This window comes from Nocardioides sp. Z30_9, from assembly GCF_058215735.1.
In genome coordinates, this window is the sequence record NZ_JBZAJF010000001.1 from 166,374 (window position 1) to 277,859 (window position 111,486).

General features: G+C 70.3%; 113 protein-coding genes and 1 pseudogene (2 of these 114 running past the window's edge). 52 read left to right on the forward strand and 62 right to left on the reverse strand.

Features of this window, described 5'->3' with window-relative positions; genetic code table 11:
* Positions 1–167 carry the 5' portion of an AzlD domain-containing protein gene (locus AC4BGB_RS00815; protein ID WP_490544065.1) on the reverse strand. Its footprint begins 151 nt before the window's first position, so only the first 167 of its 318 coding nucleotides appear in the window; the start codon lies at positions 165–167; the stop codon falls past the left edge of the window.
* The gene (locus tag AC4BGB_RS00820; RefSeq protein WP_490544066.1) at positions 164–844 is read right to left on the reverse strand and encodes an AzlC family ABC transporter permease; all 681 of its coding nucleotides are present in this window, start codon (positions 842–844) and stop codon (positions 164–166) included. Before AC4BGB_RS00820 ends, AC4BGB_RS00815 begins: the two co-directional genes overlap by 4 nt.
* 115 nt (positions 845–959) lie before the next feature.
* Between AC4BGB_RS00820 and AC4BGB_RS00825 the strand changes: the two genes are divergently transcribed.
* Positions 960–1,244, forward strand: a complete 285-nt coding sequence (locus AC4BGB_RS00825; protein WP_490544067.1) for a DUF4287 domain-containing protein — start codon at positions 960–962, stop codon at positions 1,242–1,244.
* 122 nt (positions 1,245–1,366) lie between these two features.
* Here the strand turns inward: AC4BGB_RS00825 and AC4BGB_RS00830 are convergent, their stop codons facing one another.
* Positions 1,367–1,837: a tRNA (cytidine(34)-2'-O)-methyltransferase gene (locus AC4BGB_RS00830; RefSeq protein ID WP_490544068.1), complete on the reverse strand. Its 471-nt coding sequence runs from the start codon at positions 1,835–1,837 to the stop codon at positions 1,367–1,369.
* 73 nt (positions 1,838–1,910) lie between these two features.
* Complete coding sequence (locus tag AC4BGB_RS00835; RefSeq protein WP_490544069.1) at positions 1,911–3,182, reverse strand: HNH endonuclease signature motif containing protein; 1,272 nt, start codon at positions 3,180–3,182, stop codon at positions 1,911–1,913.
* Between the two features lie 188 nt (positions 3,183–3,370).
* Here AC4BGB_RS00835 and AC4BGB_RS00840 point away from each other — a divergent pair, with 188 nt between their 5' ends.
* From AC4BGB_RS00840 to AC4BGB_RS00860, 5 genes are all read left to right on the forward strand, one after another.
* Positions 3,371–3,862 carry a VOC family protein gene (locus tag AC4BGB_RS00840; RefSeq protein ID WP_490544070.1) on the forward strand — a complete coding sequence of 164 codons (492 nt, stop codon included), beginning with the start codon at positions 3,371–3,373 and terminating at the stop codon, positions 3,860–3,862.
* Positions 3,863–3,995: 133 nt separating this feature from the next.
* Entirely contained in the window at positions 3,996–4,469 is a 474-nt protein-coding gene (locus AC4BGB_RS00845; protein ID WP_490544071.1) for a hemerythrin domain-containing protein, read from the forward strand.
* A gap of 118 nt (positions 4,470–4,587) precedes the next feature.
* On the forward strand, positions 4,588–5,232 hold the full coding sequence (locus tag AC4BGB_RS00850; RefSeq protein WP_490544072.1) for a dihydrofolate reductase family protein: 645 nt from the start codon (positions 4,588–4,590) through the stop codon (positions 5,230–5,232).
* Between the two features lie 60 nt (positions 5,233–5,292).
* A complete protein-coding gene (locus tag AC4BGB_RS00855) occupies positions 5,293–5,766 on the forward strand; it encodes a MarR family winged helix-turn-helix transcriptional regulator (RefSeq protein WP_490544073.1) in 474 nt (157 codons plus the stop codon).
* Positions 5,763–6,407: a maleylpyruvate isomerase family mycothiol-dependent enzyme gene (locus AC4BGB_RS00860; protein WP_490544074.1), complete on the forward strand. Its 645-nt coding sequence runs from the start codon at positions 5,763–5,765 to the stop codon at positions 6,405–6,407. The genes AC4BGB_RS00855 and AC4BGB_RS00860 overlap by 4 nt, the downstream gene beginning before the upstream one ends.
* An 8-nt stretch (positions 6,408–6,415) precedes the next feature.
* Here AC4BGB_RS00860 and AC4BGB_RS00865 read toward each other — a convergent pair whose 3' ends face one another.
* Positions 6,416–6,832: a VOC family protein gene (locus AC4BGB_RS00865; protein WP_490544075.1), complete on the reverse strand. Its 417-nt coding sequence runs from the start codon at positions 6,830–6,832 to the stop codon at positions 6,416–6,418.
* Between the two features lie 122 nt (positions 6,833–6,954).
* On the opposite strand from AC4BGB_RS00865, the gene AC4BGB_RS00870 reads away from it, so the two are divergent.
* Positions 6,955–7,416: a DUF8821 family protein gene (locus tag AC4BGB_RS00870; protein ID WP_490544076.1), complete on the forward strand. Its 462-nt coding sequence runs from the start codon at positions 6,955–6,957 to the stop codon at positions 7,414–7,416.
* Here the strand turns inward: AC4BGB_RS00870 and AC4BGB_RS00875 are convergent.
* The gene (locus AC4BGB_RS00875) at positions 7,413–7,880 is read right to left on the reverse strand and encodes a hypothetical protein (RefSeq protein WP_490544077.1); all 468 of its coding nucleotides are present in this window, start codon (positions 7,878–7,880) and stop codon (positions 7,413–7,415) included. The two genes, AC4BGB_RS00870 and AC4BGB_RS00875, sit on opposite strands and share 4 nt — an antisense overlap.
* Positions 7,881–8,032: 152 nt before the next feature.
* Between AC4BGB_RS00875 and AC4BGB_RS00880 the strand changes: the two genes are divergently transcribed.
* Together AC4BGB_RS00880 and AC4BGB_RS00885 are read left to right on the forward strand one after the other, a co-directional pair.
* Positions 8,033–9,211, forward strand: a complete 1,179-nt coding sequence (locus tag AC4BGB_RS00880) for a glycosyltransferase (RefSeq protein ID WP_490544078.1) — start codon at positions 8,033–8,035, stop codon at positions 9,209–9,211.
* Complete coding sequence (locus AC4BGB_RS00885) at positions 9,208–9,927, forward strand: VOC family protein (protein WP_490544079.1); 720 nt, start codon at positions 9,208–9,210, stop codon at positions 9,925–9,927. Before AC4BGB_RS00880 ends, AC4BGB_RS00885 begins: the two co-directional genes overlap by 4 nt.
* A 3-nt stretch (positions 9,928–9,930) precedes the next feature.
* Here the strand turns inward: AC4BGB_RS00885 and AC4BGB_RS00890 are convergent, their stop codons facing one another.
* The 4 genes from AC4BGB_RS00890 to AC4BGB_RS00905 form a co-directional block, all read right to left on the reverse strand.
* On the reverse strand, positions 9,931–11,577 hold the full coding sequence (locus AC4BGB_RS00890) for a bifunctional 3'-5' exonuclease/DNA polymerase (RefSeq protein WP_490544080.1): 1,647 nt from the start codon (positions 11,575–11,577) through the stop codon (positions 9,931–9,933).
* A 33-nt stretch (positions 11,578–11,610) separates the two neighbouring features.
* On the reverse strand, positions 11,611–12,084 hold the full coding sequence (locus tag AC4BGB_RS00895) for an XdhC family protein (protein WP_490544081.1): 474 nt from the start codon (positions 12,082–12,084) through the stop codon (positions 11,611–11,613).
* A 30-nt stretch (positions 12,085–12,114) separates the two neighbouring features.
* The gene (locus AC4BGB_RS00900) at positions 12,115–13,023 is read right to left on the reverse strand and encodes a S1C family serine protease (protein ID WP_490544082.1); all 909 of its coding nucleotides are present in this window, start codon (positions 13,021–13,023) and stop codon (positions 12,115–12,117) included.
* A gap of 117 nt (positions 13,024–13,140) precedes the next feature.
* Entirely contained in the window at positions 13,141–13,485 is a 345-nt protein-coding gene (locus AC4BGB_RS00905; protein ID WP_490544083.1) for a DUF2200 domain-containing protein, read from the reverse strand.
* Between the two features lie 64 nt (positions 13,486–13,549).
* On the opposite strand from AC4BGB_RS00905, the gene AC4BGB_RS00910 reads away from it, so the two are divergent.
* From AC4BGB_RS00910 to AC4BGB_RS00930, 5 genes are all read left to right on the forward strand, one after another.
* On the forward strand, positions 13,550–14,596 hold the full coding sequence (locus AC4BGB_RS00910) for an NAD(P)-dependent alcohol dehydrogenase (RefSeq protein ID WP_490546764.1): 1,047 nt from the start codon (positions 13,550–13,552) through the stop codon (positions 14,594–14,596).
* A gap of 69 nt (positions 14,597–14,665) precedes the next feature.
* Positions 14,666–15,163, forward strand: coding sequence for a thioesterase family protein (locus AC4BGB_RS00915; protein ID WP_490544084.1), 498 nt, complete (start codon positions 14,666–14,668; stop codon positions 15,161–15,163).
* A 118-nt stretch (positions 15,164–15,281) separates the two neighbouring features.
* Positions 15,282–15,977 carry a class I SAM-dependent methyltransferase gene (locus tag AC4BGB_RS00920; protein WP_490544085.1) on the forward strand — a complete coding sequence of 232 codons (696 nt, stop codon included), beginning with the start codon at positions 15,282–15,284 and terminating at the stop codon, positions 15,975–15,977.
* Positions 15,978–16,005: 28 nt separating this feature from the next.
* Entirely contained in the window at positions 16,006–16,479 is a 474-nt protein-coding gene (locus AC4BGB_RS00925) for a GNAT family N-acetyltransferase (protein ID WP_490544086.1), read from the forward strand.
* A gap of 36 nt (positions 16,480–16,515) precedes the next feature.
* Positions 16,516–17,850, forward strand: coding sequence for a cytochrome P450 (locus AC4BGB_RS00930; protein WP_490544087.1), 1,335 nt, complete (start codon positions 16,516–16,518; stop codon positions 17,848–17,850).
* Here AC4BGB_RS00930 and AC4BGB_RS00935 read toward each other — a convergent pair.
* Together AC4BGB_RS00935 and AC4BGB_RS00940 are read right to left on the reverse strand one after the other, a co-directional pair.
* Positions 17,840–18,703: a hypothetical protein gene (locus AC4BGB_RS00935; RefSeq protein ID WP_490544088.1), complete on the reverse strand. Its 864-nt coding sequence runs from the start codon at positions 18,701–18,703 to the stop codon at positions 17,840–17,842. The two genes, AC4BGB_RS00930 and AC4BGB_RS00935, sit on opposite strands and share 11 nt — an antisense overlap.
* A 27-nt stretch (positions 18,704–18,730) precedes the next feature.
* Positions 18,731–19,552 (reverse strand): formate dehydrogenase accessory sulfurtransferase FdhD, encoded by an 822-nt coding sequence (locus AC4BGB_RS00940; RefSeq protein WP_490546765.1) that lies wholly within the window; start codon positions 19,550–19,552, stop codon positions 18,731–18,733.
* A gap of 79 nt (positions 19,553–19,631) precedes the next feature.
* Between AC4BGB_RS00940 and AC4BGB_RS00945 the strand changes: the two genes are divergently transcribed.
* A complete protein-coding gene (locus AC4BGB_RS00945; RefSeq protein ID WP_490544089.1) occupies positions 19,632–20,261 on the forward strand; it encodes a hypothetical protein in 630 nt (209 codons plus the stop codon).
* A gap of 56 nt (positions 20,262–20,317) precedes the next feature.
* Here AC4BGB_RS00945 and AC4BGB_RS00950 read toward each other — a convergent pair whose 3' ends face one another.
* From AC4BGB_RS00950 to AC4BGB_RS00965, 4 genes are read right to left on the reverse strand one after another with little or no spacing between them, the layout of a single operon-like run.
* Positions 20,318–21,328 (reverse strand): aldo/keto reductase family protein, encoded by a 1,011-nt coding sequence (locus tag AC4BGB_RS00950; protein ID WP_490544090.1) that lies wholly within the window; start codon positions 21,326–21,328, stop codon positions 20,318–20,320.
* A gap of 41 nt (positions 21,329–21,369) precedes the next feature.
* Positions 21,370–22,074, reverse strand: a complete 705-nt coding sequence (locus AC4BGB_RS00955; RefSeq protein ID WP_490544091.1) for a peptidylprolyl isomerase — start codon at positions 22,072–22,074, stop codon at positions 21,370–21,372.
* A gap of 9 nt (positions 22,075–22,083) precedes the next feature.
* A complete protein-coding gene (locus tag AC4BGB_RS00960; protein WP_490544092.1) occupies positions 22,084–22,929 on the reverse strand; it encodes an SDR family oxidoreductase in 846 nt (281 codons plus the stop codon).
* 11 nt (positions 22,930–22,940) lie between these two features.
* Positions 22,941–23,306, reverse strand: coding sequence for a hypothetical protein (locus AC4BGB_RS00965; protein ID WP_490544093.1), 366 nt, complete (start codon positions 23,304–23,306; stop codon positions 22,941–22,943).
* A gap of 229 nt (positions 23,307–23,535) precedes the next feature.
* On the opposite strand from AC4BGB_RS00965, the gene AC4BGB_RS00970 reads away from it, so the two are divergent.
* Positions 23,536–25,836 carry an LPXTG cell wall anchor domain-containing protein gene (locus tag AC4BGB_RS00970; RefSeq protein ID WP_490544094.1) on the forward strand — a complete coding sequence of 767 codons (2,301 nt, stop codon included), beginning with the start codon at positions 23,536–23,538 and terminating at the stop codon, positions 25,834–25,836.
* Between the two features lie 22 nt (positions 25,837–25,858).
* Positions 25,859–26,227, forward strand: coding sequence for a TraR/DksA family transcriptional regulator (locus AC4BGB_RS00975; RefSeq protein WP_490544095.1), 369 nt, complete (start codon positions 25,859–25,861; stop codon positions 26,225–26,227).
* A 3-nt stretch (positions 26,228–26,230) separates the two neighbouring features.
* Here AC4BGB_RS00975 and AC4BGB_RS00980 read toward each other — a convergent pair whose 3' ends face one another.
* Together AC4BGB_RS00980 and AC4BGB_RS00985 are read right to left on the reverse strand one after the other, a co-directional pair.
* Positions 26,231–27,502: a competence/damage-inducible protein A gene (locus AC4BGB_RS00980; protein ID WP_490544096.1), complete on the reverse strand. Its 1,272-nt coding sequence runs from the start codon at positions 27,500–27,502 to the stop codon at positions 26,231–26,233.
* Positions 27,503–27,511: 9 nt separating this feature from the next.
* Positions 27,512–28,141, reverse strand: a complete 630-nt coding sequence (locus AC4BGB_RS00985; protein WP_490544097.1) for a GyrI-like domain-containing protein — start codon at positions 28,139–28,141, stop codon at positions 27,512–27,514.
* 989 nt (positions 28,142–29,130) lie between these two features.
* Here AC4BGB_RS00985 and AC4BGB_RS00990 point away from each other — a divergent pair.
* The gene (locus AC4BGB_RS00990) at positions 29,131–29,646 is read left to right on the forward strand and encodes a putative immunity protein (protein ID WP_490544098.1); all 516 of its coding nucleotides are present in this window, start codon (positions 29,131–29,133) and stop codon (positions 29,644–29,646) included.
* 64 nt (positions 29,647–29,710) lie between these two features.
* Here the strand turns inward: AC4BGB_RS00990 and AC4BGB_RS00995 are convergent, their stop codons facing one another.
* From AC4BGB_RS00995 to AC4BGB_RS01005, 3 genes are all read right to left on the reverse strand, one after another.
* Positions 29,711–30,055 (reverse strand): hypothetical protein, encoded by a 345-nt coding sequence (locus tag AC4BGB_RS00995; protein WP_490544099.1) that lies wholly within the window; start codon positions 30,053–30,055, stop codon positions 29,711–29,713.
* A 76-nt stretch (positions 30,056–30,131) separates the two neighbouring features.
* On the reverse strand, positions 30,132–30,347 hold the full coding sequence (locus AC4BGB_RS01000) for a hypothetical protein (protein WP_490544100.1): 216 nt from the start codon (positions 30,345–30,347) through the stop codon (positions 30,132–30,134).
* A gap of 139 nt (positions 30,348–30,486) precedes the next feature.
* A complete protein-coding gene (locus AC4BGB_RS01005; protein ID WP_490544101.1) occupies positions 30,487–30,888 on the reverse strand; it encodes a hypothetical protein in 402 nt (133 codons plus the stop codon).
* 994 nt (positions 30,889–31,882) lie between these two features.
* Between AC4BGB_RS01005 and AC4BGB_RS01010 the strand changes: the two genes are divergently transcribed.
* The 3 genes from AC4BGB_RS01010 to AC4BGB_RS01020 all read left to right on the forward strand — a co-directional run bounded on the left by AC4BGB_RS01010 (position 31,883) and on the right by AC4BGB_RS01020 (position 35,847).
* Positions 31,883–34,372 carry a thioester domain-containing protein gene (locus tag AC4BGB_RS01010; protein WP_490544102.1) on the forward strand — a complete coding sequence of 830 codons (2,490 nt, stop codon included), beginning with the start codon at positions 31,883–31,885 and terminating at the stop codon, positions 34,370–34,372.
* A 317-nt stretch (positions 34,373–34,689) separates the two neighbouring features.
* Positions 34,690–35,235 carry a hypothetical protein gene (locus tag AC4BGB_RS01015; protein WP_490544103.1) on the forward strand — a complete coding sequence of 182 codons (546 nt, stop codon included), beginning with the start codon at positions 34,690–34,692 and terminating at the stop codon, positions 35,233–35,235.
* Between the two features lie 3 nt (positions 35,236–35,238).
* Entirely contained in the window at positions 35,239–35,847 is a 609-nt protein-coding gene (locus AC4BGB_RS01020; RefSeq protein WP_490544104.1) for a signal peptidase I, read from the forward strand.
* Positions 35,848–35,908: 61 nt separating this feature from the next.
* Here the strand turns inward: AC4BGB_RS01020 and AC4BGB_RS01025 are convergent, their stop codons facing one another.
* From AC4BGB_RS01025 to AC4BGB_RS01035, 3 genes are all read right to left on the reverse strand, one after another.
* Positions 35,909–36,370 (reverse strand): hypothetical protein, encoded by a 462-nt coding sequence (locus AC4BGB_RS01025; RefSeq protein WP_490544105.1) that lies wholly within the window; start codon positions 36,368–36,370, stop codon positions 35,909–35,911.
* Between the two features lie 319 nt (positions 36,371–36,689).
* The gene (locus AC4BGB_RS01030) at positions 36,690–37,073 is read right to left on the reverse strand and encodes a DUF5709 domain-containing protein (RefSeq protein WP_490544106.1); all 384 of its coding nucleotides are present in this window, start codon (positions 37,071–37,073) and stop codon (positions 36,690–36,692) included.
* A gap of 41 nt (positions 37,074–37,114) precedes the next feature.
* Complete coding sequence (locus tag AC4BGB_RS01035; protein WP_490544107.1) at positions 37,115–38,923, reverse strand: response regulator; 1,809 nt, start codon at positions 38,921–38,923, stop codon at positions 37,115–37,117.
* 265 nt (positions 38,924–39,188) lie between these two features.
* Here AC4BGB_RS01035 and AC4BGB_RS01040 point away from each other — a divergent pair, with 265 nt between their 5' ends.
* From AC4BGB_RS01040 to AC4BGB_RS01055, 4 genes are all read left to right on the forward strand, one after another.
* A complete protein-coding gene (locus AC4BGB_RS01040) occupies positions 39,189–40,715 on the forward strand; it encodes a helix-turn-helix domain-containing protein (protein ID WP_490544108.1) in 1,527 nt (508 codons plus the stop codon).
* Positions 40,716–40,791: 76 nt separating this feature from the next.
* A complete protein-coding gene (locus tag AC4BGB_RS01045; protein WP_490544109.1) occupies positions 40,792–41,655 on the forward strand; it encodes a glycerophosphodiester phosphodiesterase family protein in 864 nt (287 codons plus the stop codon).
* Positions 41,652–43,007: an MFS transporter gene (locus tag AC4BGB_RS01050; protein ID WP_490544110.1), complete on the forward strand. Its 1,356-nt coding sequence runs from the start codon at positions 41,652–41,654 to the stop codon at positions 43,005–43,007. Before AC4BGB_RS01045 ends, AC4BGB_RS01050 begins: the two co-directional genes overlap by 4 nt.
* A gap of 219 nt (positions 43,008–43,226) precedes the next feature.
* Entirely contained in the window at positions 43,227–43,616 is a 390-nt protein-coding gene (locus tag AC4BGB_RS01055; RefSeq protein WP_490544111.1) for an RNA polymerase-binding protein RbpA, read from the forward strand.
* A gap of 4 nt (positions 43,617–43,620) precedes the next feature.
* Here AC4BGB_RS01055 and AC4BGB_RS01060 read toward each other — a convergent pair whose 3' ends face one another.
* The 6 genes from AC4BGB_RS01060 to kdd all read right to left on the reverse strand — a co-directional run bounded on the left by AC4BGB_RS01060 (position 43,621) and on the right by kdd (position 49,257).
* The gene (locus AC4BGB_RS01060) at positions 43,621–44,199 is read right to left on the reverse strand and encodes an FxsA family protein (RefSeq protein WP_490544112.1); all 579 of its coding nucleotides are present in this window, start codon (positions 44,197–44,199) and stop codon (positions 43,621–43,623) included.
* Positions 44,196–45,020 carry a polyprenol monophosphomannose synthase gene (locus tag AC4BGB_RS01065; protein WP_490544113.1) on the reverse strand — a complete coding sequence of 275 codons (825 nt, stop codon included), beginning with the start codon at positions 45,018–45,020 and terminating at the stop codon, positions 44,196–44,198. The genes AC4BGB_RS01060 and AC4BGB_RS01065 overlap by 4 nt, the downstream gene beginning before the upstream one ends.
* A 437-nt stretch (positions 45,021–45,457) precedes the next feature.
* Positions 45,458–45,856 (reverse strand): 3-aminobutyryl-CoA ammonia lyase, encoded by a 399-nt coding sequence (gene kal, locus AC4BGB_RS01070; RefSeq protein ID WP_490544114.1) that lies wholly within the window; start codon positions 45,854–45,856, stop codon positions 45,458–45,460.
* The gene (gene kamE / locus AC4BGB_RS01075) at positions 45,853–46,632 is read right to left on the reverse strand and encodes a lysine 5,6-aminomutase subunit beta (protein WP_490544115.1); all 780 of its coding nucleotides are present in this window, start codon (positions 46,630–46,632) and stop codon (positions 45,853–45,855) included. Before kamE ends, kal begins: the two co-directional genes overlap by 4 nt.
* Position 46,633: 1 nt before the next feature.
* Positions 46,634–48,217: a lysine 5,6-aminomutase subunit alpha gene (gene kamD, locus AC4BGB_RS01080; RefSeq protein ID WP_490544116.1), complete on the reverse strand. Its 1,584-nt coding sequence runs from the start codon at positions 48,215–48,217 to the stop codon at positions 46,634–46,636.
* On the reverse strand, positions 48,214–49,257 hold the full coding sequence (kdd, locus tag AC4BGB_RS01085; RefSeq protein WP_490546766.1) for an L-erythro-3,5-diaminohexanoate dehydrogenase: 1,044 nt from the start codon (positions 49,255–49,257) through the stop codon (positions 48,214–48,216). Before kdd ends, kamD begins: the two co-directional genes overlap by 4 nt.
* Positions 49,258–49,416: 159 nt before the next feature.
* On the opposite strand from kdd, the gene AC4BGB_RS01090 reads away from it, so the two are divergent.
* Complete coding sequence (locus AC4BGB_RS01090; RefSeq protein WP_490544117.1) at positions 49,417–50,817, forward strand: KamA family radical SAM protein; 1,401 nt, start codon at positions 49,417–49,419, stop codon at positions 50,815–50,817.
* Here AC4BGB_RS01090 and AC4BGB_RS01095 read toward each other — a convergent pair.
* Positions 50,814–52,151 carry an MFS transporter gene (locus AC4BGB_RS01095; protein ID WP_490544118.1) on the reverse strand — a complete coding sequence of 446 codons (1,338 nt, stop codon included), beginning with the start codon at positions 52,149–52,151 and terminating at the stop codon, positions 50,814–50,816. The two genes, AC4BGB_RS01090 and AC4BGB_RS01095, sit on opposite strands and share 4 nt — an antisense overlap.
* Positions 52,152–52,268: 117 nt before the next feature.
* Here AC4BGB_RS01095 and AC4BGB_RS01100 point away from each other — a divergent pair, with 117 nt between their 5' ends.
* A complete protein-coding gene (locus tag AC4BGB_RS01100) occupies positions 52,269–53,270 on the forward strand; it encodes a DNA topoisomerase IB (RefSeq protein ID WP_490544119.1) in 1,002 nt (333 codons plus the stop codon).
* Position 53,271: 1 nt separating this feature from the next.
* Here AC4BGB_RS01100 and AC4BGB_RS01105 read toward each other — a convergent pair whose 3' ends face one another.
* Positions 53,272–55,164: a flavin-containing monooxygenase gene (locus AC4BGB_RS01105; protein ID WP_490544120.1), complete on the reverse strand. Its 1,893-nt coding sequence runs from the start codon at positions 55,162–55,164 to the stop codon at positions 53,272–53,274.
* A 117-nt stretch (positions 55,165–55,281) separates the two neighbouring features.
* Here AC4BGB_RS01105 and AC4BGB_RS01110 point away from each other — a divergent pair, with 117 nt between their 5' ends.
* Both AC4BGB_RS01110 and AC4BGB_RS01115 read left to right on the forward strand, forming a co-directional pair.
* Positions 55,282–56,511, forward strand: a complete 1,230-nt coding sequence (locus AC4BGB_RS01110) for a GAF domain-containing protein (RefSeq protein ID WP_490544121.1) — start codon at positions 55,282–55,284, stop codon at positions 56,509–56,511.
* Positions 56,512–56,564: 53 nt separating this feature from the next.
* Positions 56,565–57,050 (forward strand): VOC family protein, encoded by a 486-nt coding sequence (locus tag AC4BGB_RS01115; RefSeq protein WP_490544122.1) that lies wholly within the window; start codon positions 56,565–56,567, stop codon positions 57,048–57,050.
* A gap of 16 nt (positions 57,051–57,066) precedes the next feature.
* Here AC4BGB_RS01115 and AC4BGB_RS01120 read toward each other — a convergent pair whose 3' ends face one another.
* A complete protein-coding gene (locus AC4BGB_RS01120) occupies positions 57,067–57,504 on the reverse strand; it encodes an Lrp/AsnC family transcriptional regulator (RefSeq protein ID WP_490544123.1) in 438 nt (145 codons plus the stop codon).
* A gap of 41 nt (positions 57,505–57,545) precedes the next feature.
* On the opposite strand from AC4BGB_RS01120, the gene AC4BGB_RS01125 reads away from it, so the two are divergent.
* The 12 genes from AC4BGB_RS01125 to AC4BGB_RS01180 all read left to right on the forward strand — a co-directional run bounded on the left by AC4BGB_RS01125 (position 57,546) and on the right by AC4BGB_RS01180 (position 67,982).
* On the forward strand, positions 57,546–58,466 hold the full coding sequence (locus AC4BGB_RS01125) for a 5'-3' exonuclease (protein ID WP_490544124.1): 921 nt from the start codon (positions 57,546–57,548) through the stop codon (positions 58,464–58,466).
* 199 nt (positions 58,467–58,665) lie between these two features.
* Complete coding sequence (gene urtA / locus AC4BGB_RS01130; protein WP_490544125.1) at positions 58,666–59,907, forward strand: urea ABC transporter substrate-binding protein; 1,242 nt, start codon at positions 58,666–58,668, stop codon at positions 59,905–59,907.
* Between the two features lie 86 nt (positions 59,908–59,993).
* Entirely contained in the window at positions 59,994–60,878 is an 885-nt protein-coding gene (gene urtB, locus AC4BGB_RS01135; protein WP_490544126.1) for an urea ABC transporter permease subunit UrtB, read from the forward strand.
* Positions 60,875–61,960, forward strand: coding sequence for an urea ABC transporter permease subunit UrtC (gene urtC / locus AC4BGB_RS01140; RefSeq protein WP_490544127.1), 1,086 nt, complete (start codon positions 60,875–60,877; stop codon positions 61,958–61,960). The genes urtB and urtC overlap by 4 nt, the downstream gene beginning before the upstream one ends.
* Entirely contained in the window at positions 61,957–62,733 is a 777-nt protein-coding gene (gene urtD, locus AC4BGB_RS01145; protein WP_490544128.1) for an urea ABC transporter ATP-binding protein UrtD, read from the forward strand. The genes urtC and urtD overlap by 4 nt, the downstream gene beginning before the upstream one ends.
* Complete coding sequence (gene urtE / locus AC4BGB_RS01150) at positions 62,733–63,428, forward strand: urea ABC transporter ATP-binding subunit UrtE (RefSeq protein WP_490544129.1); 696 nt, start codon at positions 62,733–62,735, stop codon at positions 63,426–63,428. The genes urtD and urtE overlap by 1 nt, the downstream gene beginning before the upstream one ends.
* A 1-nt stretch (position 63,429) precedes the next feature.
* Positions 63,430–63,732, forward strand: coding sequence for an urease subunit gamma (locus tag AC4BGB_RS01155; RefSeq protein ID WP_490544130.1), 303 nt, complete (start codon positions 63,430–63,432; stop codon positions 63,730–63,732).
* 11 nt (positions 63,733–63,743) lie between these two features.
* Complete coding sequence (ureB, locus tag AC4BGB_RS01160) at positions 63,744–64,073, forward strand: urease subunit beta (protein WP_490544131.1); 330 nt, start codon at positions 63,744–63,746, stop codon at positions 64,071–64,073.
* Positions 64,066–65,763 (forward strand): urease subunit alpha, encoded by a 1,698-nt coding sequence (locus tag AC4BGB_RS01165; protein ID WP_490544132.1) that lies wholly within the window; start codon positions 64,066–64,068, stop codon positions 65,761–65,763. Before ureB ends, AC4BGB_RS01165 begins: the two co-directional genes overlap by 8 nt.
* A gap of 57 nt (positions 65,764–65,820) precedes the next feature.
* Positions 65,821–66,492, forward strand: a complete 672-nt coding sequence (locus AC4BGB_RS01170) for an urease accessory protein UreF (RefSeq protein ID WP_490544133.1) — start codon at positions 65,821–65,823, stop codon at positions 66,490–66,492.
* Positions 66,485–67,210, forward strand: a complete 726-nt coding sequence (gene ureG / locus AC4BGB_RS01175; RefSeq protein ID WP_490544134.1) for an urease accessory protein UreG — start codon at positions 66,485–66,487, stop codon at positions 67,208–67,210. Before AC4BGB_RS01170 ends, ureG begins: the two co-directional genes overlap by 8 nt.
* Entirely contained in the window at positions 67,191–67,982 is a 792-nt protein-coding gene (locus AC4BGB_RS01180) for an urease accessory protein UreD (RefSeq protein ID WP_490544135.1), read from the forward strand. Before ureG ends, AC4BGB_RS01180 begins: the two co-directional genes overlap by 20 nt.
* On the opposite strand, the gene AC4BGB_RS01185 is transcribed toward AC4BGB_RS01180, so the two are convergent.
* Positions 67,936–68,514 carry a helix-turn-helix domain-containing protein gene (locus AC4BGB_RS01185; protein WP_490544136.1) on the reverse strand — a complete coding sequence of 193 codons (579 nt, stop codon included), beginning with the start codon at positions 68,512–68,514 and terminating at the stop codon, positions 67,936–67,938. The genes AC4BGB_RS01180 and AC4BGB_RS01185 overlap by 47 nt on opposite strands.
* 95 nt (positions 68,515–68,609) lie before the next feature.
* On the opposite strand from AC4BGB_RS01185, the gene AC4BGB_RS01190 reads away from it, so the two are divergent.
* Positions 68,610–69,527 carry an NAD(P)/FAD-dependent oxidoreductase gene (locus AC4BGB_RS01190; RefSeq protein ID WP_490544137.1) on the forward strand — a complete coding sequence of 306 codons (918 nt, stop codon included), beginning with the start codon at positions 68,610–68,612 and terminating at the stop codon, positions 69,525–69,527.
* A gap of 121 nt (positions 69,528–69,648) precedes the next feature.
* Here the strand turns inward: AC4BGB_RS01190 and AC4BGB_RS01195 are convergent, their stop codons facing one another.
* From AC4BGB_RS01195 to AC4BGB_RS01245, 11 genes are read right to left on the reverse strand one after another with little or no spacing between them, the layout of a single operon-like run.
* Positions 69,649–72,462, reverse strand: coding sequence for a DEAD/DEAH box helicase (locus tag AC4BGB_RS01195; protein ID WP_490544138.1), 2,814 nt, complete (start codon positions 72,460–72,462; stop codon positions 69,649–69,651).
* On the reverse strand, positions 72,459–73,334 hold the full coding sequence (locus AC4BGB_RS01200) for a diacylglycerol kinase (RefSeq protein ID WP_490544139.1): 876 nt from the start codon (positions 73,332–73,334) through the stop codon (positions 72,459–72,461). Before AC4BGB_RS01200 ends, AC4BGB_RS01195 begins: the two co-directional genes overlap by 4 nt.
* A gap of 47 nt (positions 73,335–73,381) precedes the next feature.
* Complete coding sequence (tatC, locus tag AC4BGB_RS01205) at positions 73,382–74,221, reverse strand: twin-arginine translocase subunit TatC (protein ID WP_490544140.1); 840 nt, start codon at positions 74,219–74,221, stop codon at positions 73,382–73,384.
* 18 nt (positions 74,222–74,239) lie between these two features.
* Complete coding sequence (tatA, locus tag AC4BGB_RS01210) at positions 74,240–74,527, reverse strand: twin-arginine translocase TatA/TatE family subunit (protein ID WP_490544141.1); 288 nt, start codon at positions 74,525–74,527, stop codon at positions 74,240–74,242.
* 4 nt (positions 74,528–74,531) lie between these two features.
* Positions 74,532–75,563 (reverse strand): helix-turn-helix transcriptional regulator, encoded by a 1,032-nt coding sequence (locus AC4BGB_RS01215; RefSeq protein WP_490544142.1) that lies wholly within the window; start codon positions 75,561–75,563, stop codon positions 74,532–74,534.
* A complete protein-coding gene (locus AC4BGB_RS01220) occupies positions 75,560–76,558 on the reverse strand; it encodes a helix-turn-helix transcriptional regulator (protein ID WP_490544143.1) in 999 nt (332 codons plus the stop codon). The genes AC4BGB_RS01215 and AC4BGB_RS01220 overlap by 4 nt, the downstream gene beginning before the upstream one ends.
* Before the next feature lie 21 nt (positions 76,559–76,579).
* On the reverse strand, positions 76,580–77,533 hold the full coding sequence (locus AC4BGB_RS01225; RefSeq protein ID WP_490544144.1) for an FKBP-type peptidyl-prolyl cis-trans isomerase: 954 nt from the start codon (positions 77,531–77,533) through the stop codon (positions 76,580–76,582).
* Positions 77,530–78,891: a Pup--protein ligase gene (gene pafA / locus AC4BGB_RS01230; RefSeq protein ID WP_490544145.1), complete on the reverse strand. Its 1,362-nt coding sequence runs from the start codon at positions 78,889–78,891 to the stop codon at positions 77,530–77,532. Before pafA ends, AC4BGB_RS01225 begins: the two co-directional genes overlap by 4 nt.
* A gap of 34 nt (positions 78,892–78,925) precedes the next feature.
* Positions 78,926–79,705 carry a proteasome subunit alpha gene (gene prcA / locus AC4BGB_RS01235; protein WP_490544146.1) on the reverse strand — a complete coding sequence of 260 codons (780 nt, stop codon included), beginning with the start codon at positions 79,703–79,705 and terminating at the stop codon, positions 78,926–78,928.
* Between the two features lie 14 nt (positions 79,706–79,719).
* Positions 79,720–80,550 (reverse strand): proteasome subunit beta, encoded by an 831-nt coding sequence (gene prcB / locus AC4BGB_RS01240; RefSeq protein WP_490544147.1) that lies wholly within the window; start codon positions 80,548–80,550, stop codon positions 79,720–79,722.
* A 6-nt stretch (positions 80,551–80,556) separates the two neighbouring features.
* Positions 80,557–80,757 (reverse strand): ubiquitin-like protein Pup, encoded by a 201-nt coding sequence (locus AC4BGB_RS01245; protein WP_490544148.1) that lies wholly within the window; start codon positions 80,755–80,757, stop codon positions 80,557–80,559.
* Between the two features lie 133 nt (positions 80,758–80,890).
* On the opposite strand from AC4BGB_RS01245, the gene AC4BGB_RS01250 reads away from it, so the two are divergent.
* Complete coding sequence (locus tag AC4BGB_RS01250) at positions 80,891–82,345, forward strand: phospholipase D-like domain-containing protein (RefSeq protein WP_490544149.1); 1,455 nt, start codon at positions 80,891–80,893, stop codon at positions 82,343–82,345.
* Positions 82,346–82,351: 6 nt separating this feature from the next.
* Here AC4BGB_RS01250 and dop read toward each other — a convergent pair whose 3' ends face one another.
* On the reverse strand, positions 82,352–83,872 hold the full coding sequence (dop, locus tag AC4BGB_RS01255; RefSeq protein WP_490544150.1) for a depupylase/deamidase Dop: 1,521 nt from the start codon (positions 83,870–83,872) through the stop codon (positions 82,352–82,354).
* A gap of 170 nt (positions 83,873–84,042) precedes the next feature.
* Here dop and AC4BGB_RS01260 point away from each other — a divergent pair, with 170 nt between their 5' ends.
* The gene (locus AC4BGB_RS01260; RefSeq protein WP_490544151.1) at positions 84,043–85,431 is read left to right on the forward strand and encodes a phospholipase D-like domain-containing protein; all 1,389 of its coding nucleotides are present in this window, start codon (positions 84,043–84,045) and stop codon (positions 85,429–85,431) included.
* Between the two features lie 102 nt (positions 85,432–85,533).
* Here AC4BGB_RS01260 and arc read toward each other — a convergent pair whose 3' ends face one another.
* From arc to AC4BGB_RS01275, 3 genes are all read right to left on the reverse strand, one after another.
* Positions 85,534–87,279: a proteasome ATPase gene (gene arc, locus AC4BGB_RS01265; RefSeq protein WP_490544152.1), complete on the reverse strand. Its 1,746-nt coding sequence runs from the start codon at positions 87,277–87,279 to the stop codon at positions 85,534–85,536.
* A gap of 145 nt (positions 87,280–87,424) precedes the next feature.
* Positions 87,425–88,363 carry a tRNA (adenine-N1)-methyltransferase gene (locus AC4BGB_RS01270; RefSeq protein WP_490544153.1) on the reverse strand — a complete coding sequence of 313 codons (939 nt, stop codon included), beginning with the start codon at positions 88,361–88,363 and terminating at the stop codon, positions 87,425–87,427.
* Positions 88,360–89,529, reverse strand: coding sequence for a site-2 protease family protein (locus AC4BGB_RS01275; protein WP_490544154.1), 1,170 nt, complete (start codon positions 89,527–89,529; stop codon positions 88,360–88,362). Before AC4BGB_RS01275 ends, AC4BGB_RS01270 begins: the two co-directional genes overlap by 4 nt.
* Before the next feature lie 54 nt (positions 89,530–89,583).
* Here AC4BGB_RS01275 and AC4BGB_RS01280 point away from each other — a divergent pair, with 54 nt between their 5' ends.
* On the forward strand, positions 89,584–90,609 hold the full coding sequence (locus tag AC4BGB_RS01280; protein WP_490544155.1) for a RecB family exonuclease: 1,026 nt from the start codon (positions 89,584–89,586) through the stop codon (positions 90,607–90,609).
* Here the strand turns inward: AC4BGB_RS01280 and AC4BGB_RS01285 are convergent.
* Positions 90,604–91,242, reverse strand: a pseudogene (locus tag AC4BGB_RS01285) (HAD family hydrolase); the annotation flags it as partial. The gene AC4BGB_RS01280 and the pseudogene AC4BGB_RS01285 overlap by 6 nt on opposite strands.
* Before the next feature lie 334 nt (positions 91,243–91,576).
* Here AC4BGB_RS01285 and AC4BGB_RS01290 point away from each other — a divergent pair.
* Complete coding sequence (locus AC4BGB_RS01290) at positions 91,577–92,590, forward strand: AI-2E family transporter (protein ID WP_490544156.1); 1,014 nt, start codon at positions 91,577–91,579, stop codon at positions 92,588–92,590.
* Between the two features lie 19 nt (positions 92,591–92,609).
* On the opposite strand, the gene metH is transcribed toward AC4BGB_RS01290, so the two are convergent.
* Complete coding sequence (metH, locus tag AC4BGB_RS01295) at positions 92,610–96,395, reverse strand: methionine synthase (protein WP_490544157.1); 3,786 nt, start codon at positions 96,393–96,395, stop codon at positions 92,610–92,612.
* Between the two features lie 115 nt (positions 96,396–96,510).
* On the opposite strand from metH, the gene AC4BGB_RS01300 reads away from it, so the two are divergent.
* Positions 96,511–97,362, forward strand: a complete 852-nt coding sequence (locus tag AC4BGB_RS01300) for a PAC2 family protein (RefSeq protein ID WP_490544158.1) — start codon at positions 96,511–96,513, stop codon at positions 97,360–97,362.
* A gap of 10 nt (positions 97,363–97,372) precedes the next feature.
* Here AC4BGB_RS01300 and mshC read toward each other — a convergent pair whose 3' ends face one another.
* From mshC to AC4BGB_RS01320, 4 genes are read right to left on the reverse strand one after another with little or no spacing between them, the layout of a single operon-like run.
* Positions 97,373–98,638, reverse strand: coding sequence for a cysteine--1-D-myo-inosityl 2-amino-2-deoxy-alpha-D-glucopyranoside ligase (gene mshC / locus AC4BGB_RS01305; protein WP_490544159.1), 1,266 nt, complete (start codon positions 98,636–98,638; stop codon positions 97,373–97,375).
* 23 nt (positions 98,639–98,661) lie between these two features.
* On the reverse strand, positions 98,662–99,465 hold the full coding sequence (locus tag AC4BGB_RS01310; RefSeq protein WP_490544160.1) for an SCO1664 family protein: 804 nt from the start codon (positions 99,463–99,465) through the stop codon (positions 98,662–98,664).
* Positions 99,466–99,469: 4 nt separating this feature from the next.
* Positions 99,470–100,063 carry a DUF3090 family protein gene (locus AC4BGB_RS01315; protein ID WP_490544161.1) on the reverse strand — a complete coding sequence of 198 codons (594 nt, stop codon included), beginning with the start codon at positions 100,061–100,063 and terminating at the stop codon, positions 99,470–99,472.
* A 9-nt stretch (positions 100,064–100,072) separates the two neighbouring features.
* Entirely contained in the window at positions 100,073–100,789 is a 717-nt protein-coding gene (locus AC4BGB_RS01320; protein WP_490544162.1) for an MSMEG_4193 family putative phosphomutase, read from the reverse strand.
* A 35-nt stretch (positions 100,790–100,824) separates the two neighbouring features.
* On the opposite strand from AC4BGB_RS01320, the gene corA reads away from it, so the two are divergent.
* The gene (corA, locus tag AC4BGB_RS01325; protein ID WP_490544163.1) at positions 100,825–101,805 is read left to right on the forward strand and encodes a magnesium/cobalt transporter CorA; all 981 of its coding nucleotides are present in this window, start codon (positions 100,825–100,827) and stop codon (positions 101,803–101,805) included.
* A gap of 6 nt (positions 101,806–101,811) precedes the next feature.
* On the opposite strand, the gene AC4BGB_RS01330 is transcribed toward corA, so the two are convergent.
* Entirely contained in the window at positions 101,812–102,636 is an 825-nt protein-coding gene (locus tag AC4BGB_RS01330) for an undecaprenyl-diphosphate phosphatase (protein ID WP_490544164.1), read from the reverse strand.
* Positions 102,637–102,735: 99 nt separating this feature from the next.
* Between AC4BGB_RS01330 and AC4BGB_RS01335 the strand changes: the two genes are divergently transcribed.
* Together AC4BGB_RS01335 and AC4BGB_RS01340 are read left to right on the forward strand one after the other, a co-directional pair.
* Positions 102,736–103,698, forward strand: a complete 963-nt coding sequence (locus AC4BGB_RS01335; RefSeq protein WP_490544165.1) for an aldo/keto reductase — start codon at positions 102,736–102,738, stop codon at positions 103,696–103,698.
* Complete coding sequence (locus AC4BGB_RS01340) at positions 103,695–103,934, forward strand: DUF5703 family protein (RefSeq protein WP_490544166.1); 240 nt, start codon at positions 103,695–103,697, stop codon at positions 103,932–103,934. The genes AC4BGB_RS01335 and AC4BGB_RS01340 overlap by 4 nt, the downstream gene beginning before the upstream one ends.
* Here AC4BGB_RS01340 and AC4BGB_RS01345 read toward each other — a convergent pair.
* The 3 genes from AC4BGB_RS01345 to AC4BGB_RS01355 form a co-directional block, all read right to left on the reverse strand.
* A complete protein-coding gene (locus AC4BGB_RS01345) occupies positions 103,931–105,250 on the reverse strand; it encodes a M20/M25/M40 family metallo-hydrolase (protein ID WP_490544167.1) in 1,320 nt (439 codons plus the stop codon). The two genes, AC4BGB_RS01340 and AC4BGB_RS01345, sit on opposite strands and share 4 nt — an antisense overlap.
* 33 nt (positions 105,251–105,283) lie before the next feature.
* Positions 105,284–105,649 carry a hypothetical protein gene (locus tag AC4BGB_RS01350; protein WP_490544168.1) on the reverse strand — a complete coding sequence of 122 codons (366 nt, stop codon included), beginning with the start codon at positions 105,647–105,649 and terminating at the stop codon, positions 105,284–105,286.
* A 108-nt stretch (positions 105,650–105,757) separates the two neighbouring features.
* Entirely contained in the window at positions 105,758–105,952 is a 195-nt protein-coding gene (locus tag AC4BGB_RS01355; protein WP_490544169.1) for a CsbD family protein, read from the reverse strand.
* Positions 105,953–106,276: 324 nt separating this feature from the next.
* On the opposite strand from AC4BGB_RS01355, the gene AC4BGB_RS01360 reads away from it, so the two are divergent.
* Positions 106,277–107,029, forward strand: coding sequence for a M23 family metallopeptidase (locus tag AC4BGB_RS01360; RefSeq protein WP_490544170.1), 753 nt, complete (start codon positions 106,277–106,279; stop codon positions 107,027–107,029).
* Between the two features lie 358 nt (positions 107,030–107,387).
* The gene (locus AC4BGB_RS01365) at positions 107,388–108,071 is read left to right on the forward strand and encodes a M23 family metallopeptidase (RefSeq protein WP_490544171.1); all 684 of its coding nucleotides are present in this window, start codon (positions 107,388–107,390) and stop codon (positions 108,069–108,071) included.
* Between the two features lie 22 nt (positions 108,072–108,093).
* Here AC4BGB_RS01365 and AC4BGB_RS01370 read toward each other — a convergent pair whose 3' ends face one another.
* The 3 genes in view from AC4BGB_RS01370 to AC4BGB_RS01380 are tightly spaced (at most 17 nt apart) and all read right to left on the reverse strand, a layout consistent with a single transcriptional unit that may run on beyond the window.
* Complete coding sequence (locus AC4BGB_RS01370) at positions 108,094–109,092, reverse strand: TIGR03617 family F420-dependent LLM class oxidoreductase (RefSeq protein WP_490544172.1); 999 nt, start codon at positions 109,090–109,092, stop codon at positions 108,094–108,096.
* A gap of 14 nt (positions 109,093–109,106) precedes the next feature.
* Positions 109,107–110,564 carry an aldehyde dehydrogenase gene (locus AC4BGB_RS01375; RefSeq protein WP_490544173.1) on the reverse strand — a complete coding sequence of 486 codons (1,458 nt, stop codon included), beginning with the start codon at positions 110,562–110,564 and terminating at the stop codon, positions 109,107–109,109.
* A 17-nt stretch (positions 110,565–110,581) separates the two neighbouring features.
* On the reverse strand, positions 110,582–111,486 hold the 3' portion of the coding sequence (locus tag AC4BGB_RS01380) for an Rv3169 family protein (RefSeq protein WP_490544174.1). Its footprint extends 208 nt past the window's final position; the window shows 905 of its 1,113 coding nt (coding positions 209–1,113); its start codon lies off the right edge, out of view; it ends in the stop codon at positions 110,582–110,584.

Here is a 111,486-nt window from a genome sequence, read left to right on the forward strand (position 1 = left end):
ACGACCAGTGCGCACAGAAGAGTCGGCGCCATCAGCACGATCACGCGGGTGAACCATGGCGGCAGCTTTCGGCCGCCAAGGAGTACCGGGCCGAAGGCCTTGATCAGTGCGGTCAGCGCGGCGCACCCGAGGATGAGGACCCAGACCTGGGTGTAGGTCAGCGTCACGCCGGCCTCCGCGCCAGACCGATGAGCGCCGCGGTGCTCGCGGCCAGGATGGGGATGCCCGGGGGAGTGATCGGCACCAGGGCAAGGGCGATGAGCCCCCCGCCCATGGCCGCCCAGCGAGATGTCGGATCCCGGAGCTCCGCGATCAGCAGCGAGAGGAAGAACACGGGGTAGATCGCGTCGAGGCCGAGACGGTGCGTGTCGCCAAGCGCGTCCCCGAAAACGGCGCCCACAACCGAGCCGAGCGCCCAGGTGACGTACTGCGGGACGGTCGTGCCGAAGAGCAGCCACCGGTCGAAGGTGCCGTCGCCGCGATTGGCGAGCGCCCACGAGGAGTCGACGACAGTCTGTCCCTGCGCAGCCCGTTTCCACGGGCCACCCGGCAACGATGGCGCCAGTGCAACACCCATGGCCAGGAACCGCGCATTCATCAAGCTCGCGGCGGTCAGTGCGGCGGGAATGCCTCCTCCGACAGCCACCACGGACAGCATGGCGAATTGCGCCGAACCGGCGAAGACGATCACCGAGGTGGTGACGGCCTGCGCGACGCTGAATCCTGCCTGTCGGGCCAGAACGCCGAAGGAGAGGCTGAGCAGGAAGCCGACCACCGCGAACGGGACACCCAACTTCATGCCGCGGCGAAACGCTGCACGCGCCCCCTCATCGCTCGCTGCCACCGCTGCAGTCTAGGAACACTGTTTCCGATGCGCTTTTCGATGAACCGCGGTGCCGGCGCAGGTCTACCTTACGAAGATCCGAGCGGGCATGTCGCCCGACGACGAGAGGAGCGGCATGTCATTCCAGGCGTACTTGGACAACGTCGAGGAGAAGACCGGCCTCACGCCGCGTCAGATCATGGACCAGGCACATGACCATGGACTTCGCGAGGACACCAAGGCCGGCGAGATCGCGGCCTGGCTCAAGTCCGAATATGGACTTGGCCACGGGCATGCGATGGCGATGGTGCGCGTGATCAAGAGCGGGCCGAAGATCGGCAACAAGCACGTCAATTCATCCGGCAGCCACCGCGATGAGTCCGACACACTCTGGCTTGACGGCCGCGCCACGAAGCCCTGATCGCCTTTCCGGCAGTTGCAAAACTCGTGGGCCGACCGCTTCCACCCCCGATCTGGGCACCCGCGAAGGTGCGTCCTTCCGTAGCCGCGATGAACGTACCGAGGCGGCCCAGAACGCTGCCCCTACTGCGCGCCAGGGAACCCGTGCTGGCGCCAGGCCTCGTAGGTCACCACAGCTGCGGAGTTCGACAGGTTCAGCGATCGGCGGCCAGGCACCATCGGGATCCGGAGGCGGTCCGTGACTCGGGCATGGCTGAGCACCTCGTCGGAGAGGCCGGTCGGTTCGGGTCCGAAGAGCAGCACGTCGCCCGGCTGGAACTCGATGTCGGTGTACCAGCGGGTCGCGTGGGCGGTGAAGGCGAACACTCGCGAGGAGGCCAGCGCAGGGCTGGTCAGGGCGGCGTCGAGATCGGGGTGCACCACCACCGAGGCCAGGTCGTGGTAGTCCAGGCCGGCGCGCTTCAGCTTGGGTTCCGACAGGTCGAAGCCGAGAGGTTCGACCAGGTGCAGGGTTGCTCCTGTTCCGCTCACCATCCGAATCGCGTTGCCGGTGTTGGGCGGGATGCGGGGCTCGAGGAACATCACGTGGAACACGCTGCAAAGTATCCGACGGCGGGCAGCGGCCCGGAGGCCGGCGTCGATCGGTCGAGCCACCTGCTGGCCGGGGTCACTCGCGTCTGTGGAAGCTGACCTTGCCGTTGGGGCGGTGTCGGATCTCGAACCGCGGGTCGTGCACCCGGCGGTGGTGGTGCGGACACAGCAAGCGACCGGTAGCGACGCTGGTGTGGCCGCCGTCGGCCCACCGTTTGTCGTGATGGGCGTGGCAGAGACCCGCCGGGGTCTCGCAGTGTTCGGCGGTGCAGCCGCCGTCGCGGACCGCCATGGCCAGACGCATGGCCTCGCTGTGCAGCCGCCGACGTCGCCCTACGTCGAGGACCTGGCTCTGCCCGCCCAGGACCATCGGGATGATCCCTGCCCGGCAGGCCAGCCGCCGGGCCTCGCTCGCGGAGATGCGGCCGCCGGTGTCCAGGGTGCACATGCCCGCGGCGTCAAGGCGAGCCATGAGCTGGTCGAGGGTCATGGTCACGACGATGGTGGCCCCACACCCGCCGGCCTGGGGCAACGACTTTGACGGGATCGCTTCCAGTAGCTGGGTGAACGCGATCCCGTGGCGGACCGGGGTGGGGAGGTCGGGGTCGATTCCGGTGTCATTGATGCCCACGGCTCGCGAAGGTGACGTGAGGGCGAGGATCATTTTGGTGAGGATCTGGCCGTGCAGTGCGGGGATCCGGAACCGTCCGTGGCAGGTGCCTTCGTCGTCCTCGTGCATCGTCAGCGTCGTACGCCGCAGGGCCTCCGCCTCCTCACGCTCCAGCGCCCTGCCCTCGAACTCCTCGGCCAGCTCAGGTGCGATCACCTCGAACAGGTGCCGACCGAGCAAACGCAGCATCTTGGCGTCGTGATCCGCAGCCAGGCCGACGAGGTGGGCCTCCGCAGCAACCCGCTGCTCGGCCGAGACGGCGAACGGGCCGGTGCGGGGGAGACGATCCAGGGAGGCGACGATCGCCCGAGCCTGGGGCAGGTTCACCCCACCGGACGCCATCGCGGCGGCCAGCACCTCGTGGTCCTCCAGCTTCAGCGCGAGGTTGAGGTCAGAGCGGGCGTCGCGGCGCGTCTGGTGGGTCTCGACCGCCAGCCAGTCCGCGGCCGTCGCTGCCCCGGTGTCCACGGTGGCCTCGCTGCGCTCGGCCCCGGCGAGCAGCCGCAGGCGGAGAGCATCGAGCTGGGCTTGAGCATCGGTGAGCTCCACCAGGGCCTCGCGCTTGTCGGCTGCGGTCATCGACATCATCGGGACAGAGGCCAGTCCGTCGAGACGTCCGCGCAGCCGGTGGGCGAAGTCGACCACCGGGTGGAGGTGGTCGATCGGCCGGCTGCTCATAGGTGAATTCAAGCACCGAGCACTGACACAAATGGCCCTCTGACCTGCGGTTATGTCCGCGTTTCGAGACCCGAAAGTGCCCCTGTTTCCCGCCGACAGGTCTGGCCCGCGGCGACTCTGCATGGTCATGATGTCGAGATGGGACGCACGGCCCCGGGATGGCTGTGCCGGCAGGGAGGAGAGTCCCGATGGTGACGTTCGCCGGGGTCGACCACGTCTCGTTCACCGTCTCCGACCTGGAGGTGAGCCAGCGCTTCTACACCGAAGTGCTCGATTTCGTGCCGGTGCTGGACGTCGGCTACGGCCGGATCCTGATGCATCCCGGGACCGGGTTCACCCTGTCGCTGATGAAGCACGACGGGGCTCGCGGGGAAGCCTTCACCGAGCTGACTACCGGCCTCGACCACCTCGGCCTCACCGCCGCGTCACGCGCGGACCTGGAGGAGTGGGAGCGTCGCTTCGACGAGCTCGGGGTGACCTACACGCCGATCCGGGACATGGAGTTCGGGTTCCACCTCAACTTCCGCGACCCCGACAACATCGCCCTGGAGCTCTCGGCTCCCAACGAGCACCTGATCGCGGCCAAAGAGGCGCTCGCGGGCGGGCAGACCAGCCAGGCCGACATCGATGCGTTCATCGAGGACCATGACCTCGACCTGCCGAAACCTGCTGAGGACTGAGCCGCTTCCACACCGGCGCGGGCTGCACTACGCTCCCCGGCAGCGTCGCGTGTCGGTGGCAGGTCGTGTCAGGCATGGAGGCGCCGGATCACAAGGAGCGCGCGCATGGCGTTGCCCCCTTTCCTCCCCGCTCGTGACTGAGGCCGAGAACAGCAGGCTGCTCGCATGGAGCCGCGAGCTGCGCCAGGTCCATGAGCGCCTGCGCTCGGCCCTGCGCGTCATGCAGGAGTCGCTGGATGATGACGAGGCGGTACGACGAGCACCGACCCGTGAGCTGCTGCTCTACTGCCGCGGGTTCTGCACCGCCCTGGACCGCCATCACCGGGGGGAGGACAGGCACTTGTTCCCCGCGATCGCCGAGCAGCACCTGGAGCTGCGCGACAGCCTGCGCAACCTGTCCCAGGACCACTCGATGATCTCGCACCTGCTCGGCGGCCTCGAGGACGCCGTGGACCGCGCGGCGAGCACCGCCGAGCTGCACCGGCACCTCGAAGGCCTCGCGGCGGTGATGGAGTCCCACTTCCGCTACGAGGAACGCACGCTCCTGCTCGTCCTGGAGACGCTGCACCTCGAGGCCGATCCCCAGGTCGTGCTGGGACCGCTGTGAGCCCGCGGCCCGGCGTACAACTCGATGGCCACCCACGCCCGGGTCGGGCACGATGAGTTCAGTGCCGGTCGCTGGTCGGAGACGTCAGTGAGCCGACGTTCGGCGAGGGGAGACGCAGATGACGCAGATGGTCCGGGTGCACAACTTCACGGTGTCCAGCGACGGGTTCGCCGCGGGGGAGGGGCAGAGCCTCGAGCGGCCCTTCGGCCACGCCGATCCGGCACAGCTGATGAGCTGGGCCGGCGCGACTGCGAGCTGGCCCAACCGGACCGATCCCGGGGGAAGCCGCGGGCTGGACGACTACTTCGTGCGCGAGTTCCACCGCAACATCGGCGCCGAGATCATGGGCCGCAACAAGTTCGGGCCCGTGCGGGGACCGTGGCCCGACCACGAGTGGCAGGGCTGGTGGGGGGAGGAGCCGCCGTTCCACACGCCGGTCTTCGTGATGACGCACCACGAGCGGCCCTCGTTCTCGCTCGGAGACACCACCTTCCACTTCGTCGGGGGCGAGCCCGAGGCGGTGCTGCAGCTCGCGCTGGACGCCGCTGATGGCAAGGACGTGCGGCTCGGTGGTGGCGCCACCACCGTGCGCCAGTTCCTGGATGCAGGGCTGATCGACACGCTCCACGTCGCGGTCGCGCCGGTCGAGCTCGGCGCCGGCGTCCGGCTGTGGGAAACGCCCGAGGAGCTCATGGAGCAGTACCACCGTGACGTCGTGCCCAGCAGCAGCGGGATGGTCCACCACCTGTTCTGGCGCGACTGAGCCCAGACCGGCGTACGACGGCACTTGCCGGGGTCCGGCCAACATGACAACAATGTTGTCATGTTGGATCGAGGTGTCGCGCTCTACGACGTGCTCCGCGAGGTCCGTCCGCTCGTCCTGAACTCGGCCCGGGTCGTGGAGGCGTCCCTGCGTCCCCAGGGGCTGAGTGTCGGCATGCGGGCCGTGCTCGAGGTGCTGCGCGAGCACGGCCCCGCGACGGTCCCGGCGATCGCGCTCCGGCTGGACCTGGCCCGGCAGGGGGTGCAACGGCACGTCAACGACCTGGTCGCCCTCGGCCTCGTCGAGACCCGGCCCAACCCGGCCCATCGCCGATCGGTGCTGGTGGCCCTCACCAGCCATGGACGCTCGGCGATCGACCGGGTCACCGACGAGGAGCGTCGCCAGCTCGCGGCGATGGCCCCGGAGTGCACCGAGCGTGAGATCGCCACGGCCGCCAAGGTCCTGCACGCACTGGGCCGAGACGTACGCCGTCGCGCGGTCGAGGCGCCCCCTGGAACGGGGGCCGCGTCGTGACCGCTGACCCCGAGATCCACGCGCTGACCAGTGCCAACCGGCTGATGATCGCCGACCTGCTCGACTCGCTCGACGAGCACCAGTGGCGCGCCCCAACGCTGTGCCCGGGCTGGACGGTGCACGTGATGGCTGCCCACTTCCTCCAGCCGATGCTGGTCGGCTTCGGTCGCTTCGTCCTGACCTCGCTGCGCCACCGCGGCGACACCGACAGGACGGTCGACCACGTCACCCGCCGGCTGGCGCGGCGCGACCGCGGCGAGATCCTCACCCTGCTCCGGCAGCACGCGGGCGACGAGGTCTCGCCGGCCTGGGTCGGGCCGGTGGGGCCGTTCGCCGAGACCTGCATCCATCTGCGCGACATCGCTCGCCCCCTGGGGCTCGAGGCGGACGTGCCCGCCGACCACTGGGTGCGGATGCTCGACTACCTCACCTCCCCGGGGGCGGCCGCGGCGCTGGCCGGCACCGGCCGGGGGGAGGGGGTGAGCCTGGTCGCGACCGAGGTGGACCGCGCCTGGGGCGAGGGCCCGGCCGTCCGAGGCAGCGCCGAGGCGCTGGGGATGGCGCTCGCCGGCAGGCCGGCCGCGCTCGAGGGCCTTGCCGGTCCCGGCCTGGACCGACTGGCCCGGCAGGTCCTCGCCTAGACAGGAGGTCAGTCCGACGGCCCGGAGAACCCGATCAGTACGCCGCCCGGTGCCCGCACGAGCGCGATCCGCACTCCCGGCATGATCGTCTCCGGCGGTGCCACCGCCGCGGCACCGGCCGCGAGGGCCGCGGCGTACGACGCGTCGGTGTCCTCCACATGGACCGTCGGGGTCACGCCGGGGGCCTCGCCCTCCGTCGTACGGCGGATGCCGCCCCCGCCGCTGTCGGAGTAGGCGAACAGGGAGTAGTCGCCCGCCGGCGTGGGGAACGGGGGCTGGAAGACCCAGCCCAGCACGTCCGCGGCCCAGGCGCGGGTCGCCTCGGGGTCGTCGCTGGCGAACTCGGTGTGGGTGATCCATCCGTAGAGGCCCCGGGTGAACTCGTGGCCGGGGGAGCCGGGCGAGGTGTCGTCTTCAGTAGTCACGCGATGTGGACCGTCCGCAACGTGGAGATTCATCGGTCACGCCGGTCACACTCCCGCGCTCCCGACCGTCAACTCCACAACGGTGCAGCGCACCTCCACCCACGAGATCCTCAGGAGTGCTCATGTCGTCACTGGTCGACTTCCAACACGTCTCGACGGCCGGCCTGGAGCCGTCGCCCGTCGCCGACTCCCTCGCCGGGCTCAGGGCCAACGAGGCGAGGTACTTCAAGAACAAGTACTCCCACGACTTCGCCGTCACCCCCGCAGCCGAGGCCCCCGATGTCGTCGACTGGGTGCACACCGTCCTGGAGAAGGAGCGCGGCCTGGCCATCGCCGCGAAGCCGCTCGAGGCGACCGCCTTCGAGGTCGACGGGACCCGGATGGCCTACGTGTTCTACGAGTCCGGCCTCTCGATCAACGTGATGTACGCGATCGAGGACGGCGGCAAGCGTGCTGTCGGGTTCAAGCTGGCCGAGGGGATGGAGGTGCCCGAGGAGCTGAGCGGGTTCAAGTTCGCCCGGCAGAAGTCCAAGCTCGCCGGCACGATCCGCGGCTCCTACTTCGTGATCAAGGGGACCCACTAGGTCGTGGGCACGCCCCGCTCGGTGCGCACCGCCGCCACGGTCAGCGCGACGGCCACCAGGAAGAGCCCCGTCGCGACCAGGACGTCGGTCGTGGTGGAGAAGTCCGCGGACACCGAGTTCTCGTCCTTGTGCATCGCGCTGACGATGCTGCCCGCGCCGACCACGGCCGAGTTCAGGGCCAGGGAGGCCAGTACGCCGAACGCGGCCCTCCTCCCGAACGGTCGCCCGGGCCGTGCCGCCGTCACGGCCGCGGCGATCAGCCCCGTCACCGTCGCGAAGATCGCGATCTGCACGATGAACATCATGTGCTCCGCGGCACCCACCTGGTCGCGGAAGCCGTAGGCGAACAGGAACGCGATGAAGTACGCCGGCAGGCCGAGAACGAGGTTGGCCAGTACGACGGGCACCAGCCCGGCGACGTACTTCCTCGGACGACTCGCCACCGGCGGGACTTGCTGGGTCATGGGATCTCCTGGGGAATGAGGGGCCGCGTCGTCGCGGCGTACCGTCAGGTTGCCCGGTGCGCCGGCGCACCACCATCGCGCAGGTACTCAGGTCACTGCGCGCCGGTACTCAGCTCTGGGCCGGGACGCAGGTCGCGTGGGATGATCGCGGGGTGCGCGTGCTGGTCTCCACGACGGCGGGGGCGGGTCACTTCGGCCCGCTGGTCCCGGTCGCCCGGGCCTGCGTCGAGGCCGGGCACGAGGTGGTGGTGGCGGCGCCGGAATCCTTCGCCGGCGCGGTGGGCGCCGCGGGCTTCGAGCACCGCGCATTCGCCGACGCCCCCGCCGACCTGATGGGGGCGACCTTCGCGCGGGTGCCCTCGATGTCGTTCGAGGAGGCCAACGACCTGGTGGTCAGCGAGGTGTTCGGCCGACTCGACGCCCAGTCCGCGCTGCCCGGTCTCGTCGAGCTCACCGGCTCGTGGCGTCCTGACGCGGTGCTCCGCGAGCCGTGCGAGTTCGGGTCCCTCGCCGCCGCGACCGCAGCGGGGGTCCCCCAGGTGACGGTGGCGATCGGGATGTCCGAGACCACCGAGTTCATGCTGAGCGCGGTGGGGGAGTCCCTCGCCGAGCTCGATGCCCTGGCCGGGCTGCCCGCCGGAGCGGGCGCCGGTGCGATGCTCGCGGCGCCGACACTGACCAACGTCCCCGCATCCCTCGACGAGGCGCACGGCACCGGCAGCACGCCGGGGCCGCCGGTGCTGCGGTTCCACGATGCGTCACTGAGCTCCGCCCACGCCTCGTTGCCCGAGCCCTGGGGCGATCCGTCGGCCCCGCTGGTGTACGTCAGCTTCGGCTCCGTCACTGCCACGCTCGGACCCTTCGCCACGGTGTACGCCGACGTGCTGGACGCCCTCGCCGGCAGCCCGGTGCGGGTGCTGCTGACCACGGGTGCGGGGATCGATCCCGGAGACCTCGACCCGCTGCCTGCGAACGCCAGGGTGGAGCGCTGGTGGAGCCAGCCCGAGGTGATGCACGACTGCGCTGCGGTCGTGGGGCACGGCGGGTTCGGCACCACCATGGCCGCGCTGGCCGCGGGTGTTCCCCAGGCTGTGTTGCCGCTGTTCGCCAGCGACCAGGTGATCAACGCCCAGCACGTGCAGGCCGCCCGCGCCGGGCTCCATGTCGCGGGCGGGCCGCAGGGGATCGGCGCGGTGGCCGAGGCCGTGGCGAGTCTCGTGTCCGAGCCCTCCTACGGGCAGGCGGCGGCCGCGATCGCGCAGGAGATGGCCGAGCTCCCACCCGTCGCCGAGGCGGTCGCCCTCGTGGAACGTGTCGCGGCGGACCAGTGACCTCCCGGATCGAGGCGCTCTGCATCGACGCCCAGGATCCCGTCGCTGTCTCCGGGTTCTGGTCGGGGCTGCTGGGGTGGGAGCTGCGCGAGGATCCCCGAGCCGGGCTCACGCTGCTGCCGGCCGACGACACCGGCTTCCGGATCAGGTTCGTGCCCACCGATGAGGAGAAGTCTGTCCCCAACCAGATGCACTTCGACCTGACGAGCACCTCGCTCGCGGACCAGCAGCGCACCGTGGACAGGGCGATCGCCCTGGGAGCGCGGCACATCGACATCGGCCAGCGGCCCGAGGAGGGACACGTGGTGCTCGCAGACCCCGAGGGCAACGAGTTCTGCGTGATCGGGCCCGGCAACCAGTTCCTGGCCGACTGCGGATTCCTTGGCGCACTCGCCTGCGACGGGTCGCAGGCCACCGGCTATTTCTGGAGCGCGGCGCTGGGGTGGCCGCTGGTGTGGGACCAGGACCAGGAGACCGCGATCCGCTCCCCGCACGGCGGTCCCAAGCTCACCTGGGGCGGCCCGCCGCTGCCACCGAAGACCGGCAGGTACCGGCTCCACCTCGACCTCGTCCCGGCGGCCGACGCGGACCAGCAGGACGAGGTCGAGCGACTACTCGCCCTCGGCGCGACCCGCGTCGACATCGGTCAGGGCGACGTCCCTTGGGTGGTGCTGGCCGACCCCGACGGTCACGAGTTCTGCGTGTCGGCGTCCTGAGGATCAGGTGGGGGTCGCGCCCGGCTTGCCGGCCTCGGCGTACGACCGCACGATCGAGACGTTGAGCGGGAAGTCGACGGCGACGTCGCGGAACAGCAGGCTCGCGGCCGTCGCCGCCGCCTGGTGGGTCTGCTCGGCCACCGCGTCCGCGAGCGCTGCCGGGGTGTGTACGACGACCTCGTCGTGCAGGAAGAACACCAGGTGCGGCCGCGACACCAGGGAGCCGTCCGCGCTCAGGCGCCAGAGCCGGTTGCGCAGGTCGGCGATCCAGCACAGCGCCCACTCCGCGCCGGTGCCCTGCACCACGAAGTTGCGGGTGAACCGCCCGTGCGTGCGTCGCCGGTTGGCTCTCAGGTCCGGGTCGACCGAGGGGTCCTCGACGAGGTGCGCCCACGCCTCGCCCGGGCTCGGCGACCCCCGGCCCAGCAGCGTGTGCACCACCTCGCCCCGCTCGCCGGCACGGGCCGCCTCCTCGACCAGGCCGAAGGCGTCGGGGTATCGCTTGGTCAGCCCGGCGACCAGGCGCCCGCTCTCGCCCCGGGTGGCGCCGTACATCGCCCCGAGCAGGCCCAGCTTGGCGGCGTTCCGGGTGGCCACGGCGCCGTCCTCGACCATGCCCTCGTAGAGGTCGGTGCCCCGGGCCGAGCGGAGCAGCGCCCGGTCGCCGCTCATCCCGGCCAGAACGCGTGGCTCCAGCTGGGCGACGTCGGCGACCACGAAAACCCACCCGTCGTCGGCCACGGCAGCGGGCCTGACCTGCACCGGGATGGAGAGCGCGCCGCCGCCGTTGGAGGACCAGCGACCCGTGGCCGAGCCGGCGGGCTGGTACGACGGACGGAACCGGCCGTCGCTGACCCACTCGTCGATCCAGGCCCACCCGTTGGTCGAGAACAGGTGCGCCAGCTGCTTGTAGCGCAGCAGCGCGGTGATGCCCGGGTGCTCCAGGTGGCGCAGCGACGAGGCGCGGGTGTCCGCGACGTCCAGCCCGGCCCGACGCAGCGCCGCCAGCAGCTCCGGCCTGGAGTCGGGGTTGAGCCTCGGCGCCTCGAACGCGGCACGCACCTCGACGGCCAGCGCCTCCAGTCCCGCCGGCCGGGCGCCGCGCGGCGGTCGCGGCCCGAGCAGGTCGGTGAGCAGCTGCTCGTGGACCTCCACCCGCCACGGCACACCCGCGTGGGTCATCTCGGCCGCGGCGAGTGCTCCCGAGGACTCCGCCGCCAGCAGCAGGCCGAGCCGAGCTGGCTCGCTCGACGCCGCCACCGCTGCGAGCTGACGGGCGTCCTCGAGGTCGGCCCGCAGGTGCTCGGTGACGTCGTCGGAGGCGAACAGGGCCGGGTCGGAAGGCGTCGCCGGCCCGAGCCGGTCCCAGTGCTCCGACTGCGAGCCCTCCAGCAACCGCGCGTCCACGGCGGGTGCCCCCAGCAGCAGCTGGTGGCACAGCCGCAGGTCGTGGCAGCGCTCGACCCGCACCCCGGCCGCCAGCAGGGGCGGGTACCACCGGGCGGTGTCGTCCCAGACCCAGCGCGGCCGGTCCGCCTCGTGCTCGCGCACGTACGCCGGCAGCTCGGCCGTCCCCAGCTCGCGCTCGACCCCGTCGGCGACGACGAGGACCCTGTCTCCCGGGAGTCGCGAGAGGGAGATCCGGGCCATGGGGACACCCTGACACCGGCGGCGTGCACGGGGTCAGCCGGCCATCGGCCCGCCGCTGCGGCCGTAGGAGCACGCCACGATCTCCGCGACCACCGACAGCGCGATCTCGCCGGGGGCCTTGCCCCCGGTGTCGAGACCGGCGGGGACGTGCAGCTTCTCCAGGCCCGCCACGCCCTCGGTCGCCAGGTCCTCCTGCAACCCCGCGGCGCGGCGGCGGCTGGCCATCATCGCGACGTACGACGCGGGGGAGGCGAGTGCGTCCCGCAGGACCTGCGGTGCGTCCGGGGCGTCGTGGTCACACAGCACCACCGCGTCGCCCGCACGCAGCCCGAGTCCGGCCAGTGCTGCGACGCCACGACCGTCGGTGTCCTCATCGATCACGGTGACGTCGCGACCGGCGGTGGTCGCGATCGTGGCGATGGCCTCGGAGATCGGGTTGCGGGTGAGCACCACGACCCGGGCGGGCGCCGGGTTCTCGTCGGACCAGGGCTGCTCGCGCGTCGGCATCGCCCAAGCGTGCCACGCACCGGGCCGACGTCAAGGTGTGCCGCACGTCAGCACGGCGCGGCAGGCCACACCCATCCGGACCGCCCAGGAGATGCCCTCGATCGAGGTCATCAGGTCGGTGTCGGCCGCCGTCATCGTGTTGACGCCCAGGACCTTGCCGTGCCGGTCGAGCAGCGGTCCACCGGAGTTGCCGGGGTTGATGCCCGCGTCGGTCTGGAAGAACTCCTTGGACATGTTGGAGACGACGCCGACGGTGACGCTGTCCTCCAGCCCCAGCGGTGCTCCGATCGCCACCACCGAGTCCCCCTTCTCCGGCGTATCGGCAACCTCGAGCGGGGGGAGGTCGGCATCGAGCTCGAGGAGAGCCAGGTCGTGCTCCTCGTCCCAGGAGACGAGCCTCGTCTCGTACGTCGTGGACGCCCTTCTGGAGCCGACCTCGAACTCGTCGCCCATGCAGTCGGAGACCACGTGATGGTTGGTCAGGACCGACGTCGTGCTCTCGGTGCTCTGGGCCCCGCTCACGGCGAACCCCGAACCCTGGCTGCCGCCACACTCGACGACGACCACGGAGGGCAGCGCCGCCTTGGAGACCTTGGCGATGTCGATGGTGCGCTCGGCCTGGTCCCGCACGGTGGAGTCGAGCTCCCCGACGGAGTCGAGCAACGCCCCCACGTCGTCCTTCATCTGGCTGACCTCGCCCTGGAGCCGCGACGACGACCCGGCCATCTCCGAGAGGGCCTTCCGGCTCGCCTCCTGCTCCTGGGTCAGCCGGAGGACGCGCTGGTCGAGCTCCCTGGTCCGCGCGCGGGACTGTTTGTCCTGGTCGTGGAGCGCGTACAGCCCGGCCAGGACGGCCAGCAGCCCGATCATCAGCACCAGCACGATCAGGGGGAGCGCTCTCGTGGTTCTCGAACCGGCAGGTTGCCACTGTCCCGACATGTTTCCGTCACCCCTGACCCGATCGGCGTCAGCAAAGACTTGGGCACGGAGGGCGCAGCCAGGAATCCCCAGAACAGGGGAGGAGTGGTACGCCGCGGGGGTTCTCGCCGGCTCGGGCTAGGCCGTGCGCAGCACCTTCTCCAGTGCCTTGCCCTTGGCGAGCTCGTCGACGAGCTTGTCCAGGTAGCGGATCTTCTGCATCAACGGGTCCTCGATGTCCTGCACCCGCACGCCGCACACGACACCGGTGATCGAGGACGCCAGCGGGTTGAGCCGGGCCTCGGCGAAGAAGTCCTCGAAGGTGGTCTCGGCTTCGAGGTGCGCATGCAGGGCCGCCTCGTCGAAACCGGTGAGCCACTCGAAAACCTGGTCGAGCTCGGCCCGGGTGCGTCCCTTCCGCTCCACCTTGTTGACGTAGTGCGGGTAGACCGAGGCGACGCTGACGCGGAAGATGCGGCTCATCTTCGCTAGCGTAGGCCCGCGCTCGGACGACCGCGAGCCCCGACTTCCACCGCGAGGACCTCACATCACCATGCTCGTGAACGCGTACGCCGCCCCCGCCGCTGGTGCACCGCTGGCCCCGACCACCATCGAACGCCGGGACGTGGGTGCCAACGACGTCCTGATCGAGATCGAGTACGCCGGGATCTGCCACTCCGACATCCACACCGTCAACGGCGACTGGGGGCGCCAGCCGTTCCCGGTCGTGCCCGGCCACGAGATCGTCGGCACCGTGACCGAGGTCGGGTCCGGGGTCACCCGGCACGCAGTCGGCGACCGGGTCGGAGTCGGCTGCATGGTCAACTCGTGCGGCGAGTGCGACAACTGCCGCAACGGCGACGAGCAGTACTGCACGGACGGCATGGTCGCGACGTACGCCGGCACCGACCGCGACGGCACCACCACGCAGGGCGGCTACTCGACCCACGTCGTGGTGGACGCCGACTACGTCCTCTCCGTGCCCGCCGGCATCGGCTCGGCCGAGGCTGCGCCGCTGCTGTGCGCGGGGATCACGACGTACGCGCCGCTGCGCAAGTGGGGAGCCGGCCCGGGCAGGAAGGTCGCAGTGGTGGGGCTCGGTGGCCTGGGCCACCTGGCGGTCAAGATCGCGCACGCCCTCGGTGCCGAGGTCACGGTGCTCTCGCAGTCGCTGAAGAAGCAGGAGGACGGGCTGCGCCTCGGCGCGGACCACTACCACGCCACCTCGGACCCGGGCACCTTCAAGCAGCTGCGCGGGCACTTCGACCTGATCCTCAACACCGTCAGCGCCGCGATCGACCTCGACCGCCACCTCGGGATGCTCGCCGTCGACGGCACCCTGGTCAACGTCGGCGTCCCGCCCGAGGCGCTCAGCCTGCGCGTGGGATCGCTCATCGGGGCACGTCGGTCCTTCGCCGGATCGCTGATCGGCGGCATCGCCCTGACCCAGGAGATGCTGGACTTCTGCGCCGAGCACCACATCGGGGCCGAGGTCGAGGTGATCTCGGTGGACCAGGTGAACGCGGCCTACGAGCGGGTGCTCGCCTCCGACGTCCGATACCGCTTCGTCATCGACGTGGCCACGCTCGGCTGAGTCACTCGGGGGCCGGCGACGGGGGTCTGGGGGAAGGCCGCTCCCGGCCTCCCGGTAATCTCACATTTTGTGCGCCCATCCCATCCCACGTACGAGCAGCTCGCTGCCCTTCCCGCCTACACCGTCCAGCCGGTGCCGGTGCCGTTCGAGGACGCCAACGGGCACCTCAACGTCAGGCACTACACCGGCATCGCCAGCGAGGGGCTCGATGAGTCCCTGGTCGCGCTGGGGATCCCGCAGAACTGGCCCGCGGAAGGGCACGCCTGCTTCTCCGCCGAGCACCACCTGGTCTACCTCGCCGAGCTCCTGACCGGCGCCAGCATCTCCTCGCGGGTGCGGCTGCTAGGACGATCCGAGCGGGCCGCGCACGCGCTGGTCTACCTCCTCGACGACACCAACGAGCGGCTCAGCTTCGTGATGGAGGAGATCTTCCTGCACATCGACATGGAGACCCGCCTCACCGCTCCCTGGCCCGAGCACGTGGCCGCGGCGCTCGACGCCGAGATCGCCAAGCAGTCCGAGCTGCCCTGGGAGCCGGACGTGTGCGGGGCGCTCGCCCTGCGCTGAGCGCTGGCCAACCGGCAGGCGTTTGCCAGAACGGCAAGCATCCTTGCTTCTGCTCCAGGTGGTCCGCATGCTGTGCTGGAGACGCAGTCCGGCGTCGTACGACGAAGGAGCGGTCACCATGAGTGGGCACCAGCACGAGGACCAGCCCGACCAGCAGCACGGGCACGGCCACGCGATGACCGAGGAGGAGGCCGCCTCCTTCTTCGAGCCCGCGGGCTGGGAGGAGCGGTACTCCGGCGACGCCCAGATGTGGAGCGGTGACCCCAACCCGCAGCTGGTCACCGAGGCCTCGAAGCTGACTCCGGGCACCGCGCTCGACGTGGGCTGCGGCGAGGGCGGCGACGTGATCTGGCTGGCCCGGCAGGGCTGGGAGGTCACCGGTGCGGACTTCTCCGCCAACGGACTGGCCCGCGCGGCCCGGCACGCCGAGCAGGCAGGCGTCGCCGACCGCACCCACTGGTGGCAGGTCGACGCACGCACCTTCGACCCGGCCGGGCATTCCTTCGACCTGGTCAGCACTCACTTCCTGCACCCGCCGGACGGCGGCATGGTCGAGGTGACCCGCCGGCTCACCGAGGCCGTCGCGCCCGGTGGCCACCTCCTGGTCGTGGGTCACGAGCCGTCCGAGGAGCACACCCAGCTCACCGAGAGCCACCGGCGGGCGATGTTCCTCGCCGAGGACCTCCTTCCCGCCCTGCCCGAGGACTTCGAGGTGCTCGTGGCCGAGCAGCGACCCAGGGTGACCACCCGCGACGGTGTGACGATGCACATCGCCGACTCCACCCTGCTCGCCCGGCGCCGTTCCAGCCGCTGAGGCGGCCCGGCACGGGCACACTGGGGCCATGACCGAGACGGTGACCGGTGGCCCGGACGACGCAGGAGTGCGCGACGCCGCACGGCTGCTGCACGACTTCAACGTGGAGTACGACGAGCCCTCGCCGCCGCCCCAGTGGCTGGCCCATCGGCTCGCCGAGCTGGTGGCGCAGGACCAGGTCACGGTGCTGCTCACCCGGGAGCCGGAGGAAGGTGCACCGGTCGGCGTCGCGGTGATGCGGGTGCAGCCCTCGCTGTGGAGCACGGCGGGGGAGGCCTACCTGGCCGAGCTCTACGTCGTACCGGAGCACCGCGGGCACGGACACGGCCGGGACCTGATCACCGAGGCCCTGCGGGTCGCGCGGGAGCTCGGCGCCGACTACGCGTTCCTGATCACCAGCGAGGATGACCGGCTCGCCATGCGCCTCTACGAGGCGGCCGGGTTCCGGAGCACCGAGGGCGAGGGCGGACCGGCCATGGTCGCCTACGAACGGGAGCTGTAGCCTCCCCGAGCACGTCACCGATCCCGGAGGATCCGCATGGCCCAGCTCCGCACCGTCCCCGTGAGTCCAGTCCCCGTGACGCGCGCAGCCGTGCGGTGGTCGCTCGGCCATGCGCTGCCGCGTGCCGTGCTCCGGCGGGCCGCCAGGCAAGGCGACCTGCACGGGCGGATGTTCGTCGCCACCCACTCCGGCCGGGGCAGCGACCTCGACCCGATCCTCGACGAGCTGCGGGAGCAGGGGCCGGTCTACCGGGGGAGGTACGCCGCGGTCAGCGCCGACAACGCAGCGGTGCGGGAGCTGCTGTCGAGCCCCGACGCCCGCGCCGCCTTCGGCACCGTCGAGGGGGAGGGCGCGCTGGGGCGGCTGCAGGCCTGGTCGATGCGGGACGCGCCGCTGGGCCCGCTGACGCCACCGTCGCTGCTGGTGACCGAGCCGCCGGACCACACCCGTTACCGCAAGCTGGTCTCGCGCGTCTTCAGCGTGCGCGCGGTCGAGCAACTGCGCGCCCGGACGCAGGAGATCGCCACCGGCCTCCTGGACCGGATCGACCCGAGCAGCCCCGCGGACATCGTCGCGTCGTACTGCAGCCTGCTGCCGGTCACCGTGATCGCCGAGATCCTCGGGGTCCCGGAGAAGGACCGCGACCAGGTCCTCCGGTTCGGTGAGGCCGCCGCGCCCAGCCTCGACCTCGGCCTGTCCTGGCGGGAGTTCCGCCACGTCGAGTCCGCGCTGCGCGAGTTCGACCAGTGGCTCGACCAGCACCTCGCGGGCTTGCGACGGCAGCCGGGCGACGACCTGCTCAGCCAGCTCGTCGCCGCCCAGGAGGACGGCATCGGGCTCACCGACGCCGAGCTGAAGTCCACGGCCGGGCTGGTCCTGGCGGCCGGCTTCGAGACCACCGTGAACCTGCTCGGCAACGGCATCGCGATGCTCGCCGCTGACCCCGACCAGCGAACGGTGCTCGCCGAGCGCGCGGACCTGTGGCCCAACGCCGTCGACGAGGTGCTCCGCCTGGACCCGCCGGTGCTGCTCACCGGGCGGATGGTCAGGGCCGACACCGAGGTCGGTGGTGTCGCGATGCGCCGCGGCACGGTGATGGTCGGGCTGCTGGTGGGCGCCAACCGTGACCCCGGAGTCTTCCCCCGGCCCGAGACCTTCGACGTCGCCCGGGAGAACGCCCGCGACCACGTCTCGTTCTCCGCCGGCCGGCACTACTGCCTCGGCGCGGCGCTCGCCCGGATGGAGGGAGAGGTGGGGCTGCGCACACTGTTCGAGCGCTACCCCGACCTGCGCCTCGAACAGGGCGCCACCCGCAGGCGGACCCGGATCCTGCGCGGCTACGCGCAGCTGCCGGTCACGCTCAGCCCTTGAGCAGGGCAGCGACCTCGGGCGAGGAGTAGAACGGCTCGAGCTCGGCGCGCAGGACCCGTTCCAGGTCGCCGCTCTCGCGCAGCACCTCGACGACCCGTGGGGCCACCCGGACCACGTCCTCGACCAGGTCCTCCTGGTCGAGGTCGAGCTCCTCGAGCAGCTCGGTCGCGGTGCGCTGCCCGAACCGGTCGAAGAACCCCTCCACGACCACGTCCGCCAGCCGTGCGACACCTTCGTCGCGGCCCTGTTCCTCGGTGAGCAGGTCCCAGGCCTCCAGGACGGCGTCGTGGGTGGTCGGGTCGCGGAGCGTCTCGACCAGGATCCGGTTGAGGCGGCGTACGGCGAAGGTGCCGCCCTTGCCCATCGTGTCCCCGATGAGTCCCTCGAACTGTTTGTCGGCGGCGCCCATCATCTTCGAGGCGGCGCTGGTGCCGAACGACATCAGCGACCCCAGGCCGGGGACCTTGTCGGTGACCGCCTTGTTGGCCTGGAGCACCTCACCGACGATGCGACCCATGAACCGCGAGGCCATCAGGCCGACCTCCGGGCCGGTGGTCAGCTGCTCGAGGGCCTGCTCGACCACGGGCAGGTGCCCGGGAAGCTCGTCGAGGACCTGTTCGAGGTGCTCCCTGCGCAGGGCGTGGTCGAGGGCCCCGACCACCACGGTGGTGACCGCGTCCCGGTCGAGGAGGTCGTCGAGCCGGTGCTGTCCGACGGCGCCCAGCAGCTCGGTGGCGAGATGGGACAGCGTCGGTGCGAGCAGGTCGCCGCTGAGCCGGTCGAGGTGGTGCGCGACCTGCGCGTCGAGCAGTCGCCGGGCGGTCGAGTCGTCACGCGGGGCAGTGGAGGGCACGGGCAGACGCTACGGGAAGGACGGTCGTCAGTCCGTGACCCGGTCGCCGCCGGCGTACACCACGCAGCGCGAGGCGCGGGTGAACCCGGCGAGCAGGAGCCCGGCGTCGCGGGCCAGCGAGGTCGCCAGGGAGGTGGGGGCGCCGACGGCCACGATCGCCGAGACCCCGGAGACCACGGCCTTCTGCACCAGCTCGAAGCCCACCCGGCCGCTGAGCGTGAGCACCGGCGGCACCGGTTCGCGGGCCAGGATGCGGGCGCCGACGGCCTTGTCCACCGCGTTGTGGCGCCCCACGTCCTCGCGTACGACGACCGCGGCCCCCGTCGCGGTGAACAGGCCGGCCGCGTGCAGGCCTCCGGTCCGGTCGAACCCGGGCTGGTGCTCGCGAAGCCGGTCGGGCAGGGACAGCAGCACGTCGCGGGCCAGGGTCACCGGCTCGGCCGGCCTGGCGGCCGCGAGCACGTCCTGGACCGTCTCGGTCCCGCACACCCCGCACGCCGAGTTGACCAGCCGGGCGGTGGGCAGCGTCAGCGGAGGAGCGGCGAGGTCGACCGTGACGACGTTGAACTCCTCGAGGTCGGAGAGCGTCGAGTCGGTGCAGTACTTCACCGCGGCGATCGCCTCAGGCGTGGTCACGCCCTCGTGGACCAGCCAGCCCGCGGCGAGCTCGAAGTCCTGCCCGGGGGTGCGCATGGTGACCGCGACCCGCTGGGCGGGCAGGCCCGGTGCCGCCACCCGGATCTCCAGCGGTTCTTCGGTGGCCACCCGGTCCTCGTGCTCGAGCCGGGAGCCGTCACGGTGCTCCACGACGCGGATGCGCACCGAGGGGCCTGGCCGCCTGGACTTCATCGTGCTCACGTGGCCGACTCTAGACGCCGACACGGGGGCGGACCCGGGGGCTGGGACGGTTGCGGACTACGGTGACGCCATGACGGAACCGTTCGGCGACCGCGTGCGTCCCATCCCCATGGTGCGCAGACTGGTTCTTCTCGTGGTTGCCCTCGTGGCAGCGGTCCTGCTGGCAGGGTGCGGCTCGGCCGGGGACGGCACGTCGACGTCCGAGTCGACGTCGACGGAGGCCTCGGTGCCGCCCACCCCGACCGGTTCTCCGACCCTGCCCGCCGGTGAGCCCCCGGTGACCGAGTCGTTCAAGGTGGACGTGCCGGGGCTGCAGGGTCCGTTGTTCGCCATCCGCCAGGACCACCCGCGTGGTGGGTTCCAGGTCCGGCTGTTCGCACCCGACGAGGGGGCCTGGACCGAGCTGGAGGTCGAAGGACGTCCGCTGGTGCCGTTCACGGCCACCGACGTGCAGGAGCACCCGCTGAGCGTCGACTGCGGGACCGGGGGAGTGGTGGTCACCGAGGCGGTCCCGCACAAGCCGGCCGGCTCCTCGCCCACGTGGGACATTCTGCGGACGTCGTACGCCGTGGACGGCAGCGTGGTCACTGCGACGCCCACCGAGCGGGTCGAGGCGGACGTCGCGCCCGGCGAGCTGTCGGGCAGGTGGGCATCGCTTGTGAAGCACACCATGTTCGAGAGCTGCCGCGCCGCCGGCTGACAGGTCAGCCGACGGCGAGGCCCGCCCGATGGTGTCCAGGCCGTGCCCAGGCTGGCTCAGGCGACCCGGGTCTGCGGTGAGTTCTCCGCGGTCTTGGCGCCGTCACGCTCCACGACGTCGCCCAGCGCGTCGTCGATCTTCGCCATCAGCTCCGCGGGGATCTTCACCCCGGCGGCCTTGACGTTCTCGCTGACCTGCTCAGGCCGCGAGGCCCCGACGAGGGCTGCGGCGACGTTCTCGTTCTGCAGCACCCACGCGACGGCGAGCTGGGCCATGGTGAGGTCGAGCTCCTCGGCCACCGGCTTGATCGCCTGCACGCGGGTGAGCACGTCGTCGTCCATGAACCGCTTGATCATGTTCGCGCCGCCCTTCTCGTCGGTGGCGCGCGAGCCCTGCGGCGGTGCCTGGCCGGGAAGGTACTTCCCGCTCAGCACGCCCTGGGCGATCGGCGACCAGACGATCTGGGAGATGCCGAGCTCGTGACAGGTGGGGACCACCTCGTCCTCGATGACCCGCCACAGCATGGAGTACTGCGGCTGGGAGGAGATCAGCTGGATGCCGAGGTCCTTGGCCAGCGCGTGGCCGTCGCGGATCTGGTCGGCGGTCCACTCGCTGACGCCGATGTAGAGCGCCTTGCCCTGGCGGACGATGTCGGCGAAGGCCTGCATCGTCTCCTCGAGCGGGGTCTCGGTGTCGTAGCGGTGTGCCTGGTAGAGGTCGACGTAGTCGGTCTGCAACCGGGTCAGGGACCCGTTGATCGACTCCATGATGTGCTTGCGGGACAGGCCGGTGTCGTTCTTGCCGCCCGGACCGGTGGGCCAGTAGACCTTGGTGAAGATCTCCAGCGATTCGCGTCGCTCGCCCTTGAGGGCGTCGCCGAGCACCGACTCGGCCTTGGTGTTCGCGTAGACGTCAGCGGTGTCGAAGGTGCTGATGCCCTCGTCGAGCGCGGCGCGCACGCACTGCGTGGCGACGTCGTTCTCGACCTGGGAGCCGTGGGTGAGCCAGTTGCCGTAGGTGATCTCTGAGATCTTGAGGCCTGAGTTGCCGAGGTATCGGAATTCCATGGATCGACCATACAAACCCGGCGAAGGCCCCGCCTGCGGGGTTACTTCACCGAGGTGATGGTCACCGGGGTGTTGGGGGCCGTGTTGCCGGTGGCGTCCGGCTCCTTGGTGCCGGCGGCGGCGATCTTCTGCACGACCTTCAGGCCCGCGGCACTCATCCGGCCGAAGGGGGTGTACGCCGCAGGCAGGGGGGAGTCCTTGTAGACCAGGAAGAACTGCGAGCCGTTGGTGTCCGGGAGGCCCGCGTTCGCCATCGCCAGGGTGCCCGCGGTGTAGGTGCACACCTCGGTACCGGTGGCGGCGTCCACCTCGCACGGCTGCAGGCGGGGGTCGTTCTCCACGAGCTCGTCGTCGACGGAGTAGCCGGGGCCGCCGCTGCCCGTCGCCGACGGGTCGCCGCACTGGAGCACGAAGATGCCCTCGTCGGTCAGCCGGTGACACACGGTGTTGTCGAAGTAGCCCTGCTTGGCCAGCGACAGGAACGAGTTCACGGTGCACGGCGCCTTGTCGAGGTCGAGGCTGACCTTCACGTCGCCCTGGTCGGTGCCGATGGTGATCTCCTTCGGCGCGTCCTCGTCCAGGTCGCCCGAGGGCGGGTCGACCGGCTTGGCCGCGGTCCCGTCCTCGGTGTAGCTGCAGTCGGAGCTCTCGCTCTTCGGCGTCTTCGCCTCGTCGCTGCCGCATGCAGCCGAGAGGGCGAGGATCGGGAGCACGAACAGCAGGGAGAGTCGACGTAGGGAAGTCACCCGGCGATGCTAGCCACCGGGGCCCGAGCCGGTGGGCACCGGCGTGCGGGTGAGCCCGAACTTCCGTGAGATCACGGTCTCGACCAGCGAGCGGGGGAGGGCGCGCCGCAGGGCGAAGACCGCGCCGGCGTTGCTGCCGACGGCGTACAGCGGAGCCGGCTCCGCTGCCTCGATCGCGCGCACGATCGTCTCCGCGACCTGCTCCGGGGTGATGCCGGAGCGCTCGTTGGCGTCCAGGATGCGCAGCATGGTGCGGAACCGGTCGAGGTGGGGGGAGTCCTCGGCGATGTACCTGGTGCGGCGCTCGCTGATCCCGGTGTTGATCGAACCGGGCTCGACGGTCGTCAGCCACACGCCGTACGGCGCCACCTCGTAGCGCGCCGCGGTGGCGAACCCTTTGATGGCGGCCTTGGTGGCGACGTACGACGACCGGTAGGCGAGCGGGAAGCTGGCCAGCATCGACCCGACCATCACCACCCGGCCGAAGCCGCGCTGGCGCATGCGGGGGAGCAGCAGCTGGGTCAGGCGGACGGGACCGAGCACGTTGAGGCGGAACAGCCGCTCGAGGGCGTCCACCGGGAGGTCCTCCAGCGGTCCGCTCTGGGACTCACCAGCGTTGTTGACCACGATGTCGACGGCGATGCCGTCCGCGGACAGGGCGTCGACGAAGGCATCGACCCCGGCCAGGTCGGTGAGGTCGAGCGGCCGGTAGTCCACCCCCGCGAGACGGTCGTCCCCGGGGATCGAGCCCGGGTCACGGCTGGTGCCGATGACGCGGTGCCCGCGCTCGAGGAGCAGCTGCGCGGTGGCTCGGCCGATCCCCGAGGAGGCGCCGGTGACGAGAGCCGTTGTCACGGGGGAGTGGCTCAGCTCTTCAGCGCGCGGCGGTCGGCGACCAGCGCCGCGGTGTTCAGTGCCGCCCAACCGAGGGTCACCGCGAGCACCTTCTTCCGCACGTCCGGCTTCGAGGTGCCCGTGCTCAGGACCAGGGCGTCGGAGAGGTCGCCCAGGATCCGCAGGGCCATCATCGCGCTGATCACCGAAGGGTTCTTCGACGCCAGCGCGATCCCGGAGATGGACAGGTCGCGGCCGGCATAGGTGTAGGCCATCCGGTCGAAGGCCGGGGCCTGGTCCTGCGGTGCCTGGAGCGCGTCCGCGAGGTGGCGCGGCTTGGCAGCCGCATACGCGCCGTAGCCGGCGGTGGCGAGGGTGATCAGCTTGGAGTACAACATCTGCAAAATCTAGGACTCCACCCCAAGACAGGTCACCCGTTGACCGGGCTGTGCGTCAACGTTTCAGATTCCGCCGCATCAAACAGGCTGTCAATGCCTGGGCAGGGCTGGGCCAGTCCGGACCCATCGGCGCCCCGCTGCGCCCTTGATGCGCTATGAGGCCGGTGCCACGCTGCTGAAGCGGGCGATACGGGCATTGCCCCGCGATCCTCTCGGGAAGGTGTCTGTGGTGGACAAAGATCACAACTCTCATGAGTTCCGCGCCCTCCGCGCCATCCGCGCCATCCGTGTCGCCGTGTCGGTGCGTTCTCGGGAGCTCCTCGTCTCCTTGGTAGCGGTGCCTCTTGCGTTGGCCCTGCTGGTGCCGGTGGCGGCCGCTGCCGAGGACAGCCAGCCCGATGCGGGAGCAGCGTCGACCGGGGATCTGAGCGCTGGCCCAGGCACTGAACCGGCGTCGGAACCGGCTGCGGGTCCCACCGACGCGGCGACCGCTGGACCCGAACCGGAGGAGCCGGCTGCCGAACCGACGGCCGAACCGACGGCCGAGCCGGGCGACGAGGCGACCGATGGGCCGTCTGCGGAGCCTGAGCCATCTGTAGCGGCGGAGCCGGAGGATACGGATAACAGCGTCGAACCCGCGCCCGACGAGGCGGTACGGGAACTGGCTCTCGCGGCGCCTCCGAGGAGGGTGACGATCTGTCACCGGACGGGATCGCGGACCAATCCGTACAACCAGCAGACGGTGACGATCCCACAGGCGGAGGGGCACGCGCGCCAGCACAACGGCCCGATCTTCACCCCCGACGGGCCAGCATCGTGGGGTGACATCATCCCGCCGATCCCCACGGTGCCGGAGGGACGGAACTGGCCAGAGGGTCAGGCCATCTTGAACAACGGTTGCGAGGTGGCTCCGGACCCGGGCCCGCTGCCGTCGGCCTTGATCGCGGACGTCGAGTGCGACGGCGTCGTCCCGCGTGTCCAGGCCACCGTCTCGAACGCGGCGGACGCAACCGACCAGGCGATCGTCGACTTCTTCATCGACGGCGATTTCGATCAAAGGGTCACGGTCGCGCCCGGGGACACCCAGACGGTGGCACTGTCCAGCGCCAGTCTGGCAGCTCGAGGGACCGACCCGTTCCCGATCGAGGCACGCACCGGCGGCACCGTGCTCACCAGCAAGGTCGTCACCGTCGACTGTGCCGAGCCCACGCCGCCGGAGGTCGAGATCAATGCGGAAGTGACGTGCGACGGTCCCGACGCGATTGCCACCGTCACGGCCACGAACAACGGTGAAGAGGCGGTCACGGTCACCACGTCGATCGACGGCGAGCCGTTCGGCGAAGGGCTCGTCGTCGCTGCTGGGGGGACAGCGACCAAGACCGACAACATCTCGCAGTTCGAGGACCAGACCGTCACCATCGAGGTGTTCGTCGACGGTGATCTCGTCGCCACCTACACCCCGACGCCGGACTGCCAACAGTCACCCGACCCGGACCCGGGTCCGCTGCCGTCGGCGTTGATCGCGGACGTCGAGTGCGACGGCGTCGTCCCGCGTGTCCAGGCCACCGTCTCGAACGCGGCGGACGCAACCGACCAGGCGATCGTCGACTTCTACATCGACGGCGAGTTCGATCAAACCGTTGGCCCTGTCGCGCCTGGGGAGAGCCAGACGGTGGCGCTGTCCAGCGATCTTCTCGCAAGTCGAGGGAGCGATCCGTTCCCGATCGAGGCGCGCTCCGGCGGCGCCGCGGTCGCCAGCAAGGTCGTCACCGTCGACTGTGCCCCACCCCCGCCCGGGGTCGAGATCCTTGCGGAGCTGGCCTGCGACGGTCCCGACGCGCTCGCCACCATCACGGCCACGAACAACGGTGAAGAGGCGATCACGGTCACCACGTCGATCGACGGCGAGCCGTTCGGCGATCCGCTCGTCGTCGCTGCTGGGGAGACGGAGACCAAGACCGACAGCATCGCGCAGTTCGAGGACCAGACCATCACCATCGAGGTGTTCGTCGACGGTGAACTCGTCGCCACCTACACCCCGACGCCGGACTGCGACCAGACAGCCGTCCCCAGGGTCGCGGTTGCTGCTCTTCAGTGTCCGCCGGGGTCCGCGACCGCGACCTTGGCCAACGACGGAGATCCCGCCTCGTCGGTGGTGTTCACCGTGCTCGTCAATGGCGGGGTCGAGCAGGTGAGCGCGCCGCTGTACGGCGGTGACGTGACGACGATCGTCGGTGACCTAGAGCCGTATGAGGACCGGAACGTCGTCATCGATCTCCTTGCCAACGGCGAGGTCCTGGGCAGCCGCACGATCTACGTGGACTGCCGCCGGAACCCCAGTACCGTTGCCGGGCCGGGTGCGGGCGGCTCGGGCAACGGCTCGGGCTCAGTGCAGGTCGGGGTCGTGGCGGAGGTGTTGCCGGCGACGGGCGCCGCGTCCGACCGCTGGCTCGGCGGTCTCGGGGGGTGCCTGGTGCTCGGCGGTGCGTTCCTGCTCCTGGTCGGGCGACGCGGCACCACCTCGAGCTGATGCGGCGTGGTTGGGTCGGGGTATGCCGGAGACCCCGAAGCCCCCGCACGTGGACGCCGGAGGTGCGGCGCGGAGACTCGAAGGGGAGAGGGCCGACACGCGAGAGCGACTGGCCGCCCTGCGGGAGGACTTCACCGGTGTGGTCGACGCGAGCCGGGACACGAACGCCGACGACGAGCACGATCCCGAGGGTCAGACCATCGCGTGGGAGCGGTCACAGACCGGAGCCTTGATCCGTCAGGCCGAGCAGCACCTGGTGGAGATCGACGCCGCACTGCGGAAGGTGGAGGGCGGCATCTACGGCATCTGCGAGAGCTGCCACCGGCCGATCGCACCGGCACGGCTGGAGGCACGTCCCACGGCGCGCACCTGCATCGCCTGTGCTGGTTGAGGATCAGGCCTCAAGCAGCTCGAGGAGCAGGTGCAGCGCGACGACCACGGAGCGGGCCCGGACGCCGGCCCTCGAACCCGGCAGGACGACCCGGCGCGAGATGGTGCGGTCCGCGGTGGAGACACACAGGTGCACCAGTCCGACCGGCTTCTCCGGCGTACCCCCACCCGGGCCGGCGATGCCGGTGATCCCGACGCCGATCGTGGTGCCCACGCGTTCCCGGGCGCCGTCAGCCATCGCCTGCGCGACCTCGGCGCTCACCGCGCCCACGGTGTCGAGCAGCTGCTGGGGGACTCCGAGCAGGTCGCGCTTCGCCTCGTTGGCGTAGGTCACCAGCCCACCGAGGAGGTACGCCGAGGAGCCGGCCCGGTCTGCGAGCCGACCCGCCAGGAGGCCCGCGGTGCACGACTCGGCCGTGGCGATCGTCCACCCGCGCTCCAGGAGGGCGTCCGCGACGAGCTCGTCGATGGTGCGGCCGTCCGCGGAGAAGAGCGTCTCGCCGTGCCGGCCCCGGACCGCGGCCACCAGGGCGGCGTAGGCGTCGGCGGAGTCAGGGGAGTAGCGGGTGACGATCTCCAGCTCACCTTCGCGCAGGCAGGTGGTGATCTCCAGGCCAGCCAGCTCGGCCTCGTGGTCGCGCAGCGTCGCGGCGAGCTCGGACTCCACCGTGCCCCAGAGCCGCAGCGTCGACTGGCGCAGCTCGGAGCGGCCGGCGATGGCGGCGCGGACGACCTCGTCCTCCAGGGCCGCGGGCCACATGCCCTGGAGCTCGCCGGGAGGTCCGGGCAGCACCAGCACGGGCGGGCCGTCGCGCCCGTCAGCCACGGGTACGACGAGACCGGGAGCCGTGCCGACCGGGGGCAGGACAGAGGCGCCGCGGGGGACCCAGGCCTGCTTGCGGGTACCGGCCGCGGTGGCCTCCGGGTCGGTCACCCGGCCGCGGGCGGCGTTGAGACGCGCGACGATCCCGGCGATCTCCAGCTCCAGGTCGGTGTCGAGCTCGGGTTCGCGTCCCTGGAACGAGGCGACGATCTCGGCGGTGAGGTCGTCGGCCGTGGGGCCGAGCCCGCCGGTGGTGATCACCAGGTCGTGGTCGGCCGCGAGGTAGGCCAGCGCCCGGCGCAGGTCGTCGGGACGGTCACCGACGACGACGATCTGGCCGACGTCGACGCCGAGCCCGAGCAACTGCTCGGCCAGCCACGGGCCGTTGCGGTCGCTGACGCGTCCGGTGAGCACCTCGGTGCCGGTGACGACGATGCCTGCACGAGTGCCCATGGGTCGATCCTAGGGAGCGGTCCCGGAGACCGGCTCGACCGGCTGGCGCAGGATCGTGCGCAGCTTCGCCGGCTCCACCCGACGAGGGTCGCTGAGGTAGATCTCGTGGTGCCTGCCGGTCAGCCGCAGTCCCTGCTCGGGGATCACGTGGTCGTGCAGCTCGCTGAGCACGGCGGCCTCGGCGTCGTACGGGCCGACGTGGAGGGTCTGCACGCAGGTGCCCTCGTGGAGCGTCTCCATCCGGACCCGGTCGAGGCTCGCCGGACGGTCACCGGCCGATACCACTGCAAGAGCTTCCTCGAACAGGTGTTCGGTGATCCAGTCGGGCACCATCAGCATCGCGGTCCAGTCCCACTGGGACTTGTCGCGCGCGGTCGTGAACGTCGCCATGTCGCCGGCCCACCACAGCGCCTCCAGCGGCGGTACGACGTAGTCGCGGTCCAGCCGGCGCTTGCTGGCGAACTTGAGCTTGTAGGCGACCGGGTACAGCGCGGCGATCGCGTCGGCGTACTCGACGCTGGTGTTCGGATCGCCGTGGCCGTCGACCATCAGGTACTGCAGCGTCGGCACCTCGACGACCCGGAACTCACCGGCTCTCGCCCGGTAGCAGTCCAGGGACTTCTTGAAGTCGGTCTTCATCGCGGGGAGAGGGGTTGGAGCCCCAGCACTACGTAAGTTGACATAATGTACCTTATCGGCGGTTCGATTCCAGTAGACAGCCAAGTGCAGATGGGGTGCTCCGCGACGTTGCCACTCCACCACAGCGTCGCGCATGCCACCCGTTGGGGCCGGATTTCCGATCCCTCCGGACGAGCCTGATAGGTACGCTTTGAACGTCGGCATCAGTTACCCCTGATCCGGCCATGCCCCGCGAGGTTGCAGCCTCGGCGGGGCTCTTTGTTTGCACTTGTGGACTGGGCCTGTTGGGGCCCGTGGTCTGATATGCAACTACTAATCAAGGGCCACCACCTGACGAGCCCCAGAGCCCGGCACCATCACTCAGCGCACAGAGCAGATCGCGGCAGATGCGGACGTTGACGAGCCGTTGAGCTGTTCTCGGGCGCTACGTGCTCTGCTCCCGGGGCAGGCCAAGCAAGTCGGCGACGCGAACAGTTTCACTCCCCATTCGTGTGCGTGCGTTGTTCGAGTTCCACTGTTGGACGCCAACGAGCCTCAGAGGTTTTCGGTCGCGCCGGTGAACCACGTAGGCCACTCGTGGTGGTGGCGCACCCGAGCCTGGTCCTAGGCCGAAGCCGACTATCTCTTGTGCGGGGACGTGGGCTCGAATCAGCCCGCTTCGGTATCGAATTCCTGACGAAGTCACCAGCGCTCGCGAAGTCGCGAGACTCAGGCCCGTTGCGGCGAGCGCTGCGCCAGCGAGCAGCATGACTGCGAGGGTCACCCGGTCGTCTGGCTCGACAAAACCCGATGCTCCAAAAACGATTCCGGAGCCGACGAAGGTCCAACCCATGACCCGTCCAAGTATCGGCGGGCGCAACACAATCTGCGCGATTCCACTTGGTTGCTGGGGCATCTGCAGAATGTCTCACGATGATGGGCGCGCCTCGCGTCGACCTGCCAGTGAACGGATCGCGGCAGATGCGGAAGTTCTCAGGCAGACTTCGGCCATGATCCTCCCGAAGGTTCGGGACCCACGTTTGGTGACGATACGTCGCGGGGGGACCCTCTCCGACTCGGATCACCATCTCCTGGCGCTCTGGGCAGCCGCGTGCGCTGAGCATGTTCTTGATCTGTTTGAGTCGGCTCAGCCCTATGACCCTCGACCGCGGCGGGCGATCGAGCATGCGCGCGCCTGGGTGCGTGGCGAGGTCAAGATGATGCAGGCACGCGCGGCCGGGGGCAATGCCATGGGTGCGGCCAGACCCATACTTGGGGCGGCGCGCCATGCCGCGTACGCCGCTGGCCAGGCCGGGGCGGTCGCCCACGTAGCCGCACACGAGCTCGGCGCAGCGGCCTATGCGATCAAGGCCGTTCGTGCAGCGGCGCCCGACGGCGAGGGGGAGCTAGCCGGGCGGCTCGAGTGCCAGTGGCAGCGGGAGCAGATCCCGGAGCCGATTCGCGAGCTCGTCCTTGATGACCAGAGGTTGCGGAACGACATCTGCTGGTCAGTGTTCGAGTGCTAGCGAACGTCACTTGTGGCGGGGACATTCCGGCGCGCGGATCGCGGCAGAAGCGGACGTTCGTGGGTCAGCAGAAACCCGTTAGATAGAGGAGCTGATTGCCGTCCTCGTCTCCCCAGACCCCGGCGTTCCACATCGCATGTTCGCCCAACTGTTTGCTGGTGGGCTGAGCAGAGATGACGTAGGGCCTAACCTCAGCCCACGTCTTCGTGGCGTCCTCACCCTCGAACCACTCGAACTGACCGCTGCTGTACATGTCGAGGACTAGGGATACCCCAGAGGCGATCAGCTCGTCAGCGACGTGGCGCTTGCACCTGCTGTTTCGGCGGCCGTAACCGCGCCCGTCCAAGCCAGTGACCTTGCCCTGGTCTAGGTGCTCAGGCCGCTGGCGGTCGCTGAGATCTGTACCCATGAGCCCACGCTAACGGTGGCGCCCAGTCGTTGCCTGGGGATCGGCTTGACAGCGCGGATCGCGGCATGTGACTGCGCTACGGCCGGCGGTTCGCGACCAGGTACCGCAGACTGAGGGCTGTGTCCGTCATAAAAGCTGCGATGGCGTATGTCCTTTTCAGCGGATCCCTCGGATCAGTGACCCACTCGACAATCACCGCGACTCCCACGGCGACAAGTAACACCGAGACGAACAGAGCGAGTGAGGTCGCGATCGTGACAGTCTGCCGGTCGCGGTCGAGCTGGCTTCGCATTGGGACATCCTCGCCTGCAGCCAAGCCATTGAGCCAGCACCTCGTTGGAGCCCGGAGTGCCCGACCCACCAATGCAGTTGCATGCGCGCACATCGGCTACTGCTACTTGTGCGAGCGGATCGCGGCAGATGCGGATGTTCTATCGAGGGTCGTGCCACCAGTTGCCGTCGCGCTCAAACAGGGCACTCACGGCCTTCGACGACTCCTCGCACCACTGGACGATGAAGTTTGAACTCGGCTCGGGGGGTCGGTCGAGCCACCTCTCGGCGGCCTGTCGCAGCGTGGCGTGTGCGTCCGAGATGGGTGTCTTTCCCGTCGCGTAGAGGTCAGCGAGTTCTGACCACGCGACGTAAATCTCACCCGCGTGCGCGAGTTCCCATGAGCCTTCGGGCGAGGTGTCGATAAAGAGGTTGGGCACCTCGTTTGCTTTCCTATTGGCATCCCAAGCGTCATCGAGTGCCAGCACTTGACGCACCACGGGGTCGATCACCCGAACGAAGAAGTTCCACTCGCGTTCTTCGGTGTCTGCTGGGTCGCTCACCCTCGCACCCTAGAACGCCGGGGCGTAGGGCACGTGGGAGCCGGAACACCCGCTCATCGACCATGTCAGTGCGTTGGTCGAGTTGGGTGACCATCGTGCGGAGGCGGCATCGCTCCCCCGACAAGCCTCCTTCGTCGGCCTGTCGGGACCCCTGCGACCCGAGAACCGCCGCCGCCTGTCCCCACCTGGGGCGACGGTTGCCGATCAGGTCCCTTTGAGAGTTCCGTCCCACCCAGCAAGTGCGGCCATCGGGAGCAGCAGCGATGCAGGGACCCACTCGGAGAACCCGCGCACTGAGGACCGGGCCCGGTCGGGATCCTTCCCGGCACGCCGGAGATAGCCGACTCGACGCCACGCAGCCCGAGCCTTCTTGACCTGGCCAAGACGCTCGTATCGAAGAGGGTCTGCTCGTGCTGAGGCCAGGGCATATGACCGCACCATGCGCCGCAGTCGCCACATCTGCTGGGTGCTCAACTCCCCATGCACAGGGTCGATCACCGGCCAGCCGGACCGCGAGTGACGCCACAACCGGCCAGTGTCCCGCCAGCCCGTAGGACGACCCCAAGGCTGGTAGTGCCGAACACCGCGAGCCGCGTGCTTGGAGAGGTACTGCAGCCAACCCAGAAGGCCGGTGATCGCCGTGACGAACTGCGCGCTGGACGAGACCCGTACTCCCCTGCCACGTCGCGCCAGATGGCCACCACCGCATGGCCTGGGCCAGCAGGAACAACCCCCGTGTTACAGGTCGGGGGTCCACCGAGGCTGTGTCCTTATCGGCGGTTCAGTCGTAGCTGGGGCAGAGGTCGCCCTCCGGGCGCCAACCTTTGACGGTGCGCCTCGGTATTGCAGCAGGTCAACACCCGGTTTCAGGTGGACCAGTCCGCAGGCTTCGGTCCCCCCCGTGGATGGTTGCTGCCCATCCGCTCGGGTGCAAGTCTGCTGAAGCGGAGCGAGACGGGCATTCCTCCGCGATCTTCTCGGGAAGGTGAATCTCGTGGGCGCAATTCGAAATTGTTTCTCGGCAGTCCAGCTCCGGACGGCGCTGGCACTGGTCCTGGCGGTGATCTGCGTCCTGGCGGGATCCCCCGCCCACGCCGAACCCATCGTCGGCAGTGGGACCCGGGCCGGGGGGACGGCCTTCACCGAGCTCCAGATCCAGCCGATCACCGGGGAGCTGGGTCTCAGGAACGTGGCTGGGTACGACGTACCGGGACTCGATCCGGAATCGGGCTACCCGACGACCACGCCCCCGGCAGGATCGACCCCTCACACCATCGCGTACGCAGGGGCGATTCCCGCCCGGGACCCCTCCGGCACCACGGTCCTCACCTACTGCATCGACCTGTTCACCGACACCCAGTCCGGCGTCACCTATGAGCGTGGCGAGTGGAGCGAGGCCAACGTCCCCAACCTCGACCGTGTCCACTACATCCTTCAGAACTACTACCCGAACAATCCGAACCAGCCGGCGGGCGTGGCCGACAACGTCAAGGCTGCGGCGGTGCAGGCCGCGATCTGGTTCTTCACCGACAACTACGTGGTGGCCACCAACGCCAGTAACAACCTCTACGCACTCACGTCCGCCATCGTGGCCGACGCTCTCGCCAGCGAGCCCGTGCCCGAGCCCGAGCCGATCAACCTGACCATCGAACCGGAGGCGGCAGCGGCTCCCCTGACCGGCGAGCTGGTGGGTCCGTTCACGGTCAGCACGAACGGTCCCGCGACGTTGCGGCTCACCCCCGGGGTGGAGGTGTACGCCGACGCCGCCGGAACACAGCAGCGTGCGGAGGGTGACACCGTGGCGGACGGCGACCAGCTGTTTGTCCGCGCCACCAGCACCACTGCGGCTCAACAGGGCTTCTCGCTGGAACGGCTGGAGACCATCCAGGAGAGCACCGTCTATCTCTTCGACGGGAGCGACCCCGCCCGTGAGACGGCGCAGAAGCTGGTGCTGGCGCAGAGCAGAGACCTCCAGGCCCGCGGTTCGGTGCTGATCACTCCGTACACCGCCGGAGGGATCGCGGTCACCAAGACCATCACCGGCACCGGTGCAGGCCTCCAGGACGATGTTGTCGTCGCCATCGCATGCACCCCGCCCGACGGCGGCGACCCGATCGAGCGCGAGGTGACGATTCCGGCCGGAACGACCGGCGATTTCGCTGCAGACCCGATCACCGGGCTGCCCGTGGACACCACCTGCACCGTCACCGAGGTCGAGAACGGCGACAACGAACGGGTCGACGTCACCGCCACCTCCATCACACCCGGCCCGGAGATCACAATCGTCGAGGGAGAGAACACTCCGGTGACGGTCACCGACACCTACGCCCTCACCGGAGGGATCGCGGTCACCAAGAGCATCACCGGCTCCGGCGCCGGCCTCCAGGGCGAGGTGGTCATCGCCATCTCGTGCACCCCGCCCGACGGCGGCGACCCGATCGAGCGCGAGGTGACGATTCCGGCCGGAACGACCGGCGAAGTCGCCCCCACCCCGATCACGGGGCTGCGCGCGGGGAGCACCTGCACCGTCACCGAGCCAGAGAACGGTGAGAACGGGCTCGTCAATCCCCCGGTCATCACCCTGCCCGAGAACGTGACGATCCTCGAGAACGCCAGCGTCCCCGTGACGGTCACCAACGACTACGAGCGTGCAGTCGGGGCCCTGAGCCTGGCGAAGGTGATCACCGGCTCCGGCGCCGGCCTCCAGGGCGAGGTGGTCATTGCCATCGCGTGCACCCCGCCCGAGGGCGGCGACCCGATCCAGCGGGAGGTGACGATTCCGGCCGGCAGCACCGGAGAGACCGAGCCGCAGACAGTCAGCGGGCTCCCCGCTGGAGCCACCTGCACCACCACCGAGCCAGAGAACGGCGACAACGGGCTCGTCAATCCCCCGGTCACCACGCTCCCCGAGAACGTGACGATCATCAAGAACGCGGGGGCGTTCCTGACGGTCACCAACGAGTACACGCGCGCGTCCGGTGGTCTCCGCCTCACCAAGGTGATCGCCGGTCCCGCCGCTGGCCGCCAGGGCGAGGTGGTGATCGCCCTGGACTGCGACGACCCTGAGAACGCCTTCGACCAGCAGTTCACCGTTCCCGCCGGCTCCCCCGCCGGTGCCTACCCGCAGGAAGCCGTGACGGGCATCCCGGCCGGCACCGAGTGCAGCGTCACCGAGACCGCCACTGGCGCGACCGGGGCGGTCCAGCTGGACTCGCAGGTGATCACACCGACGTCGATTGACATCGTCGACGCAGAAATCACGGAGGTCACCGTCACCAACACCTACCGCGAGGAAGGCAAGGGCGGCGGGAACGGTGGCGGGGACGATGTCACCATCTTCGCCCCCGGTGGTGGCAACCTGCCCAGCACCGGGGCAGCGGCGGACGCCGTGCTCCTCGCAGCGCTCGGAGCAGGACTCGCCCTGTGCGGGGCAGTGACACTGGTCATCGCCCGCCGCCGGGACGCGAGCTGCTCTCGCGCCTAGCAAAACGGCGCGCCCGCGGTGGCGCCGCACGAGCCGGAGAACAAGAACGACACCTGCAGGAATGACCAACGTCACTTCCGGCGAGGTTGGTCGGTGGCCCCGGGTTCCTCGAAAATGTGCTTGTAGTGCGAGCGTCCATGACGGCCGTCGGGTCGCGGCTCCGCCGCCCCGGTCGTGCAGCGACCTCCTTCCGCTGGCATGCCCGGCGGCACAAGCGCCTTCGAACACACGTGGGCCGTCGGTAGGTCATGCCCGGACGTCTTGGCGCGCGCGCCGACAGTGACCGGCATACGCCGAACCGAAGAGAGGAGTAGGACATGACTACGACTGACGCCGTCACCGTCGACCAGGACCGCGACAAGCGCCGCCGCCGCGGAGCGATCGTCCGCTTCGGGCTGGCCACCGTCGCCGTTCTGGGTGTCGGAGCGGCCCTGACCAGTGCGGTGTGGACCGACGACGCATGGTTCGACGGCGGCGCGAGCGCCGTGGAGAAGGTCGAACTGCAGGCCAGCGTCGACGGTGGTAGCACCTGGTACGACGCCGACACTGAGAACCAGGCCGTGTCGATCCCGGCGGACGCGTTCGACAACCTCAACCAGGGCGCCGACGAGACCATCACGCTGCACCTGAAGAACGCCAGCAGCGTGCCGCTGACGCTCGGCAAGGGCGTGCTGAACACCAGCGGTGCCATGTTCGCAGGGAACGCTCCGGCGACCGCCACGGTCACCGACCCGAGCGCCGCCCAGCTCGCTCCCGGTGCCACCGACGAGGTGACCCTGCAGGTCACCACTCCTGGCGATTGGCCCGAGCAGTACCAGGGCGCCGAGGGGACGATGACCCTGCAGTTCACCGGAGAGTCCTGACCGGTGGCGGGCCGCGCGCTGGTCGTGCGCATCCTGCGCACGGCCGCCGATGTCCTGGTCTGGGGACTCGCGGTCATCGGGGTCCTCAGCCTGGCGGTGTGGGGCGCGACCACTCTGGGTGTGATCAAGCCGCTCATCGTGGTCTCCGGGTCCATGGAGCCGGAGATCATGACCGGCGACCTGGTGGTCGCGAGGCCCGTCCCGATCGAGGAGGTCAAGGTCGGGGACGTGCTGTCCCTGCACAACGACGTCTCGGACCGGCTTGTCACGCACCGCGTCGTCGAGGTGAAGCAGCACGACGACGGGTCGTGGCACGTCCGAATGCAGGGCGACGCCAACGACAGCCCGGACGCCGGTGAGTATGTCGTCACCGACGACACGGTGCTGTCCCCGCGCTGGCAGTTCGCGGGTGTGGGTGACTTCCTGATGAGGCTGACGCGCCCGAGCGTTGCCGTACCGCTCGTGATCGCGGTCGCAGCGATCCTCGCCCTGAGCCTGATGCCCCGCCCGGGCCCGACCCCGGCGGGCAGGCGCCAGGACGTGGCGCGCGACCCGCAAGATGACGAAGCGGCACGCGAACTGGTCGGCGCCTCGTCAAGTCGGACCCCATAGGGGTCCTCCTGGGCGCGGCCGTGCCCGGCACGGCCGCGCCCAGCCTTACGCCAGCTTCACTTCAACCATGAACCGTGCCGAAGGAAAGGAGACAGCGCATGACCTGGCCCGCCACGCGCCGACGGCTGGTCGCCGCGATGGGCACGCTCGTGGCGGTCGTTCTCATCCTCGCGACGACCGCGACCCGGACGGTCGCGGCGTGGACCGACAGGGCAGTGTTCACCGCCCGGGCCACGTCCGGCACCTGGGCCACCGTGGGCGGCGACAACTGCGAGGTGCTTAACGCCACCACCGGCGAGGTCGTCGGGACCTGCTCCGTCGACGGGGTGACCTTCATGGGCGCGTGGGAGCAGGGCACCAGGTTCAGCGTGGCTGTCGGCGGGTTCCAACCGAGCAATGACAGGGTGGCCAGGGTGAGCGTCGACCTGTCGCAGTACAGCTCGGAGTGGAACTGGGCCACCGGCTTCGCGCAGATGGACAGCGCGCAGAACGTCAGCTGGTCCGCGCCCGTGATCACCTTCACCACTTACCCGTGGGGCTTCTCCCCGTTCACCGGCACTTACATGCAGGGCGCTTCCCGGACCGGGCCGCCATCGGCGGGCGGGCCCGAGGACTCGGCCGGCGGGTCGGAGTCGGAGTCCGCACGACCAGATGGCCCATCCAAGCCTGAGGGCCCGGCCGACGAGTCGGAGCCGGAGTCCGCACAACCAGATGGCCCATCCAGGCCTGAGGACCCGGCCGACGGGTCGGAGCCGGAGTCGGAGTCCGCAGAACCAGATGGCGCAGCATCCCGGCCTTGATCGTGGGCGATTCCGGGTCTGACCAGGCCTGACCAGGCCTGGTCAGACCTCGTCGTCGTCGATCGTGTGCATCGCGGCTTCCTCGGCGCTCGCCCCGGCGCCGTCGATGCCCTCGTCCTCGGCGATCAGCTCGGAGTCCACGTCCTCGCCGGTCCCCTCGTCGGGTGCCATCAGCCGGCCGGTGCGTTCGCGGCCCACCTCGCCGCCGACGTCGCCGTCGAGGATGTCCACGTCGAGCTCGGCGATCGCCTCCTCCCAGACCTCGGGTTCCTCCCGGTCGAGCTGCTCCTCGAGCGTGCCCCCGCCTTCGGGGTGACGCAGGTGATCGGGCTCGCGCTCGGGCGGAGAGAATCCCTCGTCGAGCACGTCGTCGACGCCGCGGTCCTCGAGGCTGTCCTCTGGCTGGATCTGGTCGCTGTTGCTCATGACTCGACCGTAACGGGTGTTCAAGAGCCGCGGGCCGCAGGTCAGGAGGCAGGCTGGAGCAGGGAGTCCACGAGCTCCAGCAGTCGCGTCATGGAACCGCCCTTGACGACGTAGTGGTCCGCGCCGGCCTCGAGGGCCTTCTGGGCGAGAGTGCTCTGGTTGAAGCCGGACAGCACGATGACGCGTACGCCGGGCACGGCTGCCCGGATCAGCGGCAGCGCCTCGAGACCGTCCATGCGCGGCATCGCCAGGTCGAGCAGCACCAGGTCGGGCTGCAGCTCAGCGGCCATCTCGACCGCGGCGATCCCGTCGGCTGCCTCCCCCACGACCGTGAGCCCCCGGCAGGACTCCATCCGGGTGCGTAGCAGCAGCCGCAGGTCGTCGGCGTCGTCGACCACGAGGACGCTGTGGGTGCGCGGCAGCTGGGGCACGGGAGCCCGTCCGTCGAGCTCGGGGTCGAAGTCGGTGCCGAGGGTCGCAGCAGCGGTGCGCACGAGGTCGCCCGGCTGGAGACCGGCCCCATCAAGGGGGTCGAGGAGGTCATCCATCATCGCGCGGGCCGCGGTGAGGGTCCGCTCGAGGTAGGACAGGGACGCCTCGCTCTCCCCCACCTCCAGCGCATAGACGGCCGCGACCAGCCCCTGCACCACGTTGTCGTTGATCTCGAGGGCCTGGCGGCGTCGCAGCTGTGCCTCGTCGAGCCGCGCGACGACGCTCTCGCCGTCGAGCCGGGGGCGGGCGTCCCTGAGGAACAGCGCCACCAGCGAGCCGCCGGGATCGCTGCCGGCCGTGGAGTCGACACCGGAGGTGATCACGTCGAGCTGGAGCGGGGCCCCGTCAAGCGACACGGCCGAGACGCCGGCGCTTCCGGACCCGGGCCACCCCGGGATGAACGCCTCGATCGACCGCCCGCGCGGGTCTCCCCCGAGCAGCTGGTGGGCGCGGTGGTTGGCCTCGAGCACGCAGTGGTCCGCCCCCAGCAGCAGGATGGCGTCGGGAGCGGCGTCGACCAGGCCCTGGAAGCGGGCCGCGCTCCGCTCGCGCTCGCGCTCGGCGAGGACCTGCTCGGTGATGTCGATGCAGGTGCCGCGCATCCGCACCGGCTGCCCGTCGGCGTCCCGGATGACCTCGCCGGTCGAGGACAGGAACCGCACCCTGCCATCGGGCCGGACGATCCGCTCCACCATCTGGTAGGGCTCGCCGGTCGCGTAGGCCTGCTGGTGCAGGGCGGAAACCCAGTCACGGTCCTCGGGGTGGAGCAGCGAGATGAACTTGTCGTACGACGGCTGGAACGACTGCGGCTCGTAGCCGTAGATGCGGAACAGCTGGTCGGACCACGTGCTCACGTCGGAGGGGATGTGCCAGTCGTAGTCCCCCATCTGGGCGAGCTGCTGGGCGGACTCGACGCGGCTGATGAGGTCGTCGTACTGCGCCTGGAACCGGTCGCGCGTCAGGGCGAGGTCCAGGATGCCGAGCGCGAGCTCGAGGGCGGACGCGTCCTCGGGGGCGGGAGCCGTCCACGCGAGGACGAGGGTGCCCAGTCCGTTCGGCAGGTGGTGGATGCCCACCTCCGCGACTCCCCGGGACCGCCAGGTCTCCGGTGTCTCGCAGGCGATGAAGGACCCGCCGCCCGGGGGCACCTCGATCGACGCCGTGGCGTCGAGGTGGAGCCCGGCCTGCGCCGGCCCGAAGGAGACGTCGTGGCGTGGCGCGAGCACGAGTGCCGCGGCGGCGCCGGTGATGCTCAGCAGGGTGGGCAGGCCGGCCTCGACGACCAGCCGCGGCGAGTCGTGCCCGGCGAGCTCGTCGGCGAGCTCGCGAAGCTTTCCCATCCGGCTGGTCGAGTCCATGTCCCTTTCCTGGGCGTTCCTGAGGCGTGTTCCGGTGTGCCGAGCCCACCTGTCACTCCGGAACGGCCGTCGGGCTGACCCCGGAGTCTGCTGCGCAGCGACTCTATGGCTGGGGCACGGGGGCGGCGACGAAAACGGGGTACTGATGTACAGCACCCGTGACCGGTCTAGTCCGGACGGCCAACCGGGAATGTGGGCCATTCGGCACCCCCGACACGCAGCTACCCCATGCTTGGCTATCTCATATCTGAGATACAGTCGTTTGGTGACTGAGGGCTACCTGCGCCGTATCGGCAACCTGATCCGCGATGCACGCAAGCACCGGGGGTGGACGCAACAACAGCTGGCTGAGGTGCTCGGCACCAGCCAGAGTGCTGTGAACCGGATCGAACGAGGTCATCAGAACCTCTCCCTGGACATGCTCGCGCGGATCGGTGAGGCGCTCGACTCCCCGCTGGTGAGCATCGGGCAGGGTCCGACCCACCTGCGCGTCAGCGGACCCACGACGCTGCGCGGCTCGATCGAGGTGAAGACCTCCAAGAACGCCGGGGTCGCGCTGCTGTGCGCCTCGCTGCTCAACCGCGGCCCGACCACGCTGCGCCGGGTCGCGCGGATCGAGGAGGTCAACCGGCTCATCGAGGTGCTCGAGAGCATCGGTGTGAAGGTCCGCTGGCTCAACGCCGAGAACGACCTGGAGATCACTCCCCCGCCCAACCTCGACCTGAGCCGCATCGATCAGGAGGCGGCGCGCCGTACCCGCTCGATCATCATGTTCCTGGGCCCGCTGATGCACCGCAACAGCGACTTCGAGCTGCCGTACGCCGGCGGGTGTGACCTCGGCAGCCGCACCGTGGAGCCCCACATGACCGCACTGCGGCCCTTCGGGCTGCAGGTGAAGGCCACCGAGGGCAGCTACCACGCGCAGGTGCAGACCGGCATCGTCCCGACCCGGCCGATCGTGCTGATCGAGCGCGGCGACACCGTGACCGAGAACGCTCTGATGGCCGCGGCGCTGTGCGACAGCACCACCACGATCCGCAACGCCAGCTCCAACTACATGGTCCAGGACCTGTGCTTCTTCCTGCAGAAGCTCGGCGTCCAGATCGAAGGCATCGGCACCACCACCCTGGTGGTCACCGGCTGCACCGACATCGACGTCGAGGTCGACTACTCCCCGAGCGAGGACCCGATCGAGGCGATGTCGCTGCTCGCAGCCGCGATCGTCACGGACTCCGAGATCACCGTGAAGCGGGTGCCGATCGAGTTCATGGAGATCGAGCTCGCGGTGCTCGAGGAGATGGGCTTCCGCTACCGGCTCTCCGAGGAGTACCTCGCGGCCAACGGCCACACCCGGCTGGTGGACGTGAGCACGCTGCACTCGGTGCTCCGCTCCCCCATCGACAAGATCCACCCGATGCCGTTCCCCGGCCTCAACATCGACAACCTGCCGTTCTTCGCCGTGATCGCGGCCACCGCGCAGGGCCAGACGATGCTGCACGACTGGGTCTACGAGAACCGGGCGATCTACCTCACAGAGCTGAACAAGCTCGGGGGCAAGGTCACGCTGATGGACCCGCACCGGGTGATGATCGAGGGGCCCACCCGCTGGTCGGGCACCGAGGTCGTCTGTCCCCCGGCGCTGCGTCCCGCGGTGGTGATCCTGCTGGCGATGCTGGCCTCGAAGGGCACCTCCGTGCTGCGCTCGACCTACGTCATCCACCGCGGCTACGAGGGCCTCGCCGACCGGCTCAACGAGCTGGGCGCGCAGATCGAGACCTTCCACGACCTGTGAGTGACTCACCCCGTGCGGGGTGAGTAGGAACGCGGATGCCCGGCGGCGATTCGAGGAGCATCATCGACTCGTGCCGGTGAATACTGCGACCGTGATGGAGGAGCCGAACCCGCGCTCGCCCGGCGTCCCTGTGACCGGGTTCAGCTATCTCGACGACCGCCCGCCCGGGTCGGTCGTGGCGATGGCCCACCGCGGGGGCGCCCTGCACCCCGACCTCCCCGGCGCCGAGAACACGATGCACGCGTTCCGGCACGCGGTGTCCCTGGGCTACCGCTACCTGGAGACCGACGTGCACGCGACCAGCGACGGTGTCCTGCTGGCGTTCCACGACGCCGCGCTCGACCGGGTCACGGACCGGGTGGGCCTGCTCGTCGAGCTCACCTCCGAGGAGGTGGCCCTGGCGCGGATCGCCGAGGTGCACGCCGTGCCCACGATGGCCGAGCTGCTCGCGGAGTTCCCCGACTGCCGGTTCAACATCGACCTGAAGTCCCCCGGGGCGGTGGCTCCCCTGGTGGAGCTCCTCGACCGGGCGCAGGCCCACGAGCGGGTGTGCGTCGGGTCGTTCTCCCGGAAACGGATGCGGGCCTTCAGACGGGCGACCGGCGGCCGGGTCGCCTCCAGTGCCACCCCCGACGAGGTGGCGGCCGTCAGGTTCGCGCTGCCGCTGCGGACCAGGGGCGCCGCGGTGCTGCAGGTGCCCTGGCGGCACAAGCGCCGCAGAATCACGGTGACCACTCCCGGGTTCGTACGCCGGGCACACCGCGCCGGCCTGCACGTGCACGTGTGGACCGGCGACGAGAACTCCCGGTGGGTCTCCATCGACGACCCGGAGAGCCTGCACGCCCTGCTCGACATGGGCGTCGACGGGCTGATCGTGGACCGCACCGACGTGCTCAAGGACGTGCTGACCGACCGAGGACTATGGAGGGACCCCGCATGACCAGCTCACCACCGGCCGGGATCGCAGACCTGGAACCGCTCGCACGCCGCAAGGAGCAGCGCGCGTGGTACTTCTACGACTGGGCGAACTCCGCGTTCAGCACCACGGTGGCCGGTGTCCTCTTCGGCCCCTACCTGATCGCGATCGCCAAGGAGGCCGCGGTCGACAACCGGATCCAGGTGCTCGGGCTCTCGATCGCGCCGGGTGCGCTGCCGTCGTACACGATCACCGCCTCGACCCTGCTCTCCGCGGTGCTGCTGCCGTTGCTGGGAGCCGTCGCGGACCGGACCTCGCGCAAGAAGGACCTGATGGCGGGGTTCGCCTGGGCGGGCGCCGCCGCGGCGTCGCTGCTGTTCTTCGTCCAGGGCGACAACTGGCAGCTCGGCGTCGTGGCGTTCATCGTGGCCAACCTCTGCTTCGGTGCGGCCGCGGTGTTCAACGACGCGCTGCTGTGCCTGATCTCGACCGAGGACGAGCGTGACCGGGTCTCCTCGACGGGCTGGGCCTACGGGTACGCCGGCGGCGGCCTGCTGCTGGCGCTGAACTTCGTGCTGGTCAGCCTGCAGCCGTTCGGGCTCACCGAGGGGATGGCGGTGCGGATCAGCCTGCTCTCCGCCGCGCTGTGGTGGGCCGGGTTCACCCTGATCCCGTTCCTGGGGCTGAAGAACCGGCCGCCGGAGCACGTGGTCCCGGAGACCGGGGGCTACGTCTCGCGCAGCTTCGGCCAGCTGTGGTCCACGCTGAAGAGCCTGCGGGACTACCCGGTGGCGCTGACCTTCCTGGTCGCCTACCTGTTCTTCAACGACGGCATCCAGACCGTGATCGCCTCGGCGTCGATCTACGGCGTGGAGGAGCTGGAGTTCTCCACCGGCACCGTCCTGGCGACCTACCTGGTGGTCCAGTTCGTCGCCGTCTTCGGCGCCCTCGGCTTCGGCCGGTTCGCGGCCCGCTACGGCGCCAAGTCGGTGATCCTGGCCGGCCTGGTCATCTGGATGATGATCGTCACCGCGGCGCTGTTCGTCCCGAAGCGGCAGCTCGTCGCGTTCCTGCTGCTCGCCGTCGCGATCGGGATCGTGCTGGGCGGCACCCAGGCGCTGGCGCGCTCCTACTTCAGCCTGCTCATCCCCCGCGGCCGTGAAGCGGAGTACTTCAGCTTCTACCACGCGATGGAGCGGGGGACGAGCTGGTTCGGGACGCTCGTCTTCGGCCTCGTCTACCAGCTGACGGACTCCTACCGGCCCGCGATCTTCGCCCTGATCATGTTCTTCGTGATCGGCGGCCTGATCCTGCTCAAGGTGGACACGGCCAAGGGCATCCGGGAGGCCGGAAACCAGGCTCCAGCGACGGTGTGACCAAGAACATCCACGGCTGGAGACCCTCGCAGATGTGCGTGGGAATCCTTGATGCGTCACACTCGTTGGACAACGTGATGGCCCGGGACCACCGGTGCCGACATACCGATCACCCGAACCGGCGTCATGGCCGGGCTTTCGAACCGTCGTCGCGGCGGTACCGATGAGGGGTACGGCGTCCGCGACTCTGGTCGCGGAAGCAGAATTTTGGAGGTTCTCATGGGAGAGCGCACGCTACGCGGAGCCCGACTCGGGGGTCAGAGCTTCGAGGACGAGCGGGGCATCGAGTTCGCCGCCCGTCAGCAGGTCGGCTACCGCTGTGCCCACGGGCACGAGTTCGAGATCACGATGTCGGTCGAGGCCGACGTCCCCGCACTGTGGGAGTGCCCGCGCTGTGGCGCGGAGGGACGAGCCACCTCCGGCATCGAGCCCGAGGTCAAGGACGTCAAGCCGGCCCGCACGCACTGGGACATGCTCCTGGAGCGGCGTTCGCTCAAGGAGCTCGAGGACATCCTCACCGAGCGTCTCGAGCTGCTCCGCGGCGGCGAGATCGGCCCGGCGCACCTGCACCGTCCCAGCGCACGCAAGAAGAAGGCAGCCTCCCGCTGAGTGATCAGCGAGGCGGTTGCTGACCGGCCTCGGGCCCCTCGTCGGGCCAGTCGTCGACGACTTCGCCCTGGACCACCCCGTTGTCGGGGAACCCCGGTCCGGGGCTTTGTCGTGCCCAGCCCGGCGGGGTCCAGGGGGGCTGGGTGCCTCCCTGCCGGTTGCCCGGCTGCGGGGGCGTGGTGAAGGAGGCCCCGAGCAGCCGCCGGCTGATCGCGCCGGCGAGCACGCGCCGCCCCAGGGGCCTGGTGATCGGGAGGATGCACAGGATCCCGAGGATGTCGAGGACGAAGCCCGGCGACAGCATCAAGATGCCGCCCACCAGGACCAGGATCCCGTCGGCCAGCTCGCGGGCCGGCATCCGGCCCTGCTGAAGTGCGGCCTGCAGCGCCCGCCAGGCGCGACTCCCCTCCCGCTTGACCAGCCAGGAGCCCAGCAGGCTGTCGGCGATGAGCAGGAGGATCGTCCACCAGGCCCCGATGACCTGGCCGACCTGGATGATCACGTAGATCTCCACCAGCGGCACCACCACGAAGGCGATCAGCAGCAGCCACCACAGGGAGCTCCGCCTCTTGGTTGTGCTCATGTCTGGTCAACGTCCGGGTGACCGGGGGTGTTCCGGTCTGGCCGTTGCGTACGCCGCTGTTCTCTCTTCTGGTCCCTCTTCTGGGCCAGCCGCGGGCTGAGCTGCCGGAACCGCTCGCTGATCCCCCACCGGGTGATCCGCTTGAGCGACTCCGTCGCCACGTCCGCGCTCATCTTGGAGTCGCCGCGCTCGCGCTCGATGAACTCGATCGGCACCTCGACGACCCGCATCCCCGCCTTCGCGGTGCGGTAGGCGAGATCGGCCTGGAAGACGTAGCCCAGCGACTGGATCTCGTCGAGCGGGAGCCGTTCGAGCGTCGTACGACGGAACAGGCGGTAGCCGGCGGTCGCGTCACGCACGTGGATGCCCAGCAGCAGCCGGATGTAGAGGTTGCCGCCCCGGGAGAGCAGCTCGCGCCGCAGCGGCCAGTTCACGATGCTCCCGCCGCGGATCCACCGGGAGCCGATCACCAGGTCGGCCTCGGCCAGGGCCTCCAGCAGCCGGTGCAGCTGCTCGGGCTGGTGGGAGCCGTCGGCGTCCATCTCGCCGATGACGTCGTAGCCGCGGTCCAGGGCGACCCGGAAGCCGTGCAGGTACGCCGCGCCGAGGCCCTGCTTCTCGGCCCGGTGGAGGACCGTGACGTGCGGGTCGGACGCCGCGATCCGGTCCGCGAGCTCGCCGGTGCCGTCCGGGGAGTCGTCGTCGACGACCAGGATGTCGAGGTCGGGCTGTGCCACCCGGAGACGATCGACGACCACGCCCAGGTTGAGCGCCTCGTTGTAGGTCGGCATCACCATCACGGTGCGTCCGGGGCCAGTCATGCGCTGAACCTATCCGGAGTCTCGTGGCCGGTCGCGATGGGTGCTGGGGGCAGGGCGGGGGGAGCTAGGGAACCTTCGGACCGCTCACGCCCTGACTGGATGTCAGAGTCGCATGCGTTGTCTACTGGTCGCCGCACTCCCCCCGTGTCCTCCCGCCGTTGCCACGCTGCCCGACCCGCCAAGTGCAGCCTCCGCGACCATCTTGGTGAGATGGCCCGAAACTGCATCCGTCGGGCGAGTGACTGACGTTCTGCCCGGAGTAACGCCGAAACCCTCACCCGCCCGGCTAGTTGCTGTCAACACCGGTCCCACCAGCCGTGACACAACGAAATCGCAGGTCAGCGCGTTGTGCAGGACTGAAGGAAAAATCTGTGATTTGTTCTACGGGGCGGCGTGTCGTGCCGGACACGCCGCGGTGTGGTCCAGTGCTGGTCCACCTACGGGACCACCACGGTGCCGGTCGCAGTGGTCGCCACCACTGGCTCGTCGAGGACCCGCGCCGAGGAGCCGGAACCACCGCTGGTGTCCCCGCGGGCGACCACCAGCAGCTCGAACTCGATCAGCCGCGACCGCCGGCCCTTCCGGACCAGGGTGCCCCTGGCCTCCACCACGTCGCCCGCCCGCACCGGGGCGCGGAACTGCACGTCGGAGTAGGAGGCGAACAGCCCTTCGTCGCCGTCGGTGCGGATGCACAGCTCGGTGGCCACGTCGCCGAACAGGCCCAGGCCCCACGCGCCGTCGACCAGGGACCCGGCGTAGTGCGCGTGGGCGTAGGACACGTAGCGACGGTGCACGACCGTCAGGCCGACGCCTGCGGGCTCTGCGGGGGTGCTCACGACGCCTCCTGGGTGCTCGCCAGCCGGTGCACCAGGTAGCTGGCCACCTCACCGGGGGTCGTGCCGCGGGTGAAGACGCGGTCGACCCCCAGCTCCTCGGACATGGTCTCGTCGAACCGCGGGCCGCCGACCACGAGCAGCGGCCTGCGCGCGGGCGGGAACGCCTCGCGGAACGCCGCGGACATCTCCCGGGTGTTCAGCAGGTGCGCGTCGCGCTGGGTGACCACCTGGGAGACCAGGACCGCGTCGGCCTGCTCCGCCACCGCCGACTCGACCAGCTGCGGGACCGAGACCTGGGCGCCGAGGTTCACGACCTTCAGCTCGCGGTAGTACTCCAGCCCCTTCTCCCCCGCGAACCCCTTGATGTTCAGGATCGCGTCGATGCCGACGGTGTGGGCGTCGGTGCCGATGCAGGCCCCCACGACCACCAGCCGGCGGCGCATGGACGCCCGGACGGCCGCATTCACCTCGGCCGGGGTGAGCAGCTCGTAGTCCCGCTCGACCACCTCGACTGCCGAGGGGTCGACCAGGTGGTTCACCCGGCCGTAGACCACGAAGAAGGTGAAGTCCGGGCCCATCGGCTTCGCGTGCGCGACCAGGGCCGGCTGCATCCCCATCTTTCCGGCCAGCTGGATCGCAGCGCCCTCGGCGACCTTGGAGTGCGGCATCGGCAGCGTGAACGACAGCTGCACCATCCCGTCCCCGGTCGTGTCGCCGTACGGCCGCAGCAACCGCTTCCCGCCGTCATCACTGGCGGTTGAGCTTGTCGAAGCCACGTCACTCCTCCAGGATCTCGGTTGCGGGGTTGTAGTACTCCGGTGCCTTCTCGACGACCCCGTCCAGCCCCCGCCCGGCGTCGGCCGGGCGCTTCATCAGCCCGAAGGTGCCGTCGGCGATCGCCGCGAGCAGGGGCGGGTGGCCGCTGCTGTCCCGGTCGCCGGCGATCCGGTCCAGCAGGTCGATCGCCTCGCCGAGCACCTGCCGGGCACGCTGGACGATGAAGCCGTCGGGGGCAGGGCGGAAGTCCTCGTGCAGCGAGCCCGCGGCCTCCAGCACGTAGCGGACGTTCTGCAGGGCCAGGTCGCGGTCGCTGATCCACGGCGTCACCACGGCCTCGGTCATCATCCCGACCAGCAGGATCCCCTGGCCGGTCAGCGCACCCGCGAGGTTGAAGAACCCGTCGAGCAGGTAGCCGCGGAAGATGTCGCCGGTCATGTGGCGCGTGGGCGGCATCCACTTCAGCGGGGCGTCCGGGAACAGCTCCCGGGCGAGCAGCGCATGAGCCAGCTCCATCCGGAACGACTCCGGGACCGCCGGGTCGATCTCGAAGGCGTGGCCCAGGCCCAGCTGCCAGTCCTCGAGGCCGGCCTCCTTGGCGAAGTACTCGTTGAGCAGCTGGCTGGTGGTCACCGTGTGCGCCGCCTCGACCGCGTCGGCGGTGGTGAGGTAGTTGTCCTCGCCGGTGTTGATGATGATCCCGGCCCGCGCGTGCACCTGCCGGCTGAACCGCTGGTCCACGAAGGTGCGCACCGGGTTGATGTCGCGGAACAGGATCCCGTACATCGAGTCGTTGAGCATCATGTCGAGGCGCTCCAGGCCCGCGAGCGCGGCGATCTCGGGCATGCACAGGCCGCTCGCGTAGTTGGTCAGGCGCACGTAGCGCCCCAGCTCCCGGCTCGACTCGTCGAGCGCCGCGCGCATCAGGCGGAAGTTCTCCTGGGTGGCGTAGGTGCCGGCGAAGCCCTCCCGGGTCGCCCCCTCGGGCACGTAGTCGAGCAGCGACTGCCCGGTCGAGCGGATCACCGCGATCACGTCGGCGCCCTCGCGGGCGGCCTGCTGGGCCTGCGGGATGTCCTCGTGGATGTCCCCGGTGGCCACGATCAGGTAGATCCACGGTTGCCGGGGCGCGTCCCCGATCTCGGCGACCAGCTGCTCGCGCTCGCGCCGGCGCGCGTCGATGCGGCGTACGCCGGCACCCACCTGGGCGCGGGCGGCCTCCCGGGCCCGCTGGGCCGCCGGCCCCTCGGGGACGCCGAAGCGGGCCGAGCCCGAGGACGCCTTCTGGGCCAGGGTCTCGAGGTCGTCGGCCTCACCGCGGAGCAGGGCGTCCCACACCGGCAGCGCGAGCCCGTGCTCGAGACCGACGTCGGCACGCACCGCATCTGCGAGCCGGTTGACCCACGGGGTCCCGTCCGGGTCGGCCCCGGCGAGCCCGGCCAGCCGGAGCGTGGCCCGCTCCACCGAGACCGTGGTGTGGGCCCGGGCCAGCTCGACGATCGGCTCCCCGACGGTGCGGGCCAGGCTGCGGGCCCGGCTCACCGTCGCGGTGTCCAGTCCCAGCTTGTTCTCGATGCCGCTCACGCCTCGAGCCTCCTGTCGAAGAGCCGCCGGACAGCCGGTTCGCCCCGGACGATCTCCAGGGCGAGCTCCGCGTGGCCGGGGACGTAGCCGTTGCCGACGATCATGGTCACGTCCGCCGCGAGTCCCTCGGCGCCGAGGGCCGCGGCACTGAACGAGGTGGCCATCGAGAAGAACACCACCGTGCCGCCGTCCGCGGTGCACAGGATCGCCCCGCCCTCGCACCCGGGCACGTCGACGCACACGATGGTGAGGTCCGCGGGTCCCCCCGCGGCCGCGGTGACGGCGTCACGCAGCGCCACCGGGTCCCGGGCGTCGCAGGTCACCACCACGTCGGCGAGACCGGCACCGGGGCCCTCGGGACCGAGCAGGTCGGCCTCCCCCTGGGTGGGCACGACGGCGACGGTCCGCCGGGCGCCGGCGCGGCGGGCGGCCGCGAGGCACAGCGACCCGGACTTCCCGGCCCCGCCGATCACCACGACCACCGGGTCGGCGTACCTGCGCACGTGGCGCTCGGCCAGCGCGGGCGCACCGCACACGTCCATCACCGCGAGCGCGAGCGGGGCCGGCAGGTCCTCCGGCAGCCTGGCGGCGACGCTGCGGCCGAACAGCACGGCGTAGCCGTCGGCGGGCACCTGCTCGGACCGGCCGTCCCAGCGGGCGAGCCCGTCCTCGATCACCAGCGGGGTCAGGGTCAGGGACACCAGCGTCGCCACCCGGTCCCCCACGGCCAGGCCGAGGGGCGAGGCCTCCCCCACCTCCTCGACGGTGCCGACCAGCATCCCGCCGGAGCCGGTGACCGGGTTGTGCATCTTGCCGCGGCTGGCAACGATCTCGAGCACCTCGCGTCGTACGGCGTCCCCGTCGCCGTCGTGCTTGGTCTCCAGCTGCCGGAAGGACGCGGCGTCGAGGTTGAGCCGCTCGATCCGCACCCGGACCTCGGTGTCGCGCACGACCGGGTCCGTGTCCAGCCTCCACGCCGCCTGCGGGAGCACCCCCGACGGTTCCAGCACCCGGTGCATCCCGACCGGGTCACCTGCCATTTGTTCCACGACTGACGCAATCCTTCCGGTGAAACCCGATAAGTACGGGAGATCTTGCGGTTCGCAGTTGGTGTACCCGCAAGATGATGCTCATACTGTCTCAGGTAGGGGACGGCAGAGCCAAACACCGCGCACGGCCCGGCGTAGGAGGAGAAACACATGAGCATCGAGACGCCCATCGCCGCCGTAGGCCACGGGCTGAACGGGCAGGCGGCTCAGCCCTACTCCTACCGCCGGGTGGACCTGGTCGAGCCGGACTGGACCCGGTTCCCGGGGTGGCGCGGGGTCACACAGGCGCAGTGGGAGAGCGTCCAGTGGCAGCGCGCGCACTGCGTGAAGAACCTCCGCCAGCTCCGTGAGCTGCTCGGCGACCTCCTCGACGAGCACTTCTACGCCGATCTGGAACGCGACCAGGCCGAGCGGGCGACGATGTCCATGCTCGTCACGCCGCAGATGATGAACACGATGGCGCCCGACCTCGTCCCGGCCGGGCCGGGGTCGCTGACCGAGGCGTTCTACGCCGACCCGGTACGCCGCTACATGATCCCGGTCTTCTCCGACCGCCGTACGGACTGGACCTCGCACCCGTACTCGAGCCGTGACTCGCTGCACGAGCACGACATGTGGGCAGCCGAGGGGCTCACCCACCGCTACCCCACCAAGGTGCTGGCCGAGCTGCTGCCCACCTGCCCGCAGTACTGCGGGCACTGCACCCGGATGGACCTCGTCGGCAACTCGACCCCGACGGTGGACAAGCTGAAGTTCCTCGGCAAGCCGGTGGACCGGCACGCCGGGATGCTCGACTACCTGCGCGTCCACCCCGAGGTGCGCGACGTGGTGGTCTCCGGCGGCGATGTCGCGAACATGCCGTGGGCGCGGCTCGAGGAGTTCCTCACCCGGCTGCTGGAGATCGACAACGTCCGTGACGTCCGGCTGGCGACCAAGGCGCTGATGGGCCTGCCCCAGCACTGGCTGCAGGACGAGGTCCGCGAGGGGATGGAGCGGGTCTGCGCCACCGCCCGGTCCCGTGGCGTGGCGATCGCGCTGCACACCCACGTCAACCACGCCAACTCGGTGACGCCACTGGTGGCCCGGGCGGCGGCGGCGATGTTCGAGGCGGGCGTGCGGGACGTGCGCAACCAGGGGGTGCTGCTCGACGGCGTCAACGCCGACCCGCACGCGCTGCTCGACCTGTGCTTCCGGCTGCTCGACGGGGCGCAGATCATGCCCTACTACTTCTACCTGTGCGACATGATCCCGGCGGCCGAGCACTGGCGGATCCCGGTGTCCGCGGCCCAGGACCTGCAGCACCACATCATGGGCTACCTTCCGGGGTTCGCGACCCCGCGCATCGTGTGTGACGTGCCGTTCGTGGGCAAGCGCTGGGTGCACCAGCTCAGCGACTACGACCGGGAGCGGGGCATCTCGTACTGGACGAAGAACTACCGCACCTCGATCGAGGCCGACGACACCGACGCCCTGACCCGCACCTACGAGTACTACGACCCGATCCACTCGCTTCCGGCCGAGGGCCGGGCATGGTGGTCCTCGGTCCGCTAGTCCGCCAGCGGGTGCGCGAGCTCGTCCTGCGGCATCCGCGCCCACACGATCGCGACGATCGCGACCACGCCGGGGAGCAGCCCGGCGATGAAGAACGTCGTGCGCATGCCGAGCAGGTCGGAGACGGGGGCGGCGAGCGCCATCGAGACCGGCATCAGGCTGACCGAGAGGAAGAAGTCCAGCGAGGCGATCCGGCCGAGCATGTGTGCGGGCACCCGGCGCTGAAGCAGCGTTCCCCAGATGACCATCGGTGCCGAGAACATCGCGCCGAAGACGAACGCGGCGACCACGATCATCCACACGTCGGTGGCGAGCCCGATCACGATCATCGGCAGGCAGCCGATGCCCCAGAGCAGGTTCATCACCGTCAGGTAGCGCCGGGGCAGCTTCACCGCCGCCACCGCCAGCGCCCCGATGGCGCCGCCGATGCCGAAGGCAGCCATCACCAGCGCGTGGTCGCCCGGACCTCCGCCGAGCTTGTCCTTGATCAGGAACGGGATCAGCACCTCGAAGGGCCCCATGATCGCCAGCAGCATCAGCGAGACGAACAGCAGCGACGCCAGCAGCCACGGCGTACGCACCATGTAGCCGAAGCCCTCGCGCACGTCGCGCAGGGCCGAGGACACTGCGCCACCCTGCTCCGCCGTTTCGAAGTCCCGGCGGACCGCCGTGAGCGGCACCAGTGACAGCGCGAGCAGACCTGCCAGCGAGGCACCGGCCGCGACAGCCACCGCTGCGCCGGCGGAGGCCGCACCCACGACCGCGCCCGCGACGCCGGGTCCCACGGCCTGGCCCAGCGTCGGCCGGACCATCCCCTCGAAGCCGTTGACGGCCTGGAGGTCGGTCTCCTCCACCAGCGCCGGCAGCCAGGCCGAGTAGGCCGGGTAGTAGAAGGCCATCCCCGTGCCGGCGACGAAGGAGACGGCCGCGAGGTGCCACACCTGGGTGAGGTCGAGCAGCGAGAGCACCGCCACCAGGGACATCCCCGCGAGCTCGACCGCGGCGACGCAGAGCAGGATCCACTTCTGCGGCACCCGGTCCGCGACGACGCCGCCGAGCAGCGCAGGCAGCAGTACGCCGACCGCACCGGCCGTGGAGACCAGGGACAGCTGTCCCGGGCCGCCCCCGATGCGGATGACCTCCCAGACCAGGGCGACCACCCACACCCCCGACGCGAACGTCGACAGGGCGAGGGCGAGGGCGAGGCGGCGGTAGGGACCCCGTCGGAACGGGCGCAGGGCACGGGCAAGTGACGGCCCGCCGCCCGCGGGCGCGAGGCCCGCAGCAGCGTCGTTCGTCCCGGTCGCCCCGGACCGGGTGGCCTGCTCCGTCATGGTGTCCTCCTCCGGGAACAGTGTGCGGGCGCGGACTGACAGTGCCCACTGGTTTTCGTGCGCGTGCTGGCACGAATCACCGGCATACCGGCCCGTGCGTGGGGGAACATCTCCTCCATGCCACGACTGAGGACGGTCTCCCCGAGCAGCACGGGCCTGAGCCGGCGGCGCGCGGGGTCGGGGTTCTACTACCTGGACCAGGCGGGCCTGCGGATCACCGACCCCGACGAGATCCAGCGGATCCGGTCGCTGGCGATCCCGCCGGCCTGGAAGGACGTGTGGATCTCGCCGTACCCCAACGGGCACATCCAGGCCGTGGGGACCGATGACGCCGGCCGTCGCCAGTACCTCTACCACCCGCACTGGCGGATCAAGCGGGACCAGATGAAGTTCGACCGGGTGCTCACCGCGGCACGCCAGCTCCCGGCAGCCCGTGAGGCGATCTCGCGCGACCTCGCCCTGGAGGGGATGCCCCTGGAGCGGGTCAGCTCGGTCGCCGTACGCCTGCTCGACCTGGGCTACTTCCGGATCGGCAGCGACATCTACGCCGAGACCAACGGGTCCTTCGGCCTGACCACGCTGGAGAAGCGGCACGTGCGCAAGCAGCGGGACCGGCTGGTGTTCAAGTTCACCGGCAAGTCCGGGATCGAGCACAGCATCGAGATCGACGACCCGGAGGTGCTCGCGGTGCTGGAGTCCCTGCGCCGGCGCCGCGGCGGCAGCGCCCGGCTGCTCGCCTACCAGCTGCAGCGCCGCTGGCGCGACCTCGACTCCACCTCGGTGAACACCTACCTCAGCGGGCACCTGCAGGACCTCACCGCCAAGGACTTCCGCACCTGGCACGCCACCGTGCTGGCGGCCGCCGCCCTGGCCGCCTCCTCCGAGCCCGGGGACACCAAGCGTTCGCGGCAGCGGGCGATCAAGGCGGCGGTCTCCGAGGTCTCGGAGTACCTCGGCAACACCCCGACGATCGCGAAGAACTCCTACATCGACCCGCGGGTGATCGACCTCTACGAGAACGGCACCACGATCGACCCCGAGCTGGTGAGCAGGGAGTACGACTCACCCGCGGAGAAGCAGCGCACCCTCGAGGCGGCGGTCCTCGACCTGCTCAGCTGAGCTAGGAGGTGTGGTGCACCTCCTGCAGCCCGTAGACCGGAGTGTCGATCCCCTCGTGACGGGCCTTGAGCTGGAGCGCGAGGTAGAGCGAGTAGTGCCGGGACTGGTGCAGGTTGCCGCCGTGCATCCACAGGTTCTCCACCTGCGTCGGCTTCCACATGTTGCGCTGCTCCCCTTCCCAGGGACCGGGGTCCTTGGTGGTGTCGGACCCGAGGCCCCAGACCTTGCCCAGCCGGTCGGCGGTCTCCTGGTCGATCAGGTCGGCGACCCAGCCGTTCATCGAGCCGTAGCCGGTGGCGAGCACGACCACGTCGGCGGGCAGCTCGGTGCCGTCCTCGAGGACGACGCCGTCCTCGGTGAGGTGATCGACCTGGCCACGCACCAGCTTGACGTCGCCGTTGGCGACCAGGTCGGCCGCGCCCACGTCGATGTAGTAGCCCGAGCCGCGGCGCAGGTACTTCATGAACAGGCCCGAGCCGTCGTCGCCCCAGTCGTGGTCGAAGCCGGCGCCCTCGAGCCGCTCGTAGAAGTCGCGGTCCCGCTCGCGCATCTGGTCGTAGAGCGGGATCTGGAAGGTGTGCATGATCCGGTAGGGCAGCGAGGCGAAGACCATGTCGGCCTTCTCGGTCGTCATCCCCGACGCCACCGCCCGCTCGGAGTAGAGGTCCCCGAGACCGATCTCCATCAGGCTGTCGCTGCGCACGATGTGGGTGGAGCTGCGCTGCACCATCGTCACGTCGACGTCGTTCTCCCACAGCGCGCCGCAGATGTCGAAGGCGGAGTTGTTGCTGCCGATCACCACCACCTTCTTGCCGCTGTAGGGGTCGGGTCCCGGGTGGGCCGAGGAGTGGTGCACGTCGCCGCGGAACAGGTCGGTCCCGGGGATCTCCGGGATGTTGGGTTTGCCGGACATGCCGGTGGCGAAGACGAGCTGGGTGGGCCGCAGGGTCAGCGGCTGCCCCTCCCGCTCCACCTCGACGGTCCACTCCCCTCCCCCGGAATCAGCGGAGCCCGGTGACCAGGTGGCGCTGGTGGCGGTGGTGCTCGACCAGTAGGGCACCTCCATCACCTTGGTGTAGGACTCCAGCCAGTCGCCGATCTTGTCCTTGGGCGCGAACACCGGCCACGTGTCGGGGAACTTCAGGTAGGGCAGGTGGTCGTACCAGACCGGGTCGTGCAGGCACAGCGACTTGTAGCGGTTGCGCCACTGGTCGCCGGGCCGTGGGTGCTTGTCGATCACCAGGGCGGGGACGCCCAGCTGGCGCAGGCGGGCCCCGAGGGCGATGCCGCCCTGCCCGCCCCCGATGACCAGCACGTAGGGCTGCGTGGTGCTGCCCAGGCTCTCCGCCTCGTCCTGGAGCTTCTCCTTCCAGGTACGGCGATCCTTGTTGGCGCCGTGCTCGGCGCCCATCGGCCGGTGGGTGCCCCGAGGCTCCTCGTGACCCTTGAGCTCGTAGAGAGCGGTGAGCAGGGTCCACGCCCGGTCATGGGCGCGGTCATGGGCCCGGTCGACTGGCTCCTCGTCGCCGTTCTCCTGCCTGAGCCGGAGCAGGCCGCGGCCGCGCCCCACGCCGGTCTCGAAGGTGATCCAGGCGGTGATCACCCCGTCGGCCTCCTCGGGGGGCTCCTCGGTCGCGAAGCCGGACGGATCGGTGCCCTCGAGCGTCTGGGTGAGCAGGTCGGTGACTCCCTCGCGCCCCTCGACGGTCCTCAGGTTCCAGGTGAAGGCGACGAGGTCGCGCCAGAAGCTGTCGGTGGAGAACAACCCCGCCGCCCGGTCCACGTCGCGGGCCTGCAGCGCCGACTCGAAGTCGCCGAGCCAGGCGTCGACGCGGGACTGGGGGGTGGGGCCGGTGGGAGCCTGCACGTTCTCCCGCTCGGGGGCCTGGGTCATGGTCTCTCCTTCGCCTACATTGGTGTGACCGAGCACACACCACCGGGAGGTCCCGGTGACAGGGTTGCAGCACGTTGCAATCCCTGCCGTGCGGCGGGGAGGTCACTGGGAGGCGACATGGACGAGCTCCAGCTGCACCGCAGCCGCGACGCCGTGCTCTCCGGCGATGGTGCTCCCGACGCTCCCCGCACCACCGTGGCCGCCTCCTGGCGCCGCGTCGCCGCGTGCGGGCTCGAGCCCGGCTCGGTCCCCGACGTCCCCCCGCTCTCCGGCTCCGAGCTCGAGGCCCGTCGCGTCCGCAGCGGCCTGGCCGAGTTCGTGCCCCGGCTGGCCGAGACGCTCTCGCCGGTCACCGACGCGGGTCAGCTGGTCGTGGTGGCCGACGCCGAGGGTCGGGTGCTGTGGCGGATCGGGTCCAGCGGCGTACGCCGGATGGCCGACGGTCTCGGCTTCGTGGGCGGCTCGGCCTGGACCGAGAGCAACGTCGGGACCAACGCCATCGGGACCGCCCTGGTCCTCGGTGAGGGAGTGCACATCCAGGGGCCCGAGCACTTCGTGGAGTCCCACACCGCCTGGGGGTGTGCCGCGTCCCCGCTGCGGGACCCGTGGTCGGGGCGGACCCTGGGGGTCGTGGACGTGAGCGGCCCCTCGCGCGGGATGCACCCCGCCGAGCTGGCGCTGGTCGAGATGGCCGCCCGGCTGACCTCGATGGAGCTCGTCGAACGCCGGCGGGCCGACCTGGACCGGCTGCGGTCGACGGCGGCGCCGTTGCTGGCCACGATCGCGGGCGACGCCCTGGCCGTGGACGCCGATGGCCACCTCGCGGCAGCGGTGGGTGCCCGGATGCCGGAGCGGGTCGCGCTCCCGGACGACCTCACCGGTGGGGCGGTGTGGCTGCCGCACCTCGGCCGGGCCCACGCCGAGCCGTTGGCGGGTGGCTGGCTGCTCCGGCTCGACGCCGAGCCCCACCAGGCGCCCTCGTCCCTGGTCCTCGACCTGACCGGGACACCCTGCCTGCGGGTCGAGGGGCCGAGCGGGTCCTGGGCGCGACGGCTCTCGCCGCGCCACGCCGAGATCGTCGCCGCGATGGTCGAGTCGGGTCACGGGGGACGCACCGCCACGGGGCTCGCGCTGGACCTGTTCGACGACGAGCAGCGGGCGGTCACGGTGCGTGCGGAGATATCCCGGCTGCGACGGGTGGTGGGCAGCGTGCTGCTCTCGAACCCCTACCGGATCGCGCCCGGCGTCGCTTGCTCGGTTGCGCTCCCGGCCGAGCGGGCGGCTGTGCTGCCGGGCTCGAGCGCCCCCGTCGTGCAGCGGCTGCGCGACCGGACCCCGGAACGATGATTCTCGCGCCCTTCCCGGGTCAGTCCCGGCGACACCGAACCTAGGAGAAGCCGATGCAGAAGATCGTCCCGTACCTGTGGATCAACGACGGCAAGATCGAGGAGGCGGTGGACTTCTACTGCGCGCTCTTCGAGGACAGCCGGATCCTCGGCAGCACCGAGCACGGCCCCGACGCCGGCGCCTACGCCGGGCAGAAGATGACGATCGACTTCGAGCTGATGGGCCAGCCCTTCGTCGCGCTCAACGGCGGCGACACCAGGTTCGAGGCCAACGAGTCGGTCTCGTTCTCGGTCCCCTGCGACACCCAGAAGGAGATCGACCGGTGCTGGGACACCCTGGTGGAGGGTGGCGAGCCGTCGATGTGCGGCTGGCTCAAGGACCGCTACGGGTTCAGCTGGCAGGTCGTCCCGACCGTGCTGGAGAAGATGATGTCCGACCCCGACCCCGAACGGGTGCAGCGGGTCGTCGAGTGCTTCATGAAGATCGACCGTCGTGCGTTCCGCATCGACGAGCTCGAGGCGGCGTACGCCGGGTCCTGAGCCGTCCTCGGCGAAATCAGTGCGCCGGACGGTTCTCGTACGGCGTGGAGAGCACGATCGTGGTGCGCGTGGAGACGTTGGCCGTCGCGCGGATCCGGGCCAGCAGGTCCTCGAGGTCCGCGGGCGTCCCCACTCGGACCTTGAGGATGTAGGACTCCTCCCCCGCCACCGACCAGCACGACTCGATCTCGGGGATCGACTCGAGCCGCTGGGGGTAGTCGTCGGGCTCGGAGGGGTCGAACGGGGTGATCGAGATGAACGCGGTGAGCGGCTTCCCCGCTGCCGCGTGGTCGATGGTGGCGCCGTACCCCAGGATCAGCCCGCGCTCCTCCAACCGCTTCACCCGCTGGTGGACCGCGCTGGTCGAGAGACCGGTCGCCTTGCCGAGGTCGGTGTAGGACATCCTCCCGTCGTCGGCGAGAAGTCCCAGGATCTGACGATCGATGTTCTCCACGGCCGAAGCCTAGGGGGGCTGTGGGCGCCTAGACTCCCCGAGTGGCTGATCGGCTGATGCTCCTGGACACCGCTTCGCTCTACTTCCGCGCCTTCTTCGGGGTGCCCGACACCGTCCGTGCCCCGGACGGGACGCCGGTCAACGCCGTTCGAGGACTGCTGGACTTCATCAGCCGCCTCGTGGACGAGTACGAGCCCACCCACCTGGCCTGCTGCTGGGACAACGACTGGCGCCCGCAGTGGCGGGTTGACCTGCTGCCGTCGTACAAGGAGCACCGGGTGGTGGCACCCCGGGCCGAAGCGCCCGACATCGAGGAGGTCCCCGACCCCCTCGAGCAGCAGGTCCCGCTGATCCGGGCCACGCTCGAGGCGTTCGGGATCGCGATCGTGGGTGCCGACCACTACGAGGCCGACGACGTGATCGGCACCCTCGCCACCGACGCGGGGATGCCGGTCGACATCGTCACCGGCGACCGGGACCTCTTCCAGCTCGTCGACGACGACGCGCAGGTGCGGGTGCTCTACACGGCGCGCGGTGTCGGCAAGCACGAGCGGGTGGACAACGCCTGGGTGCGGGAGCGCTACGACGTCAACGCGGACCAGTACGCCGCCTTCGCGACCCTGCGCGGGGACTCCTCCGACGGGCTGCCCGGGGTGGCGGGGATCGGCGACAAGACCGCGGCCCTGCTGCTGAACAGGTTCGGTGACCTCGACGCGATCATCGCGGCGGCCCTCGACCCCGACGGGGACATGGGCCCGGGACCACGCGGCCGGATCAAGGCCGCCCTGGACTACCTGGAGGTGGCCCCGAAGGTCGTCGCGGTCGCGCGCGACATCGATCTCGGCGCGCCCGACCTGACGCTCCCGGACTCCCCCGCCGAGCCGGAGATGCTCGCGGCGATCGCGGAGCAGTGGGGCCTGAGCAGCCCGGTCGCGCGGCTCGTGAACGTGCTCGAGAACTGACCCATTCGGAGAAACCCCTTGTGCAGAGGGGAAATCCCCCTCTCCACCTGCGTGCTCCGGGTTAGGTAATCAGCCGGAAACGATTCGGGTAGGACCGCGAAACAAGCACTCCCTACGTTGCTCGCAATTGCGGAGCACACCGTCGTGCGCCACCGGTACGGGCCCACCAGGGGCGCACGTCGAGAGGGAACCCAATTCCATGAAGCACCGTCGCCTGCGCGCGATCACGAGCACATCCGTCGCCCTCGCGGCCGCCCTGGCGCTGAGCGCCTGCGGCGGCGCCAAGACCGGAGAGGAGTCGGCGTCCGCGAAGTCCTGCGTGAAGACCGACGGTGACAGCGTCAAGATCGGTCTGCTGAACTCCCTGTCGGGCACCATGGCGATCAGCGAGAGCACCGTCTCCCGCTCCCTGAAGCTGGCGGCGGAGGAGATCAACGCAGCCGGCGGCGTCGATGGCAAGCAGCTCGACGTCGTCCAGGAGGACGGCGCCTCCGAGCCGGCGAAGTTCGCGGAGAAGGCCACCAAGCTGATCCAGAAGGACTGTGTCGCCGCGGTGTTCGGTGGCTGGACCTCGTCGTCGCGCAAGGCGATGCTGCCGGTCTTCGAGGGCAACGACGCGCTGCTGTTCTACCCCGTGCAGTACGAGGGCCTCGAGTCCTCGCACAACATCTTCTACACCGGTGCCACCACCAACCAGCAGATCGTGCCGGCGATGGACTACCTGAAGAAGGAGGGCGTCAAGTCGATCTTCCTGGTCGGCTCCGACTACGTCTTCCCGCGCACGGCGAACAAGATCATCAACGCCTATGCGGAGGCCAACGGCATCGAGGTCCTCGGCGAGGAGTACGCCCCCCTCGGGCACACGGAGTTCTCCACGATCGTGAACAAGGTGAAGGCCTCGAAGGCGGAGGCGGTGTTCAACACGCTCAACGGCGACTCCAACGTCGCGTTCTTCAAGCAGTACAAGAACGTCGGCCTCACCGCCGCCAAGATGCCCGTCGTCTCGGTGTCGATCGCCGAGGAGGAGGTCGCCGGTGTCGGCGTGGAGAACCTCGTCGGCCAGCTCACGGCCTGGAACTACTACCAGACGGTGGACTCGCCGGCGAACCAGAAGTTCGTGGCCGCGTTCAAGAAGAAGTACGGCGCCGACAAGGTGACCTCCGACCCGATGGAGGCCGCCTACACCTCGCTCTACCTCTACAAGGCGATGGTCGAGAAGGCCGGCTCGTGGGACGTGGAGAAGGTCATCGACGCCTCGGACGGCGTCAGCTTCGAGGCGCCCGAGGGCACGGTCACGATCAACGGCGACAACCACCACATCGCCAAGACCTTCCTGATGGGCAAGGTCGGCAAGGACGGCCTGATCCGGACGGTCGGCTCCTCGGACGGCCCGATCGAACCGGACCCGTTCCTCAAGGGCTACGACTGGTGGAAGAGCTGAGTCTCCACTCCTGAATCGGGTTCCCGGCCGGACCTCCCACCGGCCGGGAACCCCTCCTCTCGACTCACCCGCGAGAAAGGCACAGCGTGGAATCCCTGCTGCTCCAGCTCTTCGTCGGACTCTCCGTCGGATCGGTCCTGCTCCTCGTCGCCCTCGGCCTGGCTCTCACCTTCGGCCAGATGGGGGTGATCAACATGGCGCACGGCGAGCTGATCATGGCCGGTGCCTACACGGCGTACGTCGTGCAGCAGGTCGTCTCCGACGCCGGCGCCTCGATCCTGCTGTCCATCCCGCTGGGCTTCCTCGTCGGTGGCCTGATCGGCCTGCTGCTCGAGATGACCATCCTCAGGCGGATGTACCACCGGCCGCTGGACACGCTGCTGGTCACCTTCGGGGTCTCGCTGATCCTCCAGCAGCTGGCGCGCGACATCTTCGGCGCTCCCGCCAAGGAGGTGAACGCCCCGTCCTGGCTGTCGGGTTCGGTCTCCTTCGGCACCGTGGACCTGCCGATCGCGCGGCTGTTCATCCTCGGGCTGGCCGTGGTCTGCGTGCTGCTCGTCGCCGCGCTGCTGCTGCTCACTCCCCTGGGCCGGCGGGTGCGGGCCACGGTGCAGAACCGCGACCTCGCCGAGACCCTCGGGGTCTCCACCCGGCGTACCGACCAGGTGACGTTCTTCCTCGGCTCCGGACTCGCCGGGATCGCCGGCGTGGCGCTCACGCTCCTCGGCTCGACCGGACCCAACCTCGGCACGGCGTACATCGTGGACGCGTTCCTCGTCGTCGTGGTCGGCGGCATCGGGCAGATCAAGGGGACCGTGATCGCGGCGTTCTCCCTAGGGGTCCTCCAGGCCACGTTCGAGCACTCCATGACGGCGAACATCGCCAAGGTGCTGGTGCTGCTGCTGATCGTGGCGTTCATCCAGGTCCGTCCGCAGGGTCTGTTCACCGTGCGCACCCGGAGCCTGGCATGACTGCGACCCGGAACCGGTTGCTGCGCTCGGCCCCTTCCTGGGCCCCTTCCTGGGCCCCGCTCGCCGGGTACGCCGCGCTCGCCGTCGCCCTGCTCGTCGTGGCACCCGCGGTCCTCGGTGACTTCCGGCTGACCCTGCTCGCGCGCTTCTGCTGCTACGCCATGGTCGCGGTGGGCATCGGCCTGGCCTGGGGACGCGGCGGGATGCTGACTCTCGGGCAAGGGCTCTTCTTCGGGCTCGGCGCCTACGCGATGGCGATGCACCTCAAGCTCGCCGACGCGACCCAGACCGACGGGGTGCCCGACTTCATGACCCTCTACGGCGACGGGGTGGTGCCGTGGTGGTGGGAGCCGTTCGCCGACCCGCTGTTCACCGTCGCGGCGATCGTGCTGCTCCCCGCGATCGTGGCGACCCTGCTCGGGGTCGCGGTGTTCAAGCGCCGGGTCAAGGGCGCCTACTTCGCGATCCTCTCCCAGGCGCTGGCCGCGGCCTTCGCGATCCTGCTGGTGGGACAGCAGAAGACGATCGGCGGGACCAACGGGCTCAACGGTTTCCAGTCGTTCTTCGGCTACTCCCTCTACGACCCGGCGAACCGGGTGATGCTCTTCTACATCGCGGCCGGGACCCTGCTCGCCGCCGTGGCGCTGGTCGCCCAGCTCTACCGCAGCCGCTACGGCGAGCTGCTCGTCGCCGTCCGCGACGGTGAGGAGCGGGTACGGTTCCTGGGCTACGACCCGGCCAACGTCAAGCTCGTGGCCTACGTGCTCTCGGCGGTCCTCGCCGGCATCGGCGGCGCGCTGTTCGTGCCGATCGCCGGGATCATCTCGCCCGCCGACGTCGGCGTGCTCCCCTCGATCGCGTTCCTGATCGGGGTGGCCCTCGGCGGGCGTACGACGCTGCTCGGCCCGGCCGTGGGGGCGATCGCCGTGGCGTGGGCGCAGTCGAGCCTCTCCGAGACCTTCCCGTCCTTCTGGTCCTATCTGCAAGGAGGACTGTTCGTGCTGGTGATCCTGTTCCTGCCCGGAGGCCTCGCCCAGCTGCCGCGGCTGTTCCGGCGTACCCGACAGGCGGCGAGCGCATGAGCGGGGACTACCTCGAGGTCGTCGGCCTGCGGGTCGAGTTCGACGGCTTCGTCGCTGTCGACGGGGTCGACCTCACCGTGCTCCAGGGCGACCTGCGGTTCCTGATCGGGCCCAACGGCGCCGGGAAGACCACGCTGGTGGACGCGATCACCGGTCTCGTGCCCGCCTCGGGACGGGCGATGTTCGGCAACACCAACCTGCTCGACCGCAAGGTGCACCAGATCGCGCGGCTCGGGGTGTGCCGGACCTTCCAGACCGCCACGGTCTTCGAGGAGCTCACCGTGCTGCAGAACCTCGACATCGCCGCCGGCGCCAGGCGCAAGGTGCACACGATGCTCCGCGCCCGGCGAGGGGTGCCGCCCGAGGTCACCGACGCGCTCGAGACGATCGGGCTGGCCGGCCTCGCCGACCGCCCTGCCGGCGTGCTGGCCCACGGCCAGAAGCAGTGGCTGGAGATCGGGATGCTGCTGGTGCAGGACGCGCGGGTGCTGCTGCTGGACGAGCCAGTGGCCGGGATGAGCGCCGAGGAACGCGCGGAGACCGGCGAGCTGCTCCGCAGGATCGCGCAGCGCCGCACCGTCGTGGTGATCGAGCACGACATGGACTTCGTGCGCACCTACGCCGACTCGGTGACGGTGATGCACGCCGGGAAGGTGCTCACCCAGGGCACCGTCGCCGAGATCCAGGCCGACGACCGCGTCCAGGAGGTCTACCTGGGCAGGACCGTGGAGGCCGCAGTGGAAGAGGCCGAGCAGGAAGCAGGAGCGAGCTGATGCTGGAGCTGCGTGGCGTGACGACGGGATACGGCCGGACCCTGGTGGTCCACGACGTCGACCTGGTCGTGCCCGAGGGCACGGCCGTGGCCGTGATGGGCCACAACGGTGCGGGCAAGACGACCCTGCTGCGAGCCGCGGTGGGGCTGCTGCCCGTGCGCTCGGGGCAGGTGCTGATCGACGGCGAGGACGTGACCCGGCTCAAGCCACACGCGCGGGTACGCCGTGGCCTCGCCTATGTGCCGCAGGGGCAGCAGTGCTTCGCCCAGCTGACCACGCTGGAGAACCTCCAGCTGGTCACCGATGGTCGCCGCGGTGGCGCGGGCACCAGCATCGAGGACACGCTCGAGATGTTCCCGGCGCTGCGCCCGCTGCTCTCGCGCCGTGCCGGGCTGCTCTCCGGCGGCCAGCGCCAGCAGCTGTCCATCGCCCGGGCGCTGCTGACCGATCCCCGGCTGCTGATCCTCGACGAGCCCACCGAGGGCATCCAGCCCAACGTGGTCGCGGAGATCGAGCAGGTGATCCTCGACCTGACCCGGCGCGGCGACCTCTCCGTGCTGCTCGTCGAGCAGCACGTCGGCTTCGCGCTGCGCTCGACCGACCGCTACTACGTGCTCGAGGCCGGGCGGGTCACCTCCAGTGGTGACGGCGGCGCGGACGCCGTGACCGACGTGCGCGCGGCGATGGCGGTCTGAGATGCACCTGACTCCCTCGGACACCGAGAAGCTGCTCCTAGCCGTGGCCGGGATGGTCGCCCGCGACCGGCACGCGCGCGGCGTGAAGCTGAACTACCCCGAGACCGTGGCCCTGCTGAGCACCTGGGTGATCGAACGGGCCCGCGACGGCCTCTCGGTCAGCGACCTGATGGAGCTCGGCCGCGAGGTCCTGAGCCGCGACGAGGTGATGCCCGGAGTGGGCGAGATGCTCACCGACGTGCAGGTCGAGGCCACCTTCCCCGACGGGCGCAAGCTCGTCACCCTGCACCAGCCGATCGCCTGAGGAGGGCACCGATGACCCACCAACAGGCAGGCCCCGGAGCGATCCGCGTCGCCGGGGGGACCGTCGTCCTCAACGCCGACCGCACCCCGGAGGAGCGCCGTACGCTCGTGATCGTGAACACCGGGGACCGCCCGGTGCAGATCGGCTCGCACATCCACCTCGCCGAGGTCAACGAGGCACTGGCCTTCGACCGGTCCTCCGCCGAGGGGTTCCGGCTCGACATCGCCTCGGGCACCTCGCGCCGCTTCGAGCCGGGTGCCTCCCGCGAGGTCGACGTGGTCGCCCTCCGGGGTCGCCGCTCGGTCCCCGGCATCCAGGTCAAGGACGCCACCGATGGCTGAGCTCACCCGGGCGGAGTACGCCGCCCTCTACGGCCCCACCACCGGCGACCAGGTCCGCCTCGCCGACACCGACCTGTGGATCGAGGTGGAGGAGGACCTGACCTTCGGCGGCGAGGAGGCCGTCTTCGGCGGGGGCAAGTCGATCCGCGAGTCGATGGCGCAGTCGACGCTCACGCGGGCCGAGGGCGCCCTGGACACCGTGGTCACCAACGCACTCGTGCTCGACCACTGGGGCATCGTCCGCGCCGACGTGGGCATCCGCGACGGACGCATCGTGGCGCTGGGCCGCTCCGGGAACCCGGACATCGCCGACGGGGTGCATCCCGGCCTGGTCATCGGTCCCTCCACCGACGTGATCTCCGGTGAGGGCAAGATCCTCACCGCCGGCGGGATCGACGTGCACGTGCACCTGCTCTCCCGCTCCCAGCTCGCGGAGGCGCTCGCCACCGGAATCACCACCGTGGGCGGCGGTGGCACCGGTCCCTCCGAGGGGTCCAAGGCCACCACGGTCACTCCCGGGGCCTGGCACCTGCAGACGGTGCACCGTGCCCTGGACCCGCTCCCCCTCAACGTGCTGCTGATGGGCAAGGGCAACACGGTCAGCGCCGCCGGGCTGGCCGAGCAGGCCCTGGCGGGAGCGGCGGCGTACAAGGTGCACGAGGACTGGGGCGCCACCCCTGCCGCCATCGACGCCGCGCTCCGGGCGGCCGGCGAGTTCGGGCTCCAGGTCGCGCTGCACTCCGACAGCCTCAACGAGGCCGGCTACCTCGAGTCGACCCTGCGAGCCATCGACGGCCGGTCGATCCACGCCTTCCACGCCGAGGGCGCGGGCGGTGGCCACGCCCCCGACATCCTGCGCGTGGCCGGGCAGCCCAACGTGATCCCGGGCTCCACCAACCCGACCCTGCCGCACACCGTGAACACCGTCGCCGAGCACCTCGACATGCTGATGGTCTGCCACCACCTCAACCCCCGGGTGGCCGAGGACCTCGCGTTCGCCGAGTCCCGGATCCGCGCCACCACCATCGCCGCCGAAGACGTGCTGCACGACCTCGGGGCGCTGTCGATCACCTCCTCGGACGCGCAGGCGATGGGCCGCATCGGCGAGGTGATCTGCCGGACCTGGCAGGTGGCCCACGTGATGAAGCACCAGCGCGGGGACCTGGGCGGTCCCGCCGACAACGTCCGCGCGAAGCGGTACGTCGCCAAGTACACGATCAACCCGGCGATCGCCCACGGCATCGACCACGAGGTCGGCTCGGTCGAGCCCGGCAAGCTCGCCGACCTGGTCCTCTGGGAGCCGAAGTTCTTCGGGATCCGGCCGAGCGTGGTGATCAAGGGCGGCGCCCTGGTGTGGGGCGCGCTGGGTGACCCCAACGCCTCGATCCCCACCCCGCAGCCGGTGCTGATGCGACCGACCCTGGTCGACCAGGACGGCGCCGACCACGCGGTGACCTTCGTGTCCCCGGCGGCCCTGGAGGACGGACTGGCGGACCGGCTGGGGCTGCGCAGGCGGCTCGCGGCGCTGCGGCCCACCCGCGAGGTCGGCAAGGCGCAGATGGTGAACAACTCCGCCCTGCCTCGGATCGACGTGGATGCCGAGACGTTCGCGATCCACATCGACGGCGAGCTCGTCGTACCTTCCCCCGCGACCGAGCTGCCCCTGGCGCAGCTCTACTCCCTGTTCTGATGGGCCTGTTCTGATGGACCTGTTCTCGATGGACCAGTCTTCGATGCGGCCGGCGTGATGTCCGAGCTGGTCCTGATGCTGCTCGCGGACGCCCGGCTGCCGGTGGCAGGGCACACCCAGTCCGCGAACCTGGAGCCGGCGCTCCGGGCGGGCCCCGACCTGGGACTGGACCCCGCCGAGGTGCCGGCGTACCTCGCCGCCCGGCTGCGCTCGGTGACCCTGGTCGAGGCCGGCACGGCGGTCGTGGCGCTGCACCACCTGCGCTCGGGTGAGCCGCTGGAGCCGGTCGAGGAGGCCTGGGCCGCCCGGACGCCGAGTGCGGCGATGCGGACCACTTCCCAAGCGATGGGCCGGGCGATGCTGAGGCTCGCCACCGCCCTGTGGCCCGACGCGGCGCCGGTGCGCGTCGCCGGAGCGCTGCGCACGCCCTCGCGCGCACTCGTCCTCGGAGCGGTCGCGGCCGCAGCCGGGCTGGCACCTGCGTCCCTGGCCCGCCTCATCGGCTACGACGACGTGCTCACCGTGACCTCGGCCGCCCTCAAGCTCGCGCCGCTGGACCCCGCGGTGACGACCCGCTGGGCCCTGGAGGCGATGCCCGCCATCGAGCAGCTCGCTGCCTCGGTGTCGACCCTGACCCACCCGGAGGCCATCCCGGCCACCGGCTCACCGCAGATCGAGGCGTGGGCCGAGGCCCATGCCCGCACCACACGGAGGTTGTTCAGTGCCTGAGTTCCCCGCTGTCCCGCACCCCACCGCCAGGAGAGCGCTGCGTCTGGGGGTCTGCGGCCCGGTCGGCACCGGCAAGAGCTCGATCATCGCGCTGCTGTGCCGTGAGCTGTCCGCGACCCACGAGCTGGCGGTGATCACCAACGACATCTACACCGACGAGGACGCCCGTTTCCTGCGCTCGGCCGGCGTGCTGGACCCCGAGCACATCCGCGCGGTGGAGACCGGAGCCTGCCCGCACACGGCGATTCGCGACGACATCACCGCCAACCTGATCGCGGTCGAGTCGCTCGAGGAGGACTTCGACCCGCTCGACCTCGTCCTGGTGGAGTCGGGCGGCGACAACCTGACCGCCACCTTCTCCCCCGCGCTGGTCGACGTGCAGATCTTCGTCCTCGACGTCGCGGGCGGTGGCGACGTGGCCCGCAAGGGCGGACCCGGCATCGAGCGTGCGGACCTCCTGGTGGTGAACAAGACCGACCTGGCACCCCACGTCGGCGTCGACTGTCCGCAGATGGTCCTCGACGCGACCGCCGCCCGGGGTGGGCGCCCGGTGGTCGCACTCTCCCGGCACGACCGCGCCTCGGTCGGCGAGCTCACCGAGTGGGTGCGGGGGCGGCTGCGCACGTTCGCGGAGGGTGACCTGGTGCCGGTCGACCCGGGCCCGATGGCCCGGCACTCGCACTCCCACGAGCACGACCATGAGCACGCGCACGCCTGAGCGGGCGGCGGCGCTCCGGCCGACGGCGCGCACGGAGGTGGTGGTCGCCGCGGTCCCCGGCGGCCGGTGCCGGGTGCGGATGTGGACCAGCGCGTCGGACGGCGCCGCCTCGCTGCGCGCGATGCTGCTCTCCTCGGGTCCGGACCACGCCACGGTGGCCCTGGTCCCCGAGGGGGCGATGCTGCTCACAGGAGACCGCATCGAGGTCGGCTGCCGCGTCGGTGCCGGAGTCACGCTCACGGTCGTGGAGCCGGCCGGCACCGTCGCCTACGACATGCGCGGCGGCGAGCCCGCACGCTGGGACGTCGACCTGACGGTGGAGGACGACGCCACCCTGGTCTGGCAGGGCCTGCCGTTCGTGGCGGCAGCGGGGTCCGAGGTCGACCGGCACACCCGGGTGGAGCTGGCCCCGGGCGCGGCCCTGCTCCTGCGTGAGACGCTCGTGCTCGGACGGTCCGGGGAGCCGGCGGGGACGATCCGCTCGCGCACCCGGGTCACCAGCAGGGGCCGTCCCGTGCTGGTGGAGGACCTGGAGCTCGCCTGCGCCACGCAGGTGCCCGGCCTGCTCGGGCAGCACCGCGTGCTCGACTCGATCCTCGAGATCGGCTCCCCCGAGGCGGTGGCCGCCCCCGGTGCGCTGGAGCTCGCGGGCGGCGGCCGGCTCCACCGGGAGCTGGCGCGGGAGACCCACGAGAGCGGGCTGGGTCAGGCCTGGGCGGCCGCGCTCACGTCGTACGGGCCCGGACGTGCATCCGCTCGCCCTCGCGGCTGAAGATCGACAACACCTCGACCGGGCGCGCGTCGGCGCCGCCGAACCAATGCGGGACCCGGGTGTCGAACTCGGCCGCCTCGCCGGGCTCCAGGACCAGGTCGTGCTCGCCGAGGCGCATCCGCAGCCGGCCGTTGAGCACGTAGAGCCAGTCGTAGCCCTCGTGGGTCTGCAGGTTCGGCGTACGCCGGTCTGACCCGGCCGGGATGGTGATCTTGTATGCCTGCAGGCCCCCGGCCCGCCGGGTGAGCGGGACCATCGTCATCCCGTGCATCCGGATCGGCTCGGTGCGGACCCTGGGGTCGTCGGTCGCCGGCGCCCCCACGAGCTCGTCCAGCGGGACCTGGTAGGTCCTGGCCAGCGGGAGCAGCAGCTCCAGCGTCGGCTTGCGCTGCCCCGACTCCAGCCGGGAGAGCGTGCTGACCGAGATGCCGGTGGAGCCGGAGAGCTCGGCCAGGGTGAGCTCGTGCTCCTGGCGCAGCACCCGCAGGCGCCCTCCCACAGCATCGAGCACGCCGTCGGTGACCTCGTCCATGCCGACCAGTTTGCCACTGTGGCAACGAAGGTTGTCAAGCCGGCCGCACGCGGCGCAGGGTGGGCGTCAGGGAAGTCCGAGGTGAGGAGCAGGACATGGACATCGACCACGAGGTCATCGTCATCGGCGGCGGAGCAGCCGGCCTGAGCGCGGCGGTCGCGCTCGGCCGCTCCCGCAGGCGCGTGCTGGTGATCGACGCCGGCGAGCCGCGCAACGCACCGGCCGAGGGCGTCCACAACTTCCTCTCCCGGGAGGGGACCGCACCTGGGGAGCTGCTCGCGATGGGCCGCAGCGAGGTGGAGGCCTACGGCGGGCAGATCCGCGCGGGCCGGGTCGTCCGCGCGGAGAGGACCGATGACGGCTTCAGGGTGGGCCAGGAGGACGGCGCCGTGGTCACCGCGCGGCGACTCGTCCTGGCGACCGGTCTCGTCGACGAGCTCCCCGACGTTCCGGGGCTGCGCGAGCGTTGGGGACGCGATGTCCTGCACTGTCCCTACTGCCACGGCTACGAGGTGCGCGACCAGCGGCTGGTGGTCCTCGGGACCGTCCCAGGGTCGGTGCACCAGGCGCTGCTGTTCAGCCAGCTCACCGACGCCCTGACCTTGCTGGCACACGGGTTCGAGCCCGACGAGGAGGCACGCCGGATGCTGGCCGCCGCCGGGGTCGCGGTGGTCGAGGGGCGGGCCCGCGCGGTCGAGGTCGAGGACGACGCTGTCCGCGGCCTGCGCCTGGAGGACGGACGACTGCTCCCCGCGGAGGCGATCACCGTGGCGTCGTACCTGCGGCCGAGCGGCGACCTCCTCAGCGGGCTGGGGGTGGAGCTGGCCGCGCACTCCTCGGGCCTGGGCGAGCACGTGGTCGTCGACGAGATGCGGCGTACCTCCGTGCCCGGGGTGTACGCCGCCGGCAACCTGACCGACCTCGGCGCCCAGGTGATGGCGTCGGCTGCCAGCGGGACGGTCACCGGCGCGATGGTGAACCTGGACCTGGTGATGGCGGGGATCGGGGCCTGAGCCGGACTCAGCGGCGTGGTCCTGGGTTCTTCTGCGGGGTTGTGGACGCTCTGGGCCCGGCAGGGGGCTTGATGAGCGTCCATAACCCCGATTTACATAGGGCTCGGGGCCAGGGCCCCCGCTACTCGCTGACGCTGGAGTAGGCGACGACCCCGCGGCGCAGGCGGGCCGAGGTCTCGCGGGCGACCTTGCGCAGCTCGGCGCTGGTGGTCGCCCCCGCGACCTGGTCGGTGAGGTCGAGGAGCTGCTTGACCCAGCGGACGAAGTCACCCGCGGCGAGGTCGGTGGCCTCGAGGATGTCGTCGAGCTCGTCGCCCTCGGCCCAGCGGTGCGCCGCCCAGGCGAAGCCGAGGTCGGGCTCGTGCAGCTGGTCGAGGTGGTGCTCCCGCTCGAGCACCTCGAGGTCGCCCCAGATCGAGACCATCTCGGCCAGGATCCCCTTCACCGCTCCCCCGGGCAGCCGCGGGGCCACGGCGTCGTCGGGCCGGCGGGACTCGTAGACGAGCGTGGAGAGCACCGCGGCCAGACCCGAGGGGTCGAGCCCGTCCCAGAGGCCGGCCCGCAGCGACTCCGCGGTGAGCAGGTCCATCTCGTTGTAGATCCGCATCAGTGTGCGGCCGCGCTCGGTCACCGTCGACTGCCGGCCCTCACCCTCGAGGTAGCCCAGCGTGGTGAGCACGTCGCAGACCCGGTCGAACTGCCGCGCGATGGTGTTGGTGCGTTGCTCGATCCGGCGCTTGAGCGTCTTCGCGTCGCGGTCGAGCTTGAAGTAACGCTCCGACCAGCGCGCGTGGTCCTCGCGGTCCGGGCAGCCGTGGCACGGGTGGGCTCGCAGCTCGCGGCGCAGGTCCTCGATCCGGCGGTCCTCGACCGGATTGTGGGCGGACGGGCCGTGGCCGCCGCGCTTCCACGGTGGCGGCTGGGTCAGCCCGTGCGTCCGGTCCCGCAGGGCCGAGGCGAGGTCGCGACGCGACTGCGGGTTGCGACCGTTGAAGTTCTTGGGGATCTTCACCCGGGTGATCGCGGCGACCGGGGTCGGGAAGTCGATCAGGCTCAGCCGCCGGGCGTGCCGGTCGGCGGTCAGCACGTAGGGGCGGGGGCCCTCCCGGTCCGCCCGGGCCCCGGGGTCGAGGACCACCGCCATCCCGGAGAAGCGGCCGGACGGCACCTCGATCACGTCGCCGGGGCGCAGGGCCTCCAGGGAGTCGACCACTTCCTGGCGCTGGTCGAACCGGCGGGACTTGGCCAGCTTCTTCTCGGTCTCCGAGAGCCGGTGCCGCAGGGCGGCGTACTCCATGAAGTCGCCGAGGTGGCACGCGGCCGCGTCGGCGTACCCCACCAGCGCGTCCTCGCTCTTGCGCAGCTGCCGCGCCAGCCCGACCACGGCCTTGTCGGCCTGGAACTGGGCGAACGAGGACTCCAGCAGCTCACGCGCTCGCTCGCGGCCGAACTGGTGCACCAGGTTGACCGCCATGTTGTACGACGGCCGGAAGCTCGACTTGAGCGGGTAGGTGCGCGTCGAGGCGAGGCCCGCGACCGCCTTGGGGTCGAAGCCCTGCTGCCACAGCACGACGCCGTGGCCCTCGACGTCGATGCCGCGGCGCCCGGCTCGGCCGGTGAGCTGGGTGTACTCCCCCGGCGTGATGTCGGCGTGCGTCTCGCCGTTCCACTTCGAGAGCTTCTCGATGACCACCGAGCGCGCGGGCATGTTGATGCCGAGCGCGAGCGTCTCGGTGGCGAAGACCACCCGGCACAGGCCGCGCAGGAACAGCTCCTCGACGCACTCCTTGAACGTGGGCAGCATCCCGGCGTGGTGCGAGGCGATGCCGCGGGAGAGCCCGTCGAGGAACTCGTGGTAGCCGAGCACCTGCAGGTCCTCGTCGGGGAGGTTCGAGCAGCGCTCCTGGACGAACGCGACGATCTCGTCTCGCTCCTCCGGTGAGGTCAGCCTCAGGTTGGCGTTCAGGCACTGCTGCACCGCCGCGTCGCAGCCGACCCGGCTGAAGATGAACACGATCGCCGGCAGCAGCCCGGCCCGGTCGAGCTGGGCGACCACGTCGCTGCGGCTCGGGGTCCAGGCGGCGCGGGGGTTGCCGGGCCCGCGGGCACCCCCCTTGGCCTTGCCGCCGCGGGGCGTGCGGCGATCCTTCATCCGGCCGCGCGCCCAGTCGTCGCGGGCCACGCGGACGAGCTCGGGGTTGACCTGGGGCTCGCGCTGCCTGGCCTCGAGCTCGGCGGGGTCGGTGCCGGTCTCGTCGGCGAACAGGTCATACATCCGGCGGCCCACGATCACGTGCTGGTAGAGCGGCACGGGGCGGCGCTCCTCGACGATCGTGGTCGTCTCCCCGCGGACGGTGCCCAGCCACTCCCCGAACTCCTCGGCGTTGCTGACCGTGGCCGAGAGCGAGGCCAGCGCCACCGACTCGGGGAGGTGGATGATGACCTCCTCCCACACGGCGCCACGCATCCGGTCGGCGAGGTAGTGCACCTCGTCCATCACCACGAACCCGAGCGAGTCCAGGGTCCGCGACCCGGCGTACAGCATGTTGCGGAGCACCTCGGTGGTCATCACGACCACGGGCGCCTCGCCGTTGATGCTGTTGTCGCCGGTGAGCAGGCCGACGTTCTCGGCGCCGTACCGCCTGGCGAGGTCGTTGTACTTCTGGTTCGACAGCGCCTTGATCGGCGTGGTGTAGAAGGCCTTGCGGCCGCTCTCCAGCGCGAGGTGCACGGCGAACTCGCCGACGATCGTCTTGCCGGACCCGGTCGGGGCGGCGACCAGCACCGAGCGGCCCTCCTCGAGCTCGCGGCAGGCGCGCACCTGGAAGTCGTCGAGGCCGAAGTCGAGCCGGGAGGCGAAGTCCGCCAGCCGGGGGTGCTCACGGTTGCGGCGGTAGCGGGCGTACTGCTCCGAGGGGGAGGTGCCGGTGCTCATGGGACCAGCACCCTCAGCGCGAGCGGGGCGACCTCGACGGTCAGGGGCAGGGCGGCGATCCGCTCGCCGTCGGCGTACGCCGTGATGCCGGGAGCGGCGATGGTGATCTTCCTGCCCTGGTGGTGCCGGTAGTCGCGGTGGTGCACGTGGGTGCCCTTGAACAGCTTCGGGTAGGTGCGGATCAGCGCCGGCTTGCTCATCGGCCGGATCACCACCACGTCGAGGAGCCCGTCGTCGAGGAGGGCGCCTTCGGTGATCCGCAGGCCGCCGCCGAACGAGGGGCCGTTGCCGACCGCGACCATCATCGCGTCGAAGCGGTGCTGCACCCCGTCGATGTCCAGGGTGTAGGGCAGCGGCTTGAAGGTGCGCAGCTCGGCGAGGGTGGCCACGTTGTAGCGCATCTGCCCCCGGGGCCAGGACATGTTGTTGGCGCGCTCGTTCACGACTGCGTCGAAACCGGCCGCGAGCACGGTCAGGAAGTACTTCGAGCCGATCCGGGCGAGGTCGACGCGCCGCTCCCTGCCGCCGATCACCACGTCGGTGGCGGCAGCGACGTCTCCGCGCGGGAGGTCGAAGTAGCGCGCGGTGTCGTTGCCGGTGCCGGCGGGGATCAGCCCCAGTCGGGTCTCGCTGCCGGCCAGTGCCTGGAGCGCGAGGTGCACCATCCCGTCGCCCCCGACGACCACCAGGGTGCTCACCCCGTCCTGGACGCACTGGCGGGCCAGGTCCAAGGACTCGTCGGCGTCACGGCCCACCAGGTTGCGCACCGTGTAGCCGGCGTCCCGCAGGCGGGGCAGGGCCTCCTCGACGATGCGCGGCCCCTTGCCCCGACCTGCCTGGGGGTTGGTGAGCAACGCGATCTGGGTGGACACGGTGAAACCCTATCTGCCGTGGTGGGGCCGTCCCGGACGGTCGGTGGTCACAGGGGCGAGGCGGTGTCGTCGTCCCACTGCGAGACAGCCTGCTTGCGGGCGCGCCTGCGGTCGGCGACGCGGGCGATGATCTCGCTGATGAAGATCAGCGCGAGCATCGGCAGGGCCAGCATCAGCATCGAGAACGGGTCGGTGGAGGGGGTCGCGACCGCGGCGAAGATGAACGTGCCCACCACGATCCAGGGGCGGTACTGGCCCAGCGACTTGCCCGAGATGACGCCGGCGAAGTTCAGCAGCACGATGAACAGCGGGATCTCGAAGGCGACGCCGAAGACCAGGAGCATCCGGGTGATGAACGTGAAGAAGTCGCCGAACTCGGTGAGCTGGGTCAGCTCGAGGGGCGTGAACCCGATCAGGGCCGCGATGCCCTTGGGCAGCACGTAGTAGCCCACGGCGACACCGGCGATGAACAGCGGGCCGGCCACAACGGCGAACAGCCGGGTCCACCGACGCTCGTTCGCGTGCAGGCCGGGGACGATGAAGGCCCAGATCTCGTAGAGCCACAACGGTGAGGTGCCCACGATCCCGGCCACGCCGCACAGCTTGAGCTGGAGGAGCAGCGGGCTGCCGATGCCGGTGATCACCGCCTGGGTCTGGACCTCCTGGTCGAGAGCCTTCGAGGCATCGAGGTAGGGCTGGTAGATCAGGTCGAAGAGCTGCTGCCAGAAGAAGAGCGCGATGATCGTGCCCACGACCAGGTAGAGCGAGCACCGCATGATCCGGGCTCGGAGCTCACGGAAGTGGTCCCCGAGGGACATCCGGCCGCCCTCGCCGACGGGATCCCGTGGGCGACCACGGAAGAGCTCGACGACACCGCCGAGTGACACTGCTGCGCTGCTCCGTCGTCAGATGCTGCCCGGGCCGGCGGGGCCCTCGGGCCGTACGTCGCGCTCGGTGTCCGCGGCGGCACGGTTCTGGGCGTTGATCTGCCGCTGCTCGGGGGTCAGGTCGTCGTCGTCGTCATCGATCAGGCCCTTGGTCTCGGCCTTGAAGATCCGCAAGGCGCGACCGCTGCCGCGAGCCAGCTCGGGCAGCTTCTTGGCCCCGAAGAGGAGCACGAGCACCCCGAAGATGATCAGGAGCTCGGTGGTACCGAGGCCCGCGAACAGAGGAGTGACCAGTGCTGATGTCATGCACTCATCCTACGCCGCCATCATCTGCTTGTGCGGACGCTTGGCCGGAGTGGGCGCTGCCGTCCTCCGCGTAGAGGCCCAGTGTCGCGCGTGCGGTGCGGACCACCTCGTCGCGCAGCGTCGTGGGGGCCACGACAGTGACGGCCGGTGCCAGGCGCATCGCCAGGCGCACCAGCCACCGTGGGTCGCTGACCCGGAGACTGACCTCGAGCCGGCCCTCGCCGAGCTCCTCGACGCTGTCGACCGGGTAGTAGTCGGCCATCCACCGGGCGGGGCGCTCGAGGTGGACCACGGCCACGATGTCGTCGGGGCCGGGCTCGAAGAGCCCCTCGGAGAGGTCGCGCCGCTCCAGGGAGTGCTCCTGGCGAGGTGCGTCGACCAGGTCCACCGCGTGCATCCGGTCCAGCCGGAACAGCCGCCGTGCCGAGGTGAGGTGGCACCAGGCGTCGAGGTAGTCGTGACCGTCGCTGCTCAGCAGCTCCAGGGGGTCCACGGTGCGCTGGGTGGTCTCGTCGCGGGTGGGGACGTAGTAGTCCAGCCGGGCCTGCCGGTCGGTCGCGATCGCCTCGGCCAGCAGCTTCGCGTGCTGGTCGGCGAGGTCGGAGCGGGGCAGGTGCACCTCGACGCGTGGGGTGGCCGTGCCGGTGGCGGCGGCGTCCTCGAGCTTGACCAGGCACCGTTCGATGACCTCGTGCGAGGCCTCGGGGCTGCCCTCCCGGAGGGCGCGCAGCGCCACGATCAGCGCGGAGGCCTCCGAGCTGCCCAGCCGGACGGGACGGGCGAGGAACTCCGCGTTCTCGATGTGTACGACGCCTTCGGGATCGTCCTCGATCGCCTCGAAGTCGACCTCGATCATCTTGTCCGGGGTCAGGCCGGGCAGCCCGCACATCCAGAGCACCTTCAGGTCCTTCATGATCTGCTCCGGACCGACCGAGAAGTCCGCCGCGACCTCGGTGAGGGACACGCCGCTGCGGCTCTGCAGGTAGGGAACCAGCGCGAGCAGCCGCGAGACCTGCTCCCGGGCGCCGCCGCTCACAGCGACGCCCCCGCCGGGCTCGCCGGGGCGCACAGGTCCTCGAGCCGGTTGCGGACCGAGGTGCGCAGCTCGGCCGGGGACTCCACCACGACCGTGTCGGCGTACCCCAGCAGCTCGCCGGCGAAGTCCGTCTCCGACACGTAGGGCACCTCGAGCCGGTCCCAGCCGGGCGTGCCGTCGGGTCCGATCAGGTCGCGCGCGGCGACCTCGGCCCGGCGTCGCAGGTCGATGGCCGAGCCCGCCCTGACCAGCACTGTGGCGGTGCGGTCCGGCTGGCGCGGGGCCAGCGACTGCGACAGCGTCCGCAGGTCGGTGCCCTCTGGCACGGTGAACGACCCCGCGGGGCCGGTCGGCTCGACCTCCGAGACGATCCGGCTCAGGCGGAACATCCGCGGCTCCCCCCGGTCGGTGTCGAGCCCGGCGACGTACCACCGGCCCTGGGCGGTGACCACGCCCCAGGGCTCGACGTGGCGGGTGGAGGCATCTCGCTGGCCCGCCCGCTTGTAGTCGAACCGGACCGGGGTCCGGTGCACGGTCGCCTGCCACATCGACTCGAACGCGGGCTCCTCGGCCACCAGGGTCGGCTGGACCTGCTCCAGCTGCTCGCGGTCGAAGCTCAGGCCGGCGGCCTTCAGCTTCACCAGGGCGTCCGAGGTCGCGGCCGCGAGGCCGGCGTGACGCCACACCCGGGCCGCCAGGCCGAGGACCGCCACCTCGTCGGCGGTGAAGTCGATCGCGGGGAGCTCGAAGGCGTCCCGCTTGATCCGGTAGCCCTGCTCGTCCTCGAAGAACTTGTCCACGAACCCGGTCTCGAGCGGGATGCCCAGCGCACGCAGGTCGTCCTTGTCGCGCTCGAACATGCGGTCGAACGCCTCGTCGCTGCTCTCGCGGTAGGGCTCCATCAGGGCACGGATCTGCTCCTTGGTGGTGTAGTTGCGCGCCACCAGCAGCAGGATGACGAGGTTGAGCAGTCGTTCGGACTTCGCAGCGGACACGTGTCTCCTATTTCGGATCGCTCAGCCCACGCCGAGCAGGTCGACGATGAAGGCCAGGGTCGAGTTGGCGGGGATGCCGGGCTGGGGCGTCTCACCGTAGGCGAGGGACGGCGGGGTCAGGATGAGCAGCCTGGCGCCCTCTCGGCGGCCCGCCAGGGCCCGGTCCCAGGCGGGGATCATGCCGGTCGCGGTGCCGAGCGAGACGAACGTCGGCTCGGTGCTGAACGTCTCCTGCGCGGGTTCCTCGGCCCCCCACACCTGCAGGAGGTAGTCCACGGCGACCCGGTCCGGGGTCTCCACGACGTCGCCGGTGCCTTCGCGCAGGGGGATCACCACCAGGGACCGCGGCGCGCGGACACCGGTGAAGTCGAAGCCGGTGGGCGTGCCGTCCTTCTCCACGAGCCGGGGCGCGGCTGTCGAGGAGGCGTTGCTCGCCACGTCCGGCCCGGTGGGGCCGTCGAGCACGGAGGTGGGGTCGGTGGAGAGGATGTCCGCGACCATCACCACGGGGTCGCCCCCCTTCATCCCGAACTGGGGGGCGCCGCTCGAGCCGTAGGCGTCGTCGGAGGTGGAGACGACCACCACCCTGGTGTCGGCCGACTTGCCGACCAGCGCCCGTGCCAGCGCGGGGAACACCTGGTCGCCGAGCTTGATGTCGAGGGGCCGCTGTCCCGCGTCGAGGGTGGAGATCGTCCGCTCCCCGGTGCGACCGTTGGCCAGGGTGAGCTGAAGGATCACGGTGGAGTCCTCCCCCACCTTGTCGCCGTCACCGGGCACCGTGACCCACGCCGTGGTCTCGTCGAGGTCGAGCGGGGCCTGGATGTCGATGCTGGGGAGCCGGTTGAAGCTGCCGCCCACCTTGACCTGGTCACGCAGGCTGGCCACCTGGTCCTGGTTGGCTGAACCGCAGGCCGAGGCCGCCAGCACCGCCGTCATGGTGAGCGCGGCAGCGGCGATGCGCTGCCGTTGCGTCACATTCCCTCGATCAGACGCTCGACGCGCTCGTCGTGGGACCTGAACGGGTCCTTGCACAGCACGGTGCGCTGGGCCTGGTCGTTGAGCTTGAGGTGGACCCAGTCGACGGTGAAGTCGCGGCGCCGCTCCTGGGCCCGCTTGATGAAGTCGCCGCGCAGCCGGGCCCGGGTGGTCTGCGGGGGCACGGACTTGGCCCGGTAGATCGCGAGGTCGGTGGTGACCCGCTTGACTGCCCCACGCTTCTCGAGCAGGTAGTAGAGCCCGCGCTCGCGGTGGATGTCGTGGTAGGCGAGGTCGAGCTGGGCGACCCGGGGGTGGCCGAGCGGGAGCCCGTGCTTGGCCCGGTACCGGTCGATCAGCTTCCACTTGATCACCCAGTCGATCTCCCGCTCGACCAGGGACAGGTCGCCGGAGTCGACTGCCTTGAGGCCGCGCTCCCACAGGTCGAGCGCCTGCTCGATGATCGGGGTGCTCAGCTCGCGCCGGTCCACGAAGTCGCGCGCGCGGGAGAGGTACTCCCCCTGGATGTCGAGGACGCTGGCCTCGCGGCCGTTCGCGAGGCGCACCTTGCGGCGCCCGGTCATGTCGTGGGAGATCTCGCGGATCGCCCGGATGGGGTTCTCCATGGTGAGGTCGCGCATCACCACGCCCTCCTCGATCATCCGCAGCACGAGGTCGCAGCTGGCCACCTTGAGCATGGTGGTCGTCTCGCTCATGTTGGAGTCGCCCACGATCACGTGCAGGCGGCGGAACCGCTCGGCGTCGGCGTGCGGCTCGTCGCGGGTGTTGATGATCGGTCGCGAGCGGGTGGTCGCGCTGGAGACGCCCTCCCAGATGTGCTCGGAGCGCTGGCTGACCGAGTACGACGCCCCTCGCGGGGTCTGGGTGACCTTCCCGGCCCCGACGATGATCTGGCGGGTGACCAGGAACGGGATCAGCACGTCGGCGAGCTTGCTGAACTCCCCGTGCCGGCTGACCAGGTAGTTCTCGTGGCAGCCGTAGGAGTTGCCGGCGCTGTCGGTGTTGTTCTTGAACAGGTAGACGTCACCGGAGATGCCCTCGTCGCGCAGACGACGCTCGGCGTCGACCAGCAGGCCCTCCAGGACCCGCTCCCCGGCCTTGTCGTGGGTGACGAGGTCGACGATGTCGTCGCACTCGGGGGTGGCGTACTCGGGGTGGCTGCCGACATCGAGGTACAGCCGCGCCCCGTTCGCCAGGAACACGTTGCTGCTGCGACCCCAGCTGACGACCTTGCGGAACAGGTAGCGGGCCACCTCGTCAGGTGAGAGGCGTCGCTGCCCCTTGAACGTGCATGTGACGCCGTACTCGTTCTCGATTCCGAAGATTCGCCGGTCCACGTGTCCAGACTAGGTGGCCACTGGGGATAACGGGTCAGGGCGCGACAGGTGAATCGTCCTCCGGACGTTCGGTGTCTCCCCCAGCGTCCCCCCCAGCGTCGCCCGCAGCCTCTCTCGCGGTGTCCCCCAGGACACCCCGGAGCACGACCTCGTCGAGGCGCTTGAACTTGCGCTCCTGGGTGCGGGTGCGGTCCAGGACGGCTACCTCGAGGTCGCCCGCCGCGATGTCGCGGTGGCCGTTCTCGCTGTGACCCAGTGCCGCCGCGGTGAGCTTGAGGGCGTCGTCCCTGGACAGCCCCAGCGTGTACCGCTCCTGGAGGTACGCCGTCACGGAGTCCGCCGCGCCACCCATCACCGCGAAGTCGCGCTCCTCGACGACCTGGCCGTCGAAGGTGAGCCGGAAGATCTGGTCGTCCCCGGGCGTGTCCCCGACCTCGGCGACGAAGATCTCGATCTCGTAGGGCTTCTCGGCCCCGCTGGAGAAGATCGTGCCCAGGGTCTGCGCGTAGGCGTTGGCCAGCCCCCGCCCGGAGACGTCGCGCCGGTCGTAGGAGTACCCCCGCATGTCGGCGAGGCGGACCCCGGCGATGCGCAGGTTCTCGAACTCGTTGTAGCGACCCACGGCCGCGAACGCGATCCGGTCGTAGATCTCGCTCACCTTGTGCAGGGCCGCGGAGGGGTTCTCGGAGACGAACAGGACCCCGTCGGCGTAGCGGACGACCGCGACCGAGCGCCCGCGGCCGATCCCCTTGCGGGCGAAGTCGGCCCGGTCCTTCATCAGCTGCTCGGGCGAGACGTAGAACGGCATACTCATGGGTTCGGTCTCTTTCAGATCAGGGGGGCCGCGGGACCGTCGGGACGCTGCATCCGGCCCCCGAGCACCTCGTCGGCGATCGCGGCGACCTCGTCCTGGCTGAGCCGGAGGTGTCCGTCGGCGGTGATCACGCTCACGACCGGGAAGATCCGCCGGGTGATGTCGGGACCGCCGGTGGCCGAGTCGTCGTCGGCAGCGTCGTAGAGCGCCTGGACGACCGCGGTGACGCACTGGGTCTGGTCGAAGTCGTCGCGGTAGAGCTTCTTCAGCGCGCCACGGGCGAACACCGAGCCGGAGCCGACCGAGTGGAAGGCCGTCTCCTCGTAGCGCCCGCCGGTGACGTCGTAGGAGAAGATCCGCCCGTGCCGGGTGACGAGGTCGTAGCCCGCGAACAGCGGCACCACCGCCAGTCCCTGCATCGCCAGCCCCAGGTTGCCCCGGATCAGCGCCGAGAGCCGGTTGGCCTTGCCGTCGATCGAGAGCGTGGCGCCCTCGATCTTCTCGTAGTGCTCGAGCTCGACCTGGAACAGGCGCACCATCTCGACCGCGAGACCGGCGGTGCCGGCGATCCCGACCGCGGAGTACTCGTCGGCGGGGAAGACCTTCTCGATGTCGCGCTGGGCGATGATGTTGCCCATCGTGGCCCGGCGGTCCCCAGCCATCACCACGCCGTCGCGGAACGTCGCCGCCACGATCGTGGTGGCGTGCGGCGCCAGCGAGGTGGCGTCCCCGGGCGGCAGCGGCCTGCGGGAGGGCAGCAGCTCGGGTGAGACCTGGGAGAGGAACTCCGCGAAGGAGGACGTCCCGGGAGTCAGGTAGGCGGCGGAGAGCCGGGCGTCACTCATGGAGGCTCACTGCCCGCCCTTCTGGATGAACGACTTCACGAAGTCCTCGGCGTTGGTCTCGAGGACGTCGTCGATGTCCTCGAGGATCGCGTCGATGTCCTCGTCGAGCTGTTCCTTGCGCTCGGTGACGGAGTCGGCGGGGGCAGCCGTCTCGCTGACCTCCTCCTCCTGCTGGGACTTGCGCGGTTGCTTGTGCTCCTGAGCCATCGCGGACCTCCTAGGTACGTCGGTGTCTCGACCCTATCCAGACGAGGGTCGATCGCGGCCCGCCTCCCACCAAACACGACAAATACGTGGTCCGATGACCCGGACACACCCCTAGATCTCGCGAAGAGGAACGATGGCTTTCCTTCCCCAGGCCCTCGCCCACGCCCGCAACCGGCACCCGAGCAGTCGCAGGCGCCTCGGGCTGGTGCCCGTGCTCGTCACGGTGCTCGCCCTCGTGGCCGTGCTGCTGCCTCTCTCCGGCCCCGCAGCGGCTGCGCGCAAGCCCAAGCCGCGCGCGCCCAAGGCGGCTGCCGCGCCCGCCGTGGTCGGTAAGCCTCCCAGCAACTACGTGCCGGCGCAGACCAGCTACTTCAGCTACCCCAACCGGGGCAAGCGCGAGCAGCGGATCATCCGTGCCCGCGTGCTGAGCACCATCAACAGCGTCTGGGGCGGGCCACGGACCTCGATCGGCACGCCCAGGCCCGGGAACGGCTCCATCCGGATCGTGACGTGGACGTTCAACGACTGGGCCATCGCCAAGGCGCTGGTCGCCGCCCGCAAGCGGGGGGTCACGGTCCAGGTGGTGTCGACCAAGAAGGCCAACAAGCCCCACGCGCCGTGGAAGTATCTGCGCAAGAAGCTCGGCCAGAAGCTCTACCGACCGGGTCACCCGAGCACGGCGGCCACGGTGAGCTTCGCGCGGCAGTGCAAGGGGGCGTGCCGGGGGCCGGGAGGAACCGCCCACTCGAAGTACTTCCTGTTCGACAACGTCGGTTCGCACCACGTGCGCAACGTCGTGATGCAGACCTCGGCGAACCTGACCACGACGGCCTTCCAGTCGCAGTGGAACCACGCGCAGGTGCAGCACTCGAAGGCCGTCTACCAGGACTTCCTCAAGGTGTTCTGGGAGTCCCGGGTGGGCCAGCCCACGGTCAGGCCCTTCCACGCGGCCAGGTTCGGCTCGCTGGTGAACTACTTCTTCCCCCGCATCGGCGCCACCCCGGCCCAGGACCCGGTGCTGCAGACGCTTGCCCCGGTCAAGTGCACCGGCGCCCGCACGGGCGCTCGCGGGGGTCGCACCGTGATCCGGGTGATGCAGTACGCCACCTTCGGTGACCGGGGCGTCTGGATCGCCAAGCGGCTGCGCCAGCTGTGGGAGGCGGGCTGCAACGTGGCGATGGTCTACACGGTGGTCAACCGTCCGGTGATGCAGATCCTCAGCCGGAAGACCGGCCGCGGCCCGGTCCCGATGAAGCAGTCGGTGGTCGCCGACTCCGCGGGCCACATCGTGAAGTACAACCACAGCAAGTACATGGTGGTCGCGGGTCGCTGGGGCAACCGGCCGGCCGCGTTCCTGACGTTCACGGGCTCGGCGAACTGGTCGGACCTGTCCTTCACTGCCGACGAGCAGATGCAGCGCCTGGACAACGAGGCCCAGGCGAAGCGCTACATCACCAACTTCAAGAAGGTCTGGCGGCAGAAGTCCTCGAAGCGGGCCCGTCCCGGGCAGATGGCCGCCTTCGGCCGTGGTGCGGCGGACGAGCCCGTGTTCGGCAAGGGCATCTACCGCTACCTGCCGCCGGACTGAGTGGGCTCAGCGTCCCCTGGTCAGGGCCTCGAACAGCCCGGCCGCGGTGTCGTGGCTGTCCAGGAGCGCCCCCACGTGCGCCTTGCTGCCGCGCAGCGGATCGATGGTCGGGACCCGCTGCAGTGACTCGTGCCCCGGGAGGTCGAAGATCACCGAGTCCCAGGAGGCCGCGGCGATGCTGTCGGAGTACTTGCTCAGGCACCGTCCGCGGAAGTAGGCGCGGGTGTCCTCCGGAGGCTCGTGCATCGCTTCCTCGACCGCTGCGTCGTCGACGAGCCGCTTCATCCGGCCGAGCTTGAGGAGCCGGTGGTAGAGCCCCTTCTCGGGCCGCAGGTCGGCGTACTGGAGATCGATGAGGTGGAGCTTGGCGTCGGACCAGGACAACCCGTCGCGGTCCCGGTAGGAGTTCAGGAGCCTCAGCTTGGCCACCCAGTCGAGCTCGTCGGCACACTCGAAGGGATCGCGCTCGAGCCGGGTGAGCACCGACTCCCACCGCTCGAGGACGTCGCGGGTGGCGGCGTCGGCCTCGCCCCCGCGGCGCTCGGCGATGTAGCGCTGGACGAGGTGGAAGTACTCCCACTGCAGCTGCACCGCCGTCATCGTGCGGCCCTCGCCGACCTCGAGCAGGTGGGTCAGCCCCGGGTCGTGGGAGACGTGCTTGAGCGAGGCCACCGGGCGCGAGACGCTCAGGTCGGTGGTCAGGAACCTGTCCTCGATCATGCTCAGCACCAAGGCGGTGGTCCCGACCTTGAGGTAGGTGGAGATCTCCGCGAGGTTGGCGTCGCCCAGGATGACGTGCAGCCTGCGGTACTTCTCCGGGTCGGCGTGCGGCTCGTCCCGGGTGTTGATGATCGGCCGCTTGAGGGTGGTCTCGAGACCGACCTCCACCTCGAAGTAGTCCGCGCGCTGGCTGATCTGGAAGCCGTCGCCCTGCCCGTCCTGTCCCAGCCCGACCCGGCCGGCGCCGCAGACCACCTGGCGGCTGACGAAGAACGGGGTCAGGTGCCGGACGATGTCGCCGAAGGGCGTGGATCGCCGGACGAGGTAGTTCTCGTGCGCGCCGTAGGAGGCGCCCTTGTTGTCGGTGTTGTTCTTGTACAGCAGCAGGTCGCCCTGGTCCCCCTGGCCGCCGGTCGAGGCGAACCGGCACGCGTCCAGCGCGATCTGCTCCCCCGCCTTGTCCCACCGGACCACGTCGAGGGGCGTGGTGCACTCGGGGCTGGAGTACTCCGGGTGGGCGTGGTCGACGTAGAGGCGCGCGCCGTTGGTCAGGATCACGTTCGCCAGTCCGAGGTCCTCGTCGGTGAGCTGGCTGGGGTCGGCGTTCTCCCGCGACATGTCGAAGCCCCGGGCGTCGCGCAGCGGGGACTCCTCCTCGAAGTCCCACCGGGCGCGGCGGGCCTTGAGCGTCGCCGAGGCGTAGGCGTTGACCAGGCGGGTGCTGGCGACCATCGGGTTCGCGTGCGGGTGTCCCTGCACCGAGATGCCGAACTCGGTCTCTGTCCCCATGACCCTGTGCACGCTCACGTGGCGAGCGTACGTGGGACCCCGGCGAGTGCCCGGGAAGACTCCATCGTGAGACTGGAAATGGATTGCTGAGGGCCCTCACATGTTAGGTTTCGGGTGCCCCGGAGCGGGCATCTCGGTTTCTTTCCTCTGGGGGCATCACCTTGTTCACACGCCGAAGCATCACCTCGATGGCCAGCCTGGCCCTGATGGTCAGCACGCTCACCGTCACCGGATCGGTCGCCGAGGCTGCAGGCGCACCCGCCGCGATCAGCCCGAGCCAGCCCTCGATCGCCGTCAAGGCCGCAGTCTGGGGCACCCCTCCGCGCAACTACGTGATGCCTCCCGGGTCCGCCTTCACCTTCCCCAACGGCTCGAAGGCCGACAAGGTCGCCATCCGCAACCGCGTCCTGGGCACCATCCAGAGCACCTGGGGTGGCTACCGCGACGCCCACCGCCTGCCGGCGGCCGGCAACGGCTCGATCCGCATCGCGACCTGGACCTTCAACGACATGGGGATCGCCAAGGCGCTCGTGGCCGCCCACAAGCGGGGCGTCAGCGTCCAGGTCCTCGCCGCAGCCAAGGCCAACAAGAAGCACAAGTCGTGGAAGTTCCTGCGCAAGAACCTCGGCACCGCCTACTACAAGCGGGGCGTCGCGGGTTCCACCGACAAGGTCAGCTTCGCCCGCTCGTGCCCCGGCGCCTGCCGTGGACGGGGCGGTACGCCGCACTCGAAGTTCTTCCTGTTCAACAACGTGGGCGCCAAGCACGTCAAGAACGTGGTCATGTCCACCTCCTCGAACCTGACCAACTTCGCGGTGCGGGGCCAGTGGAACGAGGCCCAGACCTACCACTCCGCGCAGATCTACAACCAGTTCCTCACGATCTACCGCGAGGCCCGCCTGGCCAGGCCCCAGCGCTCGACCTACCGGGTCTACCCGGCCGGCAACGTCACCAGCCTGTTCTTCCCCCGCTACGGCACCAACGCCGCGAACGACCCGGTGATGCAGGCCCTGAACCAGACCACCTGCACCGGCGCCGGCCTCTCGGGCAAGGGTCGGACCCAGGTCCGCGTCTCGATCTACGCGCTCTACGACAAGCGCGGCACCTGGATCGCCAAGAAGCTGCGCTCACTGTGGAACGCCGGCTGCGACCTCAAGATCATCTACGCGGTCTCCACCCGCCCGATCCTCTCGATCCTGCGCAGCGGCAGCGGCCGGGGGCCTGTGCCGATGAAGCAGTCGGTGATCACCAACAGCAAGCGCATCGTGACCAAGTACAACCACAGCAAGTGGCTCACGATCGCCGGCAACTGGGGCGGCTACCGGGCCAACTACCTGACGTTCGCGGGCGCCGCCAACTGGAGCAACGCGGCGTTCTACAACGACGAGCAGATGACCCAGGTCAGGGACTACGGCACCGTCCAGGCGCACCACCGCAACTTCAACCGCACCTGGGCGCAGAAGTCCTCGCACCCGCCGGGCTACGGCAGCCACTCCACGGAGGGGCGCGCGATGCCCTCGGGCAACACGATCCCCTGGGGCAAGGGCGTGTTCAAGAACATGACCCCCAACGGCTGACCGCTCCCCCGGGCCGAGCAACGGACCCCAGCAACGGGGCCGAGCACGACGAAAGGCGCCGACCACCTGGTCGGCGCCTTTCGTCGTGTCTGCCCAGAGGTCCTAGAGGTACTGCCCGGTGTTGGCCACGGTGTCGATGGAGCGGCCGGGCTCGGTGCCCTGCTTGCCGGTGATCAGCGTCCGGATGAACACGATCCGCTCACCCTTCTTGCCCGAGATCCGCGCCCAGTCATCGGGGTTGGTGGTGTTGGGCAGGTCCTCGTTCTCCTTGAACTCGTCCACGCACGCCTGAAGCATGTGCTGGACCCGCAGTCCGGGACGGTCGTGGTCGAGGACGTCCTTGATCGCCATCTTCTTGGCCCGGTCCACGATGTTCTGGATCATCGCGCCGGAGTTGAAGTCCTTGAAGTACAGGACCTCCTTGTCCCCGTTGGCGTAGGTGACCTCGAGGAAGCGGTTCTCCTCGGACTCGGTGTACATCCGCTCGACGGTGGCGGTGATCATCCCCGCAACGGTCGCGTCGCGGTCGCCCCCGAACTCGGCGAGGTCGTCGGCGTTCAACGGCAGCTCGGCGGTGAGGTACTTGGTGAAGATGTCCCTGGCCGACTCCGCGTCGGGACGCTCGATCTTGATCTTCACGTCGAGCCGTCCGGGGCGCAGGATCGCCGGGTCGATCATGTCCTCGCGGTTGGAGGCGCCGATGACCAGGACGTTCTCCAGACCCTCGACACCGTCGATCTCCGAGAGCAGCTGCGGCACGATCGTGTTCTCGACGTCCGAGGAGACCCCCGAGCCGCGGGTGCGGAACAGCGAGTCCATCTCGTCGAAGAACACGATCACCGGCGTTCCTTCGCTGGCCTTCTCCCGCGCCCGCTGGAACACGAGCCGGATGTGCCGCTCGGTCTCGCCGACGTACTTGTTCAGCAGCTCGGGGCCCTTGATGTTCAAGAAGAACGACCGACCGGACTGACCGGTCTTCTCCGCCACCTTCTTGGCCAGCGAGTTGGCCACGGCCTTCGCGATCAGGGTCTTGCCGCAGCCGGGAGGGCCGTAGAGCAGCACGCCCTTGGGTGGCTTGAGCTGGTAGTCCTTGAACAGCTCGGGGTGGAGGTAGGGCAGCTCGACCGCGTCGCGGATCTGCTCGATCTGTCCGGCCAGCCCGCCGATCGAGCGGTAGTCGATGTCGGGGACCTCCTCGAGCACGAGCTCCTCGACCTCGGACTTCGGCACCCGCTCGTAGACGTAGCCGGACTTGGAGTCCAGCAGCAGGGAGTCGCCGGCGCGCAGGGTGACGTCGCGCAGCGGCGCGGCCAGGCGCACGACCCGCTCCTCGTCGGCGTTCGCGATCACGAGGACCCGCTCACCGTCGGCGAGGACCTCCTTGAACATCACGACCTCGCCGACCTTCTCGAAGTCGAGTGCCGCGACGACGTTGAGGGCCTCGTTGAGCATCACCTCCTGCCCCTTGGTCAGCGCGTCGAGGTCGACCGAGGGACTGACGTTGACCCGCAGCTTGCGGCCGCCGGTGAAGACGTCGATGGAGTCGTCGTCGTTGCGCTTGAGGAAGGTGCCGAAGCCGGTCGGTGGCTGGGCGAGCCGGTCGACCTCCTCCTTGAGGGTGACGATCTGGTCGCGAGCCTCGCGCAGCGTCTGGACCAGCCTCTCGTTCTGGGAGGTGACCCCTGCCAGGGTGCGCTGGGCGTCGAGCAGCCGCTGGTCGAGGGCACGGGCGGTGCCCGGCGCCTCGACGAGACGACGGCGCAGGTCCGCGACCTCCGCTTCCAGGTAGGCGACCTGGTTCAGGAGCTGGGCAGTGGTCGGTCCTTGTTCGGCACCTGACTCAGGCACGTGAACCACCTCCGGATGGGCTGGGGCTGGATTTCGACCCTACTCGGCTGCGCCCACAACCCAAGTGGATACGGCCGTGTCTCATTGCCGACGTTGCCGATCTGCAACAGAAGGGCCCTGCCCGGCGCCGCCGCTAGTCGCACACCTAGGCGGGCTGCGGAGGCAGGCCCACCGGCCGCGGGCCCTCGTAGTCGACGCCGTAGGCGCCCGGGGCCGGCCGACGCTTCTTGACCGGTGCGGTGTTGCCCGGGGCCATCCGGCGGGCCGTGACGAGGAACCCGGTGTGACCGTTCATCCGGTGTGAGGGACGGACCGCGAGACCCTCTACGTGCCACTCGCGCACCAGCGTCTCCCAGGGCTGCGGCTCGGTGAACTCCCCGTGGGCACGCAGGGTCTCCACGACCTTCCCGAGCTGGGTGGTGGTGGCGACGTACGCCACGACGATCCCGCCCGGGACCAGGGCGTCGGCGACCGCGTCGATGCACTCCCAGGGGGCCAGCATGTCCAGGACCACGCGGTCCACGGTGCCCGGCTGCTCCACCGCCGGCAGCTCCTCGACCAGGTCCCCCACGGTGAGGTTCCAGGCCGGGTGCTCACCACCGAAGAACTGGTTGACGTTGCGGCGGGCGACGTCGGCGAAGTCCTCGCGCCGCTCGAAGGAGGAGACCCTGCCGGTCGGGCCCACGGCCCGGAGCAGTGAGCAGGTCAGTGCGCCCGAGCCGGCTCCTGCCTCGACCACGTGGGCGCCCGGGAAGATGTCGGCCATCGCGACGATCTGGGCGGCGTCCTTGGGGTAGACGACCGCGGCCCCGCGCGGCATCGAGACCACGAACTCGTTGAGCAGCGGGCGGAACACGAGGTACTCGCCCCCTGACGTCGAGGTCAGGGTGAACCCCTCTTCGCGCCCGATGATGTCGTCGTGGGAGAGCCCGCCACGGTTGGTGTGGAAGCTCTTGCCCTCCTCCAGACAGATGTTGTGCCGGCGCCCCTTGGCGTCGACGAGCCGGACCCACTCCCCCGGCCTGAGTGGCCCGCGGCGCACCCCCGACCAGTCGGGTGCGTCGGATGCCTCTATGTCACTCACTTGCGAATGCCCTCCTCGAAGGCTCGATCCACGTCCTTGGTCGTCAGTACGCCGAAGACGGCGCCGTCGGGCTCGACCAGCAGGTATTCCTCGGCGGGGGTCCGGGACATCGCCCGGACAAGCTCCTCACCAGTGAGGTCGGCGCTGAGCACCATGCCGTCCTCGATCGTGCGGGCCAGCGAGCTCACCGGCACCCAGGCGCGCCGCTCCTCGGGGGTAGCGAGCAGGGCGGTCTCGTTGACCACGCCGCTGAGCCGGTCATCGCGCCCCTGCACCACGATGCCGCCGGCGCCGGCCTCCTGGGCCCGGCGTACGGCCTCGGCGATCGGCACGTCGGCGGGGACCACCACGACACGGCGGGCCAGCGGACGGGCCTGCAGCGCGGGCAGACGGCTGCGCAGGCGCGCGTTCATCAGCGACGCGGTCGCGCCTGACCACAGGAACGAGGCGATGATGAAGGTGATCAGGTAGTCGAAGATGTCCGGCGTGGTCCCGAGCAGGGTCCCGGCCAGCAGCGGCCAGCCCAGCACCAGCACCGCCGCCACGCGGCCGCCCCAGGCGGCCACGATCGTGCCACGGTGCATGCTCTTGGTGACGCCCCAGACGGCCGACTTGAGCACCCGGCCCCCGTCGAGCGGGAGCCCGGGGACCAGGTTGAGCACGCCGACGACGAGGTTGGCGCCCGCCAGTCCCTCCACGGCGAGACGGAGCAGGCCGTCGGGCGTGACGAACCACAGCGCCACGGCAGCGAGGCCGATCACGATCGAGGTGAGCGGACCGACGACCGCGACCTTGAACTCCTCGCCCGGGGTGCGGGTCTCGGAGTCGATCTCGGTCGCGCCGCCCAGGAAGTGCAGGGTGATCGAGCGGACGCCGAGTCCCTGGCGCTGCGCCATCAGCGCGTGCGCCATCTCGTGCAGCAGCACGGAGAGGTAGAGGAGCACCGCGAACGCCACGCCCGCGACGTACTTCAACGCGCCTAGGCCGGGCTGCACCTGCTCGACCCGGGGCGCCAGCAGGACCGCGATCAGCAGGGCCACCAGCAGCCAGGACGAGCGGACCAGCACGTCCACTCCGGCGATGGAACCGATGCGCAGCGTGCCCGGAGGGTACGGCGAACGACCCGGGCCGCCGCCCGATCCAGGGGGCCCGTCGTGTGCGCTCACCCCGTAACGCTAGCGCGGGTCGAACCTGTCGGAGCAGCGACCTACTGTGAGGCCATGCAGCAGGCCCAGTCTCACGCCCGGATCGGGACGCCGGTCGACGGCGAGCGGGTGCTCGGCTCCCTGTCGCCGAGCCGCGCCGGGGACTTCAAGGCGTGCCCGCTGATGTATCGCCTGCGCACGATCGACCGGCTCCCCGAGGTGCCCTCGCCCGGCGCCGTGCGCGGAACCGTGGTGCACAAGGTCCTCGAGGACCTCTTCGACCTCCCGGCGGAGCAGCGCACGCCCGAACAGGCCGAGACGATGGTCCAGGACGCCTGGGACCACGTGCTGGACCTGGAGCCGGAGCTGGGCGCCATGTTCGCCGGGGACCGGGACGGTGCCGGGGCTGAGGCCAGCGCCGGCGGCGAGGTCGCGGCCTGGCTCGCGTCGTGCCGCGAGAGCCTGCGGAGGTACTTCGACCTCGAGGACCCGCGGCGGCTCGAGCCGGCCGAGCGGGAGGTCTACGTCGAGGCCCTGTTGGACTCCCGGCTGCTGCTGCGCGGGTTCGTGGACCGGATCGACGTCGCCCCGGACGGTGCGGTGCGGGTGGTCGACTACAAGACCGGCCGCTCCCCCGGCGTCGGCTACGAGAGCAAGGCGCTGTTCCAGATGCGCTTCTACGCACTCGTGCTGTGGCGCACGCGCGGGGTGGTCCCGGCCCTGCTGCAGCTGATCTACCTCGCGGACGGGCAGGTGGTCAGCTACCGGCCCGACGAGCAGGACCTGCGGGCCACCGAGCGGCTGGTCGAGGCCCTGTGGCGGGCGATGGAGGAGGCTCGCGCCGCTGGTGAGTGGCTGGCCAGCCCCGGACCGGCCTGCGGGTGGTGCAGCTACCGGGCCTTCTGCCCGGCGTACGGCAACGAACCGCCGCCCCTGCCGGTCGCGGAACCCTCAGGCGTGCAGGCCGACCAGGTCCTCGGGGGCGAGGCCGAGCAGGCTCTCGCGCAGGACCATCCCGTCCCGGGCAGGGACCTGCACGTGGCTGGGCACGACGAGGACGCGGCAACCGGCGGCGAGGGCCGAGGCCGCGCCGGTCGGTGAGTCCTCAATCGCCACGGTGTCCGCAGGCGCGGCGCCGATCAGCTCGCTCGCGCGCAGGTAGGGCTCCGGGTGCGGCTTCCCGCGGGAGACCTCGTCACCGCAGACCAGCACGTCGAAGGAGTTCTCCGGGAGCGAGCGCAGCACCGGCTCCACGAAGCGCCGCCACGACATCGTGACCAGGGCGCAGGGCACCTCCAGGTCACGCAGGGCAGCGAGCAGCTCGCGCGCCCCCGGCCGCCAGGGCACCCGGCGCTCGACCCGCTCGATGACGCCGTCGAGCAGCTCGTCGACGATCTGCCGCGGGGTGCGGTCGATCCCCATGTGCTCGCGGATGTAGGTGGCCGAGTCGGTCAGGTCACCACCGACGATGGCCAGCGCGTGCTCCTGGGACCAGGTGCCGCCGTACTTCTCGGCGAGCGCGAACTCGCACTCCATCCAGTAGGGCTCGGTGTCGACCAGGGTGCCGTCCATGTCCCACAGCACGGCGGCTGGCAGCCCGGACGCGCCACCTGGTGCCTGACCTGCAGGAACACGAGAAAAGTCGGTACTCAGAACGCCCTCCGAAGAACTCCACGCACGTGCCGTGCGACGAACCACCCTAGAACCAGGGTGCACAGCATGCGCAATCAGCATGGGAGCGGCCCATCTCACCTGCGGGCGGTTACCACACAGGGTCCATCGGGTACCGGCAGTCTGGTGGCGGAAGCACGGGCGCTCCAGTCACGCCGGAGAGGCAGGTCACCTCGTGGCGGATCCTGTAGACGATCCTCGCCGGCCCGGAACCGACCCTGGATCCGAGCCTGGCCCCGATCCTGAATCCGGGCCGAGCCAGGTGGAGGAGGAGACTGCGCGCGCTGACCAGGAGACAGAAGCTCTGATCGCTGCCGCCGCTTCTGGGGACCTCGGCGGGACGGAGGCAAGCGCGCCGGGTTCACCGCTGCGCCGGTCTCCCTTCAGCACTGGCTTGATGGCCGGACTGGGTCTGCTCCTTGCCTACGGGCTGGTCCACGTGCTGCTCGAGCTGCATCAGATCCTCGTCTTCATCGTCTTCTCGGTCTTCCTGGCCCTGGGACTGGAACCCCTCGTGGCCTGGCTGATGCGTCACGGCCTCAGGCGGGGGTGGGCGGTACTGGCAGTGATGACCTCGCTCGTGCTGCTCGTCGCTCTTGTCGGCCTCCTCGTGGTGCCCCCGGTGATCGACCAGGCCGACGCTCTGGTCCGCGGGGCACCGAAGTATCTCGACGACCTGCAGCACGAACAGTTCGTGATCGACCTCGACTCGCGATTCCACCTTGCTGCTCAAGCCCGGGACCAGGCCTTCTCGGCCCTGGACGGTCTGAGCGCCACCTCCGTGCTGGGAGGAGTCGTGGGTGCGGGGAAGGCTGTCGTGGACGGCGTCGTCGCCGTGGTGACGGTGCTGGTCCTGACCCTCTACCTGATGGTGGCACTCCCCTCGGTGAAGGCCGCCGGGTACAAGCTGGTGCCACAGAGGCGGCGTGCCCGCGTCGTGTTCCTGGGCGAGGAGATGTCTCGCCGCGTAGGAGGCTACGTCCTGGGGCAGACGACGGTAGCCGTGATCAACGGGGTGCTTGCCTACATCATGATGCTGATCCTCGGCCTGCCGTTCTCCGTCGTGCTGGCGGTGCTGGTCGGGCTCCTGGCCCTGGTTCCCATCATCGGCACCGTGATCGGCGCGGTCCTGGTCACCCTGGTGGCACTCACCGTCGGCCCGATCACCGCTGTCGTCGCACTGGGCTACTACATCGCCTACCACGTGTTCGAGGCCTACGTCCTCTCCCCGCGCATCATGCACCGAGCCGTCGAGGTCCCGGCGATCGTCGTGATCCTCGCCGTCCTCGCCGGTGGCACGCTCCTCGGAGTCGTCGGGGCGCTGATCGCCATCCCGGTCGCGGCCGGACTGCACCTCATCTACGAACAGGTGCTCGTCCCCAGGCAACAAGGCCTCACCGAGACCTCGTAGCGTCCATCGGGCCGCCTGCTCAGTCCTCCGGGTCGTAGCCGAGGTTGGGCGAGAGCCAGCGCTCGGCCTCGGCCAGGGTCCAGCCCTTGCGCTCGGCGTACGACGCCACCTGGTCGCGGGCGAGGCGACCGACGACGAAGTACTGCGACTGCGGGTGGGAGAAGTACCAGCCGCTGACCGAGGCGCCGGGCCACATCGCCATCGACTCGGTGAGCTCGATCCCGGTGCGCTCCTGCACGTCGAGCAGCTCCCACAGGGTGCGCTTCTCGGTGTGCTCAGGGCAGGCCGGGTAGCCCGGCGCGGGCCGGATGCCGGTGTACTTCTCCGCGATCAGGGCCTCGTTGTCCAGGCCCGCGTCGTCGGAGTAGCCCCACAGCTCGGTGCGCACCCGCTGGTGCAGCCGCTCGGCGAACGCCTCGGCCAGCCGGTCGCACAGGGACTCCAGCAGGATCGCGCTGTAGTCGTCGAGGTCGTCCTTGAACTCCTTGATCTTGTCCTGGCCGCCGAGCCCGGCGGTGACTGCGAACCCGCCGACGTGGTCGCGCAGCCCGGTCTCCTTGGGCGCCACGAAGTCGCTGAGGGAGCGGTTGGGGACGCCCTCGCGGTGCTCGCCCTGCTGGCGCAGGTGGTGCAGCGTGGTGAGCACCTCGGTGCGGTCCTCGTCGCGGTAGACCTCGATGTCGTCGCCGACCGCGCTCGCCGGGAAGAAGCCGATCACGCCGTTGGCGGTGACCCACTTCTCCTTGATCATCGCGTCGAGCATGCTCTGGGCGTCGTCGGAGAGCTTGCGCGCCGCCTCGCCCGTCGCCGGGTTGTTCAAGATGTCGGGGAACCTGCCCTTCATCTCCCAGGCGTTGAAGAACGGCTGCCAGTCGATGTACTCGCGCAGCTCGGCGAGGTCGTAGTCCTCGAAGACCCGGGTGGTGGTCCCCATGGCCGGCACCGGCGGGGTGTACGCCGACCAGTCGACCGGCGTCGCGTTGGCCCGGGCCGCCTCGAGGGGGAGCAGCGGCCGGTCGTTCTTGGCGGCGTGCCGCTTGCGCAGCGAGTCGTAGTCGGCCTCGGTGTCGGCGAGCAGCTTGGGGCGCTGTTCGGGCGAGAGCAGGGCTGCGGCCACGGGAACGGAGCGGGAGGCGTCCTTGACCCAGATCACCGGGCCCTCGTAGCGCGGGGTCACCTTGACCGCGGTGTGGGCGCGCGAGGTGGTGGCTCCCCCGATCAGCAGCGGGATCGTGAGTCCCTGGCGCTGCATCTCCCCGGCGAAGTGCACCATCTCGTCCAGCGAGGGGGTGATCAGCCCGGAGAGGCCGATCAGGTCGGCGTCGACCTCCTTGGCCTTGTCGAGGATCTTCTGCGCGGGCACCATCACGCCGAGGTCGATGACCTCGTAGTTGTTGCACTGCAGCACCACGCCGACGATGTTCTTGCCGATGTCGTGGACGTCGCCCTTGACGGTGGCCATCACGATCGTGCCGTTGGTGTCCTTGGCGGTGGCGTACTCCGGCTTGTCGAGCTTCTCCTGCTCGATGAACGGGATCAGGTAGGCCACGGCCTTCTTCATCACCCGGGCCGACTTCACCACCTGGGGCAGGAACATCTTGCCGGCGCCGAACAGGTCGCCGACGACGTTCATGCCGTCCATCAGCGGTCCCTCGATCACCTCGATGGGACGGCCGCCGCGCGCCTCGATCTCGGCCCGCAGCTCCTCGGTGTCCTCCTCGACGTGGGCGTCGAGCCCCTTGACCAGGGCGTGGGTGATCCGCTTGCCGATCGGCAGCGAGCGCCACTCGCTGACGGCCGCCTCCTGCTTCTCGCCGCTCCCCCTGTGGGCCTCGGCGATCTCCAGCAGCCGCTCGGCGGCGTCGGGGCGCCGGTTGAGCACGACGTCCTCGATCCGCTCGCGCAGAGCGGGCTCGATCTCGTCGTAGATCACCAGGGCACCGGCGTTGACGATGCCCATGTCGAGCCCGGCCTGGATCGCGTGGAACAGGAAGACCGAGTGGATCGCCTCGCGCACCGGGTTGTTCCCGCGGAAGGAGAACGACACGTTGGAGATACCGCCGGAGACCAGCGCCCCCGGCAGGTTCTGCTTGATCCAGCGGGTGGCCTCGATGAAGTCCACGCCGTAGTTGGCGTGCTCCTCGATGCCGGTGGCCAGCGCGAAGCAGTTCGGGTCGAAGATGATGTCCTCGGCCGGGAAGCCGATCTCGTCGACGAGGATCCGGTAGGCCCGCTCGCAGATCTGCTTGCGGCGCTCGAGGTTGTCGGCCTGTCCCTCCTCGTCGAAGGCCATCACCACGGCGGCGGCGCCGTACTTGCGGCAGAGGCGGGCGTGCTCGCGGAAGGCGTCCTCGCCCTCCTTCATCGAGATCGAGTTCACGATCGACTTGCCCTGCACGCAGCGCAGGCCGGCCTCGATCACCTCCCACTTGGAGGAGTCGATCATCACCGGGACCCGGCTGATGTCGGGCTCGCCGGCGATCAGCTTGGTGAAGCGGTCCATAGCCGCGACGCCGTCGATCATCCCCTCGTCCATGTTGACGTCGATGACCTGCGCGCCGGCCTCGACCTGCTGAGCGGCCACGGAGAGCGCGGTCGTGTAGTCACCGGCCTTGATCAGGTTGCGGAACTTCGCCGACCCGGTGATGTTGGTGCGCTCGCCGATGTTGACGAACAGGGAGTCCTCGGTGATGTTCAGCGGCTCCAGGCCGGAGAGACGCATCGCCGGCTCGGGCTCGGCAGGGACCCTCGGCTCGGCGCCCGCGACGACCTCGGCGATCCGGGAGATGTGGCCCGGGGTGGTGCCGCAGCAGCCGCCGACGAGGTTGACCAGGCCGGCAGTGGTGAACTCCTCGAGCACGGCAGACATCTGGTCGGGGGTCTCGTCGTACTCCCCGAAGGCGTTGGGCAGCCCGGCGTTGGGGTAGCAGTGCACGAAGCAGTCGGCCACCCGGGAGAGCTCGGCCAGGTAGGGACGGATCTCGGCTGCGCCCAGCGCGCAGTTCAGGCCCACGGCCAGGGGACGGGCGTGCCGCACGGAGTTCCAGAACGCCTCGGTCACCTGGCCCGAGAGCGTGCGCCCGGAGGCGTCGGTGATCGTGCCGGACACGATCACCGGCCAGCGCCGGCCCCGCTCCTCGAACAGCGTCTCCAGGGCGAAGATCGCTGCCTTCGCGTTCAGGGTGTCGAAGATCGTCTCGATCAGCAGCAGGTCGGCACCGCCGTCGACCAGGCCGGCGGCCTGCTCGGAGTAGGCCTCGACCAGCTGCTCGAAGCTGGTGTTGCGGAAACCGGGGTCGTTGACGTCAGGCGAGATGGAGGCGGTCCGGTTCGTGGGGCCCAGTCCCCCGGCCACGAAGCGCGGGTGCTCGGGGTCGGTCTCGGTGACGGCGTCGGCGGCCTCGCGGGCCAGCCGGGCCGACTCGTAGTTGAGCTCGTAGGAGAGCTCCTCCATGCCGTAGTCGGCCTGGGAGATGCGCTGGGCGTTGAAGGTGTTGGTGGCGACCACGTCGGCACCCGCCTCGAGGTACTCCCGGTGGATCGACCGGATGATGTCGGGCTGGGTGAGGCTGAGCAGGTCGCTGTTGCCGCGTACGTCGCTGGGCCAGTCGGCGAAGCGCTCACCGCGGTAGCCGTCCTCGTCGAGGCCGTGGCCCTGGATCATCGTGCCCATCGCGCCGTCGATGACCAGGATGCGCTCGCTCAGCAGGGACGTGAGCGCCTCCGTGGCGTCCGGTCGCTCGAGCGACGCTCGGCCATTGGCTTCGCGGCCGGTCTCGTGCTCGGACTTGCTGGTGCTGCTCACAGATGTACTCCGGTGCGTCGAGGAACCCCAAGCCTAGGTAGCGGACCGACCCGGGACAGACCATTTTCACATGGTGGCCACCCCGCTCCCTGGGTAGGAGTCCTAGGGTTGGCACGTGATCGAGATCGACGACGTGCCCCGCCTCGTCAGCCCGGTGATGGTGGCTGCGTTCGAGGGTTGGAACGACGCCGCCTGCGCTGCCTCCGGGGTGGTGGACCACCTGATCGACGTCTGGGGGGCCCGCCTGGTGGCTGCCGTGGATCCGGAGGAATTCTACGACTACCAGGTGAACCGCCCCATGATCGGTACGACGGACGAGGGGATGCGCCGGATCACCTGGCCGTCGACCCAGGTCTACGTGGCCCGGCCCACCGGCGCGGACCGTGACGTGGTGCTGGTGCGCGGCATCGAGCCGAACATGAAGTGGCGCCAGTTCTGCGCCGAGCTGCTCGCGTGCGCCGACGAGCTGGGCGTCGAGCTGGTGGTGACCCTGGGGGCGCTGCTGGCCGAGACCCCGCACACCCGGCCGATCCAGGTCAGCGGCACCGCCACCGAGCTCGACCTCGAGGACCGGCTCAAGCTCGAGCCCGCGACCTACGAGGGACCCACCGGGATCATCGGCGTGCTCCAGGACGCCTGCGGACGCCTCGACATCCCCGCCGTGTCCTTCTGGGCGGCCGTCCCGCACTACCTGCCGCAGCCGCCCTGCCCGAAGGCGACGCTGGCGCTGCTGGGACAGCTGGAGGACCTGCTCGAGACCGGCATCCCGCTGGGTGACCTGCCCGAGGACGCGCGGGCCTGGGAGCGCGGCGTCGCCGAGCTCGCGGAGGAGGACGAGGACGTCGCGGAGTACGTCCGCGGCCTCGAGGAGAGCCAGGACACCGCGGAGCTGCCCGAGGCCAGCGGCGAGGCGATCGCCCGTGAGTTCGAGCGCTACCTGAAGCGACGGGACAAGCCCGAGGAGTAGCGGTCGGGTCCTACAGCTCGACGCCGAGTGCGGAGTCGACCAGGGCCCGCACGACCTCGCCGGCGCCCGGCTCGGAGTCGTCGCCGAAGGTCGTCGAGCTCGCCCAGTGGTCCAGCAGACGCAGCGCGAACGGTGCATCGAGGTCGTTGGCCAGCGCCGTGAGGACGTCGGTCACCAGGTGGGCGGTCGGTGCCCCCGCGCCCCGCGAGACGGCCTCGCGCCAGCTCTCGAGCCGGGTCGCCGCAGCCGTGACCTCGGACTCCTGCCAGCCCCAGTCGCCGCGGTAGTGGTGGCCGAGCAGCACCAGCCGGATCACCATCGGGTCCAGGCCGCTCTCGCGCAACGTGGAGACCAGCACCAGGTTGCCCTTGGACTTCGACATCTTCTCGCCGCCGAGCCCCACCATGCCCGCGTGCACGTAGGCCTTGGCGAACGGCTTGCCGCCGTCGGCGACCTGGGCCTCGGAGGCACTCATCTCGTGGTGCGGAAAGACGAGGTCGCTGCCACCGCCCTGCACGTCGAGCGGGGTGCCGAGGTGGACGCGTGAGATCGCGGAGCACTCGACGTGCCAACCGGGACGCCCCCGGCCGAACGGTGAGTCCCAGGCGGGCTCACCGGGGCGCTCGGCCAGCCAGAGCAGGCAGTCCAGCGGGTCCTTCTTGCCGGGACGGTCGGGGTCTCCCCCGCGGTCGGCGAACACGCTGAGCATCTGCTCGCGGGTCCAGCCGGAGACCTTCCCGAAGCCGGGGTCGTGGGTGACCGAGAAGTACAGGTCGCTCGCGTCGGTGCCCGGAGCCGGCACCTCGTAGACGCTGCCGGCCTCCTGCAGCTCGCGGATCATCTCGATCACGTCCGGGATCGCCTCGACGGCGCCGACGTAGGCGTCGGGCGGGAGCACCCGCAGCGCCTCCATGTCGGTACGGAACAGGTCGGTCTCGCGCTCGGCGAGGGCCACCCAGTCCTGGCCGGTGTCGTTGGCCCGCTCGAGCAGCGGGTCGTCGACGTCGGTCACGTTCTGCACGTAGTGCACCTCGTGGCCCGCCGAGCGCCAGGCGCGGTTGAGCAGGTCGAAGGCGACGTAGGTCGCCGCGTGGCCCATGTGGGTGGCGTCGTACGGCGTGATGCCGCAGACATAGAGGCGAGCGGTGCCGTCCGCGGAAGAGACCTCGCGCAACGCCCCGGTGGAGCTGTCCACGACCTGCACCGCGGGTCCACGGACGCCCTCGGGAAGGTTCTTGGTCCCGGTGGTGCCCCCGGGCGAGCTCCAGGCACGCATGGCGGCGAGCCTATCGGCCAGCCTCAGAACGGCGGCCACGGGATCGGGGGCCACCCACCTCGGGGCACCGGGAACGTGCCCGTGCGCAGCAGTCGCTCGCAACGGCGACCCACCGCATCCACCTCCGCCACGGTCAGCAGCGACTCCAGGGTCTCGCGCAGCGCCGACTCCTGGCTCGACCGCACGGCCTCCCGCACCGACTCCACGCCGGTGAGCTCCTCGTCGGTCAGCGGCATGCCCGCCCAGCCCCACAGCACCGTGCGGAGCTTGTCCTCGGAGTGGAAGCAGACCCCGTGGTCGACGCCGTAGCGGTGTCCGTCCGGCATCGGCAGGATGTGCCCGCCCTTGCGGTCGGTGTTGTTGGTGATCACGTCGAAGACCGCCATCCGTCGCAGCGCCGCCGAGTCCTCGTGGACCAGGATCACCGGCTCGTCCCTGGCTCCCGTGGCGTCGAGCACGTGCAGGAAGCCCGGGGGCACCTCGCCGGCCGGGACGATGTCCACCGGGTCGAGCTGTCCCTCCGGCGTCTCCTCGGCCTCCATCCACAGCTGCACCATCCCGCGCCCGGCAGGACCGTCGCGCAGCACCGTGGGCGGGACGATGTTCCAGCCGAGATGGTCCGAGACCACCCAGGCGGCGTACTCGCGATCGGCCAGGGTGCCGTCGGTGAAGTCCCACAGCGGGCGCTCCCCCGAGCTCGGCTTGTAGACGCACTGGGCATCGGTGCCGGCCAGCTGGGTCAGAAAGGTGTGGTTCGAGGCGGGCATGATCCGCCCGAGCACCACCAGCTCGGATTCCAGCAGCTCACAGCGGTCCGGGGCCGGCACGGGCTCAGCTCTGGGTACGCCGGTAGCCGTTGGCACGGGGGCACAGGTGCCCCTGGGGGTCCATCGGTCCCCCGCAGAACGGGCACGGGGCCCGCCCGGCGCCGACCACGGACTCGGCCCGGGTGGCGAACGCACGCGCCATCGCGGCCGTCATCCGCACCAGCAGCACCTCGTCGGGCTCGGGCTCCTCGATCGGCAGGTCGATGAGCTCCTGCTCGGCGGCATCGACGACGACCTCGACCTCGACCTCGACGACCGGGAACACCTCGATCACGACACGCTCGTCCTCGGCGTCCCAGGACAAGGTGATCGTCCCAGCGCGGAACTCCTCCTCGATGGGCTGCTCGAGGGGGTCGTTGTCGATCATCCCGACCGGGGTCATCGCGGGGATCGTCGACTCGGAGTCGGCGGCCGAGATCAGCTCGTCGAGCAGCTCTGCGACGCGCTCACCGAGGATCTGCACCTGCTGCTTCTCCAGGGCGACCGAGGTGACCTTGCTGCCGGCCCGTGCCTGCAGGAAGAAGGTCCGCTGCCCGGGCTCGCCGACAGTCCCGGGCACGAAGCGCTCGGGCGGGTCGAACTGGTGCACGACGGCCATGCCCCGACCCTATTGCTTCCTCGATGGAGCCTGCGCCGAGGGACCCGCGCCGCCCCCGACGTCGGCGTCGCCGGAGCGGCCGCGCCGCCGGCCGGCCGGCTTGGCGGCGAGGTGGGACAGGCTGCCCGACCTGGAGTTCATCGTCAGCACGAACGCCCGTTGGGGCGTGTAGCGGATCACCGAGAGGCTCGCGGGGTCGACCACGATCCGCTGGAAGGCGTCGAGATGCATCCCGAGGGCGTCGGCGAGGATCGCCTTGATGACGTCCCCGTGGGAGACCGCGAGCCACACCGCGTTCTCCCCCGCCTCGGACTCCACCAGCGCGTCGCGGTCACGGATGGCGGCGATGCCCCGTGCCGACATCTCCGCGAGGGACTCCCCGCCGGGGAACCGGGCGGCCGAGGGCTGGGTCTGGACGGTGCGCCACAGCTTCTCCTTGGCGAGGGTCTTCAGCTCCTTGCCGGTCCAGTCGCCGTAGTCGCACTCCACCAGCCGCCGGTCGGTGACCGCCCGCATGCCGGGCATCAGGATCCGGGCCGTCTCCCGGCACCGCTCCAGGGGGCTGGTGACGACGGCCGCCAGGGGAAGACCGGCGAGGCGCTCAGCAGCGGTACGTGCCTGCGTCGTCCCCTCCTCGTCGAGGTGGACGCCCTTGCTGCGGCCGGCCAGGACGCCGGTGGCGTTCGCGACCGTCCGTCCGTGGCGCGCCAGGATCACGGTTGCCATGACCGGAGCGTAGCGGGGCGGACTAACCTGATCGGGTGATCGTGGACAACGCCTTGTACCGCAAGGGTGAGCGGGTCGATCTCGGTCTGGAGATCGAGGACCTTGCCGGTGTCCTCGACCAGGCGACCGGGCCCGACGACTTCGTGTGGGTCGGCCTGCACACGCCGGACTCGGCCGACCTGGAGGCGATCGCCAAGATCTACGACCTCCATCCACTGGCGGTCGAGGATGCGATCGCGGCGCACCAGCGCCCCAAGGTCGAGCGCTACGAGGGCTCGCTTTTCATCGTGCTCAAGACCCTCTGGTACGTCGACGAGGAGGACGCGGTCGAGACCGGGGAGATCAGCATGTTCGTGGGCCACAACTTCGTGATCACCGCCAGGCACGGCAGCGGTGGTGGCCTCAGCGACACCCGCCACCGGCTCGAGGGGATGCAGTCCGTGCTCAAGCACGGTCCCTCAGCGGTGGTGTACGCCGTGGCCGACCAGGTCGTGGACCACTACACCGAGGTTGCGGCCTCGCTGCAGGTGGACGTGGACGAGGTCGAGGAGTCCGTGTTCTCCACGAGCCGGACCAACGACGCCGCGAGGATCTACGTCCTCAAGCGGGAGCTGGCCGAGATGCGCCGCGCGGTCCTCCCCCTGCGCGAGCCGATGACCGCCTTTGCCGGCGGCAGGTTCGAGGGCATCCACGAGGACGCGGCGCCGTACTTCCGCGACGTCGCCGACCACCTGGCCAGAGTCGCGGAGAACGTCGACACCTTGGAAACGCTGCTCTCGGCGGCGTTCGACGCCCACACCGCGCAGATCTCGGTCCAGCAGAACAACGACATGCGCAAGATCTCCGCGGGAGCCGCCCTGGTCGTGGTGCCGACCCTGATCGCGGGCATCTACGGGATGAACTTCAAGTACATGCCCGAGCTCGACTGGCGCTTCGGCTACCCGTTCTCGCTGCTGCTGATGCTCAGCGCCATGGGCGCACTCTGGGTGCTGTTCAAGCGCTCCGGCTGGCTCTGAGCCGACCTAGCCGACGAGCACTCCGGCCCACAGCAGCCCGAGGGTGAGCAGCCCCAGCCCGATCCGGTAGATCACGAACGGCAGGTAGGAGCGCGTCGAGACGTAGCGCAGCAGCCAGGCGATCGCGGCGTACCCGACCACGAACGAGACCACTGTGGCCACAATCGTGGGTCCCCAGCCGAAGTCGTTGTGGCCGTGGGGGATCTCCTTGAGCTCGAAGAGTCCGGCGCCGACGACCGCCGGGATCGCCAGCAGGAACGCGAACCGGGTGGCTGCCTCACGGCCCATGCCGAGGAAGAGCCCCATCGAGATGGTGGCGCCAGAGCGGGAGACGCCCGGCACCAGCGCAGCCGCCTGGGCGAGGCCGAGGAGCACCGCGTCGCGGATCCCGATCGACTTGAGCTCCCGCTTGCGCGAGGAGAACCGGTCTGCGATGCCGAGGACCACACCCATCACGATCAGGGCGGTGGCGATGATCCACAGGTTGCGCAGGTCCTTCTCGATGACGCCCTTGAACAGCACGCCCAGCACCACGATCGGCAGGGATCCGGTGATCACGTACCAGCCCATGCGCGCGTCGAGATGTCCGCGGTACTCCGGCTTGAACAGTGAGCGCACCCAGGTCGACCCGATCCGCCAGATGTCCTTGCGGAAGTAGATGAGGACCGCGAGCTCGGTGCCGATCTGGATGACCGCGGTGAAGGCTGCGCCCGGGTCTCCCCAGCCGAACCACTCCGGGAAGATGCGCAGATGAGCACTGCTCGAGATCGGGAGGAACTCCGTCAGCCCCTGGATGAGTCCTAGGACGACGGCCTTGAGGAAGTCGAGCACGCGGTCAGTCTAGGGACGCCGACCCCTCCGGTAGCGGCGCAGGGTCCCGACCGGCGAGCCGCCCGCGCCGTTCCGGGGTCGGCTGGGTAGCGTCTGGCCATGCAGCAGCGGTTCCTCGGTTCCAGCGGTCTCGCGGTCTCGCGACTGGGTCTGGGCACGATGACCTGGGGCCGCGACACCGACGAGCACGAGGCCCGTGAGCAGCTGATCGCCTTCGTCGAGGCGGGTGGGACGCTCGTCGACACGGCAGCCGGCTACACCGACGGCGACTCCGAACGCCTGATCGGCTCGCTGATCGGCGATGTGTGCGAGCGCGACGAGATCGTGCTGGCCACCAAGGCGGGGATCAGCCGCCGGGGTCGCGAACGCGTCACCAACGCCTCCCGGGGCCACCTGATCGCGGCTCTGGACGCGTCCCTGAAGCGGTTGGGCGTCGACCACGTCGACCTGTGGCAGGTGCACGTCTGGGTCGACGACGCCCCGCTCGAGGAGACGCTCTCGGCTCTCGACTACGCGGTCAGCACCGGCCGGGCGGCGTACGTCGGGGTGAGCAACTACACCGGCTGGCAGTCCGCCCAGGCGGCCACGTGGCAACGCGCGGTGCCGGGCCGGCCACCCCTGGTCTCCCACCAGGTGGAGTACTCGCTGCTCAACCGGGCGGTCGAGGCCGAGGTCATCCCCGCGGCACAGGCACTCGGGCTCGGAATCCTGCCCTGGTCCCCCCTGGGCCGGGGCGTGCTCACCGGCAAGTACCGCGGCGGCACCCCGGCCGACTCCCGTGCGGCGTCGCCGCACTTCGCGTCCTTCGTGGGCCGCTACCTCGACGTGCCCTCGCAGCGCATCGTCGAGGCCGTCGCCCGGGCCGCGGACGGCCTGGGCTGGTCGATGCTCGAGGTGTCCCTCGCCTGGGTGCGTGACCGTCCCGGCGTCACCGCCCCGATCCTGGGGGCACGTACCGCAGCCCAGCTGCGGGACTCGCTGGGCGTGGAGGCGTGCGAGCTGCCCGTTGAGATAATCGAGGCGCTCGAGGACGTCTCGGCCGGCCTGGAGGTGAGCACATGACATCGGCGAAGGCACGCAAGCAGGAGCGACGGGCGCTGCGCCCGGGCGTGGAGTACGAGTTCGACAAGCTGGTGATCCCGCCCGAGCACTCCCGTGGTGCGGTCACCCGGATGCTCGTGGACCTCGCCGAGCACGGCGGCTGGGAGCTGGACCGGCTGCGGCTGGCTCCCGACGGGACGCGGCGGGTGCAGCTGCGCCGGCGGATCATCCGGCAGCGGATCGCCTACCTGATCTAGAGCTTGCCCAGGAAGCGGTCGAAGACGCGGGCACCGAACTCGAGTGCGTCCACCGGGACGCGCTCGTCGACGCCGTGGAACAGGGCGGTGAAGTCGAGCTCGGCGGGCAGCCGCAGCGGGGCGAACCCGAAGGCACGCATGCCGAGCTTGGTGAAGTGCTTGGCGTCGGTGCCGCCGCTCATCAGGTACGGCGCGACCAAGGCGTCGGGGTCCTCCTCCAGCAGTGAGCTCGTCATCGCCGCGGCCATCTCCCCGTCGTACGGCGTCTCCAGCCCGGCCTGCTTGCTGATCCACTCGATCTCCACGTCGGGACCGGCGAGCTCGCGCAGCGTGGCCACGAAGTCCTCCTCGTGGCCCGGCAGGAAGCGCCCGTCGACCTGGGCACTGGCCTGTCCGGGAACCACGTTCACCTTGTAGCCCGCCTGGAGCATGGTCGGGTTCGTGGTGTTGCGGATCACGGCGCTAAGCATCCGGGAGGCGGACCCGAACTCCGCGACGAGCTCCTCGGCGTTCTCCGGGGTCGCCTCGGTGCCGGCGAGCTCGCCCACCGCGGCCAGCAGCACCTCCATGGTGGGCGTCAGCACGACCGGCCACTGGTGCCGGCCGATCCGCGCGACCGCCTCGGCGAGCGTGGTGACCGCGTTGTCGGGGTGCCGCATCGAGCCGTGGCCGGCGTGGCCCTTGGCCGTGAGCCGCATCCACGCCATCCCCTTCTCGGCCGCCTCGATCAGGTAGAGACGTCGGCCCCGCACGGTCGTGGAGAAGCCTCCGACCTCCCCCACGGCGAAGGTGCAGTCCTCGAACCACTCCCGGTGGTGCTTGACCAGCTGACCGGCCCCCCGGTGGCCCCCCGCCTCCTCGTCGGCGGTGAAGCAGAGGACGAGCGGACGATCCGGCACCGCGCCTGCCCGCGCCCGGGCCCGGACGGTGGAGAGGAGCATCGCGTCGAAGTCCTTCATGTCGACCGCACCCCGGCCCCAGACCTGGCCGTCGTGGACCTCGCCGCTGAACGGAGGGATCTGCCAGTCCGAGGCGTCCGCAGGTACGACGTCAAGGTGCCCGTGCAGCAGCACGGGGTCCCCCGTCGAGCCGCCCCACCGGGCGACGACGTTGGTGCGCCCCGGCTCGGCCTCCCACAGCTCGCTCTCGATCCCGACCTCGTCGAGGAGCGCAGCCACGTGCTCGGCGGCCAAGCGCTCCCCGGGTCCCGGTTGGTCCCCGTAGTTCGTGGTGTCGATGCGGATCAGGTCGCGGCAGATCTCCGTGACCTCGGCTGCGGGGTCGTAGCCGGCAGGGTCGGCTCGGTGGGCGCTCATGCCCACATCCTGCCCCAGCGAGGGGGCTGGGAATCAGCGCAGGTGCCGGGCGCCCGCGTGCGGGGTCATCGCCCGAGGATCGGACCAGCGCACGACGCCCGCCCCGGTCACCACGCCGAGCTGGAGGGCTTCGGCCGTGGGTCGGCTGCGGGTGGTCTCCCAGGCGCGGGACCGGCGCCAGTTCTCGCCGAAGACCTGGATCTCCAGGACGGTGGCGCCGCGCGGTGCGCGCTCCACCGATCGCTCGCACCAGGCACGCGCGGACGCCATGTCGGGCCAGCGGCGCTCGACCAGGATCTCCTCGAAGCCGTCCTCCTGGGGAACCCGCATCTGAACGCGTCCCAGAGCTGTGGTCCCGATCCCGGTCAGGTCTCGCGCCGGGGCCTGCGTCTCATCCATGCACGGAGGTTAGAGCCGCGGAGGCGCCAAGGGGGCCTTGACGCCGGTGAGGGCCGACACCTGTCTAGCCCGGAGACCCCCGGAACTCGCCTGAGCCCGGTTTGTCGGCTATTTCGTGAAAGCGTCCTTGACGTTGCCGGCAGCGTCCTTGAGGTTCTCGACGGTGTCCCGGAGCGAGGCCTCGGCCTGGTCGCCCTTGCCCTCGCCCTCGAGTCGCTCGTTGTCGGTGACCTTGCCGGTCGTCTCCTTGACCTGCCCCTTGACGTCCTTGAACTTGTTGCTGGCCTTGTCCTCGGCACCCATGACGTGTCCTCTCGTGGTCGGACTGCGGACCCTAGCGAACCCGTGCTCGTGTGACGTCGGTCAACATTTCGGACTGCGCTGAGCGTGAATGGGTCTCGGAACTGTGACGGCGCTAACAAGTGCTAGCACACGTAACTTGAACTAACGCGGCGTGTCGCTCACCTTGGAGGGACGCGTTGCTTGCTATAGGCAGCACGCCGAACTGAAACACCAGCTGCGAAGAAGCGCCCCGCTCGTCTCGCCTGGTGAGCCCCCTCACAGAAACCTCGGACGAGCACGAACGGGACCTCCCGTGTGGCGCAGAGGAGCGGATCCCAACACCCCATGTTCAAGAACCCCCTGGTCCGGCGCATCCTGGCACCGACTCTGCTGGCCGCGTCGGTCACCACGGCCACCGTGGCCTCCCCTCCCCCGGCCGGCGCCGCGGCGCCCGCCAACAGCAAGGTGGAGGTCGAGGCGAATGCCTCGGAGCCGCAGGTCTTCACCCCCGAGCTGATCATCCCCCGGTCCGAGCCGGAGCCGGAGTCCGCGCCGGAGCCGGCCCCCCTTGAGTCCGCGGCGCCCGCGCCTGCCGCTCCCCCGGTCGAGGCGAAGCCCGCTCCGGCGCCGAAGCCGGCCGCGAAGCCGAAGCCGGCGGTGAAGGCGAAGCCGGCTGCGAAGCCGAAGCGGAAGAAGGCGAAGCGCTGGGTCCTGCCGGTGCGCAACTACGTCCTCACGGGGCGCTTCGGCCGGTCCGGCGCCCGGTGGGCCAGCACCCACACGGGTCTGGACTTCGCCGCCCCCAAGGGCACCAGGATCCGCTCCGTCGGCTCCGGCAGGGTCATCGCGACGTACTACCACTCGGCCTACGGGAACATGACCATCGTGCGGCACAAGACCGGCACCGTGTTCTGGTACTGCCACCAGAGCCGGACCGTCGCGAAGCCCGGTCAGAAGCTGAAGGCCGGGGACACGATCGGTCGCGTCGGCTCCACCGGCAACTCCACCGGCCCCCACATGCACCTCGAGGTGCACCAGCCCCGGCAGGGTGCAGTGAACCCCGAGCGCTGGCTGCGCAAGCGGGGCCTGAACGCCTGATCCCCGGCACCCACAAGGCTCTGAGGAGCTCGAACCGAAGGCCGTCGCGGAGCTCCCTCCAGCTCCGCGGCGGCCTTCGTGGTCCCGGTCACGCCGGGAAGGGCGGGCGTTGGAAATGGCGTGTCCAACGTTCTGAAAAAGTGATCGTGCTAACGCCTGCTAGCGTCGAAAAACGCAGGTCAAGCGCATTCCGAGCGTTAAAATATAAGTGGTTGCTAGCGATAAGCAGCGACCAGATTGACAGTCCAGTTGTGGGAAGCGCCTCGGCTCGTCCCCCGTCTGGGCCCCCTGGGACCCCTGTCACCACCCGGGGCGAGTACGTGCACCTCCCGCACTAGCGCAGAGGAGATGCATCCAGATGCTCAAGACACCCACGTTCCGTCGCATCCTGACCCCGGCCCTGCTGGCCGCCTCGCTGACCACCGCGAGCCTCGCCACAGCGCCCTCCGCAGCCGCGTCGGCCCCGAAGGCCGGAGCGACCACGTCGAAGGCCGAGAAGGGCACGCCCGTGCCCGAGGTCTTCACCCCCGAGGAGATCAGCCCCGTCCCCGAGGCGAGACCTGAGACGCCCGAGCCGAAGGCGGACACCGGGCAGAAGCCTGCCCCCGCGGCCCCGGTGAAGAAGGTGAACAAGGTGAAGAAGAAACGATGGATGCTCCCCGTCCGCGACTACGTGCTGACCGGTCGCTTCGGCGGCACGGGAGCGCGGTGGGCGAGCAGCCACACCGGTCTCGACTTCGCGGCGCCCAAGGGCACCAGGATCCGCTCCGTCGGTTCCGGAAAGGTCATCTCGACCAGCTACCACAGCGCCTACGGGAACATGACCGTCGTGCGGCACAAGACCGGCACCGTGTTCTGGTACTGCCACCAGAACAGGACCGTCGCCAAGCCGGGTGAGCACCTCAAGGCCGGGGAGACCATCGGCCGCGTCGGCTCCACCGGCAACTCGACCGGTCCCCACCTGCACCTCGAGGTGCACCAGCCCAGGCAAGGGGCAGTCAACCCCGAGCGTTGGCTCAAGGCACGGGGACTGGGCGCCTGACCCGGTAACCGTCCGCGGCAGGTCATCGCAGGGCTCTTGCGAGCCCTGCGATCTCCGCCGCTCCCGGGTCATGACCCGGGAAGTACGCACACACCCGTTCGGCCACGTCGCCGAACCGCTCGAGCAGCTCGGTTCCGCACTCCTCGGGCGAGCCCACCACCGCCAGCGTCCGGACCATGTCGTCGGTGACCAGCGAGCCCATCGCGGCGAGGTCGCCTCGTTTGGACAGCGCGTTCAGCTCGGGCTGGAGATCACCCCAGCCCTCCACCTCCAGGACCGCTCGGTACGCCGGGGTGGAGCCGTAGAACGCCAGCAGCAGGCGGACCCCCTCCATCGCCGCGGTGAGCGACTCCTCGGTCCGGCCCATCGCCAGGATCGCCTGCGGGAAGACGTCCACGTGGGAGCGTCCGGAACGGGCCAGCCCCTCCGCAACTGCGGGGAGCGTCCGCTCCCGGAAGTGCCGGCGGCTGTGGAACGGCATCACCAGCAGTCCGTCCGCCACCTCCGCGGCCGTTCGCGTCATCACCGGCCCGAGCGCCCCCAGCAGCACCGGGGGCGGCCCGAAGGGGTTCGGGCCCGGCACGAACGTCGGCGGCATCAGCGTGTGCCGCGTGTGCTCGCCGCGGAAGTCCAGCGCGGTGCCGTCCTGCCACGACGCCAGGATCGCCTTGACCGCGAGCACGATCTCGCGCATCCGTGCCGCAGGAGGCGACCAGGTCGCGCCGTACCTGTTCTCGATGTGCGGCCGCACCTGCGACCCCAGGCCCAGCCGGAACCGGCCCCTGCTCATCAGCTGCAGGTCCCAGGCCGCGTGCGCCAGGTGCATCGGGCTGCGCGGCATCGCGATCGCCACGTTGGTCATCAGATCGGTCTCGACCGTCCCCGCGCACACGGCCAGCGGCAGGAACACGTCGTGGGGGCCCTCGAAGGTGAACAGCCCTGCGGCACCCGCGGCGACGAGCTCACGGGCGCGCTCGGCGGACCGGTCGGGGGAAGCGTCCAGCTGGAGGTCGAGCAGCACGGTGCGCCGGCCCGCTACATCGGGGGTGCGCTGGTGTAGATCGCCTTGTACTCGGTGTACTGGGCCAGGCCCTCGGGACCGAACTCCCGCCCGACCCCGGAGGCCTTGTAGCCCCCGAACGGCGCCGCGAAGTCCATCGTGTAGGTGTTCACCCCGTAGGTTCCGGTGCGCACCCGGCGGGCCACGTCGAGCCCGGCCGCCGCGTCCGCGGTCCACACGGTGCCGGCGAGGCCGTACTCGGAGTCGTTGGCGATCCGCACCGCGTCGTCCACGTCGTCGTAGGCGATCACCGAGAGCACCGGCCCGAAGATCTCCTCCTGCGCGATCCGCATCCGGTTGTCGACGTCGGCGAACACCGTGGGACGGACGTACCAGCCACGGTCGACGCCGTCGGGCATCCCGAGCCCTCCGGTGACGATGCGGGCGCCCTCCTCCTGCCCGAGCGCGATGTACTTCTCCACCCGCTCCTGCTGCCGGCGCGCCACCATCGGGCCCACCTCGGTGGCCGGGTCGGCGGGGTCTCCGACGGTCATGGCGCCGACGGTCTCGGCCAGGGCGTCCACGACCTCGGCGTACCGGGAACGGCTGGCCAGGATCCGGGTCTGGGCCACACAGGCCTGCCCGCTGTTCATCAACGCGGTGAACTTCAGCCCCTCCATCGTCGGAGCCAGGTCGGCGTCGTCCAGGACGATGGCCGCGGACTTGCCGCCGAGCTCGAGGCTCACGCGCTTGAGCTGCTGGCCGCACACGGAGGCGATGGAGCGCCCCGCGGCCGTGGACCCGGTGAACGCGACCTTGTCGATCCCCGGGTGCGCGACCAGGTGGGCGCCGACCTCGCGGCCCCCGGCGACGATGTTCACCACCCCGTCCGGGACGCCGGCCTCGACCAGCAGCTCGGCCATCAGGTAGGCGTCCAGCGGCGTCTCCGGCGCGGGCTTGAGCACGACGGTGCAGCCGGCCAGCAGGGCCGGGACCACCTTGGAGATCGTGGTGAACTGCGGCACGTTCCACGGCGGGATCGCGGCGACCACCCCCACCGGCTCGCGGCGTACGACGACGACGTCGGCACCGAGCGCGCCGGGGCGGATCTCCTCCCAGCCGAACTCGCGGGCGATCGCCAGGAACGCCTCGATCATCATCCAGGGCGCCGGCGACTGGGCCAGCTGGGAGAAGGACGTGGGCGAGCCCATCTCGGTGGTGATCAAGTTGCCCATCTCCTCCATCCGCCCGGCGTAGAGGTTCGCGAACTCCTGCACCACCGCGATCCGCTCCTCGGGAGGCGTCCGGGGCCACGGGCCCGAGTCGAAGGCGCGGCGCGCGGCTGCAACGGCGGCGTCGATGTCGGCGGTCGTCCCCTCAGGCACGGTGGCGACCACCTCCTCGGAGTGGGGCGAGACCACCTCCAGGAGGGATGCGGAGGAGGGCGCTGCCCAGCCGCCGTCGATGAAGAAGCTGTCGCGGTCGAGATCCATCGGGGAGTCCTATCGGGTCAGGGTGCGGTGGAGAACCAGTCGGTGAAGCCGGTCGGGTCGTGGCGGCCGATGCAGAAGTGCTCGAGCAGGCCCCAGCCCTCGACGGTGCGCCCGCCCTCGCGGAGCAGGGCGCGCCCGACGTGGTCGACGCAGCCGAACATCATCCGGCCCTGCACCGCGTCGTCCGCCAGGTCGTAGGTGAGCCGCTCGGCGTACTTCTCGCCCTTCCAGGTGCCGTGCAGCCAGTCGGGGTCGCCGCCGTACCCGCCGCCCGCGTGGAGCGGAGTCGCCAGCAGCGAGGACACCTCGAGCTCGAGGGGCTCCCCCGCCGGCGTGGTGCAGCCGATGGTGGCGCCGGTCGGCGTACGGGTGCCGGAGGCGTAGTGCACCTTCACCTGCGGCCAGCCGAGCTGCTCGACGCGGCCGTCGCGATGCACCCGGTGGCAGTCATTGAGGGTGCGATACCCGTCTGGGTCCTCCTGGAGGATCAGCACGATCGCGAAGTCGTCGAAGCGCATCGGGACGTAGAGCCACCACATCCCGTCGAAGGGCGGATCGGTCGGGGCGCCGGGTGGCTCGGACTCCCCCACCGGGCGAATGCCCCAGGACCGGTCCCGGGTCCCGACCCAGGTGTCGGGGCTGACCTCGACCCGCTCGCCGTCCACGACCAGGTGTCCGCTCCAGGTGCCGACCTGGGCGAACCTCTGCGCATCCAGCGTGGTGCGGGCACCGGCCCGGAGCACGTGCCGCTGCTCCTGGATCACGGGGAAGGACCCCTGCCAGGTCAGGTCCGCCGCGATCCCCTCGGTCTCCTCCAGGGTGAGATGGAGCTGCTGCAGCGGTTCCACCACGTCGATGCGGTAGCCGCCGACGTGCTGGTTCAGCCGGTCGTCGTCGATCAGGTCGGAGAGGTGCACCGCCG

Coding starts and splice junctions, on each gene's coding strand:
- AC4BGB_RS00825 (WP_490544067.1), top strand. CDS start 960: ATGTCATTCCAGGCGTACTTGGACAACGTCGAGGAGAAGACCGGCCTC.
- AC4BGB_RS00835 (WP_490544069.1), bottom strand. CDS start 3,182: ATGAGCAGCCGGCCGATCGACCACCTCCACCCGGTGGTCGACTTCGCC.
- AC4BGB_RS00840 (WP_490544070.1), top strand. CDS start 3,371: ATGGTGACGTTCGCCGGGGTCGACCACGTCTCGTTCACCGTCTCCGAC.
- AC4BGB_RS00850 (WP_490544072.1), top strand. CDS start 4,588: ATGACGCAGATGGTCCGGGTGCACAACTTCACGGTGTCCAGCGACGGG.
- AC4BGB_RS00855 (WP_490544073.1), top strand. CDS start 5,293: ATGTTGGATCGAGGTGTCGCGCTCTACGACGTGCTCCGCGAGGTCCGT.
- AC4BGB_RS00870 (WP_490544076.1), top strand. CDS start 6,955: ATGTCGTCACTGGTCGACTTCCAACACGTCTCGACGGCCGGCCTGGAG.
- AC4BGB_RS00875 (WP_490544077.1), bottom strand. CDS start 7,880: ATGACCCAGCAAGTCCCGCCGGTGGCGAGTCGTCCGAGGAAGTACGTC.
- AC4BGB_RS00890 (WP_490544080.1), bottom strand. CDS start 11,577: ATGGCCCGGATCTCCCTCTCGCGACTCCCGGGAGACAGGGTCCTCGTC.
- AC4BGB_RS00895 (WP_490544081.1), bottom strand. CDS start 12,084: ATGCCGACGCGCGAGCAGCCCTGGTCCGACGAGAACCCGGCGCCCGCC.
- AC4BGB_RS00900 (WP_490544082.1), bottom strand. CDS start 13,023: ATGTCGGGACAGTGGCAACCTGCCGGTTCGAGAACCACGAGAGCGCTC.
- AC4BGB_RS00905 (WP_490544083.1), bottom strand. CDS start 13,485: ATGAGCCGCATCTTCCGCGTCAGCGTCGCCTCGGTCTACCCGCACTAC.
- AC4BGB_RS00920 (WP_490544085.1), top strand. CDS start 15,282: ATGAGTGGGCACCAGCACGAGGACCAGCCCGACCAGCAGCACGGGCAC.
- AC4BGB_RS00925 (WP_490544086.1), top strand. CDS start 16,006: ATGACCGAGACGGTGACCGGTGGCCCGGACGACGCAGGAGTGCGCGAC.
- AC4BGB_RS00930 (WP_490544087.1), top strand. CDS start 16,516: ATGGCCCAGCTCCGCACCGTCCCCGTGAGTCCAGTCCCCGTGACGCGC.
- AC4BGB_RS00940 (WP_490546765.1), bottom strand. CDS start 19,552: ATGAAGTCCAGGCGGCCAGGCCCCTCGGTGCGCATCCGCGTCGTGGAG.
- AC4BGB_RS00945 (WP_490544089.1), top strand. CDS start 19,632: ATGACGGAACCGTTCGGCGACCGCGTGCGTCCCATCCCCATGGTGCGC.
- AC4BGB_RS00950 (WP_490544090.1), bottom strand. CDS start 21,328: ATGGAATTCCGATACCTCGGCAACTCAGGCCTCAAGATCTCAGAGATC.
- AC4BGB_RS00965 (WP_490544093.1), bottom strand. CDS start 23,306: ATGTTGTACTCCAAGCTGATCACCCTCGCCACCGCCGGCTACGGCGCG.
- AC4BGB_RS00975 (WP_490544095.1), top strand. CDS start 25,859: ATGCCGGAGACCCCGAAGCCCCCGCACGTGGACGCCGGAGGTGCGGCG.
- AC4BGB_RS00980 (WP_490544096.1), bottom strand. CDS start 27,502: ATGGGCACTCGTGCAGGCATCGTCGTCACCGGCACCGAGGTGCTCACC.
- AC4BGB_RS00985 (WP_490544097.1), bottom strand. CDS start 28,141: ATGAAGACCGACTTCAAGAAGTCCCTGGACTGCTACCGGGCGAGAGCC.
- AC4BGB_RS00990 (WP_490544098.1), top strand. CDS start 29,131: ATGATCCTCCCGAAGGTTCGGGACCCACGTTTGGTGACGATACGTCGC.
- AC4BGB_RS00995 (WP_490544099.1), bottom strand. CDS start 30,055: ATGGGTACAGATCTCAGCGACCGCCAGCGGCCTGAGCACCTAGACCAG.
- AC4BGB_RS01000 (WP_490544100.1), bottom strand. CDS start 30,347: ATGCGAAGCCAGCTCGACCGCGACCGGCAGACTGTCACGATCGCGACC.
- AC4BGB_RS01015 (WP_490544103.1), top strand. CDS start 34,690: ATGACTACGACTGACGCCGTCACCGTCGACCAGGACCGCGACAAGCGC.
- AC4BGB_RS01030 (WP_490544106.1), bottom strand. CDS start 37,073: ATGAGCAACAGCGACCAGATCCAGCCAGAGGACAGCCTCGAGGACCGC.
- AC4BGB_RS01035 (WP_490544107.1), bottom strand. CDS start 38,923: ATGGACTCGACCAGCCGGATGGGAAAGCTTCGCGAGCTCGCCGACGAG.
- AC4BGB_RS01050 (WP_490544110.1), top strand. CDS start 41,652: ATGACCAGCTCACCACCGGCCGGGATCGCAGACCTGGAACCGCTCGCA.
- AC4BGB_RS01055 (WP_490544111.1), top strand. CDS start 43,227: ATGGGAGAGCGCACGCTACGCGGAGCCCGACTCGGGGGTCAGAGCTTC.
- AC4BGB_RS01060 (WP_490544112.1), bottom strand. CDS start 44,199: ATGAGCACAACCAAGAGGCGGAGCTCCCTGTGGTGGCTGCTGCTGATC.
- AC4BGB_RS01065 (WP_490544113.1), bottom strand. CDS start 45,020: ATGACTGGCCCCGGACGCACCGTGATGGTGATGCCGACCTACAACGAG.
- kdd (WP_490546766.1), bottom strand. CDS start 49,257: ATGGCAGGTGACCCGGTCGGGATGCACCGGGTGCTGGAACCGTCGGGG.
- AC4BGB_RS01090 (WP_490544117.1), top strand. CDS start 49,417: ATGAGCATCGAGACGCCCATCGCCGCCGTAGGCCACGGGCTGAACGGG.
- AC4BGB_RS01095 (WP_490544118.1), bottom strand. CDS start 52,151: ATGACGGAGCAGGCCACCCGGTCCGGGGCGACCGGGACGAACGACGCT.
- AC4BGB_RS01100 (WP_490544119.1), top strand. CDS start 52,269: ATGCCACGACTGAGGACGGTCTCCCCGAGCAGCACGGGCCTGAGCCGG.
- AC4BGB_RS01105 (WP_490544120.1), bottom strand. CDS start 55,164: ATGACCCAGGCCCCCGAGCGGGAGAACGTGCAGGCTCCCACCGGCCCC.
- AC4BGB_RS01110 (WP_490544121.1), top strand. CDS start 55,282: ATGGACGAGCTCCAGCTGCACCGCAGCCGCGACGCCGTGCTCTCCGGC.
- AC4BGB_RS01115 (WP_490544122.1), top strand. CDS start 56,565: ATGCAGAAGATCGTCCCGTACCTGTGGATCAACGACGGCAAGATCGAG.
- urtA (WP_490544125.1), top strand. CDS start 58,666: ATGAAGCACCGTCGCCTGCGCGCGATCACGAGCACATCCGTCGCCCTC.
- urtC (WP_490544127.1), top strand. CDS start 60,875: ATGACTGCGACCCGGAACCGGTTGCTGCGCTCGGCCCCTTCCTGGGCC.
- urtD (WP_490544128.1), top strand. CDS start 61,957: ATGAGCGGGGACTACCTCGAGGTCGTCGGCCTGCGGGTCGAGTTCGAC.
- urtE (WP_490544129.1), top strand. CDS start 62,733: ATGCTGGAGCTGCGTGGCGTGACGACGGGATACGGCCGGACCCTGGTG.
- AC4BGB_RS01155 (WP_490544130.1), top strand. CDS start 63,430: ATGCACCTGACTCCCTCGGACACCGAGAAGCTGCTCCTAGCCGTGGCC.
- ureB (WP_490544131.1), top strand. CDS start 63,744: ATGACCCACCAACAGGCAGGCCCCGGAGCGATCCGCGTCGCCGGGGGG.
- AC4BGB_RS01165 (WP_490544132.1), top strand. CDS start 64,066: ATGGCTGAGCTCACCCGGGCGGAGTACGCCGCCCTCTACGGCCCCACC.
- AC4BGB_RS01170 (WP_490544133.1), top strand. CDS start 65,821: ATGTCCGAGCTGGTCCTGATGCTGCTCGCGGACGCCCGGCTGCCGGTG.
- AC4BGB_RS01180 (WP_490544135.1), top strand. CDS start 67,191: ATGAGCACGCGCACGCCTGAGCGGGCGGCGGCGCTCCGGCCGACGGCG.
- AC4BGB_RS01185 (WP_490544136.1), bottom strand. CDS start 68,514: ATGGACGAGGTCACCGACGGCGTGCTCGATGCTGTGGGAGGGCGCCTG.
- AC4BGB_RS01190 (WP_490544137.1), top strand. CDS start 68,610: ATGGACATCGACCACGAGGTCATCGTCATCGGCGGCGGAGCAGCCGGC.
- AC4BGB_RS01195 (WP_490544138.1), bottom strand. CDS start 72,462: ATGAGCACCGGCACCTCCCCCTCGGAGCAGTACGCCCGCTACCGCCGC.
- tatA (WP_490544141.1), bottom strand. CDS start 74,527: ATGACATCAGCACTGGTCACTCCTCTGTTCGCGGGCCTCGGTACCACC.
- prcA (WP_490544146.1), bottom strand. CDS start 79,705: ATGAGTATGCCGTTCTACGTCTCGCCCGAGCAGCTGATGAAGGACCGG.
- prcB (WP_490544147.1), bottom strand. CDS start 80,550: ATGAGTGACGCCCGGCTCTCCGCCGCCTACCTGACTCCCGGGACGTCC.
- AC4BGB_RS01245 (WP_490544148.1), bottom strand. CDS start 80,757: ATGGCTCAGGAGCACAAGCAACCGCGCAAGTCCCAGCAGGAGGAGGAG.
- AC4BGB_RS01250 (WP_490544149.1), top strand. CDS start 80,891: ATGGCTTTCCTTCCCCAGGCCCTCGCCCACGCCCGCAACCGGCACCCG.
- AC4BGB_RS01260 (WP_490544151.1), top strand. CDS start 84,043: ATGGCCAGCCTGGCCCTGATGGTCAGCACGCTCACCGTCACCGGATCG.
- AC4BGB_RS01280 (WP_490544155.1), top strand. CDS start 89,584: ATGCAGCAGGCCCAGTCTCACGCCCGGATCGGGACGCCGGTCGACGGC.
- AC4BGB_RS01290 (WP_490544156.1), top strand. CDS start 91,577: ATGGCCGGACTGGGTCTGCTCCTTGCCTACGGGCTGGTCCACGTGCTG.
- mshC (WP_490544159.1), bottom strand. CDS start 98,638: ATGCGTGCCTGGAGCTCGCCCGGGGGCACCACCGGGACCAAGAACCTT.
- AC4BGB_RS01315 (WP_490544161.1), bottom strand. CDS start 100,063: ATGGCCGTCGTGCACCAGTTCGACCCGCCCGAGCGCTTCGTGCCCGGG.
- AC4BGB_RS01320 (WP_490544162.1), bottom strand. CDS start 100,789: ATGGCAACCGTGATCCTGGCGCGCCACGGACGGACGGTCGCGAACGCC.
- AC4BGB_RS01335 (WP_490544165.1), top strand. CDS start 102,736: ATGCAGCAGCGGTTCCTCGGTTCCAGCGGTCTCGCGGTCTCGCGACTG.
- AC4BGB_RS01340 (WP_490544166.1), top strand. CDS start 103,695: ATGACATCGGCGAAGGCACGCAAGCAGGAGCGACGGGCGCTGCGCCCG.
- AC4BGB_RS01345 (WP_490544167.1), bottom strand. CDS start 105,250: ATGAGCGCCCACCGAGCCGACCCTGCCGGCTACGACCCCGCAGCCGAG.
- AC4BGB_RS01350 (WP_490544168.1), bottom strand. CDS start 105,649: ATGGATGAGACGCAGGCCCCGGCGCGAGACCTGACCGGGATCGGGACC.
- AC4BGB_RS01355 (WP_490544169.1), bottom strand. CDS start 105,952: ATGGGTGCCGAGGACAAGGCCAGCAACAAGTTCAAGGACGTCAAGGGG.
- AC4BGB_RS01360 (WP_490544170.1), top strand. CDS start 106,277: ATGTTCAAGAACCCCCTGGTCCGGCGCATCCTGGCACCGACTCTGCTG.
- AC4BGB_RS01365 (WP_490544171.1), top strand. CDS start 107,388: ATGCTCAAGACACCCACGTTCCGTCGCATCCTGACCCCGGCCCTGCTG.
- AC4BGB_RS01375 (WP_490544173.1), bottom strand. CDS start 110,564: ATGGATCTCGACCGCGACAGCTTCTTCATCGACGGCGGCTGGGCAGCG.